The organism is Streptomyces sp. NPDC059454 (genome assembly GCF_042749965.1).
Taxonomy (GTDB): domain Bacteria; phylum Actinomycetota; class Actinomycetes; order Streptomycetales; family Streptomycetaceae; genus Streptomyces.
Map to the genome: position 1 here is coordinate 1 of NZ_JBHYVC010000016.1, position 113,127 is coordinate 113,127.

General features: G+C 72.0%; 99 protein-coding genes, 2 tRNA genes, 1 other RNA gene, 1 pseudogene and 1 riboswitch (1 of these 104 only partly in view). Of the genes and pseudogenes, 63 read left to right on the forward strand and 40 right to left on the reverse strand.

What is annotated here, in order from left to right; all coding sequences use genetic code 11:
• Nucleotides 1–407: ABC transporter permease (locus ACFXAE_RS13885; RefSeq protein ID WP_384712968.1), on the reverse strand; the 407-nt coding region annotated here is incomplete at its 3' end.
• Nucleotides 408–551: 144 nt separating this feature from the next.
• On the opposite strand from ACFXAE_RS13885, the gene ACFXAE_RS13890 reads away from it, so the two are divergent.
• A complete protein-coding gene (locus ACFXAE_RS13890; RefSeq protein WP_384712971.1) occupies nucleotides 552–1,178 on the forward strand; it encodes a TetR/AcrR family transcriptional regulator in 627 nt (208 codons plus the stop codon).
• A gap of 88 nt (nucleotides 1,179–1,266) precedes the next feature.
• Here ACFXAE_RS13890 and ACFXAE_RS13895 read toward each other — a convergent pair whose 3' ends face one another.
• Nucleotides 1,267–1,662: a TetR family transcriptional regulator C-terminal domain-containing protein gene (locus tag ACFXAE_RS13895; RefSeq protein WP_384712974.1), complete on the reverse strand. Its 396-nt coding sequence runs from the start codon at nucleotides 1,660–1,662 to the stop codon at nucleotides 1,267–1,269.
• Nucleotides 1,663–2,049: 387 nt separating this feature from the next.
• Between ACFXAE_RS13895 and ACFXAE_RS13900 the strand changes: the two are divergent.
• A pseudogene (locus ACFXAE_RS13900) lies at nucleotides 2,050–2,491 on the forward strand (hypothetical protein).
• Between the two features lie 701 nt (nucleotides 2,492–3,192).
• Here the strand turns inward: ACFXAE_RS13900 and ACFXAE_RS13905 are convergent.
• The 5 genes from ACFXAE_RS13905 to ACFXAE_RS13925 form a co-directional block, all read right to left on the reverse strand.
• Nucleotides 3,193–3,396: a hypothetical protein gene (locus ACFXAE_RS13905; protein ID WP_384712977.1), complete on the reverse strand. Its 204-nt coding sequence runs from the start codon at nucleotides 3,394–3,396 to the stop codon at nucleotides 3,193–3,195.
• Between the two features lie 86 nt (nucleotides 3,397–3,482).
• On the reverse strand, nucleotides 3,483–4,415 hold the full coding sequence (locus tag ACFXAE_RS13910; protein ID WP_384712980.1) for an ADP-ribosylglycohydrolase family protein: 933 nt from the start codon (nucleotides 4,413–4,415) through the stop codon (nucleotides 3,483–3,485).
• Entirely contained in the window at nucleotides 4,415–5,395 is a 981-nt protein-coding gene (gene galE / locus ACFXAE_RS13915) for a UDP-glucose 4-epimerase GalE (RefSeq protein WP_384712983.1), read from the reverse strand. Before galE ends, ACFXAE_RS13910 begins: the two co-directional genes overlap by 1 nt.
• Before the next feature lie 53 nt (nucleotides 5,396–5,448).
• Nucleotides 5,449–7,050, reverse strand: coding sequence for a glycosyltransferase family 2 protein (locus ACFXAE_RS13920; protein ID WP_384713262.1), 1,602 nt, complete (start codon nucleotides 7,048–7,050; stop codon nucleotides 5,449–5,451).
• A gap of 80 nt (nucleotides 7,051–7,130) precedes the next feature.
• Nucleotides 7,131–7,628: a MarR family winged helix-turn-helix transcriptional regulator gene (locus ACFXAE_RS13925; protein ID WP_384712986.1), complete on the reverse strand. Its 498-nt coding sequence runs from the start codon at nucleotides 7,626–7,628 to the stop codon at nucleotides 7,131–7,133.
• Between the two features lie 128 nt (nucleotides 7,629–7,756).
• On the opposite strand from ACFXAE_RS13925, the gene ACFXAE_RS13930 reads away from it, so the two are divergent.
• Nucleotides 7,757–8,170, forward strand: a complete 414-nt coding sequence (locus tag ACFXAE_RS13930; RefSeq protein WP_384712989.1) for an organic hydroperoxide resistance protein — start codon at nucleotides 7,757–7,759, stop codon at nucleotides 8,168–8,170.
• A gap of 12 nt (nucleotides 8,171–8,182) precedes the next feature.
• Here ACFXAE_RS13930 and ACFXAE_RS13935 read toward each other — a convergent pair whose 3' ends face one another.
• From ACFXAE_RS13935 to ACFXAE_RS13975, 9 genes are all read right to left on the reverse strand, one after another.
• Nucleotides 8,183–9,727: a hypothetical protein gene (locus tag ACFXAE_RS13935; RefSeq protein ID WP_384712992.1), complete on the reverse strand. Its 1,545-nt coding sequence runs from the start codon at nucleotides 9,725–9,727 to the stop codon at nucleotides 8,183–8,185.
• A gap of 98 nt (nucleotides 9,728–9,825) precedes the next feature.
• Nucleotides 9,826–11,091 carry a hypothetical protein gene (locus ACFXAE_RS13940; protein ID WP_384712995.1) on the reverse strand — a complete coding sequence of 422 codons (1,266 nt, stop codon included), beginning with the start codon at nucleotides 11,089–11,091 and terminating at the stop codon, nucleotides 9,826–9,828.
• Nucleotides 11,088–13,298 (reverse strand): CDP-glycerol glycerophosphotransferase family protein, encoded by a 2,211-nt coding sequence (locus tag ACFXAE_RS13945; RefSeq protein WP_384712998.1) that lies wholly within the window; start codon nucleotides 13,296–13,298, stop codon nucleotides 11,088–11,090. Before ACFXAE_RS13945 ends, ACFXAE_RS13940 begins: the two co-directional genes overlap by 4 nt.
• A gap of 1 nt (nucleotide 13,299) precedes the next feature.
• Entirely contained in the window at nucleotides 13,300–15,507 is a 2,208-nt protein-coding gene (locus ACFXAE_RS13950) for a CDP-glycerol glycerophosphotransferase family protein (RefSeq protein WP_384713001.1), read from the reverse strand.
• Nucleotides 15,508–15,661: 154 nt separating this feature from the next.
• Entirely contained in the window at nucleotides 15,662–17,926 is a 2,265-nt protein-coding gene (locus ACFXAE_RS13955; protein WP_384713004.1) for a CDP-glycerol glycerophosphotransferase family protein, read from the reverse strand.
• Nucleotides 17,927–18,074: 148 nt separating this feature from the next.
• Nucleotides 18,075–18,974 carry a carbohydrate ABC transporter permease gene (locus ACFXAE_RS13960; protein ID WP_384713007.1) on the reverse strand — a complete coding sequence of 300 codons (900 nt, stop codon included), beginning with the start codon at nucleotides 18,972–18,974 and terminating at the stop codon, nucleotides 18,075–18,077.
• The gene (locus ACFXAE_RS13965) at nucleotides 18,971–20,320 is read right to left on the reverse strand and encodes a carbohydrate ABC transporter permease (RefSeq protein WP_384713010.1); all 1,350 of its coding nucleotides are present in this window, start codon (nucleotides 20,318–20,320) and stop codon (nucleotides 18,971–18,973) included. The genes ACFXAE_RS13960 and ACFXAE_RS13965 overlap by 4 nt, the downstream gene beginning before the upstream one ends.
• A 7-nt stretch (nucleotides 20,321–20,327) precedes the next feature.
• On the reverse strand, nucleotides 20,328–21,692 hold the full coding sequence (locus tag ACFXAE_RS13970) for an ABC transporter substrate-binding protein (RefSeq protein WP_384713013.1): 1,365 nt from the start codon (nucleotides 21,690–21,692) through the stop codon (nucleotides 20,328–20,330).
• 291 nt (nucleotides 21,693–21,983) lie between these two features.
• On the reverse strand, nucleotides 21,984–25,580 hold the full coding sequence (locus ACFXAE_RS13975; protein WP_384713016.1) for an FHA domain-containing protein: 3,597 nt from the start codon (nucleotides 25,578–25,580) through the stop codon (nucleotides 21,984–21,986).
• Nucleotides 25,581–26,040: 460 nt separating this feature from the next.
• Here ACFXAE_RS13975 and ACFXAE_RS13980 point away from each other — a divergent pair, with 460 nt between their 5' ends.
• From ACFXAE_RS13980 to ACFXAE_RS13995, 4 genes are all read left to right on the forward strand, one after another.
• Nucleotides 26,041–27,714, forward strand: a complete 1,674-nt coding sequence (locus ACFXAE_RS13980) for a serine/threonine-protein kinase (protein WP_384713019.1) — start codon at nucleotides 26,041–26,043, stop codon at nucleotides 27,712–27,714.
• A 109-nt stretch (nucleotides 27,715–27,823) separates the two neighbouring features.
• Nucleotides 27,824–29,068 carry a serine/threonine-protein kinase gene (locus ACFXAE_RS13985; RefSeq protein ID WP_384713022.1) on the forward strand — a complete coding sequence of 415 codons (1,245 nt, stop codon included), beginning with the start codon at nucleotides 27,824–27,826 and terminating at the stop codon, nucleotides 29,066–29,068.
• A 154-nt stretch (nucleotides 29,069–29,222) separates the two neighbouring features.
• The gene (gene prfB / locus ACFXAE_RS13990; protein WP_384713025.1) at nucleotides 29,223–30,329 is read left to right on the forward strand and encodes a peptide chain release factor 2; all 1,107 of its coding nucleotides are present in this window, start codon (nucleotides 29,223–29,225) and stop codon (nucleotides 30,327–30,329) included.
• 307 nt (nucleotides 30,330–30,636) lie between these two features.
• Entirely contained in the window at nucleotides 30,637–31,296 is a 660-nt protein-coding gene (locus tag ACFXAE_RS13995) for a hypothetical protein (protein WP_384713028.1), read from the forward strand.
• 98 nt (nucleotides 31,297–31,394) lie between these two features.
• Here ACFXAE_RS13995 and ACFXAE_RS14000 read toward each other — a convergent pair whose 3' ends face one another.
• The gene (locus tag ACFXAE_RS14000; protein ID WP_210960753.1) at nucleotides 31,395–31,586 is read right to left on the reverse strand and encodes a hypothetical protein; all 192 of its coding nucleotides are present in this window, start codon (nucleotides 31,584–31,586) and stop codon (nucleotides 31,395–31,397) included.
• Nucleotides 31,587–31,897: 311 nt separating this feature from the next.
• On the opposite strand from ACFXAE_RS14000, the gene ftsE reads away from it, so the two are divergent.
• From ftsE to ssrA, 5 genes are all read left to right on the forward strand, one after another.
• The gene (ftsE, locus tag ACFXAE_RS14005) at nucleotides 31,898–32,587 is read left to right on the forward strand and encodes a cell division ATP-binding protein FtsE (RefSeq protein WP_384713031.1); all 690 of its coding nucleotides are present in this window, start codon (nucleotides 31,898–31,900) and stop codon (nucleotides 32,585–32,587) included.
• Nucleotides 32,588–32,616: 29 nt separating this feature from the next.
• Nucleotides 32,617–33,534 (forward strand): permease-like cell division protein FtsX, encoded by a 918-nt coding sequence (gene ftsX / locus ACFXAE_RS14010; RefSeq protein WP_384713034.1) that lies wholly within the window; start codon nucleotides 32,617–32,619, stop codon nucleotides 33,532–33,534.
• A 67-nt stretch (nucleotides 33,535–33,601) separates the two neighbouring features.
• Nucleotides 33,602–34,771 (forward strand): S41 family peptidase, encoded by a 1,170-nt coding sequence (locus ACFXAE_RS14015; protein WP_384713037.1) that lies wholly within the window; start codon nucleotides 33,602–33,604, stop codon nucleotides 34,769–34,771.
• A 49-nt stretch (nucleotides 34,772–34,820) separates the two neighbouring features.
• Nucleotides 34,821–35,300, forward strand: coding sequence for an SsrA-binding protein SmpB (gene smpB / locus ACFXAE_RS14020; RefSeq protein WP_384713040.1), 480 nt, complete (start codon nucleotides 34,821–34,823; stop codon nucleotides 35,298–35,300).
• A 117-nt stretch (nucleotides 35,301–35,417) separates the two neighbouring features.
• Nucleotides 35,418–35,820, forward strand: a transfer-messenger RNA (tmRNA) gene (ssrA, locus tag ACFXAE_RS14025).
• 87 nt (nucleotides 35,821–35,907) lie between these two features.
• On the opposite strand, the gene ACFXAE_RS14030 is transcribed toward ssrA, so the two are convergent.
• Nucleotides 35,908–36,915: a LacI family DNA-binding transcriptional regulator gene (locus tag ACFXAE_RS14030; protein WP_384713043.1), complete on the reverse strand. Its 1,008-nt coding sequence runs from the start codon at nucleotides 36,913–36,915 to the stop codon at nucleotides 35,908–35,910.
• Nucleotides 36,916–37,005: 90 nt separating this feature from the next.
• A complete protein-coding gene (locus ACFXAE_RS14035) occupies nucleotides 37,006–38,328 on the reverse strand; it encodes an MFS transporter (protein WP_384713046.1) in 1,323 nt (440 codons plus the stop codon).
• A gap of 83 nt (nucleotides 38,329–38,411) precedes the next feature.
• Here ACFXAE_RS14035 and ACFXAE_RS14040 point away from each other — a divergent pair, with 83 nt between their 5' ends.
• From ACFXAE_RS14040 to ACFXAE_RS14055, 4 genes are all read left to right on the forward strand, one after another.
• Nucleotides 38,412–39,380, forward strand: coding sequence for a LysR family transcriptional regulator (locus ACFXAE_RS14040; RefSeq protein ID WP_384713049.1), 969 nt, complete (start codon nucleotides 38,412–38,414; stop codon nucleotides 39,378–39,380).
• Nucleotides 39,381–39,559: 179 nt separating this feature from the next.
• Nucleotides 39,560–41,101, forward strand: coding sequence for a hypothetical protein (locus ACFXAE_RS14045; RefSeq protein ID WP_384713052.1), 1,542 nt, complete (start codon nucleotides 39,560–39,562; stop codon nucleotides 41,099–41,101).
• The gene (locus ACFXAE_RS14050) at nucleotides 41,101–43,302 is read left to right on the forward strand and encodes a glycosyltransferase (RefSeq protein ID WP_384713055.1); all 2,202 of its coding nucleotides are present in this window, start codon (nucleotides 41,101–41,103) and stop codon (nucleotides 43,300–43,302) included. The genes ACFXAE_RS14045 and ACFXAE_RS14050 overlap by 1 nt, the downstream gene beginning before the upstream one ends.
• Nucleotides 43,299–44,615, forward strand: a complete 1,317-nt coding sequence (locus ACFXAE_RS14055; RefSeq protein WP_384713058.1) for an acyltransferase family protein — start codon at nucleotides 43,299–43,301, stop codon at nucleotides 44,613–44,615. Before ACFXAE_RS14050 ends, ACFXAE_RS14055 begins: the two co-directional genes overlap by 4 nt.
• Before the next feature lie 1,176 nt (nucleotides 44,616–45,791).
• On the opposite strand, the gene ACFXAE_RS14060 is transcribed toward ACFXAE_RS14055, so the two are convergent.
• Nucleotides 45,792–45,965 (reverse strand): DUF397 domain-containing protein, encoded by a 174-nt coding sequence (locus ACFXAE_RS14060; protein ID WP_384713061.1) that lies wholly within the window; start codon nucleotides 45,963–45,965, stop codon nucleotides 45,792–45,794.
• Between the two features lie 10 nt (nucleotides 45,966–45,975).
• A complete protein-coding gene (locus tag ACFXAE_RS14065; RefSeq protein WP_384713064.1) occupies nucleotides 45,976–46,827 on the reverse strand; it encodes a helix-turn-helix domain-containing protein in 852 nt (283 codons plus the stop codon).
• Between the two features lie 226 nt (nucleotides 46,828–47,053).
• On the opposite strand from ACFXAE_RS14065, the gene ACFXAE_RS14070 reads away from it, so the two are divergent.
• From ACFXAE_RS14070 to ACFXAE_RS14115, 10 genes are all read left to right on the forward strand, one after another.
• On the forward strand, nucleotides 47,054–47,524 hold the full coding sequence (locus ACFXAE_RS14070; protein WP_384713067.1) for an ATP-binding protein: 471 nt from the start codon (nucleotides 47,054–47,056) through the stop codon (nucleotides 47,522–47,524).
• A 27-nt stretch (nucleotides 47,525–47,551) separates the two neighbouring features.
• A complete protein-coding gene (locus ACFXAE_RS14075; protein WP_384713070.1) occupies nucleotides 47,552–48,448 on the forward strand; it encodes a hypothetical protein in 897 nt (298 codons plus the stop codon).
• A gap of 186 nt (nucleotides 48,449–48,634) precedes the next feature.
• Complete coding sequence (locus ACFXAE_RS14080) at nucleotides 48,635–49,993, forward strand: nitrate/nitrite transporter (RefSeq protein ID WP_384713073.1); 1,359 nt, start codon at nucleotides 48,635–48,637, stop codon at nucleotides 49,991–49,993.
• 119 nt (nucleotides 49,994–50,112) lie between these two features.
• A complete protein-coding gene (locus ACFXAE_RS14085; RefSeq protein WP_384713076.1) occupies nucleotides 50,113–51,267 on the forward strand; it encodes a uroporphyrinogen-III synthase in 1,155 nt (384 codons plus the stop codon).
• A 115-nt stretch (nucleotides 51,268–51,382) separates the two neighbouring features.
• Nucleotides 51,383–51,979 (forward strand): CGNR zinc finger domain-containing protein, encoded by a 597-nt coding sequence (locus tag ACFXAE_RS14090; protein ID WP_384713079.1) that lies wholly within the window; start codon nucleotides 51,383–51,385, stop codon nucleotides 51,977–51,979.
• A gap of 275 nt (nucleotides 51,980–52,254) precedes the next feature.
• Nucleotides 52,255–52,839, forward strand: coding sequence for a sigma-70 family RNA polymerase sigma factor (locus ACFXAE_RS14095; protein WP_004930798.1), 585 nt, complete (start codon nucleotides 52,255–52,257; stop codon nucleotides 52,837–52,839).
• Nucleotides 52,840–52,913: 74 nt separating this feature from the next.
• The gene (locus ACFXAE_RS14100; protein WP_384713082.1) at nucleotides 52,914–53,681 is read left to right on the forward strand and encodes an anti-sigma factor family protein; all 768 of its coding nucleotides are present in this window, start codon (nucleotides 52,914–52,916) and stop codon (nucleotides 53,679–53,681) included.
• Between the two features lie 59 nt (nucleotides 53,682–53,740).
• Nucleotides 53,741–56,038: a HelD family protein gene (locus tag ACFXAE_RS14105; protein ID WP_384713085.1), complete on the forward strand. Its 2,298-nt coding sequence runs from the start codon at nucleotides 53,741–53,743 to the stop codon at nucleotides 56,036–56,038.
• Between the two features lie 368 nt (nucleotides 56,039–56,406).
• Nucleotides 56,407–57,825 carry an NAD-dependent malic enzyme gene (locus ACFXAE_RS14110; protein WP_384713088.1) on the forward strand — a complete coding sequence of 473 codons (1,419 nt, stop codon included), beginning with the start codon at nucleotides 56,407–56,409 and terminating at the stop codon, nucleotides 57,823–57,825.
• A 362-nt stretch (nucleotides 57,826–58,187) separates the two neighbouring features.
• Nucleotides 58,188–58,469, forward strand: coding sequence for an HU family DNA-binding protein (locus ACFXAE_RS14115; protein ID WP_004987462.1), 282 nt, complete (start codon nucleotides 58,188–58,190; stop codon nucleotides 58,467–58,469).
• Nucleotides 58,470–58,778: 309 nt separating this feature from the next.
• On the opposite strand, the gene murA is transcribed toward ACFXAE_RS14115, so the two are convergent.
• A complete protein-coding gene (gene murA / locus ACFXAE_RS14120) occupies nucleotides 58,779–60,125 on the reverse strand; it encodes a UDP-N-acetylglucosamine 1-carboxyvinyltransferase (RefSeq protein ID WP_384713092.1) in 1,347 nt (448 codons plus the stop codon).
• Nucleotides 60,126–60,379: 254 nt separating this feature from the next.
• Here murA and ACFXAE_RS14125 point away from each other — a divergent pair, with 254 nt between their 5' ends.
• The 10 genes from ACFXAE_RS14125 (at nucleotide 60,380) to ACFXAE_RS14170 (ending at nucleotide 73,217) form a co-directional block, all read left to right on the forward strand.
• Nucleotides 60,380–60,952: a YqgE/AlgH family protein gene (locus ACFXAE_RS14125; protein WP_384713095.1), complete on the forward strand. Its 573-nt coding sequence runs from the start codon at nucleotides 60,380–60,382 to the stop codon at nucleotides 60,950–60,952.
• Between the two features lie 30 nt (nucleotides 60,953–60,982).
• Entirely contained in the window at nucleotides 60,983–61,273 is a 291-nt protein-coding gene (locus ACFXAE_RS14130; protein WP_007498192.1) for a DUF3039 domain-containing protein, read from the forward strand.
• 228 nt (nucleotides 61,274–61,501) lie between these two features.
• On the forward strand, nucleotides 61,502–62,794 hold the full coding sequence (locus tag ACFXAE_RS14135) for an extracellular solute-binding protein (protein WP_384713098.1): 1,293 nt from the start codon (nucleotides 61,502–61,504) through the stop codon (nucleotides 62,792–62,794).
• On the forward strand, nucleotides 62,791–63,750 hold the full coding sequence (locus tag ACFXAE_RS14140; RefSeq protein ID WP_384713101.1) for a carbohydrate ABC transporter permease: 960 nt from the start codon (nucleotides 62,791–62,793) through the stop codon (nucleotides 63,748–63,750). The genes ACFXAE_RS14135 and ACFXAE_RS14140 overlap by 4 nt, the downstream gene beginning before the upstream one ends.
• A gap of 29 nt (nucleotides 63,751–63,779) precedes the next feature.
• A complete protein-coding gene (locus ACFXAE_RS14145) occupies nucleotides 63,780–64,625 on the forward strand; it encodes a carbohydrate ABC transporter permease (protein ID WP_384713265.1) in 846 nt (281 codons plus the stop codon).
• Nucleotides 64,626–64,635: 10 nt separating this feature from the next.
• Entirely contained in the window at nucleotides 64,636–66,303 is a 1,668-nt protein-coding gene (locus ACFXAE_RS14150; protein ID WP_384713104.1) for a beta-N-acetylhexosaminidase, read from the forward strand.
• 318 nt (nucleotides 66,304–66,621) lie between these two features.
• The gene (locus ACFXAE_RS14155) at nucleotides 66,622–67,515 is read left to right on the forward strand and encodes an FAD binding domain-containing protein (RefSeq protein ID WP_384713107.1); all 894 of its coding nucleotides are present in this window, start codon (nucleotides 66,622–66,624) and stop codon (nucleotides 67,513–67,515) included.
• Nucleotides 67,512–69,500 carry a 2Fe-2S iron-sulfur cluster-binding protein gene (locus ACFXAE_RS14160; RefSeq protein ID WP_384713110.1) on the forward strand — a complete coding sequence of 663 codons (1,989 nt, stop codon included), beginning with the start codon at nucleotides 67,512–67,514 and terminating at the stop codon, nucleotides 69,498–69,500. Before ACFXAE_RS14155 ends, ACFXAE_RS14160 begins: the two co-directional genes overlap by 4 nt.
• Nucleotides 69,497–71,803, forward strand: coding sequence for a xanthine dehydrogenase family protein molybdopterin-binding subunit (locus ACFXAE_RS14165; protein WP_384713113.1), 2,307 nt, complete (start codon nucleotides 69,497–69,499; stop codon nucleotides 71,801–71,803). The genes ACFXAE_RS14160 and ACFXAE_RS14165 overlap by 4 nt, the downstream gene beginning before the upstream one ends.
• Before the next feature lie 238 nt (nucleotides 71,804–72,041).
• The gene (locus tag ACFXAE_RS14170; protein ID WP_384713116.1) at nucleotides 72,042–73,217 is read left to right on the forward strand and encodes an SUKH-4 family immunity protein; all 1,176 of its coding nucleotides are present in this window, start codon (nucleotides 72,042–72,044) and stop codon (nucleotides 73,215–73,217) included.
• 17 nt (nucleotides 73,218–73,234) lie between these two features.
• Here ACFXAE_RS14170 and ACFXAE_RS14175 read toward each other — a convergent pair.
• A tRNA-Cys gene (locus ACFXAE_RS14175) sits at nucleotides 73,235–73,309 on the reverse strand.
• A gap of 220 nt (nucleotides 73,310–73,529) precedes the next feature.
• Here ACFXAE_RS14175 and ACFXAE_RS14180 point away from each other — a divergent pair.
• The 6 genes from ACFXAE_RS14180 (at nucleotide 73,530) to ACFXAE_RS14205 (ending at nucleotide 79,522) form a co-directional block, all read left to right on the forward strand.
• Nucleotides 73,530–74,987 carry an MFS transporter gene (locus ACFXAE_RS14180; protein ID WP_384713119.1) on the forward strand — a complete coding sequence of 486 codons (1,458 nt, stop codon included), beginning with the start codon at nucleotides 73,530–73,532 and terminating at the stop codon, nucleotides 74,985–74,987.
• Nucleotides 74,988–75,023: 36 nt separating this feature from the next.
• On the forward strand, nucleotides 75,024–75,224 hold the full coding sequence (locus ACFXAE_RS14185; protein WP_384713122.1) for a CopG family transcriptional regulator: 201 nt from the start codon (nucleotides 75,024–75,026) through the stop codon (nucleotides 75,222–75,224).
• Nucleotides 75,221–75,616, forward strand: a complete 396-nt coding sequence (locus tag ACFXAE_RS14190) for a type II toxin-antitoxin system death-on-curing family toxin (RefSeq protein WP_384713125.1) — start codon at nucleotides 75,221–75,223, stop codon at nucleotides 75,614–75,616. Before ACFXAE_RS14185 ends, ACFXAE_RS14190 begins: the two co-directional genes overlap by 4 nt.
• A 74-nt stretch (nucleotides 75,617–75,690) precedes the next feature.
• Nucleotides 75,691–77,532 carry a DEAD/DEAH box helicase gene (locus ACFXAE_RS14195; protein WP_384713128.1) on the forward strand — a complete coding sequence of 614 codons (1,842 nt, stop codon included), beginning with the start codon at nucleotides 75,691–75,693 and terminating at the stop codon, nucleotides 77,530–77,532.
• Nucleotides 77,533–77,808: 276 nt separating this feature from the next.
• On the forward strand, nucleotides 77,809–78,450 hold the full coding sequence (locus ACFXAE_RS14200) for an IclR family transcriptional regulator (RefSeq protein WP_384713131.1): 642 nt from the start codon (nucleotides 77,809–77,811) through the stop codon (nucleotides 78,448–78,450).
• A gap of 280 nt (nucleotides 78,451–78,730) precedes the next feature.
• Nucleotides 78,731–79,522, forward strand: coding sequence for a S16 family serine protease (locus ACFXAE_RS14205; protein ID WP_384713134.1), 792 nt, complete (start codon nucleotides 78,731–78,733; stop codon nucleotides 79,520–79,522).
• Nucleotides 79,523–79,857: 335 nt separating this feature from the next.
• Here ACFXAE_RS14205 and ACFXAE_RS14210 read toward each other — a convergent pair whose 3' ends face one another.
• From ACFXAE_RS14210 to ACFXAE_RS14230, 5 genes are read right to left on the reverse strand one after another with little or no spacing between them, the layout of a single operon-like run.
• Nucleotides 79,858–80,826, reverse strand: a complete 969-nt coding sequence (locus tag ACFXAE_RS14210) for a glycine betaine ABC transporter substrate-binding protein (protein WP_384713137.1) — start codon at nucleotides 80,824–80,826, stop codon at nucleotides 79,858–79,860.
• Complete coding sequence (locus ACFXAE_RS14215) at nucleotides 80,823–81,698, reverse strand: ABC transporter permease (RefSeq protein ID WP_384713140.1); 876 nt, start codon at nucleotides 81,696–81,698, stop codon at nucleotides 80,823–80,825. Before ACFXAE_RS14215 ends, ACFXAE_RS14210 begins: the two co-directional genes overlap by 4 nt.
• Complete coding sequence (locus ACFXAE_RS14220; RefSeq protein WP_384713143.1) at nucleotides 81,695–82,963, reverse strand: ABC transporter ATP-binding protein; 1,269 nt, start codon at nucleotides 82,961–82,963, stop codon at nucleotides 81,695–81,697. Before ACFXAE_RS14220 ends, ACFXAE_RS14215 begins: the two co-directional genes overlap by 4 nt.
• A 7-nt stretch (nucleotides 82,964–82,970) precedes the next feature.
• Nucleotides 82,971–83,618: an ABC transporter permease gene (locus tag ACFXAE_RS14225; RefSeq protein WP_384713146.1), complete on the reverse strand. Its 648-nt coding sequence runs from the start codon at nucleotides 83,616–83,618 to the stop codon at nucleotides 82,971–82,973.
• Nucleotides 83,619–83,648: 30 nt separating this feature from the next.
• Entirely contained in the window at nucleotides 83,649–84,119 is a 471-nt protein-coding gene (locus tag ACFXAE_RS14230; RefSeq protein WP_384713149.1) for an Lrp/AsnC family transcriptional regulator, read from the reverse strand.
• A 122-nt stretch (nucleotides 84,120–84,241) separates the two neighbouring features.
• Between ACFXAE_RS14230 and hppD the strand changes: the two genes are divergently transcribed.
• Nucleotides 84,242–85,387 (forward strand): 4-hydroxyphenylpyruvate dioxygenase, encoded by a 1,146-nt coding sequence (hppD, locus tag ACFXAE_RS14235; protein WP_384713152.1) that lies wholly within the window; start codon nucleotides 84,242–84,244, stop codon nucleotides 85,385–85,387.
• A gap of 55 nt (nucleotides 85,388–85,442) precedes the next feature.
• Here the strand turns inward: hppD and ACFXAE_RS14240 are convergent, their stop codons facing one another.
• A complete protein-coding gene (locus ACFXAE_RS14240; protein ID WP_384713155.1) occupies nucleotides 85,443–86,852 on the reverse strand; it encodes a tetratricopeptide repeat protein in 1,410 nt (469 codons plus the stop codon).
• A gap of 104 nt (nucleotides 86,853–86,956) precedes the next feature.
• Between ACFXAE_RS14240 and ACFXAE_RS14245 the strand changes: the two genes are divergently transcribed.
• From ACFXAE_RS14245 to ACFXAE_RS14255, 3 genes are all read left to right on the forward strand, one after another.
• Nucleotides 86,957–88,372, forward strand: a complete 1,416-nt coding sequence (locus ACFXAE_RS14245; RefSeq protein ID WP_384713158.1) for an FAD-binding oxidoreductase — start codon at nucleotides 86,957–86,959, stop codon at nucleotides 88,370–88,372.
• Between the two features lie 115 nt (nucleotides 88,373–88,487).
• The gene (locus ACFXAE_RS14250; RefSeq protein ID WP_384713161.1) at nucleotides 88,488–89,906 is read left to right on the forward strand and encodes an RDD family protein; all 1,419 of its coding nucleotides are present in this window, start codon (nucleotides 88,488–88,490) and stop codon (nucleotides 89,904–89,906) included.
• A gap of 82 nt (nucleotides 89,907–89,988) precedes the next feature.
• On the forward strand, nucleotides 89,989–90,669 hold the full coding sequence (locus ACFXAE_RS14255) for an RDD family protein (RefSeq protein WP_384713164.1): 681 nt from the start codon (nucleotides 89,989–89,991) through the stop codon (nucleotides 90,667–90,669).
• Between the two features lie 2 nt (nucleotides 90,670–90,671).
• Here ACFXAE_RS14255 and ACFXAE_RS14260 read toward each other — a convergent pair whose 3' ends face one another.
• Nucleotides 90,672–90,980 carry a hypothetical protein gene (locus ACFXAE_RS14260; protein WP_384713168.1) on the reverse strand — a complete coding sequence of 103 codons (309 nt, stop codon included), beginning with the start codon at nucleotides 90,978–90,980 and terminating at the stop codon, nucleotides 90,672–90,674.
• 390 nt (nucleotides 90,981–91,370) lie between these two features.
• Here ACFXAE_RS14260 and ACFXAE_RS14265 point away from each other — a divergent pair, with 390 nt between their 5' ends.
• Nucleotides 91,371–93,728: an immune inhibitor A domain-containing protein gene (locus ACFXAE_RS14265; protein WP_384713171.1), complete on the forward strand. Its 2,358-nt coding sequence runs from the start codon at nucleotides 91,371–91,373 to the stop codon at nucleotides 93,726–93,728.
• A 122-nt stretch (nucleotides 93,729–93,850) separates the two neighbouring features.
• Nucleotides 93,851–94,180: a hypothetical protein gene (locus ACFXAE_RS14270; RefSeq protein WP_384713174.1), complete on the forward strand. Its 330-nt coding sequence runs from the start codon at nucleotides 93,851–93,853 to the stop codon at nucleotides 94,178–94,180.
• 121 nt (nucleotides 94,181–94,301) lie between these two features.
• Here the strand turns inward: ACFXAE_RS14270 and ACFXAE_RS14275 are convergent, their stop codons facing one another.
• Together ACFXAE_RS14275 and ACFXAE_RS14280 are read right to left on the reverse strand one after the other, a co-directional pair.
• Nucleotides 94,302–94,889, reverse strand: coding sequence for a nicotinamidase (locus ACFXAE_RS14275; protein ID WP_384713177.1), 588 nt, complete (start codon nucleotides 94,887–94,889; stop codon nucleotides 94,302–94,304).
• Between the two features lie 161 nt (nucleotides 94,890–95,050).
• Nucleotides 95,051–96,397, reverse strand: a complete 1,347-nt coding sequence (locus tag ACFXAE_RS14280) for a nicotinate phosphoribosyltransferase (RefSeq protein ID WP_384713180.1) — start codon at nucleotides 96,395–96,397, stop codon at nucleotides 95,051–95,053.
• Between the two features lie 110 nt (nucleotides 96,398–96,507).
• Here ACFXAE_RS14280 and clpS point away from each other — a divergent pair, with 110 nt between their 5' ends.
• The 7 genes from clpS (at nucleotide 96,508) to ACFXAE_RS14315 (ending at nucleotide 101,530) form a co-directional block, all read left to right on the forward strand.
• A complete protein-coding gene (gene clpS / locus ACFXAE_RS14285; RefSeq protein WP_190164178.1) occupies nucleotides 96,508–96,825 on the forward strand; it encodes an ATP-dependent Clp protease adapter ClpS in 318 nt (105 codons plus the stop codon).
• Nucleotides 96,826–96,902: 77 nt separating this feature from the next.
• Nucleotides 96,903–97,505, forward strand: a complete 603-nt coding sequence (locus ACFXAE_RS14290) for a DUF2017 domain-containing protein (protein WP_384713183.1) — start codon at nucleotides 96,903–96,905, stop codon at nucleotides 97,503–97,505.
• A gap of 372 nt (nucleotides 97,506–97,877) precedes the next feature.
• On the forward strand, nucleotides 97,878–99,419 hold the full coding sequence (locus ACFXAE_RS14295; RefSeq protein ID WP_384713187.1) for an alanine/glycine:cation symporter family protein: 1,542 nt from the start codon (nucleotides 97,878–97,880) through the stop codon (nucleotides 99,417–99,419).
• A gap of 154 nt (nucleotides 99,420–99,573) precedes the next feature.
• Nucleotides 99,574–99,996 (forward strand): Mov34/MPN/PAD-1 family protein, encoded by a 423-nt coding sequence (locus ACFXAE_RS14300; protein ID WP_384713190.1) that lies wholly within the window; start codon nucleotides 99,574–99,576, stop codon nucleotides 99,994–99,996.
• 99 nt (nucleotides 99,997–100,095) lie between these two features.
• Nucleotides 100,096–100,191, forward strand: a complete 96-nt coding sequence (locus ACFXAE_RS14305) for a putative leader peptide (protein ID WP_361747754.1) — start codon at nucleotides 100,096–100,098, stop codon at nucleotides 100,189–100,191.
• A gap of 103 nt (nucleotides 100,192–100,294) precedes the next feature.
• Complete coding sequence (locus ACFXAE_RS14310) at nucleotides 100,295–100,573, forward strand: MoaD/ThiS family protein (RefSeq protein ID WP_384713193.1); 279 nt, start codon at nucleotides 100,295–100,297, stop codon at nucleotides 100,571–100,573.
• 6 nt (nucleotides 100,574–100,579) lie between these two features.
• A complete protein-coding gene (locus tag ACFXAE_RS14315; RefSeq protein ID WP_030825411.1) occupies nucleotides 100,580–101,530 on the forward strand; it encodes a PLP-dependent cysteine synthase family protein in 951 nt (316 codons plus the stop codon).
• A 45-nt stretch (nucleotides 101,531–101,575) separates the two neighbouring features.
• On the opposite strand, the gene ACFXAE_RS14320 is transcribed toward ACFXAE_RS14315, so the two are convergent.
• Nucleotides 101,576–101,710: a hypothetical protein gene (locus ACFXAE_RS14320; RefSeq protein WP_384713196.1), complete on the reverse strand. Its 135-nt coding sequence runs from the start codon at nucleotides 101,708–101,710 to the stop codon at nucleotides 101,576–101,578.
• 202 nt (nucleotides 101,711–101,912) lie between these two features.
• Between ACFXAE_RS14320 and ACFXAE_RS14325 the strand changes: the two genes are divergently transcribed.
• Nucleotides 101,913–102,665, forward strand: coding sequence for an MBL fold metallo-hydrolase (locus ACFXAE_RS14325; protein ID WP_384713199.1), 753 nt, complete (start codon nucleotides 101,913–101,915; stop codon nucleotides 102,663–102,665).
• A gap of 165 nt (nucleotides 102,666–102,830) precedes the next feature.
• On the opposite strand, the gene ACFXAE_RS14330 is transcribed toward ACFXAE_RS14325, so the two are convergent.
• On the reverse strand, nucleotides 102,831–104,093 hold the full coding sequence (locus ACFXAE_RS14330; RefSeq protein WP_384713202.1) for a PTS transporter subunit EIIC: 1,263 nt from the start codon (nucleotides 104,091–104,093) through the stop codon (nucleotides 102,831–102,833).
• Between the two features lie 287 nt (nucleotides 104,094–104,380).
• Nucleotides 104,381–105,688 carry a PTS transporter subunit EIIC gene (locus tag ACFXAE_RS14335; RefSeq protein WP_384713204.1) on the reverse strand — a complete coding sequence of 436 codons (1,308 nt, stop codon included), beginning with the start codon at nucleotides 105,686–105,688 and terminating at the stop codon, nucleotides 104,381–104,383.
• Nucleotides 105,689–105,887: 199 nt separating this feature from the next.
• Here ACFXAE_RS14335 and ACFXAE_RS14340 point away from each other — a divergent pair, with 199 nt between their 5' ends.
• The 4 genes from ACFXAE_RS14340 to rdgB all read left to right on the forward strand — a co-directional run bounded on the left by ACFXAE_RS14340 (nucleotide 105,888) and on the right by rdgB (nucleotide 108,134).
• Nucleotides 105,888–106,121, forward strand: coding sequence for a glucose PTS transporter subunit EIIB (locus ACFXAE_RS14340; protein WP_384713207.1), 234 nt, complete (start codon nucleotides 105,888–105,890; stop codon nucleotides 106,119–106,121).
• Nucleotides 106,122–106,217: 96 nt separating this feature from the next.
• Nucleotides 106,218–106,955: a ribonuclease PH gene (gene rph, locus ACFXAE_RS14345; protein WP_384713210.1), complete on the forward strand. Its 738-nt coding sequence runs from the start codon at nucleotides 106,218–106,220 to the stop codon at nucleotides 106,953–106,955.
• A 144-nt stretch (nucleotides 106,956–107,099) separates the two neighbouring features.
• Nucleotides 107,100–107,498 (forward strand): hypothetical protein, encoded by a 399-nt coding sequence (locus tag ACFXAE_RS14350; protein ID WP_384713213.1) that lies wholly within the window; start codon nucleotides 107,100–107,102, stop codon nucleotides 107,496–107,498.
• Nucleotides 107,499–107,531: 33 nt separating this feature from the next.
• Nucleotides 107,532–108,134, forward strand: coding sequence for an RdgB/HAM1 family non-canonical purine NTP pyrophosphatase (rdgB, locus tag ACFXAE_RS14355; protein WP_384713216.1), 603 nt, complete (start codon nucleotides 107,532–107,534; stop codon nucleotides 108,132–108,134).
• Between the two features lie 64 nt (nucleotides 108,135–108,198).
• Here the strand turns inward: rdgB and ACFXAE_RS14360 are convergent.
• From ACFXAE_RS14360 to bcp, 4 genes are all read right to left on the reverse strand, one after another.
• Nucleotides 108,199–108,275 (reverse strand) — tRNA-Leu (locus ACFXAE_RS14360).
• A 9-nt stretch (nucleotides 108,276–108,284) separates the two neighbouring features.
• Nucleotides 108,285–109,151: an HNH endonuclease signature motif containing protein gene (locus ACFXAE_RS14365; protein ID WP_384713219.1), complete on the reverse strand. Its 867-nt coding sequence runs from the start codon at nucleotides 109,149–109,151 to the stop codon at nucleotides 108,285–108,287.
• A complete protein-coding gene (locus tag ACFXAE_RS14370) occupies nucleotides 109,148–109,768 on the reverse strand; it encodes an HNH endonuclease (protein ID WP_384713222.1) in 621 nt (206 codons plus the stop codon). Before ACFXAE_RS14370 ends, ACFXAE_RS14365 begins: the two co-directional genes overlap by 4 nt.
• A 134-nt stretch (nucleotides 109,769–109,902) precedes the next feature.
• Entirely contained in the window at nucleotides 109,903–110,370 is a 468-nt protein-coding gene (bcp, locus tag ACFXAE_RS14375; protein WP_384713224.1) for a thioredoxin-dependent thiol peroxidase, read from the reverse strand.
• Nucleotides 110,371–110,521: 151 nt separating this feature from the next.
• Between bcp and ACFXAE_RS14380 the strand changes: the two genes are divergently transcribed.
• The 3 genes from ACFXAE_RS14380 to ACFXAE_RS14390 all read left to right on the forward strand — a co-directional run bounded on the left by ACFXAE_RS14380 (nucleotide 110,522) and on the right by ACFXAE_RS14390 (nucleotide 111,735).
• Nucleotides 110,522–110,851, forward strand: a complete 330-nt coding sequence (locus tag ACFXAE_RS14380) for a DUF3618 domain-containing protein (RefSeq protein ID WP_384713227.1) — start codon at nucleotides 110,522–110,524, stop codon at nucleotides 110,849–110,851.
• Nucleotides 110,852–110,950: 99 nt separating this feature from the next.
• Entirely contained in the window at nucleotides 110,951–111,253 is a 303-nt protein-coding gene (locus ACFXAE_RS14385) for a GroES family chaperonin (protein WP_384713268.1), read from the forward strand.
• 66 nt (nucleotides 111,254–111,319) lie between these two features.
• A riboswitch (guanidine-III (ykkC-III) riboswitch) is annotated at nucleotides 111,320–111,381 on the forward strand.
• Between the two features lie 33 nt (nucleotides 111,382–111,414).
• The gene (locus ACFXAE_RS14390; RefSeq protein WP_384713230.1) at nucleotides 111,415–111,735 is read left to right on the forward strand and encodes a DMT family transporter; all 321 of its coding nucleotides are present in this window, start codon (nucleotides 111,415–111,417) and stop codon (nucleotides 111,733–111,735) included.
• A 23-nt stretch (nucleotides 111,736–111,758) separates the two neighbouring features.
• On the opposite strand, the gene ACFXAE_RS14395 is transcribed toward ACFXAE_RS14390, so the two are convergent.
• Nucleotides 111,759–113,127: the 3' portion of a transglycosylase domain-containing protein gene (locus ACFXAE_RS14395; RefSeq protein ID WP_384713233.1), read on the reverse strand. The gene runs 977 nt beyond the window's last position; the window shows 1,369 of its 2,346 coding nt (coding positions 978–2,346); its start codon lies off the right edge, out of view; the stop codon is at nucleotides 111,759–111,761.

Below are 113,127 nucleotides of genomic sequence, written 5' to 3' on the forward strand. Positions count from 1 at the left end.
CCCAGGTTCCCGGAGATCGCCCGCACACCGGCGAGCACCGAACTCTGGGTGAAGGTGAACACGAACACGCCCGTCACCAGGAACGGCACGTAGACGTCCTTCGGAATGCCCCGGTTGGCGCCCAGCAGCAGGCCGAAGATGAAGAAGTACACCGCCGCGTTCAGCAGCGGGGTCGCCACCTGCCACAGCTGGCCGAGCTTGGCCTGGCTGTACTGCGCGGTCAGCTTCGCCCGGGAGAAGGCGAGGATGAAGTGCCGCCGGTCCCAGAGCTGACGGACGTACTCCCTGAGGGACGGCCGGGCGCCGCTGACCGTGAGGCCGTGCCGGGCGGCGAGGGCCGCGAGGTCGACCTCGGCCGGGGTCGGGCGGGCCGGTGCGGGGGGTGGTGTGTGGAGGGCCTGACTCACATCCGGCGCTTTCGCTAGAGGGAGGGGGTGACGACGGGGATCCCCACGTCGGGACGGGGCCGTATCGTCGCAACGGGAGCGTAAGTCGAAAGAACGTCGGAACGCAACCGTTTCGTCGTGACGGTATCGGCCTATGCTGTCCGCATGACGACGAACTCCGACGAGCCCCAGCCGCGTCCGCGCCGCAGGGCCCCCGCCGGGGCCGCCGTACTGCGCCAGGACGTGACGGAGGCCATCCGGGCGGCCGTCTTCGAGGAGCTGGCGGCGGCCGGCTACGCGCGGATGTCGATCGAGGGGATCGCGCGCCGCGCGGGCGTCGGCAAGACCGCGGTGTACCGCCGCTGGCGCTCCAAACTGCACCTGGTCCTCGACCTGCTCTCCGCGATCGCCGTCCAGGGCCTGCCCGCGCCGGACACCGGCTCACTGGAGGGCGACCTGCGCCTGCTGTACGAGGTCACCTCCCGCGCCCTGCGCCACCCCGTCGCCTCGCAGATCCTCCCCGACCTCCAGGCCGAGGCCGCCCGCAACCCGGACATCGCCGAGGCCCTGCAGAAGGCGCTGCGCGAGGGCCAGGACTCCGTCGCCCGGGGCATCGTCGCGGCGGCGCAGGAACGCGGCGAACTCCGCCCCGGCACGGATCACGCCCTGGCCCTGGACCTGATCTCGGGCCCCCTGTACTGGCGCTCGGTGGTCATCCGCAGCCCGAAGCTGCCGAAGGGGTACCTGGAGGCACTGACGCGGGCGACGACGGAGGCGCTGAAGGCGCTGTGAGGAGGCGCTCCGCGCGCCCTGGGACCCTCTTCTTCCCGACCCGCCGTACGGCGTTGCCGGTGCCCGCCGTGAGAGTGACCGGCCGGGGTCACGCGGAGGTCGCCGGAGGCCGGTTGAGCGGGGTGGTGTCGGCCACCTGCCGGAGCTCGTCACGGCCGACGCCGCTCGCGGCCCGCACGGAGATCCCGTAGAAGAGGGATGTGACGTACCGGGCGAGCCGGTCCGGGTCGGTGCCGGGCGGCAGGTCGACCTCGGCGACGGCGCGCCGGAACCGGTCGGCGACGCAGGCTCCGTTGAAGTTGCGCCAGGCGATCAGCACGTCGTGGGCCCGGTGCCCGGGGTCGCCGGTGGCCAGGGCGCCCTGGACGCCCGGACAGCCCGTCGGGTAGCCGGGGCGGGTGGTGGCCCGGACCGTGCCGTTGAGGAGTGCGGCGGCCACGGCGCGGCGCCGGTCGGGGGAACTCTCCGCGACGAGTACGGGCATGTCTCCACCGTCCGAGGAGACGACCGCTCCACCACGGTGCGCAAGGAACTCACGCCGCACGCCAGGACACGCTCCGTGCGGGAACTGCCCGGCCGGGTACGCGAAGTCGCGGCGGCCAAGGCCTGAGGCGCGCCCCACCGCGCGGGGAGTGGTCACGGCCACGCGCATGCCTGGCGGCCGACCCGCTGGAACACGGCGGGTCGGCCGTCGGAACACCGGTCGGCCGTGGACGTCGACCCGTTGTGGGGGTCCCCTGCCCGGGAGGGTCGCCGTGCCCCACGGTGACCGCCCGGGTGACGGCTGAGGGGCGCCGTCACGGTGGCGGTGGCGGTGGCGGTGGTTGCTCGTGGGCGGCTGTCGCCGGTGCCGGCTGCGAGGATGCCGGCCATGACGCCGTTGCTTCTCACCGGCATCGAACGGGCCGTCCGCGGCAGTCGGGGCGCCGGCACGTGCACGCCCGAGTTCCGGGCGCACCGGACGCCGGACAGCCCCGCCCGGGACCGGTGCGGTGTCACCGCCATGGTCCTCGACGACCTGCTGGGTGGGGAGGTGCTCCGCGGCGAGGTCCTGGTGGACGGGGCGCGCACGGACCACCACTGGTGGAACCGACTGGGCACGGGCGTGGAAATGGACCTCACCCGCGAGTGGTTCGGCCCCGAGGAGATCGTCACGGGGGCATCGTCGTCCCCGCCCGCCGAGGCTCGTCCGGCTGAGCGAGGAGTACGGGCTCCTCCGGGCCAGGGTCGCGGAGGAGCCCGGAGGGCAGGCGGCGGAATCCCCGGCCGGTCACGGCCGGGACGTGTCATGCCGGTCTCGGACTCGACCGTGAAGCGGTGCCGGCACCGTCTTCCTGTCGCGCGGATGGGGAGCACCGGATGCACGGCCCGCTCGGCCGGATGCACGGGCAGCTCCCTGACAAGGAGGAGGCCGGCGTTTCCCCCTTCCGGGGGATGCCGCCGGACACGCTCGCACGAGAACTGCCGCGTCTGCGTCACCGACCTCTCCCCGCCGCCCACTTGACCGGTCCTGCTGTGGAACTCGGCCGAGAGGATCTCGCGGGGCACGCTCCCCTGCCGCGTGGCCGGGAGGGACATGCCTCTCTGGAAAATGGGAGCATTTCGACGTCGGGTGCTCACGTACTGCTCATGTGAGCGCGTCGGTGACATGTGCCTGCTGCGTGCTCACGCTTTTCAGCAGGGTGGGTGTCATGAGCCCCCAGGAATCGTGTCCCGCCGCGCGGTGCGGCCGATCACGTACTCGGGATGCACGGGCCGCCGCCGCCTCGACACGGTTCGAGGGCTGCCCATGGCGCCGACGGCAGGTCGGCCCTGCGCGAGCAGTGCTCACACCGAGAGACGAGACACCGTCCGGGACGATTCGACGGACGCCGAGTGGGCGCGGCCGTGCCCGTCCTTGCCGGCCGGTCATGGCCGCTGCGGCCGACGACGGATGGACGTTCCCCTCGTCGTGGTGGAACCGGCGCCCCTTTCGGGCACGGCGCAGAGCTCCGGGCCGAGCACTCTTGTGACGTCATGAAGACCCGCGCTGCGAGCGTCGCGTCGTCACGAGAGCGACACCGAGGACTCCGCCTGTGCCGGCACCGAGGGCCAGGCCGATCGCCATGTTCTCGAAGACGACCAGCCCCAGCGCGATCCCGAAGGCGATGCCCATCAGCATGCCTGTGGCAAAGCCCGTGCTGACGGACACCGTCCCGACGTCCTCATCGTTCGTCATACGATCACTGTGTCGAACCGGATTCCGGATGTCGAGGCCCCGTACGGCCGACTCCCGCGGCAGGATCAGGACCTCGAAGAGCAGGCTCAGCGGTACAGCCGTCGGGTCAGGGCGGCCAGGTCCGATATGTGCAGGACCCGGTCGGCGAAGCCCGGCAGGGGGACGTGCAGGGAGCCCGTCCAGTGTGCGGGTACGGCGTCGATGCCGTGGACCGCTCCTGCCAGGCCGCCGGTCACCGCCGCCACCGTGTCCGTGTCACCGCCCAGGTCGATCGCCGCGCGTACGGCCTCCTCGTAACCGGTCGTCGTCCGCAGGGCCCAGACGGCGGAGCCCAGGCAGGGCCAGACGGCGCCGTTGAACTCCGTGGCCAGGTCCGGGTGCCAGTCGGGGGCGAGGACGGTCGCGTAGCGGTCGCGGTGGTCGGGGTGCACCGCGCGGAGGACGTCGGGTACAGCGGCCACGGGGTCGTCACCGGTCAGGGCGACGCGGACCAGCTCGTGGAAGACGGCCGTGCCCTCCCAGGCCGCCCGGTCGCCGTGGGTGAGGGCGGCCAGTCGGCGGGCGGCGTCCATGGTGGCGTCCCGGCCGAGGTGCGCGAAGTGCACGGCGGAGGGGGAGGCCCGCATCAACGCCCCGTTTCCGGCCGCACGTCGGTTGGTCTGGAAGTGCAGCGCGGCGGCCAGGTCCCAGGGGTCGCCGCTGGTGAGTACGGCCTCCGTCTGCAGGCCGATGTCCTTCGGCTCGGCGGCGGCCCACTGCTGGAAGCGGCGGAAGACGTCGGGGAGGTCGAGGCCGCCGCACTCCAGCAGGGACTCGGCGACCAGCACCGCCATCTGCGTGTCGTCCGTCGCCTCGCCCGGGTCCCAGCCGCCGCCCCCGCACATCTCGCCGCCGGCCCCCGGTGACGGGAAGCGGGCCGAGAAGGCGCCCTCCGGGCCGAACTCGAAGGGGGCGCCCAGGGCGTCGCCCACGGCGGAGCCGATGACGGCGCCCAGGGCGCGTTCGGTGCGGGTGGGCATCAGGCGCGGGCCGCCGACGGGTGCAGGCGGAGCCAGCCCGCCCAGGCCGAGCCGATCATGTCGTCGATGTCGTGACGGGCCTTCCAGCCCAGTTCCGTGGCCGCGCGGTCGGCGGAGGCGACGACGCGGGCCGGGTCGCCGGGGCGGCGGGGGGTGACCACGGGCGGGCGGTCGTGGCCGGTGAGGGCGTTGACGCGGTCGATCACTTCCCGGACGGAGACGCCCTCACCGCGGCCGATGTTGAGGGTGAGGTCCCGGCCGGGGGCGGAGCGCAGCGCGCGGGCCGCCGCCACATGGGCCTCGGCCAGGTCGACGACGTGGATGTAGTCGCGGACACAGGTGCCGTCGGGGGTCGGGTAGTCGTCGCCGAACACGCGCGGGGGCATGTCCTCCGTCAGCTTCTCGAAGATCATGGGGATGAGGTTGAAGACGCCCGTGTCGGCGAGGTCCGGGCGGGCGGCGCCGGCGACGTTGAAGTAGCGCAGGCAGGCGGTGGAGAGCCCGGCCGCCGCACCGGTCGCGCGGACCAGCCACTCGCCGGCCAGCTTCGTCTCGCCGTACGGCGACATGGGCACGCAGGGGGTCTCCTCCGTCACGAGGTCCACGTCCGGCATGCCGTACACCGCCGCCGAGGAGGAGAAGACGAAGGAGCGGACGCCGGCCGACGTGACCGCGTCCAGCAGGACGCGCAGGCCCTCCACGTTCTCCCGGTAGTAGTGCAGGGGGAGCGACACCGACTCGGCCACCTGCTTCTTCGCCGCCAGGTGGACGACCCCGGTGACCTCGTGGTCCGCGAGGGCGCGCGCCACCCGCTCGCCGTCCAGGGTGGAACCGACCACCAGGGGCACGCCGTCCGGCACCCGGTCGGCGAGGCCGGTGGACAGGTCGTCGTACACCACCGCCCGTTCGCCCGCCCCGGTCATCGCCCGTACGACGTGCGCCCCGATATAGCCGGCGCCGCCGGTGATCAACCAGGTCATGGATGGTCGCCCCTCGTCGTTGGCCCGTGTTCGTGCAAGGAAAAGGTCGGCTCTCAGTGAAGCAGGCGCCAGAGCTTCCCGCGCAGCACCGGGACGGCTCCGCGTACGCCGGCCGCCACGCGCAGGGCCAGCGCGCCCGAGTGCGTGGCGTACGGCCGCACCAGCACCACACCGTGCCAGAGGCTCGGCATCACACAACGGCGCAGCAGACCCGGCCCGGCGAGCGCGTGCGCGGTGACCCGGCGGCTCGAACCGTCCCGGAAGCGCACCCGCAGCCGCAGGTCCCAGGCGCCCGTGCCGAGCGTGGCCAGCCGGTCCGGCCGTACGGTCGTCACCGCGACCCAGGTGCCGTCGGCGGCCGTCCGCAGCGGCACCGTACGGCGGACACGGGCGCCCTCCCGGTCCCGGTGGCGCCACTCCGTCTCCACCGACCAGGGCCCCGCCTGCCCCACCCGGCCGTACAGCTCGTGCAGGCGCACCCGCAGCCGCGGGCCGTGCGCGTGGAGGCGCAGTTCCGCGTCCACGGCGAGCGGGAGGAGGGGGGCGGGACGGGTCAGCAGGTGCTCCAGGGTGATCCCGGGCAGGGCGGCCGACCAGCAGGGCGTGCCGTCCGCCGCGCGGGTGTACGGCGGGCACAGCCGGGCCGGCCGGGCCGCCAGCTCCCGCAGCCGGGGCAGGTCGCACGGCTCGGGGGAGGCCAGCACGACCCGCCCGATCAGCCGGCCCGGGGCGACGGGGTCGCGGGCCCAGTCGGCGGCGTCGTACTCCGCGAGGAACGCCCGCGTGTGCGCCCACCACCCCCGCCGGTACTCCTCGTCGTGCAGCGGCAGCTCGCGGACGTACATGCGCAGGTCGTGGTCGAGGAACTTGGCCCGCGCCCGGCGCGCCAGCCGTTTCTGCCCGGCGGCCAGCAGGGTCTCGTGGGCGGTGCGGCACGCGTGCGTGCGGGCCCGCCAGTTGTCGGCGCCCGCGCGGTCCAGCGAGATCGACAGCCGCCGCGCGGACCGGCGGACGTGCCAGACGTACACCCGGTCCGGGACCAGCGCGACGCGCGGGGCGGCGGCCCACACCCGCGCGGTGAACACGACGTCCTCGTAGGGGAACCGGCCGTCGGGGAAGCGGATGCCGTGCGCGCGCAGGAAGGCCGTGCCGTAGAGCTTGTTGACGCACAGTGTGTCGTGGACCAGGCGCGGACGCAGCGCCGGGCGGGCGAGCACGGCGGGCGCGGCGTACAGGGCCGGTTCCCAGGGCACCTCGCGCCCCGACGGCAGCTCACGGCGCACACACAGGCCACCCGCGACCTGCGCGTCCGCCCCGGTCGCGGCCGTGAGCAGCACGTCCACCGCGCCGGACGGCAGCACGTCGTCGCTGTCCAGGAACATCACGTACGGCGAGGTCACCGCGGCGAGCCCGGTGTTGCGGGGGGTGCCGCAGCCGCCGCTGTTGACGGGAAGCCGGATCACCCGCAGCCGCGGTTCGCCCTCGGCGAGCCGGTCCAGCAGACCGGCACTGCCGTCCGTCGAGCAGTCGTCGACGGCGATGACCTCGCGCACGGCGGAACCCTGCGCGAGGGCCGAGCGCACGGCGTCGGTCACATGGGCGGCGTCGTCGTAGCCGATGACGACGACGGAGGCCTGGGGCTGGTGGGGCTGCATGGCGTCCTCGGGCACGTCACGGGGCTGCTCCTGTCCTCCATTAGAGGACGCTCGGCGCCCGCGGCGCACGTCGGCCGCCGTCACGCGCCGTCCGCCACCGCCGTGTCCAGCGCCGCCGTGAGCCGGTGGAGGCGGGTGCTCAGATCGCGGATCTCGTCGATCCCGAAGCCGGTCGCGGCCATGATCCGGCGCGGCACCTCCAGGGCCCGCTGCCGCAGCGCGGTGCCCTCCTCGGTGGGCCGGACCTCCACCGACCGTTCGTCGCGCGCGCTGCGCTCCCGGCGCACCAGGCCGGCCGTCTCCAGCCGCTTGAGCAGCGGGGACAGGGTGCCCGAGTCCAGTCGCAGATGCTCGCCGAGCTTCTTCACGGGCAGCGTGCCGTGCTCCCACAGCACCAGCATGACCAGGTACTGCGGATAGGTGAGCCCGAGGTCCTTGAGAACCACCCGGTAGACGCCGTTGAAGGCGCGGGAGGCGGCGTTCAGGTTGAAGCAGATCTGCTGGTCGAGGCGGAGCCAGTCGTCCGCGGCGCCCGGCAGCGGGGCCGTCGCGGGTGGTGGGCTCGGAGTGGCTGTCATGTCTCCAGGGTAGCCCTTGCGAGCCATTTGATTGCGCGCAATTAAATTGCGTGCTCTACTTGTGGTCGTACGGCGGCCGGACCCACCCCGGGCCCGGCCGAGCCACGACCGAAGAGGGAAGGTCCCCCATGGACGCGCTCTACACCGCTGTCGCCACCGCCACCCACGGCCGCGAGGGCCGCGCCGTCACCTCCGACGGCAAGCTGGACCTCGGCCTGAGCGCCCCCGTGGAGCTCGGCGGCAACGGCGAGGGCACCAACCCCGAGCAGCTGTTCGCCGCCGGTTACGCGGCCTGCTTCGGCAGCGCCCTCGGCGTGGTCGGCCGGGCGGCGAAGGTCGACGTCAGCGACGCCGCGGTGACCGCCGAGGTCGTCCTCGGCAAGCAGGGCGAGGGCTTCGCGCTCGCGGTGACGCTGCGCGTCGAGCTGCCCGAGGGCATCGAGGAGGAGACCGGCCGCAAGCTGGTCGAGCAGGCCCACCAGGTCTGCCCCTACTCCAACGCCACCCGCGGCAACATCCCGGTCGACCTCGTCATCGAGTAACCCCCGGCGGGCTCACCCCCCGACCCGCGCCAGCACCTCCCCCGTCCGCCGGCTCCATGCCACCACCACCGCCTCCTCGGGCACCCGCTGCCGGGGCGTCAGCAGCAGCCAGCGCGCGTGGTACCGGCGGACGACCGCGGCCCGCTCGGCGCGGGTCGAACCGGGGTCGAGGTACGCGCGCACATCGGCCACCCGCCGCAGCCGCTCCGCCTCGTCCAGCGAGGCGTCCGGCCAGGCCGGCGCGGCGAGGTTCGGCCCGTATCCGGCGATCGCGTGGACGGCGTGGTAGCCGTCGGCGATCACGACCTCGCCCGGCCCGATGTACCGCGCGGCCCACGCGTACGACGGCCAGTCCGGCGGCCGTTCGAAGCCCGCCGGCACCACCGCCCCGGCGTGCACGGTCAGGAACGCGGCGCACGCCCCCGCCGCCGTGGCACCGCCCAGCAGCCGCCGCCACACCGGCCACGGCCGCGGCGCCGCCAGCTCCACCGCCAGCGCGAACTGGGGCGGCACCAGCGTGAGCCCGAGGATCCTGCCGTAGGTGTAGTGGCCGCTGACCCAGCCGTACGCCACCACCAGACAGTCCAGTACGCACATCAGCACCAGCGGATCACGCCACGAGGCGCGCCGCGCCCGCAGCCACAGCACCGGCAGCCCGAGCAGCGCCAGCCCGAACTGCCCGCCGAGGTCCAGGTACAGCCGCCGGTGCATCGCGTCCACGCTGTCGTCCCCGGCCAGCGCGAACACGTCGAAGTACGGCCAGCTCGCGGCCGTCAGCAGCGCCACCGCCCCCGTCAGCGCCCACCGCCCGGCAACCGCCGGACCCCACCGCCGCTGCCACCCGGCGACCAGCGCCACCGCGCCCAGCGCCGCCGCGACCGCGGTGATCGGGTGCACGAGCAGGACCAGCCCGTACAGCGCGCCCAGCGCCGCGTACCCGGACACCGGGCGCAGCCCGCCCGGCCCCACGTACCGCACGGCCCCCGCGTCCCGGGCCCGGGCCCCCGTCAGCGCCCACGCCCAGAAGGCGAGCCCGATCGCGAACGCCGACGGGTAGGCCAGATTGCCCGTCATCGACATCAGGTTCAGATAGCCGCTCCACCAGGCCCGCTCCACCCCCCACAGCAGCGTCATCGCGCCGAGCGCCAGCACCGGCGCCCAGGGGCGCGGGGTCAGTACGCGCACGAAACGGCCGATCCCGGTGAGCAGCACCAGCAGGTTCAGCGGCCCGGTGAGCTTGACCACCTCCCAGCCGCCCAGCCCCGTCAGCCGGGCGAACGCGCCCTGCGCCAGCGCGAACGGCGAGTAGTAGGGGCTGCCCGCGCCCGGCAGGTCCGCCATCGGATGCCGGGGGCGCAGCAGATCGTCCTTGAGGCGCTCGACGACCGCCGCGTGCTGCCCGGCGTCGCAGCACAGCGGGACCCTCCAGTACGCCAGCGACATCACGAGCCAGAACAGGAAGCCGAACAGCTGGTACGGGGTGGGGCGCCAGGCCCCGCCGCCGCGCAGCGCCGTGGCACCGCGCACGGCCGGCCGGACGAGGACCGAGGAGCTCATCGGGGGGTGGGGAAAGGGAGCGTCGTGGGCATTTGCCCAATGTTCCCGGCACGCTCCACGGCATGACCCCGCGTCACCTCATCGGGTGAAGCGGGTGGTCAGCGTGCCAGTCCCACCGGTGCCCCCTGCGCCGGCACCACCGCCCGCCGCACCACCGGCTCCAGCAGCAGCGGCACGCCCAGCACCGGCAGCAGCCAGGCCAGCGTGATCAGCCGGTCGCCCCAGATGTTGATGTCCGGATGCCCGGCCTGGTTGAGGAACCCCGTGCAGGCGACGGCGACCAGGAAGGCACCGAACGCCGGCCGCCGCAGCGCCCCCAGGGCACCGGCCGCCAGGAACGCGACGAACACCGGCTCCCACGACTGCCGCCGCAGCCACTCCGTCCAGAAGTTCCCCTGCAGCTGGAAGAACTCCGCCCACGGCCGCTCCCGGTCCGGGCGGGCGAAGTGACCGGTGAGCAGGTCCTGCACGCTCTCCGACACCGACGGATACCCCAGCAGCCGGGCCAGCAGCACCGTGCCCAGCGCCCCCCCCCCCCCGGCCCCCGCGAGCGCCACCACCCCGCGCCCCGGCGGCCGCCCCCGCAACCGGCGCCGTACGGCGATCGCCGCGCCCGCGCCCGCCAGGCACAGCCCGAGGAACAGCGCCTGCGAGTGCTTGACGGTGAACAGCACGAGCAGCGCGGCGCCCACCAGCGGCGGACCCGCCAGCGTCCGCCGCCCCCGAAGCACCAGCGCACAGCCCCACAGCGCCGCCAGGGTGAGCGCCAGCAGCAGCCCCTCGGTCATCGGGCGCATCGCGGTCGTCCCGCACGGCAGGACCATGAACAGCGCCTGCCCGGTGAGCGCGAGCGGCACGGACACCGCCAGGGTGCGCAGCACCAGGAAGGCGAGCACCCCGCCCGCACAGGTCACCACCACACCCGCCGCCCACACGCCCCAGGTCACCCCGAACAGGGCGACGAACGGCGTCAGGAACACCGGATAGCCGGGCCGCACCTCGAAGATCCGCATGAACCGCTCCGGCATGAACGGCACGGTGCGCCCGCCGGTCTGCCCGGCCGCCAGCCGCGCCCGGACCTGCCGCCACTCCCGCTCCCGGCACTCCCGCGTCACCTCCGGCGCGGGGTCGGGGGCGTGGAAGCGGACCACGTCCACGTTCTGCTCGCGGTGCGCGATCGACGCCCGGCCCGCGCAGAACCAGTCGATGGTGGCGGTCGCCGCCTCCCGCTTGTCCGCACCGGTCAGACTCAGGGCGTACGACAGGTAGTTCTTGCTGTCGGGGGTGTCCCGGCCGGTGACGTTGGCGAGTTGCAGCAGCGCGAAGACGGCGGCCAGCAGCAGGACCCGGGTGCGCGGCCTCACGACGGGGTCAGCAGATCGCGGCCGGTGGCCTGGGACGGCACCCGGGCCGGTCCGGCCGGCCGCTCGGGCATCCGCTCGACCGGCATCAGCGTCCGCACCACCCGCTCGGCGGCCCGTCCGTCGTCGAACTCGCAGAACCGCTTACGGAACGCCGACCGCAGCCGCGCCGCCTCCTCGTCCCGCCAGGTCCCGGAGTCGAACAGCCACGCCAGCTCCCAGGGGGAGCGCGCCACATGGCCCGGCGCCTCGTCGGTGATGTCCAGGTAGGTGCCCCGGCTCGCCCGGTAGGCGTCCCAGTCGTCGGCGTACACGACGATCGGGCGGTCCAGAAGGGCGTAGTCGAACATGACCGACGAGTAGTCGGTGACCAGTACGTCGGCGGCGAGCAGCACGTCCTGCACCTCCGGCTCGTCCGTGGCGTCGACGAGCACGCCCCGCCGGTGCAGCTCGGACAGGCCGAGGCCGCGCGCCGGCCCGGTGGCCAGCGAGGGGTGCAGGCGGACGACGAGAGTGCGGCCCTCGCCAAGCTCTGCGGCGAACCGGGCGAGGTCGAGCCGCTCCACAAGACCGCCCCTGCGGTAGTCGCGGCGGGTCGGCGCGTACAGCACCACCGTGTCGCCGTCCGGGACGCCGAGCCGTTCGCGCACCGCACGCCCCCGGTCCGCCGGCGCCGCGACCAGGACGTCGTTGCGCGGGCTGCCGCTGCGCAGGGAGGTGAAGTGGCAGGGGAAGGCCCGCTCCCAGACCAGTTCGGAGTGCCGGTTGGCGACCAGGCTGTAGTCCCAGCGGTCGGCCCGGCGCAGCATCTGCGGGACGTCGAAGCCGAGCCGGGCGCCGGGCCGGTCCAGCAGATCGGCGCCCAGGTACTTCAGCGGGGTGCCCCGGTGGGTGTGGATGTGCACGCTTCCCGGGCGCTTGACCAGTGATCCGGGCCAGTTGACGTTGTTGACGAAATACGTGGCCCGCTCGGTCACCCGGCGGTATCCGGGCGAGTCGAGCAGCACGTACTCGGTGTCCGGCTCAAGACCGGCCGCCTGCTCCTCGTCGGCCAGCACCCATACGCCCCGGAGGTGCGGGGCGAGTTCGCGTGCCGCGCGGTGGATCGCCGCCGGGTCGCCGAGCACGCCCCGGTGCGAGAACGCCGAGTACACGGCGAGGTCCGGGTCGAGCGGACGCGGGAACGCGGACCGGGCACGGGTGTACCGCGCCGCCGTCGCCGTACCCGCCTGCCGGGCCCGCCGCCCCAGCTCCCGCCCGGCCTTTCCTGCCCGCTGCCGCAGGACGTACCCGGCGTAGCTCCCCTCCAGCACCCGCAGTTCCGCCGGGACCGTCGCGCCCTTTGGCCGGTTCGCCCGGAACATCTCGGCCGTACGGCGGAAGAACTCGCCCTTGTCGGACGGCGGCAGACGGTCCGGCTTGGAGAGGATGTCGAGACAGTGCTCGCCCATCTTGGCGTGCAGGAAGGGCCGCCAGTGCGCCAGCGCCGGGCGGGCGTCGACGAACCGGAACACCCGCGCGTACTGCTCGTGGACGTCGAAGTGCCTGCGGCTGGTGGTGGACAGGATGCTGCCCCGGCGGCGCTGCCGGTAGTACACGCAGATCCGGTCCAGGGTGGCGATGCGCTCCGCGCTGAGCAGCACCGGGAACGTCCAGGGCGTGTCCTCGTAGTAGCCGGGCGGGAAGGCGAAGCCCTCCCGTGCGACGAAGTCGCGGCGGTAGACCTTGTTCCACACCACCATCAGCAGATCGAGGATCTCGGGCCGCTCGGCGGCCGTGAACACGTCCTCGGTGGCCAGCACCCGGGCCAGGACGTTGCGGCGGGTGCCGCCCCACCAGTGGGTGCGGGCGTAGTCGAAGACCAGGACGTCCGGGTCGCCGGTCTCGTCGAGGCGGTCGGCCGTCGCGCGCAGCGCGCCCGGGGTGAGGGTGTCGTCGCCGTCGAGGAAGAACAGGTAGTCGCCCGTCGCGTGCTCCATCCCCGCGTTGCGGGCCCGGCCGAGGCCCACGTTCCGCGGCAGGTGCACCACCCGGACCCGCTCGTCGCGGGCCGCGTACGCGTCGAGGACCGCGCCGCAGCCGTCGGGGGAGCGGTCGTCGACGGCGATCACCTCGATGTCGCGGTACGACTGCCCGAGCACCGAGTCGAGGCAGGCGTGCAGGTACCCCTGCACCTTGTGGACGGGGACGACGACGCTGAACCGGGGCACGTCAGCTCCTCACCAGAGTGGCCGCGGGGGCGGGGACGCGCTCCGCGAGCGGGATCACGGGCGGCAGGGCCTCGGGCGGCTCGCCGAGCAGCACCCGGCGCACGACCCGTTCGGCGGCCCGCCCGTCGTCGAACGCGCAGAACCGCTCCCGGAACCGGGCCCGCAGCGCGGCCGACTCCGCGCCCGCGTACGTGCCGTCGCGGAACACGCGGGCCAGCTCGTCGGGGGTGCGGACCACCGGTCCCGGCGGCGCGTCCATCAGGTCGAAGCAGACGCCCCGGACCTCCCGGTAGACGTCCCAGTCGTCGGCGTACACCACGATCGGGCGGTCCAGGTTGGCGTAGTCGAACATGATCGACGAGTAGTCGGTGACCAGCGCGTCGGCGGCCAGGCACACGTCCTCCGCCGAGTGGTGCGCGGTTACGTCGATGACCCGGCTGACCCGGCCACCGCTCCCGCGCCCGCCCCGGTCGTAGAAGTAGTGGGCACGCAGCAGGACGACGACGTCCTCGCCGACCGCCTCGCAGAACGCCTCCAGGTCGAGGCCGGGCTCGAAGCCGGTGCGGTGGTCGCGGTGGGTGGGCGCGTACAGCACGGCCCTCGCGCCTTCCGGGACGCCCAGCTCCGCGCGGACGCGGGCCACGTCGTCCGCGCCGGCCGTGCAGTACACGTCGTTGCGCGGATAGCCGTACTCCAGGTGCTCGTAGGAGCCGGGGAAGGCGCGCTCCCACACGCGGGTGGAGTGGGGGTTGGCGGAGAGGTTGTAGTCCCAGCGGTCCACCCGGCCGAGGAGCTTGGTGAAGCTGCCGGTGGCGGCCGCGACCACCGGGTACGTCGACTGGTCGACGCCCATGGTCTTCAGCGGGGTGCCGTGCTGCGTCTGGAGGTGGACGCTGCCGGGGCGTTTGACGACGCCCTCCGCGAAGTTGGCGTTGTTGACCAGGTACGCGGCGCGGGCCAGCACCTCCCAGGAGCGGTGGCTGCCGATGACCGCGTACTCGACGCCGTCCGGCACGGTGTGCGCCCGGTCCGCCTCCACCAGGAACACCGAGCGGATGTGCGGGGCGAGTTCGCGGGCTTTCGCGTGGATCGCGGCCGGGTTGCAGGTGTAGCCGCGGCCCCAGTACGCGCAGTACACGGCGAGGTGCGGATCGAGCGGGCGGCGCAGGTGCATCCGGTACAACAGCCGGGTGCGCAGACCCCTGGGGCGCGGCACCGCGGTCACGGCCCGCGCCATCGCGCGGCGGACGCCGCGCAGGGCGGCGAACGCCCCGTAGGAGCCGGACGCCAGCAGCCGGTGCTGCACCCCGAGGCTGCCGCGCGGGGGCCGGTACCCGGCGGGGCGGTGACGGCGGTACAGGGTGCTCGCCCGCTGGAAGAAGGCACGGTGGCCCGACGGGAGCCGCCGGGGACGGGCGGCCGTCTTCAGCACGGCGGTGAACAACTGCTCGAACAACGGCGCCGACCGCTCGGCGGACAGGCCCCGTTCGGCGGCCCGGACGAGCACCAGCTCGACCTGGTCCAGCAGTTCGGCGTGGTGCTCCCCGGGCAGGTTCAGCCGGCTGCCCTGCCGCCGCACCAGGTGCCGTACGACGACCGAACGCAGCACCGCCACCCGCTCGGCGCCCAGCATCGCCAGTCCGCCCCAGCCGATGTCCGTGAAGTGGCCCGCGGGGAAGGCCAGATCCCGCTCGGCGACGAAGGCACGGCGCCAGGCCGCGCTCCACGCCGGGAGGCCCACGCCGGTGAGGTGCGGGGCGCGGTCGGGGGAGAACGCGCCGTCGGGGGCCCTCGCCAGCAGGGGCGCGGCCGGGTTGCTGGGCTCGCCCTCCCACCAGGGCGTCCGCTCGTGTTCAAAGGGCAGCACGTCCACCGGACCGGTCCGGGCCAGGCGCGCGTCCAGCGCCGCCAGCGCACCCGGCACGAGGACGTCGTCGCCGTCGAGGAACAGCAGGTACGTCCCCGTGGCCGCCCGCGTTCCCGCGTTGCGGGCGCCCGCGAGTCCGGACGACGGCGGCGCGTGCACCGGCGCCACCCGTGAGTCCCGCTCGGCGTGCCGGGCGGCCACGTCGGCCGCGGGGGAACCGGGTGCCTCGCAGACCGGGATCAGCTCGAAGTCACCGAAGGACTGGGCGAGGACCGAGTCCAGCGCCCGGCCCAGCCGGCCGGCGACCCCGTGGGACGGGACGATGATGCTGAAGCGGGGCATTCTGCTCTTTCCGTAGAGGATGTCGTGGCGCCCTCAGCGGGTGGGGCGCCGACCGGGCCGCCCCGCCGGCCGCCGGGCGGGCGGCCGGGCCGGGGTGGGCCGCGACGGGCCGGGGGGCATGGGAACTCCCTGTGTCCACGAGGGGAAACGGCGGTCAGTCGCGGTCGGTGACGGCCAGGGCACCGGCGGGCTGTTGCGGCGGTACCGTCGTGAGCGACGACGGGCCGGACACGGCACCGGCCGGCGGTACCGGGCGGCGCGCGTCCGGCGGCACCACCGGCGGCAGGTCCGTCTCGCCGAGCACCACCCGGCGCACGACCCGCTCGGCGGCACGGCCGTCGTCGTACGGGCAGAAGCGCGCGCGGAAGTCCGCCCGCAGCCGGCTGGCGCGGGCGCCGCACCAGCGACCGGTCGCGAAGACGTCGATCAGCTCGTCCTCGCCGCCCGCGACCGCGCCCGGCGGGAACGCCCGCGGATCGAAGTAGGCGCCGCGGGCCGCCTCGTACGCCTCCCAGTCGTCGATGTGCAGCACCACCGGCCGGTCCAGGCCCGCGTAGTCGAACATCAGCGGCGAGTAGTCCGTGACCAGGGCGTCCGAGGCCAGGCACAGCGAGGTGACGTCCGGGTGGCCGGTGACGTCCAGGACCCGGTCGGAGGCGGCCTCGCGCGGCCCGCCGTACGGGTGGTGGGCGGCGAGGGCCAGGACGACGAACCGCGGGCCGAGACGGCGTACCACGCGCTCCAGGTCGAGCAGCCGGCGCTGGGTGCGCCGGTAGTCGCGGTGGGCCGGCGCGTACAGGATCGCCACCGACCCCTCGGGGATGCCGAGCGACTCCCGCAGCCGGGCCACGTCCGCCCCGGTCGCCGTGTGGAACCGGTCGGTGCGCGGCCTGCCGTACTCCAGGGTGGTGTAGCGGCCGGGGCAGACCCGCTCCCAGGTCAGGGTCGAGTGGCGGTTGGCGGAGACGACGTAGTCCCACTGGTCGACCCCCTCCAGGAGCCGCGCGAAGTCGGTGTCCCGGGCCGCCGCGGGACGCTCCAGCAGATCCAGGCCCACATGCCCGAGGGGGGTGCCGCGCCGCGTCTGCACCAGGACCTGCCCCTTGCGCTTGACCAGCCCCGGCACGACGTCGGCGTCGGTCACCAGATACGCGGACCGGGCGAGCGCGCTGAAGTGGGCGGCCGTGCCGGGGACGAGCCGGCGGGCGGCCGGCGGAAGGATGTGGTGGTGCTCGGGACGGGCCACCCAGGCGGTGCGGACGTGCGGGGCCAGCTCGCGCAGCGCGGACTCCAGCGCGCCCGGGTCACCGCCGCGGCCCCCGTGAGCGGCGAAGACGGCCCGGTCGGCACGGAGCGGGAGCAGTCGCTGGAACCGGTAGTGCAGGCGCAGGGCCGCGCGGCGCAGGGCGCGTGGCGGCCACCCCGCGATCCGGGCCCACCTGCGGCGCAGCGCCGCCGCCAGCCGCAGCACCCGGTAGGTGCGGTGCAGTCCGAAACGGACCATCGTGTGGTGGACGCGGGCGCGCGCGGACCCGGACGCGCCGGGCGTCCGATGGCGCCGGCAATGGACACGCGCCCGGCGCAGGAAGGCGGCGCGCGCCCCGCGTGGCAGCCGGTCCCGCCGCCCGTACACCGTCACCAGGTGGTCGAGCATGCGGCGGAACAGCACCGGCCGCCAGCGCTCCAGCCCGGGCCGCTCGTCGAGGAACGCGAAGACCCGGTCGTACTGGTCGAAGACGTCGAAGTGCCGTTCGCTGGTGGTGCGCAGGATGCCGCCGGTCCGGCGCTGCCGGTAGTGCACGCACACCCGGTCCAGGGTGGCGATGGACTCCGCCGTCATCAGGACCGGGTACGTCCACGGGGTGTCCTCGTAGTAGCCGGGCGGGAAGACGAAGCCCGCGCGCTCGACGAACTCCCGCCGGTACGCCTTGTTCCACGCCACCATCAGCAGATTCAGCAGGCCCGGCCGGTCCGTGAGGCGGAACGGCGCGGGTCCGTGCTCGGTGAGTTCGGCGGCGACCCGGTTGCGCACGGCCTCGCCCGACCAGTGGGTGCGCGCGTAGTCGTAGACCAGGACGTCCGGTTCGCCCGTCTCCTTCAGCCGGTCGGCGAGGGCGAGCAGCGCGTCGGGCGTGAGGGTGTCGTCGCCGTCCAGGAACACCAGGTAGTCGCCCCTCGCCCGCTCCATCCCGGCGTTGCGGGCCGGGCCGAGGCCGGCGTTGGCCGGCAGGTGCACGGCCCGTACGCGCGGGTCGCGGGCCGCGAACTCGTCGATCACCGCACCGCAGGCGTCCGGCGAGCAGTCGTCGACGGCGATCAGTTCGAGATCGGGATACGACTGGGACAGCACCGACTCCAGGCACTCGTGCAGATACGCCTGGACCTGGTACGCGGGGACAATGACACTGAACCTGGGCAAGGGGCATCCAACGGTCGGTGCGGGCGTTCGGCCCGGCAACGGGCGCCGGCCCGGCTTGGTTACGCCACATGCGGCATCCGGGGGACGCCTGTCACACGAAGGGGCGGACCCGCGGTGGCCCGCCCCCTCAACGCGACATGCACGTCGGCTACTTCACCGCGCCCGCCATCACACCGGAGACGAACTGCCGCTGGAACGCGAAGAACACGACCAGCGGGACCACCATCGAGATGAACGCGCCGGGCGCCAGGACGTCGACGTTGTTGCCGAACTGCCGTACCTGCGTCTGCAGGGCGACCGTGATCGGCTGGCTCCCGGAGTCGGTGAAGATCAGCGCGACCAGCATGTCGTTCCACACCCACAGGAACTGGAAGATGCCGAGCGCGGCGATGGCCGGCCCGGCGAGCGGCATCACGACCCGCACGAACAGCCGCAGTTCGCCCGCGCCGTCCAGCCGGGCCGCCTCCAGCAGCTCCCTCGGGATCTCCGCGAAGAAGTTCCGCAGCAGGAACACCGCGAACGGCAGACCGAAACCGACGTGGAAGAGGACCACACCGGTCACGGAGCCGAAGATGCCCAGGTTGCCGAAGAGTTCGGCGATCGGGATCAGCGCCACCTGCACCGGCACCACCAGCAGCCCCACCACGGCCAGGAACCACCAGTCCCGGCCGGGGAACTCCATCCAGGCGAAGGCGTACCCGGCGAGGGAGCCGATCACCACCACCAGCACGGTCGCCGGGACGGTGATGTACACCGTGTTCAGCAGCGAGCCGGTGATGTCGTCGTTCTCCAGCAGTGTCTCGTAGGCGCCGAAGGTGAGCTGCGAGGGTTCGGTGAACACCTTCCACCAGCCGTCGGCGGCCATGTCCTGCGGGGTGCGCAGGCTGGCCAGCAGCAGCCCGACCGTCGGGACCAGCCAGAACAGCCCCACGACGATCAGGAACACGCGCACCAGGCCACCGCTCACCCACTGGCTGAGCCTGGAGCCGAGCGGCTGTTCGGCCTTGACGGGGGAGACCGGCGCCGCACCGGCCTTGGTGACGCTCATCGCCTGACCTCCCGCCGAAGCCGCCTGACGTTGAACCACATCACCGGGATGACGAGCAGCAGCAGGAACACCGCGATCGCGCTGGCGATGCCCGGCTGGTCCGACGCGAAGCCCTTGCGGTACAGCTCCAGCGCGAGGACGTTGGCGTCGTCCTGGGACGAGCCCGGGGCGATGATGAAGACCAGGTCGAACACCTTCAGCACATTGATCATCAGGGTGACGGTGACGACCGCGAGGACCGGCGCCAGCAGGGGCACCGTGACCCTGCGGAACACCTGCCACTCGTTCGCGCCGTCCACCCGCGCGGCCTCCAGCAGTTCCCGGGGCATGCCCGCGAGCCCGGCCGCGATCAGCACCATCGCGAAGCCCGCCCACATCCAGATGTACGAGCCGATGATCGCGGGCGTGACCAGCGACGGGCCGAGCCAGTCAAGACCGTTGTACGGCTCCTCGAAGTTGCCCGGCGGGAGCCGGAGCCGAGCCCCGTCCGCCTTCGACGAGAAGGAGAACGTGCCGTCGTCGCCCGCCGTGGCCGTCTCCACCACCTTGCCGTCCTTGACGGCCTCGATCCTCATCCCCGGATAGCCCAGCTCCGAGGCGTCCACGGTGTTCAGCGTGCCGACGCCCCTGCCGCGGGTGAAGTCCTGCCAGGTGGTGCCGGTGATCCGGTCGTCCTCCGGCTTCGGCGCCGCGGCCGGCTTCGCGTCGTCCGGCATCAGGTCCGGGGCGACACCGACCAGCGGCAGCGCGACCGTGTCACCCGCGCTCACCTCCGAGGCGGTCGTGAAGCTGCCGTCGTTGTTCCGCACGAGCGGCGATTCACGGCCCGGGTGCGCCTTCGGGAACGCCGACGACTGGGCGAAGGTGTCGTGCACCCCCACCCACACCGCGTTCGCCACGCCCTTGTCCGGGTCCTGGTCGTACACCAGGCGGAAGATGATGCCGGCCGCCAGCATCGAGATCGCCATCGGCATGAAGACGACCAGCTTGAACGCCGTTCCCCAGCGCACCCGTTCGGTCAGCACCGCGAAGACCAGACCGAGCGCGGTCGCGATCGTCGGCGCGAACACCACCCAGATGATGTTGTTCTTCAGGGCGGTGCGGATGCCGCCGTCGGTGAACAGGGCCCGGTAGTTGTCGAGTCCGGCGAAGCCGTCGCCGGACTGGTCGTAGAAGCTCCGGGCGACGGAGTACCCGATCGGGTAGACCACGAGCGCACCGAGCAGGACCAGCGCGGGCAGCAGGAACAGCGCCGCCACGGTTGCGCGGGTGCCGGTGACGCTCTTGCGCGACTTGGGAGCGGCGGGGGCCGTCTTGGGTGCCCCCGCCGCCGTGTCCGACGCCATCGCCGGTTCAGTTCCCGTACGCCGCGGCCGCGTCGGCCTCCAGCTTCGCCTGCGTACCGGCGATGTCCTTCGGGTTCTTCAGGAAGTCCTGCAGCGCCTTCCACTCGCCCTTGCCGGGCGTACCGCCGAACGCCTGCGGGGCCTGGTCGGACATGTCGAAGCGGAAGTCGTCACCGGACGCGATCAGCGCCTCGGCGATCTTCTTCTGCACCGCGTTCGGGTACGTCGACGGATCGATGCTCTTGTTCGGGGAGAGGAAGCCGCCCAGCTTCGCGTGGATCGCCGCCGCGTCGGGGGAGGCCAGGAAGGTGACCAGCGCCTGCGCCGCCTTCGAGTCCTCCAGGATCACGGCCGCGTCACCGCCGGAGACCACCGGCGCGGTGTCGCCGACGGCCGGGAACGGGAACACCTTCGCGTCCGTGCCGATCTTCGCCTTGGTCTCGCCGATGTTGACCTGCGCGAAGTCGCCCTCGTAGACCATGCCGGCCTTGGGCTGGTCGCCGCCGGTGAAGGTCTGCGTCACGGAGGTCGGGAAATCGGTCCCCAGCGCACCGGACGCGACGTAGTCCTTCTTGCCCCAGATCCCGGCGAGCGTGGTCAGCGCCTCCCCGACGGACGGATCCGTCCACTTGATCTCGTGCCGGGCGAGCTGGTCGTACTTCTCCGGACCGGCCTGCGAGAGGTAGACGTTCTCGAACCAGTCGGTCAGCGTCCAGCCTTCGGCGCCGCCGACCGAGAACGGGGTGACACCGGAGTCGTAGACCATCTGCGCGGTCGTGAGCAGTTCGTCCCACGTCTTGGGCTCGGCGGCCCCCGCGTTCTCGAAGACCTGGGCGTTGTACCAGATCAGCGACTTGTTGGCGGCCTTGTAGTAGACGCCGTACTGCTTGCCGTCGACCTTGCCGATGTCCTGCCAGCCCTGCGAGTAGTTCTCGCCGAGCTCCTTGGCCGCCTCGGTGCCGAGCGGCTTGGCCCAGCCCTTGTCGACGGCCTGCTTGATGGCGCCCGGCTGCGGCAGCATCGCCACGTCCGGCGGGGCGCCGCCCGCGACCTTCGAGCCGAGGAAGTTGACGATCGGGTCCTGGGCGGGGACGAAGGTCACCTTGGCGCCGGTGCGCTTCTCGAACTCCGCGAGGACCTTCTTGAAGTTGGCCTGTTCGGCGCCGGTCCACACGGCGGCGACCTCGAGGCTCGCGCCGTCCAGCTTCGGAAGGGTGACGGTGGTTCCGGTCCCGCCGGTCCCGCCGTCCTTGTCCTCGTCGCCGCCGCTGTCGTCGTCGCCACCACCGCACGCGGTGAGCGAGACCGCGAGCACCCCCGCGGCGAGCGCGGCGGCACCACGTATCCGGATGATCCTGCTCGTCCTGCGCATCACTGCCCCGTTCTTCGTACTCCGTCGTACTCCGTCGAACGTCGAGCGCTGTCCCGTGCGCTCTGGTCTACGCCCGGGGGGTAGGGGTGGCAAGACCGCATCCCGTGTCAAGACGGCTATCGTGACCGCGTCGTGACCACGCGTCACCGCGCAACCGCAGGCGTCGCCATCCGCGGGCAGTCGTGCCGCTGGGGCGGCACGGGTGGGCGCGACGGCACCCCGCAAGCGCCGGGCCGCGCGAACACCCCCACCCAGCCCTCACCCCGTGCACCCGCACAACCGACCGCCCCGTCAGAGCAGCGACGGCACCTCCGCCGCCGCCACCTGCCGCGCCGCCCGCTCCAACGCACTGGCGAGCAACGCCAGATCGGTGGGCCCGTTACCGAGCTCGCGCACCTGCCGGCGAGCCGGCGGATCCCCCATGCGGTGCCATTCCAAAGGAACGACCGTCGGCCGCAGGGTCGCCGTCCGCGGGATGCGGCCGGTCACCCGGCCGCCCTGGAACGCCGTCTCCCGCCCGTCCGGGTGGGTCAGCCGCCCCCGCCCCGGCGCCGGTTCGTCCGGCCCGCCCCCCGGCACCGGCGCGTCGAGCGCGACCCGCAGCGACGCCTGCCGCACCGGTTCGGTCTGCGCCGTACGGGCACAGGGCCCGGTGGCCGCCACCAGATGCACGCCCAGCCGCTCACCGTCCCGCGCCACCGCCTCCAGTGCCCGCATCACCGATCCGGCGGCGGGCCGCCCCGGCGAACCGAGCGCGGGGGAGACCAGCGCGTCCAGGTCGTCCACGACCACCACCAGCCGGGGCAGCGGCGGCGCGGCCCCCGTCTTGCGCCGGTCCGCCCCGGGCCGCAGCCGCAGCGTCGAGCTGGGCGGGGTGTCGAGGTCCCCGTTCTGCTCCGCGCGGGACGCGGCCGCCGTGCGCTGGGCGACCATACGGTCCGACAGCTCCCGCCCGGTGTGCCACTCCGCGAAGTCCGACCGGCCCAGCAGCTCCGCGCGCCGCTTCAGCTCGGCGCTCAGGGACTGCGCGAACTCCCGCATCCGCACCGGGTCGTTGGCGCACAGATGCGTGGTGACATGCGGTACGTCCGTACACACGAGCAGACCCTCGCCGGGCGCGGCGCCCGGCGTGGGCACGCCCCGGCCGTCGACCAGTACGACGGCCAGCCGGTCGGGACGCTCGGCGGCGGCCAGCGAGGCGATGACCGCCCGCAGCAGTTCCGTACGACCACTGCCGGACGGCCCCTCGACCAGCAGGTGCGGTCCGTCGGCGGCGAGGTCGGCGGTGACCGGGCCGCGCGGTCCGGCGCCCAGTATGGCGGTGACGCGTCCGCCGAGCGCCTGGGTGTCGTCGGCCGCGTCCGCCCAGCGGGCCATCAGCGAGGCCGGGGTGGCCCGGGCCAGGCCCAACTCGTCAAGGAGCCGCGCCGACCGGGGCAGCGGCGCCGACACGCGTGCGTGCCGCTCCCCGCCGGCGCCGTCCGTGCGCAGCGGTGCGAGCGCCCGCGCGAACCGCTCGGCCCAGGCGGGGGAGACCGCGTCGACCGTGGCGAGGGTGCCGTGGCCGACGGGGCCGGGGGGACGGCCGGAGCCGGCCCCGGCCACCCGCAGCAGGCGCAGGGCGGTCGCCACGTCCCCGCTGAGCAGGGCGACGGCCCCGCACCGCCGGAACGCCGGCGCCACCTCGCAGGCCGCCTCGTACGTCTCCGTCACCGGGGACGCGGGGGAGGCGGCGGCCGTCTCGGCGAGGCACACCACGTGGATCCCGGCCCGGGGCCCCTCCAGGGCCAGCCGTGCCACCGCCTCGCGCACGTCGGAGCCGCCGGGGTCGCCGTCCACGACGACCACGGTGTAGGGCCCTTCGTACCGTCCTTCGCCCTGCCCCTCGTACGGCACCTCGCCGGATGTGCGGGGGCCCGTGTGGTCGTGGTCCTCCAGCCGGCGCAGCAGTTCCTCGGCGCGGGCCGCGGCCTGTTCGCGGTCGTGCGCGAGGAGCAGGCGGCAGTCCTGGCCGTGCCCCGGGCGTACGTGCGGCAGCCAGCCCAGCCAGGACCACTCGGCGGTGCGCTCCGCCAGGGGGCGGGAGGGGTCCGCGGCGATCAGGACGATCTCCAGGGTGTCGGGGGAGTGCAGCGCGGCGAGCTGGGCGAGCACCGCGCGGGCCAGCCCGGCGAGCCGCTCGCGCGGGCCGGCCAGTCCCAGCGCGCCGGCCTCGCGCAGCCCCGAGGTCACCGGTACGGCGGGCAGCAGACCGGAGCCGTCCGGCGCCGTCCGGTCCGCGGTGCCGAGCCGCACCGCGAGCGCCTCCGGGTGGTCCGGCCCGCGCTCCCACAGCCGGGGGCCGGGGCCGAGCGCGGTCAGCAGCAGTGTGGCGGGGTCCGGCCAGGTCTCGGGCACGGCGGGGGCGGCCGCGCCCGGATCGGGGACGACACCGGAGGCCTCCTCGCCGTGGGCGGCCCACGCGGCCTCCGGCTCCTGCCGCCCGCCGGTCAGCCGCCGTGCCCAGGCGGTGAGTCCGCCGCGCCTGCGCCCGCCCGTCGGCCGGGGGAGGTCGGTGCCGCGCACGGGGGTGCCCTTGCGGGTGCCGGGGAACTCCTCGTGCGGGGTGGAGGGGGTGCCGGTGGGCATGTGGCCCGTGGCGGGCCCGGTGGTCGGGCCGGTGAGGCGGCCGGGTGCGCCGCCGGTGGTCCGGCCGGATGCCGGGACGGCGGTCTCACCGGCGCCGCGGCCGGGAGCGGCGCCACCGGCCGTCTCGTCCCGGGTCCTCTCGGGAACCGTCCCGGCGGAGCGATCGGCGGCGCCGGGGCCCGCACCGCGCGCGCCCGCGCCGGAGCGCCCCGCGTGGGTGTCCCCGTCGGCGGGCAGCGGGCGTGACACGCGGCGGCCCTGGGGAAGGCGGGGCACGTCTCCCCGGGCGACCGTGTGCACCGCGCGCCCCCCGGGAGCGGTTCCGGTGCGCTCGATCCCGGGGGCGGTGCCCTGTCCCGGCACCCGCGGCGGTTCGCTCGCGCCGTCCCGACGCGCCGCGTCCGGCGTCTCCCGTACGCCCTGTGTGCCCTGTGTGCCCTGTGCGTCCCGTACGCCCTGTGCGTCCCGTACGCCCTGTGCGTCCTGTGCCGTCACGGCCCAGCCGGCCGGGCCGTGGGCGTGGTGGGTGGGGGCCGTCGGCGCCGTCACGCGCGCGCGGGGGTCCTCGTCGTCGGCCTGCCCGGCCGGGGGCGGCGGCACCCGTACGTGCCCCTCGCCGTCCGGTGCCGTGGCCGCTCGCGCGCGCGGGCCCGCCGCCGGGGTCAGGCGCAGGGCCGACTCGCCGATGCGCAGGAGGGCGCCCGGGGCGAGGCGGACCGGGCGGGGGCCCACGCGCCGGCCGTCCAGGGTCGTGCCGTTGGTGGAGTCGAGGTCGGCGACCGAGACGCCGCCGTCCGGGGCGACCGTCACCGCGCAGTGCAGCCGGGAGACGTCCGGGTCGTCGAGCGGTACGTCGGCGTCGGCGGAACGTCCTATCCGGATCTCGCCGCCGTGCAGCAGGTGCACCCCGCCCGCGTCGGGACCCGCGACGACATGCAGCCGGGTCGGGGTCCCGTCCAGCTCGGGATGCGGCTCGGGCTCGCCCGGGGCGCCCACGGCCAGCACCGCTCCGTCGATCAGCGGCGGCTCGCCCAGCGTGCAGCGCTGGGCGTCCAGCCGCTGGTCACCGGCGTACAGCACCGGTGTGCCCGAGGAGCCGGAAGGGCCGTCGCCGCCGGGGACCACCGAGGCCAGTGCGGAGGCGACCGCGGCCAGGGCCGTGCCCGCGGGCGCCGTGACCAGCACGTCGCAGCTCGCGGCCCGCTCCCGCGCGGGGGAGGAGGTGCCCAGCGGGTCTACGACGGTCAGCCGGATCTGCATCGCCGTCAGCGGTCCCTTCTGCGCGGGCGCCCGCGACGCGGGGGGACACCACCACCCCGCGGTCCCCCACCGCGGACTTCCCCCACCGCCACACGCGCACGTACGGCCAGTACTGCACGCATCCTCGCACCTGCCACTGACAACGCGCCCGCACTCCGGCAGCAAATGATCTTGATTGGTCGCCTCTGCCCGCAAAAGTGCCTGACCGGTGAGGAGCGAATGATCGTTCCGGGTCCACTTGAGATCGGTCACGTCCGGCATGCGGCAACCAACGGACCGAGTCGAGCGTCTTTCCTGCGAACCTCCGAACAGGGAGGGGAACCGGTACGTAAGTCCCACAGTGGGATCGCGTCGAAGACGACCGTCCGGTATCCCGCGCGGCGGCACTACAGTGGGTCGGAACGTTCCGTAGCGCGGTGGACCAGGGTGTACGCCAAGCAGGCAGCAGGGAGTGCGTGACGTGCGGCCAGTCGGCAGCAAGTACCTGCTCGAGGAGCCGCTCGGACGCGGCGCCACGGGCACCGTCTGGCGAGCCCGCCAGCGGGAGACCGCGGGCGCCGAGGCGGCCGTGCCGGGACAGCCCGGCGAGACCGTCGCGATCAAGGTCCTCAAGGAGGAACTCGCAGGCGACGCCGACGTCGTGATGCGCTTCCTGCGGGAGCGGTCCGTCCTGCTGCGGCTCACCCACCCCAACATCGTCCGGGTCCGCGACCTGGTCGTCGAGGGCGATCTGCTGGCGCTGGTCATGGACCTCGTCGAGGGCCCCGACCTGCACCGCCACCTCCGTGAGAACGGCCCCTTCACCCCCGTCGCCGCCGCCCTGCTGACCGCGCAGATCGCCGACGCGCTCGGCGCCAGCCACGCGGACGGCGTGGTGCACCGCGACCTGAAGCCCGCCAACGTCCTGCTCAAGCAGCAGGGCGGCGAGATGCACCCGATGCTGACCGACTTCGGCATCGCCCGCCTCGCCGACTCCCCGGGCCTGACCCGCACCCACGAGTTCGTCGGCACGCCCGCGTACATCGCGCCCGAGTCCGCCGAGGGCCGCCCGCAGACCTCCGCCGTCGACATCTACGGCGCCGGCATCCTGCTCTACGAGCTGGTCACCGGCCGTCCGCCGTTCTCCGGCGGCTCCGCCCTGGAGGTGCTGCACCAGCACCTGAGCGCCGAACCGCGCCGCCCCTCCACGGTCCCCGACCCGCTGTGGACGGTCATCGAGCGCTGCCTGCGCAAGAACCCCGACGAACGGCCCGGCGCCGAGAACCTCGCGCGCGGCCTGCGCGTCGTCGCCGACGGCATCGGCGTGCACGCGAACTCCGCGCAGATCTCCGCCGCGGAGAACGTCGGCGCGCTCCTCGCCCCCGACCCGGCCCCCACCCCGGTGCCCGGCGCGCCCGGCGACGCCGACCCGACGCAGGTGCTGCCGCACGGCGCGGGCGCCTACGACCCCAACGGCGCGACCAGCGTCCTGCCGCAGACCGGCGGCCCGGCGGGCGCCGCCGACCCCACGGCCGTCATGCCCCCCGTGCCGCCGGGACAGCCCGGCGGACCCGGAGCCGGTCCGGAGGACCCGCACCCCTGGCAGAACCAGCTGCGCGCGGCCCGCGACCGCAACGAGCAGACCCAGGTCCAGTACCTCGACCCGAGTCAGGACCCGCTGCGCCGCCGCCCCCAGCGCCAGGTCGCCCGGCCCCCGCAGCAGCCGCAACAGCAGCCCCAGCGGCGTCCGCAGCAGCAGCCGCAGCAGCCGCAGCCCGGCCCGGGGTACGGCCACCCGCAGCAGCACCGGCCCCAGCAGTACGCCCCGCCGCCGGAGCCCCAGCGCCGGCAGCAGCCCCAGCCGCAGCGGTACGCGCCACCGCCGGAGCCGCAGCGTCCGGCCCGGGAGCCCCGGCAGCCGCGGCAGCGCGGCGCCAGCCCGATGCGCATCCCCGGGATGGGCTGTCTGAAGGGCTGCCTGTTCACGATCGTCATCCTGTTCGTCGCGAGCTGGCTGATCTGGGAGCTGAGCCCGCTCCAGGACTGGATCGGCACCGGCAAGGGCTACTGGGACCAGCTCAGCGACTGGTTCGGCTCGGTGACGGGCTGGATCGAGGACCTGGGCGGCCCCTCGGACCCCTCCGGAACGAACTGAGCCTGTTTGCTGATTTGTCGACATCTGAGGGTCGATTTCCGGATCCGCTGTGAAGGCCGGCACCCCGGACGCGTAGCTTTGGCGACAACACGCGTCGGTAGGAGCAGTCTTGGCACGGAGAATCGGCAGCCGGTACACCGCCCATCAGATCCTCGGGCGGGGCAGCGCCGGCACGGTGTGGCTGGGCGAGGGCCCCGACGGGCCCGTCGCCATCAAGCTGCTGCGTGAGGATCTCTCCTCGGACCAGGAGCTCGTCGGCCGCTTCGTGCAGGAGCGGACGGCGCTGCTCGGCCTGGAGCATCCGCACGTCGTCTCCGTGCGCGACCTGGTGGTCGACGGCAACGATCTCGCCCTGGTCATGGACCTCGTCCGCGGCACGGACCTGCGCACCCGCCTCGACCGGGAGCGCAGACTGGCCCCGGAGGCCGCCGTGGCGATCGTCGCCGACGTCGCCGACGGCCTGGCGGCGGCGCACGCGGCCGGGGTCGTGCACCGGGACGTGAAGCCGGAGAACGTGCTGCTCGACATGCAGGGCCCGCTCGGCCCCGGCGGCTCGCACCGCGCCCTGCTCACCGACTTCGGTGTGGCGAAACTCATCGACACCCCGCGCCGCACCCGGGCCACGAAGATCATCGGGACGCCGGACTACCTGGCGCCGGAGATCGTCGAGGGCCTGCCCCCGCGCGCGTCGGTCGACATCTACGCCCTCGCCACGGTCCTCTACGAGCTGCTCGCCGGCTTCACGCCGTTCGGCGGCGGACACCCGGGCGCGGTGCTGCGCCGCCACGTCACCGAGACGGTCGTCCCCCTCCCGGGCATCCCGGACGAGCTGTGGCAGCTGCTGGTGCAGTGCCTGGCGAAGGCCCCGGCGTCCCGGCTGCGCGCCTCCGAGCTGGGCGCGCGGCTGCGGGAGCTGCTGCCGATGCTGGCGGGGATGCCCCCGCTGGACGTGGACGAGCCGGACACCGAGTCCGCGGAGGAGGCGGAGGAGGAGCTCCGGTCCTCCGGGCCGGCCCCGGTCGCCGGGGAGCCGGTGCGGCGCCGCGGCGCGGTTCCGCTGGTACCGGGCGCGAAACCGGCCGACTCCAACCGCGACACGCATACGTCGATGAGGGTGCCGGCCCCCGACGAGCTGGCCGGCGGCGCCCGCGGCACGGCCCGCGCGCCCCGCGCGGCGGGTGCGCGCCGGCCGGGCTCCGCCCGCAACCGCGCGGTCACCCGCCGGCGCCGGCTCACCCTGGCCGTGGCGGCGGTGCTCCTGGCGGCGGCGGGAGTCGGCACCTGGCTGGCCACGGCGGAGGACGAGGCGGCACCGCCCCGGGACACCCGGGACTCGGCCCCGGCCAACCCCTGAATCCCCCGGGGACGGGAAGGGCCGGCGGGGGCGAAACGAACGAGCGGCCCACGGACAGAAGTCACCCCGCCCCGACCGACCCGGTCCCGGTGAGCGCCGCCCCGGCCCCGCCGCACTGCATGGGCCGGCCGGCGGAGCCGTTACGCTGGAGGGCGTGGCAGTCGTCGATGTATCCGAAGAGCTCAAGTCCCTCTCCTCGACCATGGAGTCGATCGAGGCCGTTCTGGACCTCGACAAGCTGAGGGCAGACATCGCCGTGCTCGAGGAGCAGGCGGCCGCGCCGTCCCTGTGGGACAACCCGGACGAGGCGCAGAAGATCACCAGCAAGCTCTCCCACCTCCAGGCCGAGGTGCGGAAGACCGAGGCACTCCGGGGCCGGATCGACGATCTCTCCGTGCTCTTCGAGATGGCCGAGGAGGAGGACGACCCGGACACCCGCGCGGAGGCCGAGTCCGAGCTCGCGTCCGTCAAGAAGGCGCTGGACGAGATGGAGGTCCGGACGCTGCTCAGCGGCGAGTACGACTCCCGCGAGGCGCTCGTCAACATCCGCGCGGAGGCCGGTGGCGTCGACGCCGCCGACTTCGCCGAGAAGCTCCAGCGCATGTACCTGCGCTGGGCCGAGCAGCGCGGTTACAAGACCGAGCTGATCGAGACGTCGTACGCGGAGGAGGCCGGCATCAAGTCGACCACCTTCTCCGTCCAGGCGCCCTACGCCTACGGCACCCTCTCCGTCGAGCAGGGCACGCACCGCCTGGTGCGCATCTCGCCCTTCGACAACCAGGGCCGCCGCCAGACCTCCTTCGCGGGCGTCGAGATCCTCCCCGTGGTCGAGCAGACCGACCACATCGAGATCGACGAGTCCGAGCTGCGGGTGGACGTGTACCGGTCGTCCGGTCCCGGCGGCCAGGGCGTGAACACCACCGACTCCGCGGTGCGGCTCACCCACCTCCCCACCGGCATCGTGGTCTCCTGCCAGAACGAGCGCTCCCAGATCCAGAACAAGGCCACCGCGATGAACGTCCTCCAGGCCAAGCTCCTGGAGCGGCGCCGTCAGGAGGAGCAGGCCAAGATGGACGCCCTCAAGGGCGACGGCGGCAACTCCTGGGGCAACCAGATGCGTTCGTACGTGCTGCACCCGTACCAGATGGTCAAGGACCTGCGTACGGAGCACGAAGTCGGCAACCCCGAGTCCGTGTTCAACGGCGAGATCGACGGCTTCCTGGAGGCCGGAATTCGCTGGCGCAAGCAGCAGGAGAAGTAACCTCCCGCGCGAACGCCGATTTGTCGACAAGGCAACTGCCGCCCCTCGGGCGGCAGTTGCCTTGTCGTGTCGAGGATGTCTGGGTTTTACGTCACACTCACAGCTTCGTTGTCCGGCAAAGCGTGCGTAGGCGGACATCGCGTGCGCAACGGCCTTGACGTTCTTTTGGAAAATGGGAAAGGTGAGGCTCGGCATGCGTATCTCTGGGGCGCATGTGAACCGGGGGGCGTTTCACCGCAGTCACCCCTGTTGATCACCGCCCCGAGCGCCGCCTCATTGACGATGAGCTACTGGGGGTAGCAACCACATGACCAAGAAGACGCGGATCCGTGTCGCTCGGATCGCGGCCGGCGCCGTGATCGCGGCCGGCGCCTCGCTGACGGCGGCCGGCGCGGCCTCCGCACTCGACCTCACCGGGACCGCCTCGGCGAGCGGAGAGGGCCTCGGCCTCGGTGTCAGCGCGAGCCTCGGCGACGAGGACCCCGACCCCGAGATCCCGACGGAGCCGGAGGAGCCCACCGAGCCGGAGATCCCGACGGAGCCGGAAGAGCCCACCGAGCCGGAGGAGCCCACCGAGCCGGAGGAGCCGACGGAGCCGGAGGAGCCCACCGAGCCGGAGGAGCCCACCGAGCCGGAGGAGCCGACCGAGCCCACCGAGCCGGAGGAGCCCACCGAGGAGCCCTCGGAGGACCCGACCACCCCGGGCAACGGCGGCGGTAACGGCGGCGGCAACGTCACCGACCCCGACGGTGGCGCCTCGCCGCAGGACGAGGGCTCCTCGGCCCTCACCGACACCGGCGACGACGTCCCGGCCACCTCGGCCCAGGGCGACGGCAAGGAGCTCGCCGAGACCGGTGCCGCCGAGACCACCTTCCTGCTGATCGGTGCCGCCACGATGATCGCCGGCGGTGTCGGCTTCCGGGTGCTGCCGCGCCTGATGACCGGCCGCGGCGGTGCCGCCGCCTGACGGTGGCAGCGCGTGTACGCACCGTACGCATGACGTAAGGCGAAGGGCCCGGAGCGCAACCGCGCTCCGGGCCCTTCGCCGCGTCCTGTGCCCGTGCCTCAGGCGGTCTGGTGGGCGAGCAGCGCCACCGCCGCGACCAGCACCGCCAGCAGTGCGATCAGCGTCATGGGGTTCAGCCCCGCGAAGAAGTTCCCCTGCTGCAGCCGCTCGCGGTTCGCACGGCACACCGGGCACCGGCCCTCGCTCACGGGCGCGGCGCAGTTCGCGCACACCAGCCGGTCGTACGTCATGCGCTCGCCCTCCTCGCACCGGTTCCAGCTGAACAACGCCCGCCCTCTCGCGAACGTTCCCCTCCCACTGTGCCAGGTTCCCGCGGAAGCCGCGCCGGGGTCGCTCCGGGAGTGATGGTTCTCAAGGAGTCGTGGCTGCGGTGCCGTGGGGGCCGGCCGCGCGGTTCCCCGCGGCCCTCGAGGGTGCTGTCCTCGCCCAGCGCTGGAACAAAAGGGCGCATCTCTTCCCCAACCCCTACCGGTGCCTGCGCTCGCCTCCCCGGTTCGCGTATGGTCACGCTCATCTACCCCCGGCTAACCGTGGTGCACCCGTGATCCGATTCGACAACGTGTCCAAGGCCTACCCCAAGCAGAACCGCCCCGCACTCAGGGACGTCACCCTGGAAGTGGAGAAGGGCGAGTTCGTGTTCCTCGTGGGCTCCTCCGGCTCCGGAAAGTCCACCTTCCTGCGGCTGGTCCTCCGCGAGGAGCGGGCCAGCCACGGGCAGGTGCACGTCCTGGGCAAGGATCTCGCCCGTGTCTCCAACTGGAAGGTGCCGCAGATCCGGCGCCAGCTGGGGACCGTGTTCCAGGACTTCCGCCTGCTGCCGAACAAGACGGTCGCCGAGAACGTCGCCTTCGCGCAGGAGGTGATCGGCAAGTCGCGCGGTGAGATCCGCAAGTCCGTGCCGCAGGTGCTCGACCTCGTCGGGCTCGGCGGCAAGGAGGAGCGGATGCCCGGTGAACTCTCCGGCGGTGAGCAGCAGCGCGTCGCCATCGCGCGGGCCTTCGTCAACCGGCCCAAGCTGCTCATCTGCGACGAGCCCACCGGCAACCTCGACCCGCAGACCTCCGTCGGCATCATGAAGCTGCTCGACCGGATCAACCGGACGGGCACCACCGTGGTGATGGCGACGCACGACCAGAACATCGTGGACCAGATGCGCAAGCGCGTCATCGAGCTGGAGCAGGGCCGTCTCGTCCGCGACCAGGCACGCGGCGTCTACGGCTACCAGCACTGACGCTCCACGGAAAGGCTTGATCAGACGCCATGCGCGCCCAGTTCGTCCTGTCGGAGATCGGCGTAGGTCTCCGCCGCAACCTGACGATGACCTTCGCCGTCGTCGTCTCCGTCGCCCTGTCGCTCGCCCTGTTCGGCGGGTCGCTCCTGATGAGCGACCAGGTGAACACCATGAAGGGCTACTGGTACGACAAGGTCAACGTCTCCATCTTCCTGTGCAACAAGAGTGACGCCGAGTCCGATCCCAACTGCGCCAAGGGCGCGGTGACCGACGACCAGAAGGGCCAGATCAAGACCGATCTGGAGAAGATGTCGGTCGTCGACTCGGTGACGTACGAGTCGCAGGACGAGGCGTACAAGCACTACAAGGAGCAGTTCGGCGACTCCCCGCTGGCCAGCTCCCTGACGCCGGACCAGATGCAGGAGTCGTACCGCATCAAGCTGAAGGACCCGGAGAAGTACCAGGTCATCGCCACCGCCTTCGACGGGCGGGACGGCGTGCAGTCGGTGCAGGACCAGAAGGGCATCCTGGACAACCTCTTCGGGCTGCTGAACGGCATGAACTGGGCCGCCCGCGCGGTGATGGCGCTGATGCTGGTGGTCGCCCTGATGCTGATCGTGAACACGGTGCGCGTCTCCGCGTTCAGCCGCCGCCGCGAGACCGGCATCATGCGCCTGGTCGGCGCCTCCGGCTTCTACATCCAGACGCCGTTCATCATGGAGGCCGCGGTCGCCGGACTCATCGGCGGCATGCTCGCGTGCGGGTTCCTGGTGGTCGGGCGGTACTTCATCATCGACAACGGTCTGGCCCTGTCGGAGAAGCTGAATCTGATCAACTTCATCGGCTGGGACGCCGTCCTGACGAAGCTTCCGCTGATCCTCGCGACCAGTCTGCTGATGCCCGCGCTGGCCGCGTTCTTCGCGCTGCGCAAGTACCTGAAGGTGTGACTCTTGCCAAGAGGGGCGCGCGGTCAACCGGCCGTGCGCCCCTTCGCGTTGTCCTAGACTCACCGGCATGTCAGGTCGTGCCCTGTTCTGTCAGCCCCGCCGCATCCGCCGCGGGGCCGCCCTGACCTTGGTGTTCGCGAGCGTGCTCGTCGCCGGCGCGGCCACGGGCAACCTCCCCGGGGCCGACGGCGGGGCCACGGCGGAGGGCGCCCCTTCGGCCGCTCCCGTCGGCCACGGCACGGACGTCGCCCGGGCGGCCGAGGAGGCCGCCGCCGACGGCACCTCCCCCATGGAGGCCGCACAGCGCGCCGTCAGCCGCAGCGGGGACCGCTGGGCCGCCGTCTACTCCCCGGGCGAGTACGAGGAGTTCGAGGACGCCCTGGACGGCCGGTACACCGGCGTCGGCCTGTGGGCCCGCGAGCGGGAGGGCCGTATCGAGGTGACGAAGGTGGGTGACGACACGCCCGCCGCCGACGCCGGGATCCGCGCGGGCGACCGGCTGCGCAGCGTCGACGGCGAGCAGGTCGACGGCCGGCCCGTCACGGAGGTCGTCTCCTTACTGCGCGGTGAGACCACCGGCGAGTCCGCCGGCACCACCGTCCGCCTCGGCCTGGAACGCGGCACGCGCGCGTGGCACGAGACCGTGCGCCGCGCCCGGCTGTCCCGGGACACCGTCACCGTCCGCGAGCTCGCCTCCCGGGTGACCGTCATCACGGTCGGCGCCTTCACCAAGGGCTCCGGCGACGAGGTCCGCACCGCCGTACGGCGGGCCCCCGCCGGCACCGGCATCGTCCTCGACCTGCGGGGCAACTCCGGGGGACTGGTCGCCGAGGCGGTCACCGCCGCCTCCGCCTTCCTCGACGGCGGCCTGGTCGCCACGTACGACGTCGAGGGCGAGCAGCGCGCCCTGCACGCCGAGCCCGGCGGCGACACCACCAGACCCCTGGTCGCACTCGTCGACGGCGGCACGATGAGCGCGGCCGAGCTCCTCACCGGCGCCCTGCAGGACCGCGGACGGGCGGTCGTCGTGGGCTCCCGCACCTTCGGCAAGGGCTCGGTCCAGATGCCGACCGAGCTGCCCGACGGCTCCGTCGCCGAGCTGACCGTCGGCCACTACCGCACCCCCTCCGGCCGGGGCGTCGACGGCCACGGCCTCACCCCCGACCTGGAGGCCGACGAAGAGGCGCTCCAGCGGGCCGAGACGGTCCTCAGCGGACTCGGCCGCCAGCACCGTTGATAATCGGCTTCCCGCCGACCCCCTCCGTAGTGCGAAAATGGGCGGCACTATGGCTAAGGAAAAAGGGCGCAAGCTGATCGCGCAGAACAAGAAGGCGCGGCACGACTACCTCGTCATCGACACCTACGAGGCCGGCCTGGTCCTCACCGGCACCGAGGTGAAGTCCCTGCGCCAGGGCCGGGCGTCGCTGGTGGACGGCTTCGTCCAGCTGGACGGCAACGAGGCGTGGCTGCACAACGTGCACGTGCCGGAGTACAGCCAGGGCACCTGGACCAACCACAGCGCGCGGCGCAAGCGCAAGCTGCTGCTGCACCGCGAGGAGATCGACAAGCTGGAGTCCAAGTCCCAGGAGACGGGCCACACCATCGTGCCGCTCGCCCTGTACTTCAAGGACGGCCGGGCGAAGGTCGAGATCGCGCTGGCCAAGGGCAAGAAGGAGTACGACAAGCGGCAGACGCTCCGGGAGAAGCAGGACCGGCGCGAGACCGACCGGGCGATCTCGGCGGTCCGCAGGAAGCAGCGGGCGTAGGCCCCCGCGGAGTGCCGGGGAATACGCTGGCACCGACCCGCGTTGGTCACGTACGATGGCGACAGCACCTCACAGCGGGTGCGTCACCCTCCTCGGAGGGTCTTGAAAAATCAACATGGGGATGATCGGTTTCGACAGCGGCTGTCGAAGCAGGGGAAGCGTGTCGAGGAAGCGGCCATGATCTCGTAAACCACAGGCCGAAAAAATAATCGCCAATTCCAAGCGATCCATCTCCCAGGGCGAGCTCGCCCTCGCTGCCTGATCTTCAGGTAGCGAGCAGCGGCTCCCCTACTTAAGGGAGTGTCAGCCCGGGGGTGTTCCCGACCCGGATCCTGGCATCATCTAGGGAACTAAACCTTGATCCTGGTCACGGGGTGAAGAGGGAAACCACACAGTGACTGGGCCCGTCGGAGACTTGTCGGCGTGATCTCCGGGGCCGAGAAAAGCACAGCCGACTGCACACGGAGAAGCCCTGGTTCCGCACCGTTGGACGCGGGTTCGATTCCCGCCATCTCCACTTACCCCATGTGGACACAGGCCCCGTCGCTTCTAGCGGCGGGGCCTTTGTCATGCGGTCTTCCCGGGGGCCGGGCCGAACCGGTGGCCGTCACGCCCCGCGCGGCGCCGTGCTCGCCCGTTCCGTCAGCCGGGGCGGCAGCAGGGTGGCCCCCGGCACGGGGACACCGGACAGCTTCCGTACGAGCAGGTGCACCGCGCGGGTGCCCAGTTCCGCCGACGGCACGGCGACCGAGGTCACGGCGACGCGGGCCGACGCGGCGACGGGGGACGGGCAGACGGCGGTCAGGGACAGGTCGCCGGGGACGCTCAGCCCCAGCCGCTCGAAGGCGTCGATCAGCGGGTCGAGGAGCGGCTCGTTGTGCACCACCACTCCCGTCAGCGACGGCAGCTCGCGCACCAGCCGCTCGGCGATCGCGCGGGCGGCGTCCCGGCCGGTCCCGCACGGATGCACGGCCGAGGTGAGCCGGTGCCGGTCGGCGGCCGAGGTGAAGCCCTCCACCAGCCGCCGCGCGAACGCGGTCCGTCGCACGTACACCTCCGGCGGCGAGCCGACCAGCGCCACCACCCGGTGCCCGAGCCGTGCCAGATGGTCCACGCACAGCTCGCCGGCCGCCCGGAAGTCCAGGTCGACACAGGTCAGCCCGTCCGGCTCGGCGGGCACGCCGATCAGCACGGACGGCAGGGCCCCCGAGCGCAGCAGCGGCAGCCGGGGGTCCTGGAGCTGTACGTCCATCACGATCACCCCGTCCGCCAGCCAGGTGTCCGCGACGCGCCCGAGGCCCTCTTCGCCCTCGCCCTGGGTGAGCAGCAGCACGTCGTGGTCGTGGGCGCGGGCGGCGGTGACCACCGACACCGCGAACTGCGTCACCACCGGCACATGGACGCCGGACCGCATCGGGGCCGCCAGGGCCAGCACCTTCGACCTGCGGCCGGCCGGGCCCCGGCCACCGCCGTCCGCGCGGTAGCCCAGTTCACGGACGGCCGCCTGGACCCGGAGCCGGGTCGCGTCGGAGATCGGACGCTTGCCGCTGAGCGCGTACGAGACCGTGCTGGGGGAGACCCCGGCGCGCCGGGCCACATCCGTGATCTTCACCATCGGGGGTCCTCATCTGCACGGTCCGTGGGGATGCAGAAAGCGGTTTCGAAGCGCTTCGACGGGTGAAGGTATGTGCGGGACCCGTGGTCGTCAATGGGTCGGGAGCGAATCGGTGGAGCGGTTCGACGGCCCGAACAGGACGAGGGCGCAGAGGGCCACGAGGAGGGCGGTCGCGGCCGCCGCCACCGGCACGCCGTACCCGGCCGTCGCCGAGACGTGCTCCACCGCCCAGCCGCCCGCCGCGCTGCCGCAGGCGATCCCGCCGAGCAGACCGGTCACCGCGAGCGTCATGCCCTCGTTCAGCCGGTCCTCGGGGGTGTACCGCTGGACCAGGGTCATGGTGGTGACCATCGTCGGCGCGGTCGCCACCCCGGCGACCAGCAGCGCCCCCGCCAGCAGCACCAGCGAGCCGGTGAGCCCGGCCGCGAGCAGCGGCAGGGTCATCAGCGCGGTCATCGCGGCCAGGCACCACGGCAGCCGGGACCGCGCGGACCCGGCCGGGCGCACCGCCCCGTACAGCAGCCCCGCCGCACAGGACCCGGCCGCCTGGAGCGCGAGCACCGCGCCGGACGCCGCGCGGTGCCCCCGCTCGTCCGCGAACGCGAGGGTGACGACCTCCAGCGAGCCGAACACCGCGCCCGTCGCGAGACAGACCACCAGCAGCGGCCGCATGCCGGGCGACCGCAGTGGCGCCCGCGCGGAGGAACGCCGTGCGGCCGGCGGCTCGGTCGACCGCTGGGCGGTGAACAGCAGGACGCCTGTCAGCAGCAGCACGGCGCCCACGAGCGTGCCCGCCTCCGGGAAGAACGTCCCGCACAGGAAGGCCGCGAGCACCGGACCGAGCATGAAGCACAGTTCGTCCGCGGCCTGCTCGAAGGAGTTCGCGGTGTGCAGGGCCTCGGCGTCCCCCTTCAGCAGGTGCGCCCAGCGGGCCCGCGACATCCCTCCGGTGTTGGGGGTGGTGGCGGTGGCGGCGTAGGAGGCGAACAGGGTCCAGTCGGGGGCGCCGTGGCGCACGCAGAGCAGCAGCGCGAGGGAGCCGAGCACGGCGAACACCGTGGCCGGCAGGGCGACCCGGGCCTGCCCGTACCGGTCGACCAGGCGCGCGGTCCACGGGGCGACCACCGCCGTCGCCGCCAGGCCCGTCGCGGTGACGGCGCCGGCCAGGGCGTACGAACCCCGCGTCCCGGCGATCATCACGACCGCGCTCACGCTGAACATGCCCATCGGCAGCCGCGCGATGAGGTTGCCGGCCGTGAAGGCGCGGGCGCCGGGCAGCGCGAAGAGACGGCGGTACGGGCCCTTCGCGCGGGGCTCGCTCCGTGCGCGCGGGCCGAAGTCGGCGGCGACCAGGGTGTCGGCGGTGACCGTGAACAGGGGAGTGTCCCGGGAACGGGAGGTCGGCTGGGGCATGGCACCACCGTCGCCCGTGGCCGTGCGGCCGGTCCAACACCTTCTCCGCCCCGATTGACGCACCCGTGTTGTAAGTTCACGGGATGCCCGCCCCCGCCCACCTCGACCCCCGCCTGCTGCGCGCCTTCGTGACCGTCGCCGAGGAACTGCACTTCACCCGGGCCGCCGCGCGCCTCTACGTCGCCCAGCAGGCGCTCAGCAGGGACGTACGGCGGCTGGAACGGGAGCTGGGCGGCGAGCTGTTCGTACGGACCACCCGCCAGGTGACGCTCACCGCCGACGGCGAACGCCTGCTGCCGTACGCCCGCGCGGTGCTCCAGGCGCAGGACGACCTGCTCGCCGCCGCCGGACAGGCCCGGCCCCTGCTGGTGGACCTCAACAGCCCGGGTCTGCGCACCGCGCGCCGGGTGCTGCACCGGGCCCGCGAACTCGCCCCCGGCCACGAGCTGATGGCCCGCTACGAGAGCGGGCTGACCTGGGCCGCAGGGGAACTGCTCGCGGGGCGGCTCGACGCGTCGTTCGGACGGTTCGCGGGCCTCGCCCCCGCACTGCGGGCCGGACTCGGCCAGCAGCCCGTGCGCCACGAGCCGATGGCGGTCGTCCTGCCCGAGGACCACCCGCTGGCCGCACTGACCGAGGTGCCGCTCGCCGCGCTCGCCGGCGAGACGGTCTACGCCGGGGCCGGCAATCCCCGTACGCCGGAGTGGACGGATCTCGCGCGGTCGCTGTTCGAGGGGCGGGGGATCGCGCTCGCGCCGCCCGCGCCGCTGGCCGTCGGGGAGGAGGAGTTCCAGCGGATCATGTCCAGGACGCGTCACCCGATCCTCGCCGTAGTCGATTTTCCGCCACTGCCCTCGACGGTGCTGCGCCCTCTCGTGGACCCGATTCCGCTGTCACCCGTGTCCCTTGTGTGGCGGAAAGGGATGGTTCATCCCGCTCTGGACACTCTCCGGCGGGCGGCGGCCGAGATCGCCGCCGAGGAGGGCTGGCTGCGGCGGCCGGTCGAGGGGTGGTTGCCCGATCCGGACATTGTCGTGATGGCGGCCCGGTGATGTCTCACTACTGACACGAATGACTGCCCCGGGAACACAGGACCTCCACGTGCGCTACATTCGGTCCTCGAGCACGGTGTGATAAATGGGGCGCTCGGAGCGGGTGGGGGCCCGTTCCGCCGGCGGGTGCTCGGGCCGTACGCGCACCGTAAGTGCCCTGTGGGGGGAAGTGCGTGCGCGTGGAAAAGTGGCGAGAAGACGCCCAACCGGAATGGCCCGAGGGTGTATCGGCGTTCGAGAAGGGCGCCGAGGACGAGGACCTGCGTGAGACGAGGGTCCTTCCCCTGAGCGAGAAGCCCGCCGGCGCGGACGTGCGCGGGGCCGACTCCGGTCCCGGCTTCCTCGAGGACCGCTGGGCCCGCATCGGAGTCTTCCCCGGCGACAACGACAGGACCCGGGTCCTGCCCGACGCCGCCCACCGCGCGGAGCCCCCCGCCCGGCCCGAGCCGCGCGACGGTGACGCCCGTGGCCCGGCCGCGCCGGGCCGGACGACGCCGTCCGGAAGCCCGGCGGACGCTCCCTGGGACACCGAGCGCACCGCCGCCCTGCGCATCCCCCGCCGGCCGGGCGACGTCCCCGGCGCCACGACGGCAGGGCCCTCGTCCCGGCCGGGCGGAGTACGCCCCTCGGGCGACTTCGGAGCGACCGGTTCCCCGTCGGCTTCCGGGCGCCCGCAGTCCGACCCCGGGACAGCCGTCTTCCCGCCGACGTCCGGGCGCCCGTCGTCGGGCCCCGGGGCAGCCGGTGCTCCGACCGGGTTCCGGGGTTCCTCCGTGGATTCCGGTGCTCCGACCGGGTTCCGGGGTTCCTCCGTGGATTCCGGTGTCCCGACCGGGTTCCGGGGTTCCTCCGCGGACTCCGGTGCTCCGACCCAGTTCCTGCGCCCCTCCGCGGACTCCGGCACCCCGACGGTTTCCCGCACCCCCCTCCGTGACCCCTGGCAGGAGGAGGCCGGCGACTCCGCCGCGGCCACCCACGACCCGCACGAGGTGACGGTCCAGCTCGACTCCGTGCAGATCGGGGAAGGCCTCGAACTGCGCCGGGCGACGGGCCGGGTGAGCGGCGGACAGGACGCCGCCGGCGGACCCGTGTTCGTCGACGAGTCCGGCCGCCGCAGCCGTCTCTACCGCCGTATCGGCCTGGCCGTCGGCCTCGCCTGCGCCGGCTACGCCGTCGTCATGGTCGCCACGCTGCTGTCCGGCAACTCCGACGCCCCTTGGATGCCCGTCCCCGGTCAGGAGGACAAGCCCGCCGGTCAGGTCGGGACGACGCCGCGACCCGAGGAGACGGGCGCCACGCCCGGCACCGGCACCGGCCCCGCTCCGGGCGGCACGCCGACCACCGGCACCCCCACGCTGCCCGCGCCCGGCGCCACCGCACCCGCGACGGGCGGCGGGGCCGGTACCGCGGACCAGCCGGACACCGCCGCCCCGACATCCACGGCGACCCGGCAGAACACCACCGACCCGGCCACCGGAGGTGACGGCGACGCCACCTCCACACCCCCGGACGACACCGTGAGCACGGCGCCCGCCGACCCGCCGGTGTCGGAGATCCCCGACCCCGTGACGACCGCCCCCACCGGCGGCGGAGAGGCCGGGGGCACCGACAACGCCGCCGGTGCCCCCGCCGACCGGCCGGTCGTCGCCGCCGACGGTTCCGCCGCACAGCCGGACCGGTCCACCACCCCCACCGCACCGTCCCCGGAGAACGTCCTCTGATGGCATCCCGCTCCCCCCGCCGCAGGGCCGCCCACCGGTCACGCGGCGGCTCCCCGCGCCGCCGCGTGCCCCTGCGCCTGCTGCTTCCCGTGCTCGTCCTCGTCGCCCTGGCGGCCATGCTCATGCTGCGCGGATACGTGCACAGCGAGATCCTCGCCGACCACCGCGTGCAGAAGCCCGCCCCCACCACGCAGGTGCCCCAGGAAATACTGGAGGGCGGCCCGGTCATCGACGCCCGCGCCGGCAAGGCCCAGAGCCTGAGCGTCCCCGACCGCCGCCTCGTCCTCACCTTCGACGACGGCCCGGACCCGATCTGGACGCCGAAGGTGCTCGACGTGCTGAAGAAGCACGACGCGCACGCGGTCTTCTTCGTCACCGGCACCATGGCCTCCCGCTACCCGGACCTCGTCCAGCGCATGGTCGACGAGGGCCACGAGATCGGCCTGCACACCTTCAACCACCCCGACCTCGCCCTCCAGTCCACGAAGCGCATCGACTGGGAGCTGTCGCAGAACCAGCTCGCGATCACCGGCGCGGCCGGCATCCGCACCTCGCTCTTCCGCCCGCCGTACTCCTCCTTCGCCGACGCCATGGACAACGAGACCTGGCCGGTCACCCAGTACATCGGCAGCCGCGGCTACCTCACCGTCGTCAACAACACCGACAGCGAGGACTGGAAGCGGCCCGGCGCCGACGAGATCATCCGCCGCGCCACGCCCGAGGGCGGCAAGGGCGCCATCGTCCTGATGCACGACTCCGGCGGCGACCGCAGCCAGACCGTCGCGGCGCTCGACAGGTTCCTGCCGGACCTGAAGGAGAAGGGCTACGAGTTCGACAACCTGACCGAGGCCCTGGACGCGCCCAGCGCGCACAGCCCCGTCACCGGAGCCGACCTCTGGAAGGGCAAGGCGTGGATCTTCCTGGTCCAGGCCTCCGAGCACATCACCGACGTCCTGGTGGTCGGCCTCGCGATCATCGGCACCCTGGTCATCGGACGCTTCGTCCTGATGCTCCTCCTCTCCGGCGTCCACGCCCGCCGCGTCCGCCGCAAGGGCTTCCGCTGGGGCCCGCCGGTCCACGAACCGGTGACGGTGCTGGTCCCGGCGTACAACGAGGCCAAGTGCATCGAGAACACCGTCAACTCCCTGATGGCGAGCGAGCACCCGATCGAGATCCTCGTCATCGACGACGGTTCCACCGACGGCACCGCCCGCATCGTCGAGGCGATGGGCCTGCCCAACGTGCGGGTGATCCGCCAGCTCAACGCGGGCAAGCCGGCCGCGCTCAACCGGGGCCTGGCCAACGCCCGGTACGACATCGTCGTGATGATGGACGGCGACACCGTCTTCGAACCGTCCACCGTCCGCGAACTCGTCCAGCCCTTCGGTGACCCCAGGGTCGGCGCGGTGGCGGGCAACGCGAAGGTCGGCAACAAGGACAGCCTCATCGGCGCCTGGCAGCACATCGAGTACGTGATGGGCTTCAACCTGGACCGCCGCATGTACGACATCCTCGGCTGCATGCCGACCATCCCCGGCGCGGTCGGCGCCTTCCGCCGTTCCGCCCTGGAGCCCATCGGCGGCATGAGCGACGACACGCTCGCCGAGGACACCGACGTCACCATGGCGCTGCACCGCGCCGGCTGGCGCGTGGTCTACGCCGAGAACGCCCGCGCCTGGACCGAGGCCCCGGAGACCGTCCAGCAGCTGTGGTCGCAGCGCTACCGCTGGTCGTACGGCACCATGCAGGCCATCTGGAAGCACCGCCGCGCGGTGATCGACAAGGGGCCCTCGGGCCGCTTCGGCCGCATCGGCCTGCCCTTCGTCTCCCTGTTCATGATCGTGGCTCCGCTGCTGGCCCCGCTGATCGACGTCTTCCTGCTCTACGGCCTCGTCTTCGGCCCGACCGAGAAGACGATCATTGCGTGGCTGGGCGTGCTGGCCATCCAGGCGGTCTGCGCGGCGTACGCCTTCCACCTCGACCGCGAACGTATGACCCACCTGATCTCGCTGCCGCTGCAGCAGATCCTCTACCGCCAGCTCATGTACGTGGTGCTGCTCCAGTCCTGGATCACCGCACTCACCGGCGGCCGCCTGCGCTGGCAGAAGCTGCGGCGCACGGGCGTGGTCGGGGCACCTGTCGGTGGAGTGGTGCCGGGCCAGCGCGACCGGCGCAGCGATGATCGGAGGCCCGTGGCATGACCCACGGATACACGGCCGGCACGGGCACGAGCCCGGAGCCGGCGGGCCCGTACGGAACGCCGTACGCGGGGGCCGCGGGCGCGGTCCCGGGGCCGACGCCGTACACGGTCCCGCAGCAGCGGACGACCGAGCCCGCACCCGCCCCGGAGCGCAAGAAGCCGGGCCGGGACCGGTACCTGGACCTGCTGCGTTCCATCGCCCTGGTGCGCGTCGTGGTGTACCACCTCTTCGGCTGGGCCTGGCTGACGGTGGTGTTCCCGTCGATGGGCGTGATGTTCGCGCTGGCGGGCTCGCTGATGGCGCGGTCGCTGAAGCGGCCGGCGCTGGGCGTGATCCGCGGCCGTGTCCGCCGACTCCTGCCGCCCCTGTGGGTGTTCTCCGTGGTCGTGCTGGCGATGATGTTCGCCAATGGCTGGAACCCGTCCGAGGACCCGGACCGCGGCGGTACCTGGGGCCTGATCGAGCTGTTCAACTACATCGTGCCGATCGGCGCCCCGCCCTACCCCTGGCACATCGGCTCCCAGTCGGGGCTGCTGGAGGACACCTGGGCAGTGCAGGCCGCAGGTGTCCTGTGGTACCTGCGCGCCTACCTGTGGTTCGTCATCGCGTCGCCGCTGCTGTTGTGGTTGTTCCGCAAGGCTCCCTGGCCGACACTGCTCGCACCGCTCGGCCTGACGGCGATCGTCGGCACGGGCGTGGTGACCATCCCCGGTGAGACGGGCAACGCGGTCACCGACTTCGCGGTTTACGGCGGTTGCTGGATGCTGGGCTTCGCCCACCACGAGGGTCTGCTGAAGCAGATCCCGCGGTACGTCTCCGTCTCCTGCGCGTCGCTGGTGATGGCCTTCGGCCTGTGGTGGGCCTCGAACCACCTCGGCCCCGACGGCTGGGACCTCAACGACATCCCGCTGGCCCAGGCCACCTGGTCGTTCGGCTTCGTCGTGATCCTGCTCCAGTACTCCCCGTCCTGGCAGGAACTCCCGGGCCGCCTGGCGAAGTGGGACAAACTGGTGACCCTCTCCAACAACCGCGCGGTCACCATCTACCTGTGGCACAACCTGCTGATCATGGCGACGGTGCCGATCATCGACCTGGCCTACGAACTCCCGTTCATGCAGAGCGAGCGGGCGGTCGCTGCCCTCGACGGCGCGTACACCATCTGGATGTTCGCCCTCGTCTGGCCGCTCATCGGCCTGATGATCCTCGCGGTCGGCTGGGTCGAGGACCTCGCGGCGAAGCGCAGGCCGAGGCTGTGGCCGAACGGGAGCAAGAGCGGGCGGCCCCGGCCGAGCAGCGGGGCGCGCCGGGGCTGACGTCACGGTTGTTCATGTCGGCGGGGTTTGCCGGTGACCGTTGGGCCACTCGCTTCTTTGCAGTGTCGTGCTTCCGCGGGCCGCGTCAAGGGCGCTGCGTTCCGCTGCGCTGCACTCCGCGTCGCCTACGGCGATGGCCCTCCGGGCCACCCTTGACCCGGCCCGCTCCAGCACGGGGGAGAAGCGAGCGAGCGGCCGGAGGGAAGCGGGGGGCCTGGGCGCGCTCGCGATGCGGGGAGCGTTGGCCAGTCACCCGAGGTCTGCGGGCGCACTCGCGCCTCGCCTGCACGCCGGGCCGGCTCAGCGGCTGTCGGCGGCTGGGTGGTGCGGGCGCGCGCTGGGCGGGTGGCGGCACGCCGGGCCGGCTCAGCGGCTGTCGCCGGGTGGCGGATGCGCGGTCGCGTCTCGCCTGGATGGCGGGTGGGCTTGGCGGCTATCGCTCGGTGGCGGTGGTGGCGGTGGTGGTGGCGGTGGTGGCGGTGGTGGCGGTGGTGGGGATCCGGGGGGAAGGACGATGGGCAGATGTGCCCCGCCCTCGACAGTTCCCTACGGACGAAACCGTCGGTGGAGGCGCTGGGCCGCCGGGAAGAGGTGGAACAAATCCGCCCTGTCACTGTCCATCGGGCGATGATTGGAGCCTTTCTCCAAGGGAGGCGAGGCAGAGAACGGAGTGGAAGCCGTGGGGCGGGGCGGAGAGATGGAGGAACGCTCCAATCGTGCTCGGCGACCGGCGATCGATGCCCCCGGTACCTGCCTGGCAGGGCTCGCCTGCGCTGCTGCCACTGGTGACGGGCCTCCCTACCCTCCTGGCCGGAGACCGCACCCACTGCCCACCGGCCGGTAGTCGCTGAGTGCACGTGGCGTGCCGTCGAGATGCGAGTGCGCACCGCCCGCTACCTGGCGGTAGTCGCTGAACCGGCCCGGCGTGCAGGCGAGGTACGAGTGCGTACCGCGAACTCCGGGTGACTGTCAGCCGACGGCAGGTCGCAAGCGTGCCTGGCCCCCGCTTCTCTTCCGGCCGCTCGCTCGCTTCTCCCTCGTGCTGGAGCGGGCCGGGTCAAGGGTGGGCCGCAGGCCCATCGCCGAAGGCGACGCGGAGTGCAGCGCAGCGGAACGCAGCGCCCTTGACGCGGCCCGTGGAAGCACGACACTGCAAAGAAGCGAGTGGCCCGACGGTCACTTCGTGATGTGCGTGAGGAAGACGGCCCACGTGGTGGGGGAGAGGTCGAGCCGGGAGCCGGACGCGTCCTTCGAGTCGCGTACGAGGACGGTGGCGGGAGTGGTGGCCACTTCGACGCAGTTGGAGGCGTCTGGGCTGTAGGAGGACTTGCGCCATGCGTGATCGGACATCGTCACTCTCTCAGGTCTCCTGGGTGATGCGGTGGATCAGATCGCGGGACTCGGCAGGCTTGAGGGCGTTTGACTCCATGCGGTCGAGCACTGAACGGTACTTGTTCAACTGGGCTTCCGCGTCGAGGAATTCGCACCCGTGGTGGGTATCCAGCTGCACGGTGTCGAGCTGCGGGACGGGACCCAGCAGGTAGTCGATCGACTGTCCCGTTCCCGGGAAGGAGCCCTTGCCGAACGGGATGATCCGAACGGTGACGTGTTCCAGTTCGCTCATGTCCAGCAGGTGCTGGAGCTGGGCGCGGACGGTCGTGGAGCCGCCGTACCCCATGTGCAGGGCGGACTCGTGGATCACCGCCGTGTAGGGCGGAGGGTCCTCGCGATGGAGAATGCCCTGGCGCTTGATGCGGTGGGTCACGCGGTGCTCGATCTCGTACTGCCTCAAAGGCGGTACCGCTTCGCAGAAGAGCGCACGGGCGTGGTCCGTGGTTTGCAGGAGCGCCGGAATGTGGATCACCAGGGCGACGCGTAGCGCGGTCGTGTGGTGTTCCAGCTCCGCCAGGTCGACCAGTGCGGCGGGCAGGTGTTCGCGGTACTCCTCCCACCAGCCCCGGCGTCGGCGCCCGGTCATGGCGGCCAGTGCGTCGACCAGGGCCTGGTCGGAGCAGTCGTAGGCGGACGCCATCCCGCGTACGAGGTCGGCGCTCACAGGGCTGCGACCGGTCTCGATCATGCTCACGCGTCCTTGGTTGACGCCCAGGTGCTCGGCGGCCCTGGTCACCGTGAACCCCGCCTTCTCGCGGAGTTTGCGCAGCTCGGCGCCCAGTCTCCGTTGCCGCAGCGTCGGATTGTTCGTGGGCGGCACAGCGTGTCCTTCCTGGCCGCGAAGCGGCTCTCATGTCCCTCGCACGAGCTAATCGAAGATGAACCTCCCGTAGTTGGGAGATTTATCTTCCAGACCGGCTCTACCGTAGCGGTATCGCTCACCCGCCGCGCTCGTAAGCCGGAAGCGCACCGATCGAGGCACTGCCACCGCCCGGCGTGGCCGTGAGTGTGAAACCCAAGTCCCGCTCTGATCCCCGGAGACAACCATGGTCACCGTAGCCCCGCCCCACCCCTGGACGTACGCCCTTCGCCTCCCCCGTGACCCCCGCGCGGTACGCGTCGCACGTATGACGGTGCGGGCGGCGCTCGACGGGCACGGCATGCAGGACGCCGTCGACGTCGTGGAGTTGCTGACGTCGGAGTTGGTGACCAACACCTACCTGCACACCAAGGGGCCCGCCTCCCTGCGGCTCACGGGGCTGGGCGACGGCCGGCTGCGGGTCGGGGTGTGGGACAGCGACCCGTACGTCCCCGCTCCGTTCGGCGGGTCCGGCGAGGACTCCGCCCCGCTCGCTCCGGACGGCGCCGAGACCGGGCGTGGGCTGCGTCTCGTGCAGGAGTACGCCGACTCGTGGGGCGGTTGGGCCCTGGAGGGCGGTGCGCTGGGGCGAGGGGCCGGGAAACTGCTCTGGTTCGAGGTGGGCGGGCGTGCCACACTGCCCCTGTTGCGGAAGTGAACGGTGTGGCCAGGGGGCGGAACAAGGATGAGCAAGCGGCAGACGCAGAAGATGCTGCGGTTGATGGCGAGCGGGGAGCCGGTCGAGCTCACCAGTGCGATGGCGTCCGTGAAGAAGCTCGCCAAACTCGCCTTCGTCGCCCAGCAGTTCGGGTACGAGTACGCGGACGTACGGCAGGGTGGCGGGAACAACAGCCAGCTGAGGATGCTGATCGTGCCCGATCACAGTCCGCAGGCCCGCGCCCGCGCCGCGCAGAACTGGGCGCAGTACCCGAACGCCGGTGACGGGGTCTCGGTGCCGCCGCTCGTGCCGGACGCCTTCGAACTCCTCAAGGCCCGCATCAACTTCGACCTCACCGGCAAGAGCGCCGAGAAGCGGATGGGGTACGGCGCCCTCGGCGTCTCCATCGGCTGTGTGGTCGTCGCCTACCGGCTCGGGGGCACATCCGACGACTTCGTCATCGCGGCCGTGATCTGGCTGGCCCTCATGGCCGTCTTCGGCGTCGGCTTCGTCGTCACCCGCAAGCGCAACGCCAAGTTCGCGGCCCGGTTGCAGGCGGCCGGCTTCGCCCCGGTGGCAGACGGGACGGGCCGGGTGCGCTACCTGCCCCCGGGCGGGCAGGTGCCAGGGCAGCACGGCAACCCCTTCGGGGGCGGCCCGTACGGAGCCCAGGGTCCAAGGATGCCGGCCCCGACACCCGGAATGCCCGCACCGGTACCGGGTTACGGTCACCCGCCCCAGCAGGCCCCGATGCCGTACGCCCAGCAGCCCCCGGCCGCCTACGGCACCCCACCCGCCCCCGCCCCGTACGGCACCCCGCCCCAGGCTCCCGGCCCCTACGCCCAGCCCCAGCCCCCGTACGGGCACCCCGCCCAGCCGCCCCACCCCCAGCAGAACCCCCACTGGCAGCCCCCGCAGCGCTGACGCGGCGCCGCACCTCACGGCACCGCCCGCGCCCCCTGCCGGACACCTCTCACCCGGCCCCCGCCACGGGTGAGAGCAACGTTCCCCAGCGGTCACCGCCCGCCACAGCCACGAAACGACCCCTCCCTACCTTCGGGATCAGCCCCTCGCGGCACCGCCCGCGCCCCGGAGAGCAGTGGAGGCCTCATGACAGCCCGCAGCGGCCGCTGGATCCAGCAGTGGGACCCGGAGGACGAGACCTTCTGGAACCGGACCGGGGAGAAGATCGCCCGGCGCAATCTGTTCTTCTCCGTGCTGTCCGAGCACATCGGGTTCTCGATCTGGACGATGTGGTCCGTGCTGGTGCTCTTCATGGGCCCCGAGTACGGGCTGACGCCCGCCGACAAGTTCCTGCTGACGTCGATGGTCACGCTGGTCGGCGCCGTGGTCCGGGTGCCGTACACCTTCGCCGTCGCGGTCTTCGGCGGGCGGAACTGGACGGTGATCAGCGCGGGGCTGCTGCTCGTGCCCACCGTCGCCGCGTTCGCCGTGATGGAGCCGGGGACGTCCTTCTCCACGTTCCTGCTGGTCGGCCTGCTGGCCGGAATCGGCGGCGGCAACTTCGCCTCCTCCATGACCAACATCAACGCCTTCTTCCCGCTGCGGAAGAAGGGCTGGGCGCTCGGTCTGAACGCCGGCGGCGGCAACATCGGCGTCCCGGTGATCCAGCTCGCCGCCCTCGCGATCATCGGCGCGAGCGGCGGACCGCGCGTGCTGCTCGGCATCTACATCCCGCTGATCGTCGTCGCCGCCGTGCTCGCCGCGCTCTACATGGACAACCTCGCCTCGGTGAAGAACGACACCGGCGCCGCCAAGGACGCCGCGCGGGACGCGCACACCTGGATCATGGCGTTCCTCTACATCGGCACCTTCGGCTCCTTCATCGGCTACAGCTTCGCCTTCGGGCAGGTGCTGCAGAACCAGTTCGACCGCACGCCGCTCGAAGCCGCGTACGTCACCTTCATCGGCCCGCTGCTCGGGTCCCTGATCCGCCCGGTGGGCGGTTCGCTCGCCGACCGGTACGGCGGGTCGAGGATCACGCTGTGGAACTTCGTCGCCATGGGCGCGGCGACCTCCGTGCTGATCGTCGCCTCCATGCAGAAGTCGCTGGCGCTGTTCACCGTCGCGTTCGTCGTCCTGTTCGTGCTGACCGGCCTCGGCAACGGGTCGACGTACAAGATGATCCCCGGCATCTTCCAGGCGAAGGCACGGGCCAAGGGACTGGCGGGTGAGGAGGCGGCCGCGTACGGGCGGCGGCTGTCGGGGGCGTCCATGGGGCTGATCGGCGCGGTGGGCGCGCTCGGCGGGGTCGGCATCAACCTGGCCTTCCGCCAGTCCTTCCTCTCCTACGGCTCCGGCACCGGCGCGTTCGTCGCCTTCCTCGCCTGCTACGCGGTCTGCTTCGCGGTCACCTGGGCGGTATACCTTCGCCGCCCGGCGGCCCGGCCGACGGACACGGATGCCGCCCCGGAGGAGAAGTCGCAGCTCAGCTACGCCAACGTATGACGTAACACTGGTGACACGAAGCCGAACCGAGCCTGTCACGCATCGTTGACAGGCTCGGTCGGCAGGGAGGCGGAGCCGCATCTCCCTGCAGTACGCCGACTCGAGCCGGGACGAGAGCCATGTACGACGAAGAAGAGCAGCCACCGGAGCACGGGCCCCTCGCGGGGTTCACCGTGGGGGTGACCGCGGCGCGCCGGGCCGACGAGCTGGGCGTGCTCCTTGAGCGGCGCGGAGCTGCCGTGCTGCACGCCCCGGCCCTGCGGATCGTGCCGCTCGCCGACGACAGCGAGCTGCTGGCCGCCACCAAGGACATCATCGGGCAGGCCCCGGACATCGCGGTCGCCACCACCGCCATCGGGTTCCGGGGGTGGGTGGAGGCCGCCGACGGCTGGGGACTGGGCGAGGACCTGCTGGCGCGGCTGCGCGGAGTGCGGATCCTGGCGCGCGGCCCCAAGGTGAAGGGCGCGATCCGGGCCGCCGGGCTGACCGAGGAGTGGTCGCCGGCGTCGGAGTCCATGGCGGAGGTGCTCGACCGGCTGCTGGAGGAGGGCGTCGACGGGTTGCGGCTCGCCGTACAGCTGCACGGTGAGCCGCTGCCCGGGTTCGTGGAGTCGCTGCGGGCCGGGGGAGCGGAGGTGGTGGGGGTGCCGGTGTACCGGTGGATGCCACCGGAGGACCTCGGTCCGGTCGACCGCCTCATCGACGCGGCCGTCGCCCGCACCCTGGACGCGGTCACCTTCACCAGCGCGCCCGCCGCCGCGTCCCTGCTGTCCCGCGCGGAGGACCGCGGGCTGCTCGACGACCTGCTGGCCGCGCTCGGCCACGACGTGCTGTCCGCCTGCGTCGGCCCGGTCACCGCGCTGCCGCTGCAGGCCCGCGGCATCGACACGGTGCAGCCCGAACGCTTCCGGCTCGGCCCGCTGGTCCAGCTGCTCTGCCGGGAACTGCCCTCCCGTGCCCGCGCGTTGCCCGTCGCCGGGCACCGGGTGGAGATCCGGGGGCACGCGGTCCTGGTGGACGGCGCGCTCAGACCCGTACCGCCGGCCGGGATGTCACTGCTGCGGGCGTTGTCCCGGCGGCCCGGCTGGGTCGTCTCCCGCGCTGAGCTGCTGCGCGCCCTTCCCGGCGCGGGCCGCGACGAACACGCGGTGGAGACCGCCATGGCCCGCCTCCGTTCCGCCCTGGGCGCCCCGAAGCTGATCCAGACGGTCGTCAAGCGCGGCTACCGCCTCGCCCTGGACCCGGTGGCGGAGTCGAAGTACGGGGAGGGCTGAGCGCGGCGCGAGGGGTTCCGGCGACCGGGACGGGAAGGCACTGTGGGAAGGGAACAGCTTCCCGGATCGCTCACCGGCCCCCTCGCGCGGGGCCAACCTAGGCGGTGGCAGGAACATGGCACTGGGTACGGTCACGGCGGCGCCCCACGAGCTGCGGTTCGACACCGGGCGGGTCTGCCTGGATCTGCTCGCGACCACCCATCCCGTGGAACGGCTCGGCTCCGTGGAGGTGCTGCGCGCCTGGATCACCGGCTCCGGGCTCGTGCCCGCGGGCACCGTGCTCGCCCACGCCGACGCCTCCTGGCCGGTGGCCTTCCGTGAACTGCGCGGGCAGCTCGTCCCGTTGGTGCGCGGCCGGCCGGCGCCCGGTGTCCCCTCGTACGACCTGGCGCTCGCCCGGGTCAACGAGCTCGCCCGCACCGCGCCCCCGGCGCCCCGCGCGGTGCCCGGTGAGGACGGCGTGCTGGTGCGCCGCCTCGACGGCCCGCCCGGCCGCGCGGCGCTGCTCGCGGCCGTCGCGCGGGACGCGGTGGATCTGCTCACCGACCCCGTCGCACGCGGGAGCCTGCGGCAGTGCGAGGGCGACAACTGCCCGATCGTGTACCTCGACACCTCCCGGGGGCGCAGGCGGCGCTGGTGCTCCAGCGAGATCTGCGGCAACCGGGAGCGGGTGGCCCGCCACCGCCGGCGCGCGGCACTCGCGCGGACCTAGAAGACCGGTGTCCCTTGTGCGGCTTCTGCGTCCGGGCCGGGAAGGAACGGCGAAGTGACGTCGGTTACACCGCCGTTCACCGCCCTCGCCCTGTGATGGGTGTCACACCCTTGCCGTCGTGTCGGAAATGTAAAGAAGTGGCGGGGGGATTGTGGGGTCATGTCCCGGTCGTCACATGACCTCGCGGAAAACTGCCATCTCCCTTTGAACACCCGCCCCCCGCCGTCCGTACCGGTTGTCGAGCGACCGACTGGGGGATCCCCCGGACACCGGAGGTGGGCGTGCGCAAGGATGCGGCCGTGGCCAATGAACGTGGAGCGAGGGCCCGACATCGCATGTCCTCACAGCCCTCGGAACCCGACGAGGAGCTGATGCGCGCGCTGTACCGCGAGCACGCCGGACCTCTGCTGGCCTACGTCCTGCGGCTGGTCGCCGGAGACCGGCAGCGCGCCGAGGACGTCGTCCAGGAAACGCTCATCCGTGCCTGGAAGAACGCCGGTCAGCTCAATCGGGCGACCGGTTCGGTACGCCCCTGGCTGGTGACGGTCGCCCGGCGCATCGTCATCGACGGCCACCGCAGCCGGCAGGCCCGGCCGCAGGAGGTCGATCCGTCGCCGCTGGAGGTCATCCCCGCGGAGGACGAGATCGACAAGGCGCTGTGGCTGATGACGCTGTCGGACGCGCTCGACGACCTGACCCCGGCTCACCGGGAGGTTCTCGTCGAGACGTACTTCAAGGGGCGTACCGTCAATGAGGCGGCCCAGACACTCGGCATACCCAGCGGCACCGTCCGCTCCCGGGTGTTCTACGCCCTGCGGTCGATGAAGCTGGCTCTGGAGGAGCGGGGGGTGACGGCGTGATGAGTGTGTACGGGGGAAACCAGGGATTCGGCACGGGCGGTACGGGTATGTCTGGTGCCATGGAGGGATCACCGGTGCCGAACGAGCACGAGACCGTCGGCGCCTACGCCCTCGGCATCCTCGACGACGCCGAAGCAACCGCTTTCGAGGCGCACCTCGCGACCTGCGAGTGGTGCGCCCAGCAGCTCGACGAACTGGCCGGTATGGAACCGATGCTGGCCGCGCTCGCGGACCTGCCCGGTACCGGGACGCCCGCGCTGGGCGAGTCGCTCTCCGCCAAGCCCTCCCCGCGCGTGGTGGAGAAGCTGGTGGACGAGGTGGCCGAGCGCCGTGCGAGGAAGCGCCGCCGTAACTTCTACATGGTGGCCGCCGCCGGCGCGCTGATCGTCAGCGGTCCGTTCGTGGCCGTGGCGGCCAGCGGCGGGGGCGACGAGGGCGGGGGCGGGAGTGGGAGCGGTACCAAGCAGACGCTCGCGGCCAACCCCGCCAAGGTGGCCTTCGACAAGAGCTCCGACAAGATCATGGCGACCGATCCCGGCACCCAGGTGACCGCGACCGTGGCCCTGGAGGAGAAGCTCTGGGGCACCGAGGTCGTCACGGAGCTGAAGAACGTCAAGGGCCCGCAGAAGTGCTCGCTGATCGCCGTCGGCAAGAACGGCGAGCGGGAGACCGTCACCTCCTGGTCCGTCCCCGGCGAGGGCTACGGACTGCCGGACGCCAAGTCGGAGAAGGCCAGGCAGCCGCTGTACGTCCAGGGCGGCGCAGCCTTCCAGCCGAACGAGATCGACCACTTCCAGTTCATGACCTTCGACGGCGAGCTGCTCGTCGAGGTCGACGCGTAGCCTTACGGGCCCCCTTCGCGTACGGTTGACGGCTGCCCAGCACGTCAGAAGGGGGCCCGGTGGCCGCTCAGGCTCAACAGCAAACCGCGGTCGATCCGGTTCACGACTCCGTTCGCGACCGGGAGATCAGCGTCGAACAGGAACACCTCGACCGGGTGTACCGGCGCCTCGAGGAGAAGATCCACGAGGCCGAGTTCCTCATGCGCGACGCCGCCCTGCGCGGCCAGGTCGGCACGCCCGGCGCCCTCGCCGAGCGGGACGCCCAGGTCTTCCGGGCCGGCATCCACCTCAACCGGCTGAACAACGAGTACGAGGACTTCCTCTTCGGCCGGATCGACCTGCTGCTCGGCAAGGACGGCAAGAAGGGCCCCGACGGCGCGTACACCGCCGTCGAGCCCGCCGAGGGCGCCGTACGCCCCGACAACACCGCCGACATCGCCGAGACCCTGCACATCGGCCGCATCGGCGTCCTGGACGAGGACTACGCCCCGCTGGTCATCGACTGGCGGGCGCCGGCCGCCGCCCCCTTCTACCGCTCCACCCCGGTCGACCCCGGCCGGGTCGTGCGCCGTCGCGTCATCCGCTCCAAGGGCCGCCGGGTCCGAAGCGTCGAGGACGACCTGATGCGCCCCGAGCTGACGGCGTCCCTGGACGGCCACGAACTGCCCGTGATCGGCGACGGCGCCCTGATGGCCGCGCTCGGCCAGGCCCGTACGCACACCATGCGGGACATCGTGGCGTCCATCCAGGCCGAGCAGGACCTGGTGATCCGTGCCCCCGCCGCCTCCGTGACGTACGTCGAGGGCGGCCCCGGCACCGGCAAGACCGCCGTCGCCCTGCACCGCGCGGCCTACCTCCTCTACCAGGACCGGCGCCGGTACGCGGGCGGCATCCTCATCGTCTCGCCCACCCCGCTCCTCGTCGCCTACACCGAGGGCGTGCTGCCCTCCCTGGGCGAGGAGGGCCAGGTCGCCGTCCGCGCCATCGGCTCGCTGGTCGACGGCGCCGAGGCCACGCTGTACGACTCCCCGTCGGTGGCCCGCGCCAAGGGCTCGTACCGCATGCTGAAGGTGCTGCGGAAGGCCGCGCGCGGAGCGCTGGAGCCGAGCGGTCCACCGCAGCGGCTGCGGGTCGTCGCCTTCGGGCGGCGCCTGGAACTGGAAGCGGAGGAACTGGCGGGCATCCGCCACACCGCCCTCGGCGGCACCGCCCCGGTCAACCTGCTGCGCCCCCGCGCCCGCAGGCTGCTCCTCGACGCCCTGTGGGAGCGCTCCGGCGCCGGCAACCGGCACACCGACCCGCAGCTCGCAGCCGAGCTGCGCTCCTCCTTCGACGAGGACGTCACCACCGAGGACGACTTCATCGCCTTCCTCGACGCCTGGTGGCCCGAGCTGACCCCGGCCGCCGTCCTGGACGCCATGGCCGACGAGCGGCGCCTCGGCCGCTGGGCCCGGCGGATCCTCAACCCCGGCGAGGTCCGCAAGGTCGCCCGCGCGCTGAAGCGCGGTGGCCGCTCCGTGCACGACATCGCGATGCTCGACGAGCTCCAGGCGATCCTCGGCACCCCGGCCCGCCCCCGCAAGAAGCGCGAGCTCGACCCGCTGGACCAGCTCACCGGCCTGGAGGAGCTGATGCCGGTGCGCGAGGAGACACAGCGCGAGCGGGCCGAGCGGCTCGCCCAGGAGCGCGTCGAGTACGCGCACGTCATCGTCGACGAGGCCCAGGACCTCACCCCGATGCAGTGGCGCATGGTCGGCCGCCGCGGCCGGCACGCCACCTGGACGGTCGTCGGCGACCCGGCCCAGTCCTCCTGGTCCGACCCCGACGAGGCCGCCCAGGCCCGCGACGAGGCCCTCGGCACCCGCCCGCGCCGCCGCTTCGAGCTCACCGTGAACTACCGCAACCCCGCCGAGATCGCCGAACTGGCGTCGAAGGTGCTCGCCCTCGCCATGCCGGGTTCGCAGTCGCCGAGGGCGGTGCGCTCCACCGGCGTCGAGCCGCGCTTCGCCGTCGCGGAGGGCGCCCTGGGGGAGACCGTGCGCGCGGAGGCGGCCCGGCTGCTGGAGCGGGTGGACGGCACCGTCGGCGTGGTCGTCGCCATGCAGCGCCGCGAGGAGGCCAGGCGCTGGCTCGACGGGCTCGGCGACCGCGTGGTGGCGCTCGGCAGCCTGGAGGCCAAGGGCCTGGAGTACGACGCGACGATCGTCGTCTCCCCGGCGGAGATCGCCGACGAGTCCCCGGCCGGTCTGCGGGTGCTGTACGTCGCCCTGACCCGGGCCACGCAACAGCTGACGGTGGTCTCGGCGGACCGCGACGAGCCGGACGCGGCCGGGGTGCCGGATCTGCTGAGGGACTGAGGGGCGCTCGGAAAAACGGATTGCGCCACGGGAATGGCCTTACCGGATCCGTTTGTTAGCCTTGGTGTGGCACCGGCCCGATCCAAGCCCCCGGGCCCAACCTTAGTCGCTTCGAGCGACCACTTGCCGCGAGGCGAGCATGGCGGGTCGGTGCCACTCAGGCGCTCGAGAGGCCCACGTCACTTCCCGTGACGTGGGCCTCTTTCCTTGCCCGATGCCCTCTCGTGAAGCGGAAAGTGCCTTCCGTCATGCGGTACGTGTCGGTGAACAAAACGTCCGCAATCCAGGGCGGCTACCGCGTACTCAGGGGTAGGTGCGACGATCGGACGGCACATTTAGCGACACGGTAAAAGCAGAGGAAGTCGGCCATGGCAACGGCGCCCAGCGTCTCCTACTCGATGACGATCCGGCTGGAGGTGCCCGCGAGCGGAACCGCCGTCTCGCAGCTCACCACGGCCGTGGAGTCCTCCGGAGGCTCGGTGACCGGCCTCGACGTCACCGCGTCCGGCCACGAGAAGCTCCGTATAGACGTCACCATCGCGGCCTCCTCCACCTCGCACGCCGACGAGATCGTCGAGGAGCTGCGCGGCATCGAGGGCGTCACCCTGGGCAAGGTCTCCGACCGTACGTTCCTGATGCACCTCGGCGGCAAGATCGAGATGGCGTCGAAACACCCCATCCGCAACCGTGACGACCTGTCCATGATCTACACGCCCGGTGTGGCCCGCGTGTGCATGGCGATCGCGGAGAATCCCGAGGACGCCCGCCGCCTGACCATCAAGCGCAACTCCGTTGCGGTCGTGACGGACGGCTCGGCCGTCCTCGGCCTGGGCAACATCGGCCCGAAGGCCGCGCTGCCGGTGATGGAGGGCAAGGCGGCCCTGTTCAAGCGGTTCGCCGGCATCGACGCCTGGCCGATCTGCCTGGACACCCAGGACACCGACGCGATCGTCGAGATCGTCAAGGCCATCGCGCCGGGCTTCGCCGGCATCAACCTGGAGGACATCTCCGCCCCCCGCTGCTTCGAGATCGAGGCCCGGCTGCGCGAGGCCCTGGACATCCCCGTCTTCCACGACGACCAGCACGGCACCGCGATCGTCGTCCTCGCCGCCCTGACCAACGCCCTGCGGGTCACCGGCAGGGCGATCGAGAACATCCGCGTCGTGATGTCCGGCGCCGGCGCCGCGGGGACGGCCATCCTGAAGCTGCTGCTCGCCGCGGGTGTGAAGAACGCCGTGGTGGCCGACATCCACGGCATCGTGCACGCCGGCCGCGAGGACCTCGTGGACGCCGCCCCCGGCTCCGCGCTGCGCTGGATCGCCGACAACACCAACCCCGAGAACCTCACCGGCACCCTGAAGGAGGCCGTGCGCGGCGCGGACGTCTTCATCGGCGTCTCCGCCCCGAACGTCCTCGACGGCGACGACGTGTCCGCGATGGCCGACGGCGCCATCGTGTTCGCGCTCGCGAACCCCGACCCCGAGGTCGACCCGGCAATCGCCCGCCAGACGGCGGCCGTTGTGGCCACCGGCCGCTCCGACTTCCCCAACCAGATCAACAACGTGCTGGTCTTCCCGGGTGTCTTCCGCGGTCTGCTCGACGCCCAGTCCCGCACCGTCAACACCGAGATGATGCTGGCCGCCGCACAGGCCCTGGCCGACGTGGTCACCGAGGACGAGCTGAACCCGAACTACATCATCCCCAGCGTCTTCAACGACAAGGTCGCCGGTGCCGTCGCCGGCGCGGTGCGCGACGCGGCGAAGGCGGCGGGGGCGTCGGCCTCCTAGGGGAGCCGGGCGCCACGAGGGCCACGAGGGCCACGAGCACCGTGAGGGCTGTGAGGATCGCCACGGCCGGTTGGAACCGGCGCGTCGGGGCACCCGGAGGTCCTGGTCGCCCTTTATGGTGGCGGCCGGGCCGTGGCGCTCTTCGTGTGACTCCCTGGGGTGTTCTCACGACTCCTGCGGGTGCCGGATTGGCATTACCGCCGCAGGTAGAGGCAGGATGCGTCCCTGGGCGCGAGGGTCTGACGACGGACCCGGGTCCGGGGACCCACCGAGGAACCTGGCAGCATCGGCTTGGCCGTGCCCGACATGCGGCTCCGCCGCGTGGCACGCCTCAACGGCAAGAAGAACACGGGAGTAACAACATGAACCGCAGTGAGCTGGTGGCCGCGCTGGCCGACCGCGCCGAGGTGACCCGCAAGGACGCCGACGCCGTGCTGGCCGCGTTCGCCGAGGTCGTCGGCGACATCGTCTCCAAGGGCGACGAGAAGGTCACCGTCCCCGGCTTCCTGACCTTCGAGCGCACCCACCGGGCCGCGCGCACCGCGCGCAACCCGCAGACCGGTGAGCCGATCCAGATCCCCGCGGGGTACAGCGTGAAGGTGTCGGCGGGCTCGAAGCTCAAGGAAGCCGCCAAGGGCAAGTAAGGGCGCGTAAGCGCCGTTCAGGTCTGGCGCCGTGGGCGACTGCCGGCAGTCTGTGGCTGATCGCGCAGTTCCCCGCGCCCCTTGGAGGCGCTTTCACATACGCCGATGGGGCGATCACCCAGTGTGGGTGATCGCCCCATCGGCGTATCCGTGAAGGCTGCTGTCAGCCGAGCGCCTTGCCCGGGAGTTCCACCTTCGCGCCCAGCTCCACGAGCTTCTCCATGCTGTGTCTTCCCGGGGGGTGACCCCCGGACCCCCAGCCGGGGCGGTGTTGCCGGGGCCGGGGCCGGGGTGGCGTGGTGGGCAGGGTCAGCCGAGCGCCTTGCCCGGGAGTTCCACCTTCGCGCCCAGCTCCACGAGCTTCTCCATGAAGTTCTCGTAGCCGCGGTTGATCAGGCCGATGCCGTGGACGCGGGAGGTGCCCTGGGCGGCGAGGGCGGCGATGAGGTAGGAGAAGCCGCCGCGCAGGTCGGGGATGACGAGATCCGCGCCCTGGAGCTTCGTCGGGCCCGAGACGACCGCCGAGTGGAGGAAGTTGCGCTGGCCGAAGCGGCAGTCGGAGCCGCCCAGGCACTCGCGGTACAGCTGGATGTGCGCGCCCATCTGGTTGAGCGCGGAGGTGAAGCCGAGCCGGGACTCGTAGACCGTCTCGTGGACGATGGACAGGCCCGTCGCCTGGGTCAGGGCGACCACCAGCGGCTGCTGCCAGTCCGTCTGGAAGCCCGGGTGCACGTCCGTCTCCAGCGCGATGGACTTCAACAGACCGCCGGGGTGCCAGAAGCGGATGCCCTCGTCGTCGATCTCGAAGGCGCCGCCGACCTTGCGGTAGGTGTTCAGGAACGTCATCATCGAGCGCTGCTGGGCGCCGCGGACGTAGATGTTGCCCTCGGTCGCCAGCGCGGCGGACGCCCAGGAGGCGGCCTCCAGGCGGTCGGGCAGGGCGCGGTGGGTGTAGCCGCCGAGCTTGTCCACACCGGTGATGCGGATGGTCCGGTCGATGTCCATCGCGATGATCGCGCCCATTTTCTGCAGGACGCAGATCAGGTCCTCGATCTCCGGCTCCACCGCCGCGTTGGACAGGACGGTGACGCCCTCCGCGAGGACCGCCGTCAGCAGCACCTGCTCGGTCGCGCCGACGGAGGGGTACGGCAGCCGGATCTTGGTGCCGCGCAGCCGCTGCGGGGCCTCCAGGTACTGGCCGTCCGCCCGCTTCTCGATGGTCGCGCCGAACTGCCGCAGCACGTCGAAGTGGAAGTCGATGGGCCGGCCGCCGATGTCGCAGCCGCCGAGTCCCGGGATGAACGCGTGCCCGAGCCGGTGCAGCAGCGGGCCGCAGAACAGGATCGGGATCCGCGAGGACCCGGCGTGGGCATCGATGTCAGCGACGTTGGCGCTCTCCACGTGCGTGGGGTCGAGCACCAGTTCGCCGGGCTCCTCGCCCGGACGGACCGTCACGCCGTGCAGTTGCAGCAGACCCCGTACGACCCGGACGTCACGGATGTCCGGGACGTTGCCCAGACGGCTCGGTGCGCTGCCCAGCAGCGCGGCGACCATGGCCTTCGGTACGAGGTTCTTCGCACCGCGGACACGGATCTCGCCCTCCAGCGGGGTTCCGCCGTGGACAAGCAGTACGTCATCGACGTCGTTGACGGTCATGAATCTCGCGTTCCGTGGAGAGTGGGGCAGGGGCCAGAAGGGAAAGGGTAGTCGCCCCCGGCCCCCCTTCCGTAAGCCCGAGGAGGGCCCCGGAACGTCATGGGTCTGTCACAACACGGAGGGTTCGGAGCCGGGTACGTGGGGTCACCGCCCCCGTCGTGCGCCGGGCATGCTCCAGTCCGCCCTGAGCTGCGTTCACTCCCCTCCCCCCGTTGCCTCCCCACGCGGGCGCGAGATGCGGGATCATGTCTGGCATGACCGAGGTGTCCTCGCTCACAGGGCGGCTGCTCGTGGCCACTCCCGCCCTGGCGGACCCGAACTTCGACCGCGCGGTGGTGCTCCTCCTCGACCACGACGAGGAGGGCTCCCTCGGTGTCGTCCTCAATCGCCCGACGCCGGTTGACGTGGGCGACATCCTGGAGGGCTGGGCGGACCTGGCCGGCGAACCGGGTGTCGTCTTCCAGGGCGGCCCCGTGTCGCTGGACTCGGCCCTCGGCGTCGCCGTCGTCCCCGGTGGGACGGGCGGGGAGGCCGTGCCGCCGGGCTGGCGCCGGGTGCACGGCGCGATCGGGCTGGTCGATCTGGAGGCCCCACCGGAGCTGCTCGCCTCCGTCCTCGGCTCGTTGCGCATCTTCGCCGGATACGCCGGCTGGGGCCCCGGCCAGCTGGAGGACGAGCTGGTGGACGGCGCCTGGTACGTCGTGGAGTCGGAGCCCGGCGACGTCTCCTCCCCGTCCCCGGAGCGGCTCTGGCGCGAGGTGCTGCGCCGCCAGCGGGGCGAGCTGGCGATGGTGGCCACGTATCCGGACGACCCTTCGCTCAACTGATGCGTGTGAGCTTCAGTACCCTTGGCTGTTATGAGCACTCTTGAGCCCGAGCGCGGGACTGGTACGGGGACCCTCGTCGAGCCGACGCCGCAGACCTCCCACGGCGACGGTGACCACGAGCGCTTCGCCCACTACGTCCAGAAGGACAAGATCATGGCGAGCGCCCTCGACGGGACCCCCGTCGTGGCGCTGTGCGGCAAGGTGTGGGTGCCCGGCCGCGACCCGAAGAAGTACCCGGTGTGCCCCATGTGCAAGGAGATCTACGAGTCCATGGGCGCCGGCGGCGACGACAAGGGCAAGGGCGGCAAGGGCGACAAGTAGGTCCGTCCCCTCCCTTCGTCGGTCCGGTCCTCCTCCGAGGCCTCCGGGGTGCGCTTTGCGTGCCCCGGAGGCCTTTGTGCTGTTCGCGCGTTGCGCAGGGTGCGTCCGCCGGTCACGGAGTGGTTGAGACCTCTTGTGGCGTGGTTCACCCAGTCCTTAACCTCCGGTGTGTTGTGCACAGCGAAACCGCCATTGCATATGTTGCAACGCGCTCGGAGGAGCAACTCCATGAAGCTGTCCGCCCGCCTGGTCGCCGCCGCGGCCGTCCTCGTCACCGCCGCCTGCGCGCCCCAGACCTCCACGACCTCCTCCTCCGACAAGGACGAGAAGACCGGCACCCTCCGCGTCTGGCTCTTCCAGGAGGTCAACAACAAGCCCAAGGAACAGGTCGTCGACTCCGTCCTCGCCGCGTTCGAGAAGGCGCACGAGGGCGCCGAGGTCACCGTCGAGTACATCCCCGTCGAGACCCGCGCCCAGCGCATCAAGGCCGCCTTCAACGACCCGAAGTCGGCGCCCGACCTCATCGAGTACGGCAACACCGACACCGCCGGCTATGTGAAGGACGGCGGACTCGCCGACGTCACCGAGGAGTTCGGTGCCTGGGACGAGGCCGAGGACACCGACCCGACCGCCAGGCAGTCGGTCACCGTCGACGGCAAGGTCTACGGGGCCCCGTACTTCGTCGGCGTCCGCGCGCTCTACTACCGCACGGACGTCTTCGGCGAACTCGGCCTCGACGTCCCCGAGACCCAGGCCGAGCTGATCTCCACCGCGAAGGAGATCCACGCCGCGAAACCGGAGATGTACGGCATCGCGGTCGGCGGCGCCTACACCTACGGCGCGATGCCCTTCATCTGGGCCCACGGCGGCGAACTCGCCACCGGCGAGGAGGGCTCGTACGCCTCCGCCATCGACAGCGCCGACTCCCGCGAGGGCATCGAGGCGTACACCTCCCTCTTCGGCGACGACAACTGCCCGGCCGCCAAGTGCGCCGGCATGGGCGGCAACGACACGGTGACCGCGTTCGCCTCGGGCAAGGCGGCCATGGCGATCGGCGGCGACTTCAGCCACGCGGCCGTGGAGGCCGGGAAGGTCAAGGGCAAGTACGCCGTCGTACCGCTGCCGGGTGTCGAGGCCGGGTCCATCGCCCCCGCCTTCGCCGGCGGGAACAACCTCGGCGTGCTGAAGTCCACCTCGCACCGCACCCTCGCCGTCGACCTGATGAAGCGGCTCGCGTCGAAGGAGGCGCAGGGGGAGATGTTCGGCGCGATGGGGTTCCTGCCGACGTTCTCGGACGTGCGGGAGCAGGTGGCCGTGAAGGAGTCCTTCGTGAAGCCGTTCGTCGAGACGCTCGCGGCCGACACGAAGTTCGTGCCGGCCTCCCCGGCCTGGGCGCAGATCGACTCGTCGCTCGTGCTGCCGACGATGTTCCAGGAGATCGTCAGCGGTAAGAAGGACGTCGCGACCGCCTCGGGCGATGCGGCGAAGAGGATGAACGAGGCGTTCGGATCCGCCGGATGACAGGGCCCATGAGCCCGGGGGCCCCGGCGCGTCGACGGGTGCGGGCCGTTCGTGGTTTCTCGCCCGGTTCCCCGCGCCCCCGGGGAGGTTCCCGTGCCCCTTGGCTGTATCTCGCGCCTGCTCTCGTCGTCCTTGGGGGGCTGCTTGCCTACCCGATCTACCAACTCGGGCTGATCTCGCTCTTTCACTACACCCAGGCGCAGGTCAGCGGTGGAGAGGCGACCACCTTCGAGGGGTTCGGGAACTACGCCGAGCTCTTCGGGGACGAGCAGTTCTGGCAGGTGCTGCTGGCCACCGTGGTGTTCGCGGCGGCGTGTGTGGTCTGCACGCTGGCCGTGGGGTGCGTGCTCGCCGTGCTGCTCACGCGGGTGCGGGCCGTGCCGCGGCTCGCGCTGATGCTGGCCGCGCTCGGTGCGTGGGCGACCCCGGCGATCACCGGGTCCACGGTCTGGCTGCTCCTCTTCGACGCCGACTTCGGGCCGGTCAACCGGGTGCTGGGGCTCGGCGACCACTCCTGGACGTACGAGAGGTTCAGCGCCTTCTTCCTCGTCCTGCTCGAAGTGGTCTGGTGTTCCTTCCCGTTCGTGATGGTGACGGTCTACGCCGGGATCCGCGCCGTGCCGTCCGAGGTGCTGGAGGCCGCGTCCCTGGACGGGGCCTCGCAGTGGCGGATCTGGCGCTCCGTGCTCGCGCCGATGCTCCGGCCGATCCTGGTCGTCGTCACCATCCAGTCCGTCATCTGGGACTTCAAGGTCTTCACCCAGATCTACGTCATGACGGGCGGCGGCGGCATCGCCGGCCAGAACCTGGTCCTGAACGTCTACGCCTACCAGCAGGCGTTCGCGTCCTCGCGGTACAGCCTCGGCGCGGCGATCGGCGTGGTGATGCTGCTGATCCTCCTCGCCGTGACGCTGGTGTACCTGCGACTGTTGCGCCGTCAGGGGGAGGAACTGTGAGCCTTGTGAGCCAGGACGGGAAACCCCGGGTGAATCTTCTGCGCCGGTTCGTGCGGCGTCCGGGGCGGCTGGCGGCCGAGTCGGCGGCGCTGCTGGTCGCGGCCGTGGTGGCCTTCCCGCTGTACTGGATGGTGCTGAGCGCCTTCAAGCCGACCGGGGAGATCGAGTCGACCGAGCCGCGCCCCTGGACGCTCGCGCCCACGCTGGACTCCTTCCGGCGGGTGTTCGGGCAGCAGGAATTCGGCCGGTACTTCCTCAACAGCGTCGTCGTCGCCCTCGCCGTGGTGGTCGCCTCCGCGCTGATCGCCTTTCTCGCCGCGACCGCCGTGACACGATTCCGGTTCCGCCTGCGGACCACTCTGCTGATCATGTTTCTGGTGGCCCAGATGGTGCCCGTGGAAGCGCTGACCATCCCGCTGTTCTTCGTCATGCGGGACTTCGGCCAGTTGAACACGCTGTGGTCGCTGATCCTGCCGCACATCGCGTTCTCCCTGCCGTTCGCGATCTGGATGCTCCGGGGGTTCGTGAAGGCCGTTCCGGAGGCGCTGGAGGAGGCCGCCTACATCGACGGGGCGAGCCGCGCGCGCTTTCTGTGGCAGATCCTTTTCCCGCTCGTCCTGCCGGGCCTGGTGGCCACCAGCGTGTTTTCCTTCATCTCCACCTGGAACGACTTCCTGTTCGCCAAGTCCTTCATCATCAGCGACATCTCGCAGTCGACCCTGCCGATGGCGCTGCTGGTCTTCTACAAACCCGACGAGCCGGACTGGGGCGGGGTCATGGCGGCGTCCACGGTGATGACGATTCCGGTACTGGTCTTCTTCGTACTCGTGCAGCGGCGTCTGGTCTCCGGACTGGGCGGCGCGGTAAAGGACTGATGTGGCTGACATGACTGATGTGACCGACGTGACCTCACCGACGCATCTCGTCCCCGCACCCCGGACCGTCGAAGGGCCGATGCGCTGCGGTGTCGAGCTGGCCCCCGGCACCACCCTGTGGGCCGGGCCCGGTACGGAGACCACCGAGCGCTGGCTGCGCTCCACACTCGGCCCCGCCCTCGGCCTGCCGCTGCGGCCCGGCCCCGAGGACGCCCGCGACAGTCTGCGGCTGCGCCTCGACGACACCCTCGCCCCCGAGGCGTACCGGCTCGCCGTCGTGGCCAACTGGGGCATCGAGATCACCGGTGGCAGCGCGGCCGGGGTGTTCTGGGGCGCCCAGACGCTGCGCCAGCTGCTCGGTCCTGACGCCTTCCGCAAGGCGCCCGTGCGGCCCGGCATCACCCGCGGAATCCCGCACCAGATCATCGAGGACTCCCCCCGCTTCCGCTGGCGCGGGCTGATGCTCGACGTCGCCCGGCACTTCATGCCCAAGGAAGGCGTGCTGCGCTATCTCGATCTGATGGCGGCGCACAAACTCAACGTCCTGCACTTCCACCTGACGGACGACCAGGGCTGGCGGATCGAGATCCAGCGGTATCCGAAGCTCACGGAGATCGGCTCCTGGCGGGCCCGGACGAAAATCGGGCACCGCGCGTCACCGCTGTGGGACGACAGGCCGCACGGCGGTCACTACACCCAGGACGACATCCGCGAGATCGTCGCCTACGCCGCCGAGCGGCATATCAGCGTCGTCCCCGAAATCGACGTACCCGGCCACTCGCAGGCCGCCATCGCCGCGTATCCGGAACTCGGCAACTCCGATGTCGTCGACACCGCCTCCCTGACCGTCTGGGACACCTGGGGGATCAACCCGAACGTACTCGCCCCCACCGACGACACCCTGCGCTTCTACGAAGGGGTGCTCGAGGAAGTCCTGGAACTCTTCCCCGCGGACGCGGGCCCCTTCTCGCCGTTCGTGCATATCGGCGGCGACGAATGCCCCAAGGACCAGTGGCGCGCGTCGGACACCGCGCAGAAGCAGATCTCCCACCTCGGACTGGCCGACGAGGACGCGCTCCAGTCCTGGTTCATCGGTCACTTCGACGAGTGGCTCGCCGCGCGGGGACGCCGGCTGATCGGCTGGGACGAGATCCTGGAGGGCGGCCTGGCTCCCGGCGCCGCGGTGTCCTCCTGGCGCGGCTGCTCCGGCGGGGTCGCCGCCGCCCGCGCGGGGCACGACGTGGTCATGTGCCCTCAGCAGTGGGTGTACCTGGACTACCGTCAGGACGCGGGCCCCGACGAGCCGGTGCCGATCGGGTACGTGCGCACCCTGGAGGACGTCTACCGGTTCGAGCCCGTACCGTCGGAGTTGACGGGCGAGGAGAGCGCGCGGGTGCTGGGCACCCAGGCCAACGTGTGGACCGAGGTGATGGAGGACCAGGGGCGCGTCGACTACCAGACGTTCCCCCGGCTCGCCGCGCTCGCCGAGGTCGCCTGGAGCGACCTGCCCGCCCCCGCCGACCGGGACTTCGCCGGCTTCGAACGGCGGATGGCCGCCCACTACCGGCGCCTGGACGCCCTCGGGGTCGCCTACCGGCCGCCCACCGGACCGCTGCCCTGGCAGCGGCGTCCGGGCGTCCTGGGGCGCCCGATCGACGGCCCGCCGCCGAACCGGTAGCCCGCCCGCCCCGGGTTCCCGGCAGGGGTGGCCCGCCCCGCCGGGAACCCGAACGGGAGGTGCGCACCTGTTCGTCCCGTGTCGAACGGGTCACGCGAAACAGAGGCAAAGGTCACCGAAGGGTGACAATCCGAAGCGCACCGGTGATGTGGGGTGAAACCGTCCACGGCCGGGGTGAGGTGGGCGAATGCCTCCTAGCGGACCCCCGTCTTCGGCACCTGCCAAGATGTGCCAGAGTTGCCACGTCCGCCCTGTCAGGCCGTACCGTACGGCAGCACAGGTGGGACCAGGTGGGGCAGCGGGAAGGGGCAGCCGGTTTTGAGCACGCACGCACCGCAGGCGGCGCAGGCCGTGACGCTGCCCACGACACTCGACGAGGCCGTGGCGGCCCTCACGGCCATGCCCGCCGCCGTGCCCGTCGCGGGCGGCACCGACCTGATGGCCGCCGTCAACTCCGGGCAGCTCAGGCCCGCCGCGCTGGTCGGCCTCGGCAAGATCAGCGAGATCCGCGGCTGGCAGTACCTGGACGGACACGCGCTGCTCGGCGCCGGTCTCACGCACGCGCGCATGGGCCGCCCCGACTTCGCCGCCCTCATCCCGGCGCTCGCCGCCTCCGCGCGGGCCGCCGGACCACCGCACATCCGCAACGCGGGCACCCTGGGCGGCAACATCGCCTCCGCCGCCCCCACCGGGGACGCGCTGCCCGTGCTGGCCGCGCTGGAGGCGACGCTGATCATCGCCGGCGCGGGCGGAACCCGCCGCGAACTCCCGGTGTCGCACCTGCTGGCCGGGATGGACCTGTTGCGCCCCGGCGAACTCATCGGCTACGTGCGCGTGCCGCTGCTGCACGCCCCCCAGGTCTTCCTGAAGGCGACCGGCCGCACCGGCCCCGGCCGCGCGGTCGCCTCCGTCGCCCTGGTGCTCGACCCGGCCCGCCGCGGGGTGCGCTGCGCGGTGGGCGCCATAGCGCCGATGCCGCTGCGGCCCCTGCAGGCCGAGCAGTGGGTCGCGCAGCTCATCGACTGGGACAACAACCGCGCGATCGTGCCCGAGGCACTGAACGCGTTCGGGGAGTACGTCGCCGCGGCCTGCATCCCCGACGCCGCCCCCGGCGAGGACGGCACCGTCCCACCGCTTCCGCCCGCGGTACTGCACCTGCGGCGCACCGTCGCCGCGCTGGCCCGACGAGCACTGGGGAGGGCGCTGTCGTGACCGACGACCAGCACGGACAGGGCACGCCCCCGGGCGGCAGCCGCTGGGACCCGCTGCCCCAGGGCGACTACGACGACGGCGCCACGGCCTTCGTGAACCTCCCCGAGGGCGGCATCGACGCCCTGCTGGACGCCATGGAGAGTCCGCTCGCCGCGCCCGGCCACGGCTATGTGCCGCCGCAGATCACGGTCGACCCGGCGACCACCGCGGGCACCGACCCGGCGGCCACCGGCTCCTGGGCGGTGCCCGGCGCGCCCGTCGACGGCGCCCAGTGGCACGACCCCGAGGCGGGTGCGGCGCCGGGGGACCGGTTCACGTACGACCCCGGCACGACCGGGCAGTGGGCCTTCGAGGAGCGGGCCGCGGAGAACCCGGCGCCGGGGCACGACGTCACCGGCCAGTGGTCGATCCCCGTGGCCGACGGCGACCTGCCGGACGAGTCGGGTGAGTTCACCACGTCCGCCCTGGTCGAGCAGTGGGGCGGCACCCCGCCGATCACCCTCCCGGGCGGCGCCTCCGCCCCCTGGGCGCCCCCTCAGGCCATCGGCCGCCCGTGGGGACCCGGCGTACCCGGGGTCCCGCAGGACGGGGACCAGGAGCCGCGGGACGGCGGACACGGTCCCGCGCAGGACCGGCAGGAGCCCGGCCCCGCGCCTCAGCAGCCGCCCGGCGCGGGCACGTACGGCGGGCAGCCCCTGCCCGCCGCCGAGCCACTGCCGTACGCCGAGCCCGGCGGCCGGGGCGAGGACCTCGCGCCCGGCCAGGACGTGTACGGCGGGACGCCCGCCCAGGGCACGCCCGTGCAGCCGGCCGGCGAGCACCCGCAGGGGCGGCCGGACGCCGGCCCCGTGCCGGGGTCCTCCGGCATGCCCGCTCACGCCCCGGAACCCCACGGTGAGCCCGGTCGGGGCGATGGCCCCGCACCCCGGCAGCCGTCCGGCGCGACCGGGTACGGCGGGCATGCCGGGCCCCGGTCGGCCGGTGTGCCGCAGCCGTTCGCCGCCGAGGAGTACGCGGAGCAGCGGTGGCGGTCCGAGGCGGAGGCCGCCGAAGAGGCTCCGGCCGGACTCCGGGAGCACCCGCACCCCGGCGGCCAGGACGCCCCGGGGCCCGTTCCCGGGGCCGGTGAGGTCTCCGGGGACGCCGAGGACGCCCACGGGGCTCCCGAGGCCGCCGAAGGCCTGCCGGAGCCCTCCGCGCCCCCCGCCGAGCCCGCTCCGGACGCGGAACCGGCGGCAGAACCCGCCGACGCCGGACCCCCGGACACCGGCACGGCACCCGGCACTCCGGACGACCGGGGCGCATCGCGCGTGACGGACGACTCGCCGCCACCGCACGACGACCACCCCCTCGCCTCCTACGTGCTCCGCGTCAACGGCACCGACCGGCCCGTCACCGACGCCTGGATCGGCGAGTCGCTGCTCTACGTGCTGCGTGAGCGGCTCGGTCTCGCCGGCGCCAAGGACGGCTGCTCCCAGGGCGAGTGCGGGGCCTGCAACGTGCAGGTCGACGGCCGGCTCGTGGCGTCCTGCCTGGTCCCGGCCGTCACCGCGGCCGGCAGCGAGGTCCGTACCGTCGAAGGACTGGCGCAGGACGGTCGGCCCTCCGACGTGCAGCGGGCACTCGCGCGGTGCGGCGCCGTACAGTGCGGCTTCTGCGTGCCGGGCATGGCGATGACCGTGCACGACCTCCTCGAGGGCAACCCCGCGCCCACCGAGCTGGAGACCCGTCAGGCCCTGTGCGGCAACCTCTGCCGCTGCTCCGGCTACCGGGGCGTGGTGAACGCCGTCCAGGAGGTCGTCGCCGAACGCGAGGCGCACGCCGCGTCCGACGGGGACGACTCCGACGGCGAGACGGACCCGCCCCGCATCCCGCACCAGGCGGGCCCCGGCGCCGGCGGCGTCAACCCCTCCGCGTTCGGTACCCCCGGGCCCGACGAGCAGCCCCATGACCAGCCCTACGGCCAGGACGGAGGCCAGGCGTGACCAACGAAGCAGCCACCGCGCAGGCCGTGGAGGCCGCCGCCGGGCCGGAACCGCTCCCGCACGGACTCGGCGTCTCCCTCCCGGCCGCCGACGCCCGGGCCAAGACCGAGGGCACCTTCCCGTACGCCGCCGACCTGTGGGCCGAGGGCCTGCTGTGGGCGGCCGTGCTGCGCTCGCCGCACCCGCACGCGCGCATCGTGTCCATCGACACCACCCACGCGCGGGAGATGCCCGGCGTCCGCGCGGTGGTCACGCACGAGGACGTCCCCGGCGACCCGCTGCACGGCCGCGGCACGGCCGACCGCCCGGTCTTCGCCTCCGAGGTCGTACGCCACCACGGCGAGCCCATCGCGGCCGTCGCCGCCGACCACCCCGACACCGCGCGGATGGCCGCCGCCGCCGTCATCGTCGAGTACGAGGTGCTCGACCCGGTGACCGACCCCGAGCAGGCGTTCGAGGCCGAACCGCTGCACCCCGACGGCAACCTGATCCGGCACATCCCGCTGCGCCACGGCGACCCCGACGCGGCCGGCGACGTCGTCGTCGAGGGCCTGTACCGCATCGGCCGCCAGGACCCCGCCCCCATCGGCGCCGAGGCCGGACTCGCCGTGCCCCGCCCGGACGGCGGCGTCGAGCTGTACCTGGCCTCCACCGACCCGCACGGCGACCGGGACACCGCCGCCGCCGCGTTCGGCCTGGCACCCGATCAGGTGAAGGTGGTCGTCACCGGGGTCCCCGGCGCCACCGCCGACCGCGAGGACCGGAGCTTCCAGCTCCCGCTCGGCCTGCTGGCGCTGCGGACCGGCTGCCCGGTGAAACTCGCCGCCACGCGCGAGGAGTCCTTCCTCGGCCACACCCACCGCCACCCCACGCTGCTGCGCTACCGCCACCACGCCGACGCCGAGGGCAGACTGGTGAAGGTCGAGGCGCAGATCCTGCTCGACGCGGGCGCCTACGCCGACACCTCCTCCGACGCCCTCGCCGCCGCCGTCGCCTTCGCCTGCGGCCCGTACGTCGTCCCGAACGCCTTCATCGAGGGCTGGGCCGTACGCACCAACAACCCGCCCTCCGGCCACGTGCGCGGCGAGGGGGCGATGCAGGTGTGCGCCGCCTACGAGGCGCAGATGGACAAGCTGGCCAAGAAGCTCGGCGTCGACCCGGCGGACGTGCGGATGCGCAACGTGATGGCCACCGGCGACGTGCTGCCCACCGGCCAGACGGTGACCTGCCCGGCCCCGGTCGCGGAACTCCTGGAGGCGGTGCGGGACTTCCCGCTGCCGCCGCTGCCCAAGGACACCCCCGAGGACGAGTGGCTGCTGCCCGGCGGCCCCGAGGGCGCGGGCGAACCGGGCGCGGTGCGCCGGGGTGTGGGCTACGGCCTCGGCATGGTGCACATGCTCGGCGCGGAGGGCGCGGACGAGGTGTCCACGGCCACCGTGCGGGTCCAGGGCGGCGTGGCGACGGTGCTGTGCGCGGCCGTGGAGAGCGGCCAGGGCTTCTCCACCCTGGCCCGGCAGATCGTCCAGGAGACCCTCGGCGTCGACGAGGTGCACGTGGCGCCCGTCGACACCGACCAGCCCCCGGCAGGACCGGGCTGCCGCGGCCGGCACACCTGGGTGTCGGGCGGCGCGGTGGAGCGCGCGGCGAAGATGGTCCGCACCCAGCTCCTCCAGCCCCTCGCGCACAAGTTCGGCATGTCCACCGAGCTGCTCCAGATCACCGACGGCAAGATCACCTCGTACGACGGCGTGCTGTCCACGACCGTCGCCGAGGAGCTGGACGGCAAGGAGCTGTGGGCCACCGCCCAGTGCCGTCCCCATCCGACGGAGCCGCTGGACGGGGCCGGCCAGGGCGACGCCTTCGTCGGCATGGCCTTCTGCGCGATCCGCGCGGTGGTCGACGTCGACATCGAACTCGGCTCGGTACGGGTCGTGGAGCTGGCGGTCGCCCAGGACGTGGGCCAGGTGCTGAACCCGGCGCAGCTGGCCGCCCGGATCGAGGCGGGCGTGACCCAGGGCCTGGGCGCCGCGCTCACCGAGAACCTGCGCACGCCGCGCGGACTGGTCCGCCACCCCGACCTGACCGGATACGCCCTCCCGACGGCGCTGGACGCTCCGGACATCCACATCGTGAAGCTGGTCGAGGAACGGGACGTGGTCGCGCCGTTCGGCGCGAAGGCGGTCAGCGCGGTGCCGGTGGTGACCTCGCCGGCGGCGATCGCCTCCGCCGTCCGGGCCGCCACCGGCCGCCCGGTGAACCGGCTGCCGATCCGTCCGCAGGCCGCGGTGGTGACCGGGGGCTGAGCCCCGTTCCGGGCGATTCCCCGGGTGATTCCCGGGGAAAGGCAACGCGAACGGCCGCTCGGGCGTCCTCAGTGACGGGGCGTCGGATCCGCCGCCCTCGGTCCGGGGGCGTTGTCAGTGGTGCCGCGTAGTGTTCCGAGCAGTGGGGAAGGCTGCCGGGTCCGGAGGGCCCGGTCCGTCCTGCCCGGGGCGGGACGTTCGCGGGCCCGGGACCGAGCACACGTATCGCGGGGGAATCATGAGCACGACCGACACCATCGCCACAGCGGCGATCACACTGACCGACGCCGACCTCGATCCCTTTGTCACGCACGCGTCCACGCGCGGCTGGCTGACCGGCCCCGGACTGCCCGCCGACAGCGGCCTGTTCAGCTTCGCGGAGCTGACGCGGCAGGGCGGCCCGCGCACGGTGGGCGACTCGACGGGCGGCCCCGGCGACCGGCTCCCCGCCCAGCTGCGCGACCAGCTGGTCATCGGCGGACTGCTGGGCCCGGCCGGTCTGGAGACGGAGTCGGTGCTGCTCGACGGGGCGACCGGCGAGGTGTCCACGACGTTTTTCTTCCACGACCGCCCCGACCTGATGGACCGCCGTCCGCTCGCCCCGTCCCTGCCGACGCTGGTGCGGTTCGCCGCGGCGACGGACGAACTGGCGGGACTGCGAGGCCAGTTCGCCGCGTACGCGGGCCGGTACGGCACCAAGGCGGTCGCGGAGGCCTCCCGGCAGCTGCTGGCGGTCTTCGAGGAGGGCGCGGACGGCGAGCCGGCACCGTTCTGGAAGATGGCCGCGCTGATCAGGCCGCTGGCCCTGGTGGCGGGGCCCGGCACGGCCTCGGGGCTGGCCCTGGACCTCCCCGTCCGCCTGCTGGACGAGGAGTTCGGCCGGGGCGGAGTGGTCCGCTTCGAGGAGGTCGACTTCCCCGCGACGCTCGACCACGAGCCGACCCGCCGCTTCCTGCGCGAGACGGGCCTGCCGGAGGACGGCTTCCTCTTCCACCTGGACACCGATCTGCCGCTGCGCACGCTCGCGGAGTACTACGCCGACGAGTGCGGACGCCGCGACGACCGCCTCCCCGCCCGGGCCGATCACCTGATACGCCTCGGGTACCTGATCGAGGACACCGCCCTGGTCGTCGACGGAACCACGGGAGCGGTCCTCAGCTGGAGCGAGCCGGACGCCGTCCTCTCGCCCCTGAACACGGACATCTCCACCCTCGCCTTCACCCTCTGGCTGCTCCACCGCGAGCACGCCATCGACGAGGAGTCGGGCCACGCGCTGACCACCGACACCTACGACCAGCTGGCACTGACGATGCTCCAGGTCCTGTCCTCCATCGACCCGACGGGCACGACGGCCGACGCGGACTGGCACTACTGGACGGAGCTCTTCCAGGACGAGGCGGGCGGGGTGCTCTGAGAGCACCCCGCCGCGCGTGGAGGCCGTGGCGGGATTCGAACCCGCGTAACTCGCTTTGCAGGCGAGTCCCTGGGCCACTCGGGCACACGGCCGCGTCGGGGGCGAAGTGCCCTGCGGCACCTCGCCGTTCCGAACCGGTGGGACGACCGTACGGCGGGCCGGAGGCGGCGCTCAAGGAAACGCCGGGGGCCGCAATACGACTGCCACACGCCGTTCATGAACGAAGGGTTCCGGTCCTACGACCAAGGTCCCGGTGCCGGTCCCGACCCCCGACAGGGGTCAAACCGTGTCGTGGCCCTTACGCTGGCGACCATGACCGCCCCGAACCCGCGTGACACCGATGTCGCCGAGCCCGCCGACGCCCCCGCGCCGGCCGTCACCCCCGACGAGACCGTGCTGAGCGGCCCCTACCGGGCGCTGAGCATCGGCGTCGTCTCCGTGGTGCTGCTGATCGCCTTCGAGGCGACGGCGGTCGGTACGGCGATGCCGGTGGCGGCGCGCGAGCTGGACGGGGTGCCGCTGTACGCGTTCGCGTTCTCGGGGTACTTCACGACCAGCCTGTTCGGCATGGTGCTGTCCGGCCAGTGGTCGGACCGGCGGGGCCCGCTCGCGCCGCTGGCCTGGGGCATCTCCTCCTTCGCCGCCGGGCTGCTGCTCGCCGGGACGGCCGGGGCGATGTGGCTGTTCATCCTGGGGCGGGCCGTGCAGGGACTCGGCGGCGGACTGGTGATCGTCGCGCTGTACGTCATCGTCGGACGGGCCTATCCGGAGCGGCTGCGGCCGGCGATCATGGCGGCGTTCGCGGCGAGCTGGGTGGTGCCGTCGATCGTCGGCCCGCTGGCCTCCGGCGCGGTGACCGAGCACATCGGCTGGCGCTGGGTGTTCCTCGGCATCCCGGTGCTCGTGGTGTTCCCGCTGGCGCTCGCGCTGCCGCAGATACGGCGGCTGGCGTCCGGCCCGGTGAACGGGGACGCGGACGCGCCGGCCTCCTTCGACGGCCGCCGCATCCGCCTGGCCCTGGCGATCTCCTTCGGCGCGGGCCTGCTCCAGTACGCCGCCCAGGACCTGCGCTGGATGTCCCTGCTGCCGGGCGCGCTGGGCGTGGCCCTGCTCGTCCCGGCCGTGCGCGGCCTGCTTCCGCGCGGCACCTACCGGGCGGCGCGCGGACTGCCCTCGGTCGTCCTCCTGCGCGGAGTCGCCGCCGGCTCCTTCATCGCGGCGGAGTCCTTCGTCCCGCTGATGCTGGTCACGCAGCGCGGCCTCAGCCCGACCCTCGCCGGCTTCTCCCTCGCGGCGGGCGGCGGCACCTGGGCGCTGGGCTCCTGGTTCCAGTCCCGGCCCCGCCTGGAGCCGTACCGGGAGCGCCTGATGACCCTCGGGATGGTGCTGGTGGCGGCGGCGATCGCGGCGGCCCCGTCCGTGCTGATCGACGCCGTGCCGGCCTGGACGGTGGCGGTCGCCTGGGCGTTCGGCTGCTTCGGCATGGGCCTGGTGATCTCCTCCACCAGCGTGCTGCTGCTCCAGCTCTCCGCCCCCGAGGAGGCCGGCACCAACTCCGCCGCCCTGCAGATCTCCGACGGCCTGTCCAACGTCGTCCTGCTGGCCGCCGGGGGAGCGGCCTTCGCGGCCCTCGGCGGCGGCACGGCCGGCCACGCGGCGACGGAGGCCGCCGGCTCCCACCCGGCCGCCTTCGCGGCGGTGTTCCTGCCGATGGCGGCGGTGGCGCTGGCGGGGGCGTGGGTGGCTACGCGGATGAGAGCGATTGAGTAGTACCACTTTGGTGTCGCGCGGTGGTACCGTTTTGGTATGGCTATGAACCTGCGTCTCCGTGACGACCAGACGGAAGCTCTCAAGCTGCGCGCCGACGAAGAGGGTGTCAGCATGCACGCGATACTGCTGCGGGCCGTGGACGACTATCTGGCGCGGACCGCGCACCAGGCGCTGGTGCGCAAGGCCGCCAAGGAGCAGACCGCCAAGTGGGCCGAACTGCTGGAGCGGCTGAAGTGACGTACGTCTACCTTCAGGCCGAGGACGTCCTGGCCATCGCCGAGGACGCCGTCGACGACCAGGTTGTCGTCGTGCGTGATGCGGGTTTGCTGGAGTCCGCCGTGCATCGCCCTTCGGCCTCCATGCTCGGACAGGAGGCATACGCCGACCTGTTCGACAAGGCTGCGGCACTCCTGCAGTCCCTGGTCATCAACCACCCCTTCGTCGACGGGAACAAGCGCACGGCCTGGGTGTCCTGCGTCGTTTTCCTGGCCATGAACGAGGTGCAGCTGCGCCCCGACATCGACGCGGCCGAGCGCCTGGTCATCGCCGTGGCGACCGGCAGCATGGATGAGGTCAAGGCCGTCTCCGAAGCACTGAGGGACTTGGCTGAGCAGGGCGATGTGACCTGAGTCCCATCCCGGGCGGTCTCGGCCCCGTACCGGCGTCGACAGCTCCGGGCCATCGGTAGGGTGGCCCGGTCGTCATGCGCCGATGCGCCGTACCCGAGCTACCCCCGACGGAGATCGTGACTACCACCGCCGGCACCGCGTCCCACTCGCACCACCTGTCCCCGGCCTTCCCCGGACGTGCCCCCTGGGGTACCGCCGGGAAGCTGCGCGCCTGGCAGCAGGGGGCGATGGAGAAGTACATCCAGACGCAGCCCCGGGACTTCCTGGCGGTCGCCACGCCCGGCGCCGGCAAGACGACGTTCGCGCTGACGCTGGCGTCCTGGCTGCTGCACCACCACGTCGTGCAGCAGGTGACCGTCGTCGCGCCCACCGAGCACCTGAAGAAGCAGTGGGCCGAGGCCGCCGCGCGGATAGGCATCAAGCTCGACCCGGAGTACAGCGCGGGACCGCTCGGCAGGGAGTACGACGGCGTCGCCGTCACGTACGCCGGTGTCGGCGTGCGCCCCATGCTGCACCGCAACCGCGTCGAGCAGCGCAAGACCCTCGTCATCCTCGACGAGATCCACCACGCCGGCGACTCCAAGTCCTGGGGCGAGGCCTGCCTGGAGGCGTTCGAGCCGGCCACGCGGCGGCTCGCGCTCACCGGTACGCCGTTCCGCTCCGACACCAACCCCATCCCCTTCGTGGTGTACGAGGAGGGCGACGACGGGATCCGGCGGTCGTCCGCCGACTACACGTACGGGTACGGCTCCGCCCTCGCCGACGGTGTCGTGCGGCCCGTCATCTTCATGTCGTACAGCGGCAACATGCGCTGGCGCACCAAGGCCGGCGACGAGATCGAGGCCCGCCTCGGCGAACCCATGACCAAGGACGCCGTCAGCCAGGCCTGGCGCACCGCGCTGGACCCGCGCGGTGAGTGGATGCCGGCCGTGCTGCGCGCCGCCGACCAGCGCCTCACCGAGGTCCGCAAGGCCATCCCGGACGCCGGCGCCCTCGTCATCGCCGCCGACCAGGACTCCGCGCGGGCGTACGCCAAGCTGATCCGCGAGATCACCGGCAGCAAGGCCACCGTCGTCCTGTCCGACGACACCGGCGCGTCGAAGAACATCGACACGTTCAGCGCCGGCACCGACCGCTGGATGGTCGCCGTCCGCATGGTGTCCGAGGGCGTCGACGTCCCCCGCCTCGCGGTCGGCGTGTACGCCACCACCATCTCCACCCCGCTGTTCTTCGCCCAGGCCGTCGGCCGTTTCGTACGGTCCCGGCGGCGCGGTGAGACGGCGTCCGTGTTCCTGCCGACCATCCCGGACCTGCTCGGCTTCGCCAATGAGATGGAGCGCGAACGCGACCACGTCCTCGACAAGCCCAAGAAGGAGGGCGAGGAGGACCCGTACGCCGAGTCCGAGAAGGAGATGGAGGAGGCGAACCGGGAGCAGGACGAGGACACCGGCGAGCAGGACATGCTGCCCTTCGAGGCGCTGGAGTCCGACGCCGTCTTCGACCGGGTGATGTACAACGGCGCCGAGTTCGGCATGCAGGCCCACCCCGGCAGCGAGGAGGAGCAGGACTACCTCGGCATCCCCGGCCTCCTCGAACCCGACCAGGTGCAGCTGCTGCTCCAGAAGCGGCAGGCCCGGCAGATCGCGCACAGCCGCAAGAAGCCGGACAGCGAGGCCGACCTGATCGAACTGCCCGCCGAGCGGCGGCCCGTGGTCTCCCACAAGGAGATGATGGAACTGCGCAAGAAGCTCAACGGGCTCGTCGGCGCGTACGTCCACCAGAGCGGCAAGCCGCACGGCGTCATCCACACCGAGCTGCGCCGGGTCTGCGGCGGCCCGCCCTCGGCCGAGGCCACGGCGGGACAGCTGCGCCAGCGGATCGAAAAGGTGCAGGAGTGGGCCACGCGCATGCGGTGACGCTGTGTGCGCGTATGAGGACAAACGGAACGATTTCCCTGTGAGAGTGCCCGGATTCTGGACGGAGCCTTCCGCTGACCGAACCGGCTCGCTACTGTCCCGCTACGCACACGCCCCGTGGCAGCGCCGCCGCGGAGCGCAGCCGTGAAGCGACTGTGCCCGGGCCAAGGCCGGGCCGCCGGCCGATCGGCGGCCTCTCAGGCGCGTGACCGACGGGACTCGGTGACGCATCTGCCGCGAGGGGGCCGCCGACCTCACCACTAAGGAGTGGGCGTCGTGACCGCGGAGACCTCTCAGACGCTCGACAGGGGACTGCGTGTCCTCAAGCTGCTGGCCGATACGGACCACGGGCTGACCGTCACCGAGCTTTCCCAGAAACTGGGCGTGAACCGGACCGTCGTGTACCGGTTGCTCGCCACACTGGAGCAGCACGCTCTCGTACGCCGTGATCTGGGCGGACGGGCCCGGGTCGGGCTGGGTGTGCTGAGGCTGGGCCGGCAGGTGCACCCGCTGGTGCGGGAGGCGGCGATGCCGGCGCTGCGGTCGCTGGCGGAGGACATCGGGGCGACCGCGCACCTGACGTTGGTGGACGGGTCGGAGGCGTTGGCGGTGGCCGTGGTGGAGCCGTCGTGGACGGACTACCACGTGGCGTACCGGGCGGGGTTCCGGCATTCGCTGGAGCGAGGGGCCGCGGGGAAGGCGATCCTGTCGGCCCGGCAGCAGCGGGCGGACGACCCCGGGTACACGCTGACGCACGGGGAGCTGGAGGCGGGCGCGTGCGGGGCGGCCGCGCCGCTGCTCGGGGTGACCGGGGTCGAGGGCAGCGTGGGCGTGGTCATGCTGGCGGAGGCCGTCCCGGAACGGGTCGGCACGAGGGTGATGGACGCGGCCCGCGAGGTGGCGGAGGCACTGCGCTGACGCCTGCGCGGCTGTGGGCGGGGGCGTGCCTCACCGGTGCCTCACCGGTGCCTGCCGGGAGGAGATCGCGCGGCCCGGCGCTCACGGGTGCTGTCCGCGCCCACCCGTGCCGCCCTGCGGCACGACTGCCCGCGGCACGACTGCCCGCGGGACGACTGTTCGCGGGACGGGTGTCCGCGGGACGACTGTTCGCGGGACGGGTGTCCGCGGGACGACTGCCCGCGGGACGACTGCCCCTGCGGGGGGACTGCCCGTAGCGGAGGCACGTTAGATTGACTCCGTGTTCTCCCGCCTCACGCGTCCCCAAGCCCTCGCCGTCCTGGCCGCCCCCGTCGTGGCCCTGCTGGCCACAGCCGTGTTCGCACCGCTCCCCTTCTCCGTGGCGCAGCCCGGCATGACCGCGGACGTGCTCGGCGAGAACAAGGGCACCCCGGTCATCACGATCACCGGCGCGCCGGTCCGCGAGACCAGCGGGCAGTTGCGGATGACGACCATCGAGGCGACCTCCCCGGACACCCGCGTCGACCTCCCGGACGTGATCGACGGCTGGTTCGGCACGGACCGGGCGGTCATGCCCCGGGACTCCGTCTACCCCAGCGGGGACACCGTCAAGGAGATCGAGCGGTACAACCGGAAGCAGATGAAGGAGTCCCAGGACGAGGCCACCCGCGCCGCCCTGAACCACCTGGGCCGCGAGGACGACGGCATCGAGGTCGGCCTGAAGCTCGCCGACGTCGGCGGCCCCAGCGCAGGACTGCTCTTCTCCCTCGGCATCGTCGACAAGCTGGACGGCGACGGCAGTGGCGGCGACCTCACCGGCGGCCGGGTCGTCGCCGGTACGGGCACGATCGACGCGGACGGCACCGTCGGCGCGGTCGGCGGCGTACCTCTGAAGACGCAGGCGGCCGAGCGGGACGGCGCCACCGTCTTCCTGGTGCCGAAGGCCGAGTGCTCCGACGCGCAGGCCGAACTCCCCGAGGGCCTGCGCCTCGTCCCGGTCACCACCCTCAAGGGCGCCGTGGAGGCGCTGGTCAACCTGGAGAAGGGCACGGGCAGGGTCCCGAGCTGCTAGGTCCTGTCGTCACATTCCCGCCTGCCCGGTTCCCGGTCGCGCGCGGTCATCGGTGCTCACGGGCCGGCGCCCGGTGAGACCGGCCAGGTGCAGTTCGAGGGCGGCTCAGGAGGGTTCACGCCCGGGACCATGCGACAGGTCGCCACGGACGTGAGTGCCGTCCTCCTCGACGGCATCGGGCACTACGCGGCCGTCGAGGCACCCGACCGCCTCGCGGACGCCCTCCTCGCCTTCCACGGGAAGACCGACCGTCACGCATGGCCCCGCGCGCTCCACCGACGGAACCGACGGGGACGCACCGCCCGGCCGGTACGGCGACGCCGGCCGGGGGCCGGTCAGCCCTCCTCGACGAATCCCTCCTCCACCATCCAGTCCAGCGCCACCGCGTGCGGGTCCTCCCCGTCGACGTCCACCCTCGCGTTGAGGTCCTGCGCCACGGTGTTGTCGAGCTTCGCCGTCACCGGGGCGAGGACCTCCGCGATGGCCGGCCACTTCTCGAAGGTGTCGGAGTTGACCGTCGGCGCCGCGTTGTAGTTGGGGAAGAACTTCCTGTCGTCCTCCATCACCACCAGGTTCATGGACTTGATGCGCCCGTCGGTGGTGAAGACCTCGCCGTACGTGCAGGCGCCCTCGGCCGTCTGGGTGTAGATGATCCCGGTGTCCATCTGCGTGACGTCGCGCGCCGGGATGTTCATGCCGTACGCCTTCTCCATGCCCGGCAGTCCGTCCGCGCGGTTGGCGAACTCGCCCTCCACGCACAGCGTCACCGCACCCGGATCGGACTTCGCCAGCTCCGCCACCTCGGAGAGGGTCCGGGTGCGGTACTTCTCGTAGTTCGCCTGGTTCATGGCGAGGGCGTAGGTGTTGTTCAGCTCCGACGGCTCCAGCCAGGTCACCCCGTTCCCCGCGTCCGCGTCCCGCACCGCCTCCCACTGCTCACGCGGATCCGGGATCGGCCTGCTGTTGCCCTGGTACGTGATCCACGCCGTGCCCGTGTACTCGAACCCGGCGTCCGCCTCGCCGCCCACGACCGCCTCCCGGGAGCCGACGGAGCCCTGGATACCGGTCCGGTCGACGACCTCCGCGCCGGCCGCCTGGAAGGCGATGCCCATGATCGCGCCGAGGATCAGCTGCTCGGTGAACTCCTTCGACGTGACGGTGAGTTCCGCGCCCTCCAGCGGCTTCCCCCTGCCGATCGAGCCCGGCTCCACGTCGTCGACCATGGGGGAGCCGCTGGTCAGCCCGCAGCCGGCGGGCGCCGCCAGCAGCGCCCCGGCCAGGAGCAGACACGTACGCCGTCTCATGGGCCCGCCTCCAGACCGCGCGGCCGCAGCAGCAGCTCCGCCAGGGAGGCCAGCCAGTCCACCAGCAGCGCGAGGACGACGGTGAGGACCGAGCCCACCACCAGCACCGGCATCCGCTGGCTGGTGATCCCGGTGGTGATCAGTACGCCCAGCCCTCCGCCCCCGCCGAAGGTCGCCAGCGTCGCCGTGCCGACGTTCAGGACCAGCGCCGTCCGCACACCCGCCAGGATGAGGGGGACGGCCAGCGGCAGCTCCACCCGCGTGAGCACGCCCAGCGGGGACATGCCGATGCCGCGCGCCGCCTCCAGCAGCGTCGGGTCGTTGGCCTTCAGACCGGCGATGGTGTTGGACAGCACCGGCAGCACGGCGTAGGCGATGATGCCGATGAGGGCGGCCCTGCGGCCGATGCCCAGCCAGATCACCAGCAGCGCCAGCAGACCGATCGCCGGGGTGGCCTGGCCCGTGTTGGCCAGCGCCATCGCCGCCGGGCCGGCCCTGCGGAACATACGGCGGGTCAGCAGGACGCCCAGCGGGATCGCGATGACCAGCACGAAGAACGTCGAGATCACGGTGAGCCCGATGTGCTGCCACAGCGCCTTGGACACCTGCCCGTTCGACAGCGCGTTGCGGGTGAGCGCGTCGAGGTCCGCCTGCTCGAACCACAGCCAGGTCGCGAGCAGTACGGCGATCAGCACCGCCGGCAGGAACGTCAGCTTCCGCCAGGTCACCCGGGGCGGTTTCGCGGCCGGGGGCGGGGGAGCGGCCCCCGCCTCGTCCGGCGGCCCGCCGCCCTCGTCCCGGAAGACGTGGCCCCGCACCTCGTGCTCGCCCTCGGGCCGCCGCCCGGAGGAGCCGGAAGTGGAGGTGCTCACGTCTTCGCCTCCCCGCCGAAGCCTCCGAAGCCCTCCTGCTCGGCGTGCGTCTGCGCGGCCCGCTGCTCCTCGAGCTCGTGCTGGGCGTCCATCGCCTCCAGCCGGTCCGCCTCCAGCAGTTCGTGCACGGAGTTCATCAGCGTCTCCACGTCCACGACCCCCTCGTACGCGCCGCGCCGCCCGGTGACCGCGACCCGCCCCGTGTTGTCGGTGAGCACGGCCTCCAGCGCGTCCCGCAGCGTCGCGTCCCGGGTCACCGTGTCGTGCACCAGCGTGCCCGCGCGGGCCAGCGACCCCTTGGCGAGCGTCATGTCGCCGCGCCTGAGCCACTTGTAGGGGCGGCCCCGCTTGTCGAGCAGCAGGATCTCGTTGAAGCCGCTGGAGCGGAGCCGGTCGAAGACGTGCTGGAGCGGGTCGTCGACGCTCACCGTCGGATAGTCGGTGATCTCCACGTCCCGCACCCGGGTGAGGTTGAGCCGCTTCAGCGCGGCCCCGGCGCCGACGAAGCCCGACACGAAGTCGTCGGCGGGGTGGGTGAGGATCGCCTCCGGGGTGTCGAACTGGGCGATGTGGGAACGTTCGCGCAGCACCGCGATCCGGTCGCCGATCTTGATCGCCTCGTCGAAGTCGTGGGTGACGAAGACGATCGTCTTGTGCAGCTCCCGCTGGAGCCGGATCAGCTCGTCCTGGAGGTGGTCCCGGGTGATCGGGTCGACCGCGCCGAACGGCTCGTCCATCAGCAGCACCGGCGGGTCCGCCGCCAGGGCCCGCGCCACCCCCACCCGCTGCTGCTGGCCGCCGGAGAGCTGGCGCGGATAGCGGCCGTGGAACTCGCCGGGGTCGAGGCCGACCAGGTCCAGCATCTCCTCCACCCGCGCCCGCACCCGGGACATGGGCCAGCGCAGCATCCTCGGCACCAGCGCGATGTTCTGCGCCACCGTCATGTGCGGGAACAGCCCGCTCGCCTGGATCGCGTACCCGATCTTGCGGCGCAGCCGCACCGGGTCCATGTCGGTGACGTCCTCGCCGCCGATGCGGATCCGGCCGGCCGTCGGCTCGATCAGCCGGTTGATCATCTTCAGGAGGGTGGACTTCCCGCAGCCCGACGGGCCGACGAGAATCACCGTCTCGCCCTCCCTGATGTCCATGGTGACGTTGTCGACGGCAGGCAGCGCACCGCCCGGGTAGCGCTTGGTCAGACCCTCCAGCTCGATGGTCGCCCCGACCGACCCGGACTCCGTCCCGGGTGTCCCGGCGTCAGGCACGGATCGATCAGGCACGGATCCCCCTGGGAATGGTCAGCCGCCCGATCAACACGTACGCGGCGTCGAACAGCAGGGCCAAGGCGATGATCCCGAGGGTGCCCGCGAGCACCTGGTTCAGCGCGTTCCTGCTGCCCAGCGAGGCGATCCCGCGGAAGATCAGGTTGCCGAGGCCGGGACCGGAGGCGTACGCGGCGATGGCGGCGATGCCCATCAGCATCTGCGTGGAGACCCGGATCCCGGTCAGGATCGGCGGCCAGGCCAGCGGCAGCTCCACCCGCGCCAGCCGCACCACGCGCGACATGCCGATGCCCTTGGCCGCGTCCACCAGCGACGGGTCGACCCCGCGCAGCCCCACGATCGCGTTCCGCACGATCGGCAGCAGCCCGTACAGCGTCAGCGCGATCACCGTCGGCGGCACCCCGAGCCCCACGACCGGGATCAGCAGACCGATCATGGCCAGCGCCGGAATGGTCAGCAGGGTGGCGGTGGCGGTCGTGGCCAGGTTGCCCGCCCACTCGCTGCGATAGGTGACCACCCCGATCAGCACACCGAGCAGGGTCGCCACCACCATGCACTGGAAGACGACACTGGCGTGCTGGTAGGCGTCGGTGAGCAGCTGCTGATGGCGGCTGCCCAGGTACTCCCAGAAGTCCACGTCCGCTCACCCCAGCTCGGCCAGGTCGGTTCACTCGCCGAGCGCGGCCTGCTCCACCAGCGGGATGATCCGCAGCGGAACGGGGTTCTCCATGACGATCGCCGTGGAGGCCCGGACGATGCCATCAAAACCGACGACGCGGTCGATCACCCGCTGGAGATCGGCGTTGGAGCGCGCCACGAGGCGGCACAGCATGTCCCCGGTGCCGGTGGTGGTGTGCAGCTCCAGCACCTCCGGCACGGTCGCCAAGTGGGCCCGTACGTCGGCTCCTTGGCCCTGCCGGATCTGCAGCGTGGCGAACGCCGTGACCGGGTAGCCGAGGGCCGCCGGATCCACCTCGGGGCCGAATCCGCGGATGACTCCGTTCGACTGAAGCCGGTCCAGGCGGGCCTGCGCGGTGCCGCGCGCCACCCCGAGCCGCCGGGACATCTCCAGCACCCCGATCCGCGGCTCCCGCGCCAGCAGCAGGATGATCCGTCCGTCCAGATGATCGATCGCCATACCGGCCTCCCCGGTGGTCATCCTGTGCAGAAAGCCCGACGGTACGGGCGTACGGCTGGACACATTGCCCAGCGAACGGTCGAACTATTGCGCACCTTGCAGGGCTGCACCACCCTGCCCCTATGACGCAGACCACACACCACGCTCCCGACACCGCCCGGCAGGCCGACCCCTTCCCGGTCAAGGGAATGGACGCGGTCGTCTTCGCCGTGGGCAACGCCAAGCAGGCGGCGCACTACTACTCCACCGCCTTCGGCATGAAGCTGGTCGCCTACTCCGGACCGGAGAACGGCAGCCGCGAGACCGCCGCCTACGTCCTTCAGAGCGGCTCCGCCCGCTTCGTCCTCACCTCGGTGATCAAGCAGTCCACCGAGTGGGGCGCCTTCCTCGCCGACCACGTGGCCGCGCACGGCGACGGCGTCGTCGACCTCGCCATCGAGGTCCCGGACGCGCGCGCCGCGTACGCCTACGCCGTCGAGCACGGCGCGCGCTCGGTCGCCGAGCCGTACGAGCTGAAGGACGAGCACGGCACCGTCGTCCTGGCCGCGATCGCCACGTACGGGAAGACCCGCCACACGCTGGTCGAGCGCTCCGGCTACGACGGCCCCTACCTGCCCGGGTACGTCGCCGCCGACCCGATCGTCGAGCCGCCGGCCCAGCGCTCCTTCCAGGCGATCGACCACTGCGTCGGCAACGTCGAGCTCGGCCGGATGAACGAGTGGGTGGAGTTCTACAACAAGGTCATGGGCTTCACGAACATGAAGGAGTTCGTGGGCGACGACATCGCCACCGAGTACAGCGCGCTGATGTCGAAGGTGGTCGCCGACGGCACGCTCAAGGTCAAGTTCCCGATCAACGAGCCCGCCATCGCCAAGAAGAAGTCCCAGATCGACGAGTACCTGGAGTTCTACGGCGGCGCCGGCGTCCAGCACATCGCGCTGAACACCAACGACATCGTGCAGACGGTCCGCCAGATGCGCGCGTCCGGGGTCCGGTTCCTGGACACCCCCGACTCGTACTACGACACCCTCGGCGAGTGGGCCGGCGAGACGCGGGTGCCGGTCGAGACGCTGCGCGAGCTGAAGATCCTCGTCGACCGCGACGAGGACGGCTACCTGCTGCAGATCTTCACCAAGCCGGTCCAGGACCGCCCGACGGTCTTCTTCGAACTCATCGAACGCCACGGCTCCATGGGCTTCGGCAAGGGCAACTTCAAGGCCCTCTTCGAGGCGATCGAGCGCGAGCAGGAGAAGCGCGGCAACCTGTAGCCGCACAGCCGCGGGCAGTCGTGCCGCCCTGCGGCACCACTGCCCGCGGAGGGCTTCAGGACGGCTCAGGTCCCGCCTGGACGGAAGGCTCACCCAGGCGGGCCAAGGCCGTCTTCGCCCGCGGCACCCGCAGCGGTGAAAACCACGGGTTGATCTGAAGGGCTTCCTTCAGGTGCCGCCGAGCGGACCCGTACCGCTCCAGCGACCGCTCGATCATCCCCCGGTGGAACACGTACAGCGCACTGCGCACCCCACCACCCTGCGTCCCCTCGGTCGCCCGTACGGCGAAGGGCAACGCCTCCTCGTGCCGACCGGCCCGATGCAACGCCCACCCCAACGCGTCCGCCACCGCGGTCGAAGGCTGCCGCTCCCACTCCGCCCGAAGCCGCCGCACGGCGCCCTCCGCGTCCCCGTGATCCGCCTCGAACCGCCCCAGCACCAACGACTCGTCACCCCCGTACCCGGCGGCCAGCCGGACCCGCTCCCGCAGCACCCCGTACTGCACCCCCGCCGCCCGCTTCAGCCCCAGCGACTCGTACAGCTCCCCCAGCTCCAGCGCGTACTCCGGCCGAGGCTGCTTCGCCAGCGCCACCCGGTACGCGCTCAGCGCCTCCGTCATCCGCCCCAGCGCCGCCAGCGCCCTGCCCTGCCCGGCCTGCGCCGCCCGCTGATCGGGGTCGATCCGCACCGCCTCCCGGAAGTGCCGCAGCGCGTCCTGGCGGTCGCCGCGCTCCCAGGCGAGCTGTCCGGCCCGCTCCAGATACGCCGCCCGCTCGGCCGGCTCCCCGGCGGCCGACACCGCGTCCGCCAGCTTGGCCGCCGCGTCCTCCCGCCAGCCCCGGTCCCGGTACACGGCCGCCGCCCGCGCCATCACGGCGGGACCGGAGCGCAGGTCCTTCAGCCTCTCCAGCAGCTTCCCCGCCTCCTCGTCGTCGCCGAGCCCGGCGGACGCCTCGATCAGCAGCGGATACGTCGTCCACCGCTCCGGCTCCAGCTTCCGCGCCGCCTCACCCCACTTCCGCGCCCCGGTGAAGTCCCGCCGCGCGTTCGCCAGCGCGGCCAGCCCCCGCAGCGCCGGGGCGTTCCCCCTCGCCCGCACCTTCAGCGAGGTGCGCAGCGCCTTCTCGGCCCGCGGCCAGTACGCCGGGTCCGCCAGCCGCAGCCCCAGCTCCACCCGGGCCGCCCCGAGCACCGCCCAGGCCTCCGCGTCCCCCGGACGCCCGCGCACCCGCCGCTCGCGCTCCTCGACCAGCGTCCGCAGGTCGGGCAGCGCGGCCGGCACCCCGCTGGTGACCGCCGCGAGCGCCCGCGCCCCCGGATCCGGCGCAGGTGGCGCCCGGTGCCCCCAGGGCAGCAGCACCAGCACCCCGCCCAGCACCGCGCACCCGGCGACCGAGGTGAGCAGCGCCCGGCGGCGGACCCGCCGGGGCCCGTGGGGCTTGTCGTCCGTGGTGCACACCGTCATGGCGCACACTGTGCGCCACACCCCACGTCCATACGATGATCACACCCCGAGGTGACGCGGCTGCCGTACGCGGGGTTCACACCGATGGCCCCCGGTGTCACGCTGTGATCATGAGCCGTACCGAAGCGCGACGCGATGAAGACACGGCGGCGGCCGGCCCCCTCGTCGACCGGCTGCTCGGCGGCCTGCCCCCGGAGGCCGTCCTCACCGACCCCGACGTCACGGCCTCCTACGCCCACGACATGGCGAGCTTCTGCCCGGCCGGCAGCCCCGCGGTGGTGGTCCTGCCGCGCACGGTCGAGCAGGTCCAGCACGTCATGCGCACCGCCACCGAGCTGCGCGTCCCCGTCGTCCCGCAAGGCGCCCGCACCGGCCTGTCCGGCGCCGCCAACGCCACCGACGGCTGCATCGTGCTCTCCCTGACGAAGATGGACCGCATCCTGGAGATCAGCCCGGTCGACCGGATCGCCGTCGTCGAACCCGGCGTCGTCAACGCCGTCCTCTCCCGCGCGGTCGGCGAACACGGCCTGTACTACCCTCCCGACCCCTCCAGCTGGGAGACGTGCACCATCGGCGGCAACATCGGCACCGCGTCGGGCGGCCTGTGCTGCGTGAAGTACGGGGTGACGGCCGAGTACGTCCTCGGTCTCGACGTCGTCCTGCCCGACGGCCGGCTGATGTCCACCGGCCGCCGCACCGCCAAGGGCGTCGCCGGATACGACCTGACCCGCCTGTTCGTCGGCTCCGAGGGCTCCCTCGGCATCGTCGTCCGCGCGGTCCTCGCCCTGCGGCCGAAGCCGCCCGAGCCGCTGGTGCTGGCCGCCGAGTTCTCCTCCTCCGCCGCCGCCTGCGACGCCGTGTGCCGCGTCATGGCCGGCGGGCACGTCCCCTCCCTCCTCGAACTGATGGACCGTACGACGGTCAGGGCCGTCAACGACATGGCCCGCATGGGCCTCCCGGAGTCCACCGAGGCCCTGCTGCTCGCCGCCTTCGACACCACCGACCCGGCCGCCGACCTCGCCGCCGTCGGCGCGCTGTGCGAGGCCGCCGGCGCCACCCAGGTCGTACCGGCCGAGGACGCCGCCGAGTCCGAACTGCTGCTCCAGGCACGCCGGTCGTCCCTGGTGGCCCTCGAAGCGGTCAAGGGCACGACGATGATCGACGACGTGTGCGTGCCCCGCTCCAGGCTCGGCGAGCTCATCGACGGCGTCGAGCGGATCGCCGGGAAGCACCGGCTCACCATCGGCGTCGTCGCCCACGCCGGCGACGGCAACACCCACCCGACGGTCTGCTTCGACGCCTCCGACCCCGGGGAGTCGCGGCGGGCCCGCGAGTCCTTCGACGAGATCATGGCGCTCGGCCTGGAACTCGGCGGCACCATCACCGGCGAACACGGGGTCGGCGTGCTGAAGAAGGAGTGGCTGGCGCGCGAGATCGGCCCCGTGGGACTGGAGATGCAACGGGCCGTCAAGCAGGTCTTCGACCCGCTGGGCATTCTCAACCCGGGCAAGCTCTTGTGAACGAGAAGGTGCCCGAAAGGGGTGGGGTCCGGCCGGACGGGCGGTCAGGTCCCCGCCCGTCTGATAGATGTGGTTCCCCCCGACCCACCCCATCGAGCAGATACGGGACGACGGAATGAGTGCCCCAACCCCGGCCCCCGGCGACGACAGGCCCCGCGAAGGGTACTACCCGGACCCGTCCATTCCTGGATATGTCCGGTACTGGAACGGTGCCTCCTGGGTACCGGGCACGAGCCGTCCGGCACCCAAGGAGGGCGAGTCGCTCGCACCCCCGCCCGGCGCGGGCCCGGCGCGGCCCTCCGTCGAGGAGACCGGACCGCACTTCTTCGACGAGGACCCGGTGGGGGAGCCGTCCCCGGCCGGTTCCCAGCACGGCAGCCGGCCCGAGCCCGCCTCGGCGTGGGGCGCCGACCGCTCCCACCAGACCGGCTTCGGCGGCGACCAGGACCGCAAGGTGTCCTGGGGCGCCGACCCGAGGGTGCCGCACACGGCCCCGCCGTCCGCACCCTCCGTGCCGGGGACCGGGTCCGCGGACGCCCCGGACGAGCAGGCCGCGGCCGGTTCGGGCAACACCTTCGTGTTCCGCAGGCCGGCGTCGACGCCGAAGCCGCGGCAGGAGGCAGGGACCTCCGACGGAGAACTCGCGGACGAGGGCACGATGACCTTCCGCGCCGTCACCCCGCGCACGGGACAGGGCCCCACAGGGCAGCAGGCGGGCTCCGCCGCCTCCGGGCGGCCCGGGTTCGGTGCCGGGAAGGCGGCGGCCGCCCGTGCCGCCGCTGCCGCCACGGCGCCGTCCGGACCCCAGCAGGCCGCCGCCCCGACCGCGTCCCCGCAGACCGCGGGCGCGGCGGGGACGGGACACGCGGCGGGCGCGGTACCCCCGCCGGCCGCTGCCGCCTCCGCGCCCCTGACGAGCGGTGCCGGCGGGGGCCAGTCCTCCTGGGCGCAGCAGGTGCACCGGCTGGCCGGCGGCGAGGAGCCGCCCGTCGCGCCCTGGAAGCCGCCGGTCGAGGACGTGTTCCAGGCCGCCGCCCGGCGCCAGGCCGCGGCCCGCCCCGCCGCGCTCGGCAGGCGGCTGGCCGCCCGGCTGCTGGACACCGTCGTCCTCGGCGCCGTCACCGCGGTGGCCGCCGTGCCGCTCGGCATCAAGGCCATGGACCACATCGAGGCGAAGATCGACGCGGCCAGGCTGTCCGGCGAGACCGTCACCGTCTGGCTGCTCGACGGCACCACCTCCGTGCACCTGGGCATCGTCCTGGCCGTCCTCCTCCTCGCCGGTGTCCTCCTCGAGGTGCTGCCGACCGTCAAGTGGGGCCGCACCCTGGGCAAGAAGCTGCTGGGCATCGAGGTGCGGGACATCGAGGGGCACGAGGCGCCGGCCTTCGGCGCGGCCCTGCGCCGCTGGCTCGTCTACAGCGTCCCCGGGCTGCTCGTCGTCGGTGTCGTCGGCGTCCTGTGGTGCCTGTTCGACAAGCCCTGGCGCCAGTGCTGGCACGACAAGGCCGCGCACACGTTCGTCGCCGCCGGCTGAGTCCGCGTCACCCGTATCCCCGCTACTCCGGACGGACGCTCGCCGGATGCGGGGCCGGAGGGTTCGCGATCGACTCGGGGGCATGACCACCGAACCGCCCCCCGGCTCCGGTCGGCAGCCGCCGGACGACGACCCGTTCAAGAAGCACCCCCCGCCGGGCGGCCCCGGCACCCCGGGGCCGGGCTCCCCGTACGACACCCCCGGCGGCACGCCCCCGCCACCCGGAGGCGGCGGGCCCTACGGCGGTGGCCCCTACGGCGGTGGCGGCGGCGGTCCCTACGGAGGGCCCCCCGGCTCCTCCGATCCCCTCGCCGGCATGCCCCCGCTCGCCGACAGCGGCAGGCGCACGCTCGCCCGCATCATCGACATGATCCTCGTCGGCATCGTCGTCTGGCTGCTCACCTGGCCGTTCGGCGTCAGCGAGTACAACGTCGACGGCGACGAGATCAACGTCGGCAACTCCTTCGCGCAGTCCGTCATCGCCGCGGCCCTCTACATCGCCTACGACACCTTCATGACCGCCCGAGGCGGCCGGACCCTGGGCAAGAAGTGGCTGCACATGCGGGTGGCCGACCTCGCCGACGGCTCGAACCCCTCCGTGCAGACCGCGCTGATCCGCGCCCTCGTGCTGTGGCTGCCGTTCGCGTTCTGCTGTGCCTGCGTGTGGACCGTGATCGCGGGCGGCTGGAGCTTCTTCGACCGGCCCTACAAGCAGGGCCTGCACGACAAGGCGGCCAAGACCGTGGTGGTCAGCACCAGGTGAGGTCAGGAGGCCGCGCGCTCCCGCACCGGCTCACGGGCCGGAGCGGCGACGGTGGCCCGTACCGGCTGTACCGGCTCCGGGGGCGCGGGCCGTCCCACCGCGGCGGGCCGTCCCACCGCGGCGGGCCGCCGGGGCCCGGCGAGCGGGACCGTCATGGCCACCAGCAGTCCGAGGGCGAGCGCCGAGACGGCGACGACCGCGATGCCCACGCCCGAACTCGCTCCGGACAACAGCAGCATGGCGAACGTCGAGAAGATCACGGTGCACGAACCGTAAGCGAGCTGAGCGACAGTCGGACGGGGCATGGCCATCGTGTCCTCGGGAGTCGGGGGGCTGTCCGCCTGGCTTTCCACCGTTTCGGGGCGGTTCCGCCAAACGACTCTAACCGCGAGCGTGCCCGAGGGGAACGGACAGTAAGCGTGACCTGACCGACAGGGCCGGTGCACAGGGGGCGCACGGATTCATGGCGTCCATCACGTGGACGGTTGTGCGCGCCCGCAGGGTTTCGCACGGATGTGTCCGGTAAGCGAACGTCGGCTCCGCATAGTGCCATTGATCTGTTCAAGTCAAGGTCTGTTTTTTCTGGCGAACCTCTAGTCAAATGTCGTCACTTGACTACACGCGTTGATCACGTGCGTGCGGGACCTTCCACAGACGGAACCTCCTTCGGCCGTACGCACGCACGCGGGAGGGGATCTCAAGTGATCAGTAGACCCTGGACGTTCAGAGCGGCCGCGACGGGCGTGGCCCTCGCGGCGGTCACCGCCACCTGCTCTGCGTTCACCGTGGCCCAGGCCGACCCGGCTGACAAGGCCGACCGTCCCGGCGCCGTGGACCGGCACGACCCGGCGGAGCACAACCACGTCGAGCACGACCTCGCGGGCCCGCTGACCAAGACGCAGGAGGCCCAGCGCGAGGAGGCCCTCAACCAGGTCATGTCCGGCAAGGCATCGGTCAAGGACCGTGAGGGTTCAAAGGTCGTCCAGCTCAAGAGCAAGAAGGGCGACAGCAAGTACGTAGAGCTCGGCCGCGAGAAGACCGACAAGATCTTCACGATCCTGGTCGAGTTCGGCGACAAGGTCGACAGCCGCTACGGCGGCGACGCCGGCCCGCTGCACAACCGGATAGCCGAGCCGGACCGCAAGGTGGACAACTCCACGGCCTGGCAGGAGGACTACGACCAGCAGCACTTCGAGGACCTGTACTTCGGGTCCGGCAAGGGCGTCGACTCGGTCAAGACCTACTACGAGAAGCAGTCCTCCGGCCGCTACTCGGTCGAGGGCGAGGTCTCCGACTGGGTCAAGGTCCCGTACAACGAGGCCCGTTACGGCAACAACGCCTGCGGCGACACCAACTGCCCCAGCGTGTGGAACGTCGTCAGCGACGGCCTGAACGCCTGGGTCGCCCAGCAGAAGGCGGCCGGCCGCACCGACGCCCAGATCAAGGCGGACGCGGCCCGGTTCGACGAGTGGGACCGCTACGACTTCGACGGCGACGGCGACTTCAACGAGCCCGACGGCTACATCGACCACTTCCAGGTCGTGCACGCCGGTGAGGACGAGTCCGCCGGCGGCGGCGCCCAGGGCGAGGACGCGATCTGGGCCCACCGCTGGTACGCCTTCGGCACCGACGCCGGCGCCACCGGCCCCGAGCAGAACAGGCTCGGCGGCGCGCAGATCGGCGACACCGGCATCTGGGTCGGCGACTACACCGTCCAGCCGGAGAACGGCGGACTCGGCGTCTACGCCCACGAGTACGGCCACGACCTCGGTCTGCCGGACCACTACGACACCGCGGGCGGCGAGAACTCCACCGGCTTCTGGACGCTGATGTCCTCCGGCTCCTGGCTCGGCACCGGGAAGAAGGAGATCGGCGACCTGCCCGGCGACATGACCGCCTGGGACAAGCTCCAGCTCGGCTGGCTGAACTACGACACGGCCAAGGCCGGCGTCAACTCCTGGCACAAGCTGGGCGTCGCCGAGTACAACACCAAGAACAAGCAGGCGCTGGTCGTCACGCTGCCGAAGAAGGCCGTGACCACCGAGATCGTCCCGCCGGCCGAGGGCAGCACCCAGTGGTGGAGCGGCAGCGGTGACAACCTCAAGAACACGCTGAGCCGTTCGGTCGACCTGACCGGCAAGTCGTCCGCCGCCCTCACCTTCGACGGCTGGTACGACATCGAGGCCAACTACGACTACCTCTACACCGAGGTGTCCACCGACGGCGGCGCCAACTGGACCGCCGTCGACGGCACGGTCGACGGCCGGCCGATTCCGCGCGACGGCAGCGACAAGCCCGCCCTGCACGGCACGCTCGACGGCTACGAGAAGTTCGCGTACTCCCTCGACGCCTACGCCGGCCAGAAGATCGACCTGCGCTTCCGCTACCAGTCCGACGGCGGCGTGGCCCTCAAGGGCTTCACGGCCGACCGGATCACGGTGACGGCGGACGGCACGCCGGTCTTCTCCGACAACGCCGAGAGCGCGGACGCCGCCTGGACGGCGAACGGCTTCACCCGCCAGGGCGCGTCCTTCACCAAGGACTACGCGCAGTACTACATCGCCGAGAACCGCCAGTACGTGTCGTACGACAAGACCCTCGAGGTCGGCCCGTACAACTTCGGCTACACGTCCCGCCCGGACTGGGTCGAGCACTACGCGTACCAGACCGGCCTGCTGATCTGGAAGTGGGACACCTCCCAGGCGGACAACAACACCAGCCAGCACCCGGGCACCGGCCTGGTCCTCCCGGTCGACTCGCACCCGACCGCGCTGAAGTGGTCCGACGGCACGCTGATGCGCAACCGCATCCAGACCTACGACGCGCCGTTCAGCAAGTACCGCACCGACGGCATGACGCTGCACAAGGCGGACGTGGCGACCTGGATCCCGTCGTCGAAGGGTGTGCCGGTCTTCAACGACCGCACCAGCACCTACTACGACGAGTCGAACCCGACCGCCGGCGTCAAGGTCACTGACACCAACACGAAGATCAAGATCCTCAAGGAGGCCAGGGACGGCTCGACGATCGAGCTCGAGGTCGGCCCTGCGGGCAGGTAAATAGCATCTTCGCAGGTCAGAGCATGATCGGCGGTGACCCCCTGGCGGGTCACCGCCGATCCGTGTTTAGGTGCCTCCTGTGGCTCTCTTATTGACACCAGTGGACACGGGGGTATGACCGCATGGCCGCAGGAGGTTTCTGCAAGCTGCCGAACGGCACGGTGGTGGTGGCGCTGAACCTGCCCAGCCCCGCCGCCGGCGCACCCGCCGGAGTCCGCGTCCTCGTCCACGCCCAGAACCGCGCACGAGCCCTGACCAGGCTCCGCAACCTGGGCCTGCGAGCGATCTACCTACGGGGAAACGCCGCCCCGCCCACCCCCGACGAGATCACCGCGGTCCTCCACCACCCGGACGGCCTCATATGGCGCACGGCCCCCACGGTCGACGCCCTGACCCTGGAACTCTGGCACCCCATAAGAGCCCTCCTCGGACACCCGGCCACCCCCGCGTAGCGGCGGGCACCCGTGCCGCAGGGCGGCACGGGTGGGCGACGGGGGTCCCCCCGCTCGAGCGCGGCCGAGAGCGGGGGAGGCACCGGCCCGGCGCCGCGAGCCGGCCCGCCCCGGCACAGGGCTACTGCACGACCGGCTTCCCGGACAGCTTCACCCCCGCCGTGCGCAGCTCCTCCAGCGCACGCTCAGTGGTCTCCGCCGCCACCCCGGCCGTGAGATCGAGCAGCACCCGCGTGCGGAACCCCTCCCGCGCCGCGTCCAGCGCGGTGGCCCGCACACAGTGATCCGTGGCGATCCCCACCACGTCCACCTCGTCGACCTCCCGCTCCCGCAACCACTCCGCCAGCGGCGTCCCGTTCTCGTCGGCCCCCTCGAACCCGCTGTAGGCCGCCGCGTACGCCCCCTTGTCGAACACGGCGTCGACCGCGCCCGACGTCACCGCGGGGGCGAAGTTCGGATGGAACCCGACCCCCTCCGTCCCGGCGACACAGTGCGCGGGCCAGGACCGGACGTAGTCGGGGTTGTCGGCGAAATGCCCGCCGGGCGCGATGTGGTGGTCCCGGGTGGCCACCACATGCCGGTAACCGGCGGGGGCCTGCCCGATCAGCTCGGTGACGGCGGCAGCCACATCCGCACCGCCGGCCACGGCGAGGCTGCCCCCCTCGCAGAAGTCGTTCTGCACATCGACGACGATCAGTGCGCGGCGCATGGTCGGTGTCCTTCGGCTATGGGGTCGGGTGGGGGCGGCCCGGCCGGGGTGAACCTCCGAGCCTATGGAATGACGGGCGGCGCGGACAGGGGCGTGGCAGGGCGGTCGGGAGCCCCCGCCCGCGTACCGGAAGCCCCGCCCCGCGCACGGGGGGCACGTTTTCAGCTACCCGACGGCCCGTGCGCGTACTCCGTCGGAAGGACGGGTTCCCCCCGGGAGAGCTGGGTCGCGGACAGCGGCAGGCCCGCGCGGGCCGCCGCGTGCCGGTCGCGCACCACGTCCAGCGGCTCACGGGCGATCACCGCGCCGCCCTCGACCAGAGGCACGAGCAGCTGCCGTTCGGCCAGCCCGTCCGGCACCGCCCCGGTGCCGACCACCTCGGCCTCGGCGACGCCGTACTCGTCCAGCCGCCGCGCGGCCCACTTGCGGCCGCCGACGGAGGTCTTGCCGCCGGTGGACTTCTTCGCCACCGGCACCAGCGGCGCCTTCGGGTCGGCGGACTGCGCGCGGGCGACCAGCTTGTAGACCATGGAGGCCGTCGGATGCCCGGAGCCGGTCACCAGCTGGGTGCCCACCCCGTACGCGTCCACGGGCGCCGCCGCCAGCGAGGCGATGGCGTACTCGTCCAGGTCCGAGGTCACGATGATCTTCGTACCGGTGGCGCCCAGCTCGTCCAGCTGCTGCCGCACCCGGTGCGCCACCAGCAGCAGGTCACCGGAGTCGATCCGTACGGCGCCCAGCTCCGGCCCGGCGACCTCCACGGCCGTACGGACCGCCTCGGCCACGTCATAGGTGTCCACCAGCAGCGTCGTACCACCGCCGAGGGAGTCCACCTGGGCCCGGAAGGCGTCCCGCTCGCTGTCGTGGAGCAGGGTGAAGGCGTGGGCGGAGGTGCCCACGGTGGGGATGTTGTAGCGGAAGCCGGCCGCCAGGTCGGAGGTGGAGGCGAAGCCGCCGACGTACGCGGCCCGGGAGGCGGCCACCGCGGCCAGCTCGTGGGTGCGCCGGGCGCCCATCTCGATCAGCGGCCGCCCGCCGGCGGCGGACGACATCCGGGAGGCCGCGGCGGCGATCGCCGAGTCGTGGTTGAGGATCGACAGGATCACCGTCTCCAGGAGCACGCACTCCGCGAAGCTGCCCTCGACCCGCATGACCGGCGAGCCCGGGAAGTACACCTCGCCCTCGGGATAGCCCCAGATGTCGCCGGAGAAGCGGTAGCCGGCCAGCCAGTCCAGGGTCTCCTCGTCGACGATGTCCTTCTCGCGCAGGAACCCCAGGACGCCGGGGTCGAAGCGGAAGTTCTCCACCGCGTCCAGCACCCGCCCGGTGCCGGCCACCACGCCGTAGCGGCGGCCGTCGGGCAGCCGCCGGGTGAAGACCTCGAACACGCTGCGCCGCCCGGCCGTGCCGGCCTTCAGCGCGGCCCGCAGCATCGTCAGCTCGTACTGGTCAGTGAAGAGCGCCGTCGAGGGGACATCCACCGGCAGCCCAAGGTCCGCTGTGTTCATGGCAGGGATGCTACCCCCATTTCGTCAGTTTGACGATTTTGGTTCGCGTGCCGGATCCGCACGCCGGAACAGTGGGCCGGTTTGTGCGACCACCCCCCTGCGGTGGCAGCATGGGCTGTGTGACGTCACCCGCACCCCTGGAGATCGAACGCACCGAATCGGCGGAGGAGGTCTTCGCCGTACCCGAGCCCGACGTCCCGTGGGTCACCATCGTCCACAACGACCCGGTCAACCTCATGAGCTATGTGACGTACGTCTTTCAGTCGTACTTCGGCTACAGCAAGGACAAGGCCACCAAGCTCATGCTCGACGTCCACCACAAGGGCCGCGCGGTCGTCTCCAGCGGTACCCGCGAGGAGATGGAACGCGACGTCCAGGCCATGCACGGCTACGGACTGTGGGCCACCCTCCAGCACGACCGGAAGTGACCGATCCGGACATGACCGAACCGGACAGGACCCGCCCCCGCCCCCACCCGCAGGACCGGAAGCAGCGAATCGCCGCCATGCCAGGAACCTTCGAACCGCTCCCCGGCGGCGGCGCGGCCGTCGCCCTCGACGACGTCGAGATCTCCATCATCCGGTCCCTGGCCGTGCAGTTGATGGAGCTCCTCGGCCCCGGACCCGCCGAGGACGCCTCCGGCGACCCGTTCGCCGGCCTCTTCGCCGAGGGGCCGAGCGAACCCCCCTCCGACCCCGTGCTGCGCCGCCTCTTCCCGGACGCCTACGGCGATCCCGAGGGCACCCCGCGGGCCGAGGAGGCCGAGGAGCAGCGGGCCCACTCCGCCGAGTTCCGCCGCTACACCGAGAACGACCTGCGGGCCGGCAAACGCGACAACGCCCTCGCGGTGATCCGCTCCCTGGACGGGCTCACCCCGGCCGGCGGGGGCGGCGCGGTGCTGGAACTGTCGCCGGACGCGTCCCGCCAGTGGCTCGGCGCCCTCAACGACCTGCGCCTCGCGATCGGCTCCCGCCTGGAGATCAGCGACGAGGACGACAGCGACCTCCTCTTCCACCTCCCCGCCGAGGACCCGCGCAAGCCGATGGTGATGGCGTACCTGTGGCTCGGCGGACTCCAGGAGACCCTCGTCTCGACACTCATGCCGTAGTCGTAGCCGTATCTGCATCTGTCCGGAAAGATCCCCTGAACTGTTCGCTCAGAGGAACCTCAAGTCCGGATAACGATCCCGTCACCGCCCCTGCGGATTTACCCCGTAGGGGCACTTTCCCGTGATCTGCGTCACTCAATCCCAGGTGAACGGCGTGGTAAGAATCGGCAACTCGCCTGCGGCCCACCCTCAGCCGCGAGCAAGGCAGCCGGCCACCGCCGGCGTGTACGACCAGCACGACAAGAGGACGACGGCCCCGGTCCCCGGGCCGCCGACCCGTCGCCGTCGCCGAACGGGACGTGGGCCCGCCCACATCACCACCCGCTCTGCTGCGCCACGCCAGCACGTCCCCGCGCCAACTGAGGAAGTTCGATGTCACTCGACTCCATCACCCAAAACATCGACGACGCCGTCAGTGATTTCTTCGATCCCGTCGCGACCACCGTCGGCGACATCGTCTTCTACACCGTCCCGGTCGGTGGCACCGAGCTACCGCTCATCGTCGCGTGGCTCGTGGTCGCCGGCCTGGTCTTCACCGGCTGGTTCGGCCTCATCCAGGCGCGCAAACTCAAACTCGCCTTCGACGTCGTGCGCGGCAAGTACGACGAGGAAGGCTCTCCCGGCGAGGTCAACCACTTCCAGGCACTGACCGCCGCCGTCTCCGGCACCGTCGGCCTCGGCAACATCGCCGGTGTGGCCGTCGCCGTTTCCATTGGCGGCCCGGGAGCCACCTTCTGGATGATCCTGTGCGGCCTGCTCGGCATGGCCACCAAGTTCGTCGAGGTCACCCTCGGTGTGAAGTACCGCGAGGAGCACGCGGACGGCACCGTCTCCGGCGGCCCGATGCACTACCTGCCCAAGGGACTCGCCGAGCGCTTCGGCAGCGGCGGCGCCAAGCTCGGCAAGGTGCTCGCCGTCCTGGCCTCCGCCATGATCCTCTTCTTCGGTCTGTTCGGCGGCAACCTGTTCCAGACCAACCAGAGCTACGCGCAGATCTCCTCGACCTTCGGCGGCGAGGACGGTTTCCTGGCCTCCTCCGCCGGTGCCGTGCTCTTCGGCCTGGTCGTGGCCGCCCTGGTCGGCCTCGTGCTGCTCGGCGGCATCCGCTCCATCGCCTCGGTCACCAGCCGACTGGTCCCCGCCATGGCGATCATGTACGTCGTGGCCTGCCTGATCGTCATCCTGACGAACGTCACCGCCGTGCCCGACGCGATCGGGGACATCTTCCAGGGCGCCTTCCAGGCGGACGGCGTCGCGGGCGGTGTGATCGGCGCCCTGATCGTCGGCTTCCAGCGGGCCGCCTTCTCCAACGAGGCCGGTCTCGGCTCCGCGCCGATCGCCCACTCCGCGGTCAAGACCAAGCACCCCGCGAGCGAGGGCCTGGTCGCCCTGCTGGAGCCGTTCATCGACACGGTCGTCATCTGCACCATGACCGCGCTGACCATCGTCATCGCCAACCCCGCCAGTTGGGGCGAGGCCCGTGAGGGCGAGAGCATCGGCGGCGTCACGATCACCTCCGACGCCTTCGAGACCGTCCTGCCCTGGTTCCCGAACCTGCTGACCGTCGCAGTGCTGCTGTTCGCCTTCTCCACGATTCTGACCTGGGGCTACTACGGCCTCAAGGCCTGGGGCTACCTCTTCGGCCGGAGCAAGGCCAGCGAGACGACCTTCAAGATCGTGTGGAGCGTGTTCGTGGTCGCCGGCTCCCTGCTCTCCCTCGACTCGCTGATCAGCCTCGCCGACTCGGCACTCTTCCTGCTCTCGGTGTTCAACATCATCGGCCTGTACCTGCTGGCCCCCGTGGTCAAGCGGGAGCTCGACACCTTCCTGGACTTCGTGCGCCGCCGCACCGCCGGTGACGCGACGGGGGAGGAATCCGGGGAGCCCGGCGCTCAGGCCGCCAAGACGATCTGAGCCCGCGGGCAGGCTTCTTCCGTCCTCACCGGGACGCCGGGCCGCAGGGGGTACTCGTGGCACCCCCTGCGCCCTCCGCTCAAGGCGTCCGGCATACGGGCCGTTCCGTACCACCCCTCGGTACGGAACGGCCCGTCTGCTTATCCTGAGCCCCATGCTGACCATCACCCAGGCCCTGTACGACCGGATCGTCGCCCACGCCCGCGAGGACCACCCCGACGAGGCGTGCGGCGTGGTGGCGGGCCCGGTGGGCGCCGGCCGCCCCGAGCGCTTCATCCCCATGCTGAACGCGGCCCGCTCGCCCACCTTCTACGAGTTCGACTCCCAGGACCTGCTGAAGCTGTACCGCGAGATGGACGACAACGACGAGGAGCCGGTGGTCATCTACCACTCCCACACCGCGACCGAGGCCTACCCCTCCCGCACCGACATCTCCTACGCCAACGAGCCCGGCGCCCACTACGTCCTGGTCTCCACCGCCGACACCGACGGCGCCGGCGCGTTCCAGTTCCGCTCCTTCCGCATCCTGGAGGGCGAGGTCACCGAGGAGGAGGTCGAGGTCGTCGAGGCCTACTGACCCGGCGGACACGGCCCCGATCTCGCATCCCGGAAGAAAGGTGTCCGAAGCGTGAGATCACACTCCGGAGACCGGTCCGGGAATCGATACGATGACCCCATGGTTCTCCACGACGTGAGCGAAACAGCGCCGGGCACACTGCTCGTGGCGCGGCTGCACGTCGACCTGTGCAGGCTGAACAGCGCCATCTGTTGATCTTCCGCTGCCGCCGTGGGCCGTGAGCCGCGGCGAACTGCCGCGCGCCGCCGCGCGCCCTGCTCGAACCCACGACAGACACTTCCGACAGGAGCCCTCAGCCATGGCCATCGAGGTCCGCATCCCGACCATCCTCCGCACCTACACCGACGGTCAGAAGGCGGTGGAGGGCACCGGGAACACCATCGCCGAGCTCTTCACCGACCTCGAGACCCGGCACACCGGCATCCACGCCCGCATCGTGGACGGCGAACAGCTGCGCCGCTTCGTCAACGTCTACCTCAACGACGAGGACGTCCGCTTCCTCGACGGCATCAACACCAAGCTGTCCGACGGCGACAACGTCACGATCCTGCCGGCCGTCGCCGGCGGCATGGCCTGATCGGCGATGCGCTACGACTCCCCGCTGGCCGCGGTGGGCAACACCCCCCTGGTGCGCCTGCCGCGGCTGTCGCCGTCCGCGGACGTCCGGATCTGGGCGAAGCTGGAGGACCGCAACCCCACCGGCTCGATCAAGGACCGCCCCGCCCTGTTCATGATCGAACAGGCGGAGAAGGACGGCCGCCTCACCCCGGGCTGCACCATCCTCGAGCCGACCAGCGGCAACACCGGCATCTCCCTGGCCATGGCCGCCAAGCTCAAGGGCTACCGCATGGTCTGCGTGATGCCCGAGAACACCTCGCAGGAACGCCGCGACCTGCTCGGCATGTGGGGCGCGGAGATCATCTCCTCCCCGGCCGCCGGCGGCTCCAACACCGCCGTACGCGTCGCCAAGGAACTCTCCGCCGAACACCCCGACTGGGTGATGCTCTACCAGTACGGCAACCCGGACAACGCCGGCGCCCACTACGCGACCACCGGCCCCGAGATCCTCGCCGACCTCCCCTCCCTCACCCACTTCGTGGCCGGCCTCGGCACCACCGGCACCCTCATGGGCGTCGGCCGCTACCTGCGCGAGCACAAGCCCGACGTCAGGATCGTCGCCGCCGAACCGCGCTACGACGACCTCGTCTACGGCCTGCGCAACCTCGACGAGGGCTTCGTCCCCGAGCTGTACGACGCCTCCGTCCTCACCACCCGCTTCTCCGTCGGCTCCGCCGACGCCGTCACCCGCACCCGCGAACTCCTCCAGCAGGAGGGCATCTTCGCCGGCGTCTCCACCGGCGCCGCCCTGCACGCGGCGATCGGCGTGGCGAACAAGGCACTCAAGGCCGGCGAGAGCGCCGACGTCGTCTTCGTCGTCGCCGACGGCGGCTGGAAGTACCTGTCGACCGGCGTCTACACCGCCGCGACGACGGAAGAGGCCATCGACACCCTCCAGGGCCAGCTCTGGGCGTAGGACACCACGCACGACGAGGGGCCGGAGAGCAGCGTCTCCGGCCCCTCACGCGTTCCCGGAGTCGTCCCGCCCGCCCTCCCGCCGCCGGGGCCGGTGCCCCCGTCCCCACCCGTCGACGAGCGCGGTCACGAGCGCGAGCAGTACCACCGCGGCGAGCGCGAGCCACCAAGCCGTGTCCATGCCCCGACCGTACCGGCGCGCGCCACCCCCGCACGCCCCTCCCGGCCCCGGCACGCGCCGCTTCCAGCCGAACCGGTGACAGCACAGGTGAGTTCGCCCACAACGGCCCTTGGCGGAGGAGCGACCACAGGTTTTGCGCCTTACGCTCGACAAACCGCACGACCCCCGTCTCTCCACACCCGCCAGCGGAGGTTTCTGCTTCATGAAGCTCACCGTCGTCGGCTGCTCGGGGTCGTTCCCGTCCGCGGAATCGGCCTGCTCGAGCTACCTCGTCGAGGCCGACGGCTTCCGGCTGCTCCTCGACATGGGCAACGGCGCCCTGGGCGAGCTGCAGCGCCACTGCGGTCTCTACGACCTCGACGCGATCTTCCTCAGCCACCTGCACGCCGACCACTGCATCGACATGTGCGCCTACTTCGTGGCGCGCTACTACCGGCACGACGGCGGCCGCTGCGCCCCCCTGCCGGTCCACGGACCCGAGGGCACCGAGCACCGGCTGACCACCGCCTACGCCGACACCCCCTCGGCCTCCTCCATGAGCGAGGTCTTCGACTTCCACACGGTCAAGCCGTCCACCTTCGAGATCGGCCCGTTCCTCGTCCACACCGAGCGCGTCGCGCACCCGGTCGAGGCGTACGGCATCCGCATCGAACACGGCGGCAGGACACTGACCTACTCCGGCGACACGGGCGTGAGCCCCGCGCTCGACGACCTCGCCCGCGACGCCGACCTCTTCCTGTGCGAGGCCGCCTTCACGCACGGCAAGGAGAACATCCCCGACCTGCACCTCAACGGCCGCGAGGCGGGTGAGACGGCGGCCCGCGCGGGCGCCCGCCGCCTGATCCTCACCCACATCCCGCCGTGGACCGACCCGCAGATCAACCTCACCGACGCCCGCACGGCGTACGACGGCCCGGTGGGGCTGGCGGCGGCCGGGGCGACGTACGAGATCTGAGCACGCCCGGCGCGAAGGGGAGGGCCCCGGAACCGACTCGGTTCCGGGACCCTCCCCTCGTACGGGGACCGCTCACGCCTCGGTGAGGTCCTCGGGCTCGCGGCCCGGCCCGGCTGCCCCGGCACGTCCGCACGGCGCGTGCGCGACGAGGCGCGGACCGGAAGGTTACTTCGCCTCCGCCTTCTGCAGTTCCGCCAGTTCCTCGTCCGACTCCCGGCCGGGCGTCGGCAGGTTGAACCTGGTGATGGCGAAGCGGAAGACCGCGTAGTAGACCACCGCGAAGCACAGGCCCACCAGGGCCAGGCCCCACGGGTTGCTGGCGATGCCGAGGTTGAGGAAGTAGTCGACCGCGCCGGCGGAGAAGCCGAAGCCGTCCTTCATGCCCAGGGCCCACGTCAGCGCCATGGACACACCGGTCAGCACCGCGTGGATGGCGTAGAGCACCGGCGCGATGAACATGAAGGTGAACTCGATCGGCTCGGTGACGCCGGTCACGAACGAGGTGAGCGCGAGGGAGAACATCATGCCGCCGACGACCTTGCGGCGCTCGGGCCGGGCGCAGTGCACGATGGCCAGGCAGGCGGCCGGCAGGGCGAACATCATGATCGGGAAGAAGCCGGTCATGAACTGGCCGGCGGTCGGGTCACCGGCCAGGAAGCGCGCGATGTCACCGCTCTTGCCCTCGTACTCGCCCGCCTGGAACCACGGGAAGGAGTTCAGCAGGTGGTGCATGCCGATCGGGATGAGCGCGCGGTTGGCCACACCGAAGATGCCGGCACCGACGGCACCCGAGCCCACCAGCCACTCACCGAAGTTGTGCAGGAGGGTGCCGAGGACCGGCCAGATGTAACCGAAGACGATGCCGATCACCAGACCGGCGAAGGCCGACAGGATCGGCACCAGGCGGCGGCCGCCGAAGAAACCGGCCCAGTCCGGGAGCTTCGTGCGGTAGAAGCGCTGGTAGAGCAGCGCCACCACGATGCCCATCACCACGCCGCCGAGGACCTTGGCGTCCACCGGCGCGTCCACCATCACGACCTTGCCGTCGACGGCCGTGGCGACCTGGGGAAGGTTCTCGTCGGTGAAGGTGGCCAGCACGTTCTTGAAGACCAGGTAGCCGACGACCGCCGCGAGAGCGGTCGAACCGTCCGACTTCTTCGCGAAACCGATCGCGATGCCCACGGCGAACAGCAGCGCCATGTTGTCGAGGATCGCGTTGCCGCCGGCCGCCATGAAGCCGGCGATCTTGGTGATGAAGCCGGGGAACGAGTCGCGTCCCAGCATGTCCGAGTTGCCGAGGCGCACCAGCAGCGCCGCCGCGGGCAGCACCGCGACCGGCAGCATGAGGCTGCGGCCGATGCGCTGCAGGACGGCCATCGCGCCGGCGCCCTTCTTCTTGTCGGCGGTTGCCGTGCTCGCCGTGGTCATCGTCTTCCTCCAGTGGGCAAGGCGCCGCCAGGGGACACAATGAGGACGGCGGCGTCCCGAACGCGCGGCGGGAAGCCCGCGCGCATGGTCTACACCACTGAGTGGTGTAGACCTGTTGTAGCACGATGAAGGCCACATAAGGAACCCGCGATTCCTGCTACCGCCGGGCTACCCGCCGTACCCGCCGTACCCGCAGTGACCCCCGAACGGAAACCCCGACGGGCACACCGAAAAGCCCCCGGACCACACGGTCCGAGGGCTCGAACAGCCGCCTCCACCCTACGAGATCACGCCTTCGCCACGTCCTCCACCTCCTCCTCCGGCTCCCGCCCCGGAGTCCTCAGACCGAACCTCGTGATCGCGAACCGGAAGATCACGTAATACACCGCCGCGAAGCACAACCCGACCGGAACGATCAGCCACGGCCTGGTGGCCAGATTCCAGTTGATGACGTAGTCGATGAACCCGGCCGAGAAACTGAACCCGTCCTTCACCCCCAGACCCCACGTCACCGCCATCGACACACCCGTCAGCACCGCGTGGATCACGTACAGCACCGGCGCGACGAACAGGAAGGAGTACTCCAACGGCTCGGTGATACCGGTCACGAACGACGTCAGCCCCACCGACAGCATCAGCCCGCCCACCTCCTTGCGCCGATGCGGCTTCGCACAGTGCGTGATCGCCAGCGCGGCGGCCGGCAGCGCGAACATCATGATCGGGAAGAAGCCGGTGGTGAACTGGCCCGCGGCCGGATCACCCGCCAGGAACATATTGATGTCGCCATGCACCACCGTGCCGTCCGGCCTGGTGTAACTGCCGAACTGGAACCACATCGGCACGTTCAGGAACTGGTGCAACCCGATCACCAGCAGCGCCCGGTTCGCCACACCGAACACACCCGCACCCCACGCGCCCAGGCCACTGAGCCAGTCGCTGAAACCCTCCAGCCCGTCACCCACCGGCGGCCACACCCACAGACACAGCGCCGCGAACACGATCGCCGCGAACGCCATGATGATCGGGACCAGACGCCGCCCGTTGAAGAAACCGAGCCAGTCCACCAGCTTGGTCCGATGGAACCGCTGCCAGAAATACGCCGCCATCAGCCCGATGACGATGCCCCCGAAAACACCCGGATTCTGGTACGTGAACGCCGTCACCGTCCCGTCGGTCACCTGGCAGCCCACCATCGGCACCGCCCTCGACCCCCGAGGGCAGTCCTCCGGGAACTGGCGCAGCACGTTGTAATAGACGAGGAACCCCGCCACCGCCGCCAACGCCGTCGACCCGTCCGCCTTCTTCGCCATCCCGATCGCCACGCCCACACAGAACAACAGCGGCAACCCCAGCGAACCGTCCAGCAGCGCGCCACCCGCGCCCGTCATCACCCTGGAGACGTTCGTCCAGCCCAGACCCTCCTCCCCGAACACATCCGGCTGCCCCAGCCGGTTCAGGATGCCCGCCGCCGGCAGCACCGCGATCGGCAACTGCAGACTCCGCCCCATCTTCTGCAGACCCTGGAACAAACGGTTCCACCGCTCACGCGCGGGAGAGACCGCACTCCCGGCGCCGGCGGCACTCTCGGCACTCATCCGGTCCCTCTCCCTGGAGAGCAGTCTGAAAAGCGGCGACGACGGGTTTGGCGGCAGTCCACCCGGTGGTGTAGACCAGTGAGACAGGACGGTTCCGCAGTCGTGACGCCATCATCCGGCACCCACGACAGGACCGCTCGCAAAGATGGGCCAACTGTGGGTTACTGCGACAAAGCGGTTCGGATCAGGGAGAACGAACATGGCCACCAAGGCTGAGAAGATCGTTGCCGGACTCGGCGGCATCGACAACATCGAAGAAATCGAAGGCTGCATCACCCGCCTCCGCACCGAAGTCGTCGACCCCGCCAAGGTCGACGAAACCGCCCTCAAGGCCGCCGGCGCCCACGGCGTCGTCAAAATGGGCAGCGCCATCCAGGTCGTCATCGGCACCGACGCCGACCCCATCGCAGCCGAAATCGAAGACATGATGTGAAGCCCACGCTTCACCCCGGGACCCCTCCCCACCACAGGAGGGGCCCCTTCCACATGTGGCACTTCCCCACACACCGCTGACGCTAGGCTCAGCGCCATGTCCCGAATCGACGGCCGCACCCCCGAACAACTCCGCCCGGTCACCATCGAACGCGGCTGGAGCAAGCACGCCGAAGGCTCCGTCCTCGTCTCCTTCGGCGACACCAAAGTCCTCTGCACCGCCTCCGTCACCGAAGGCGTCCCCCGCTGGCGCAAAGGCAGCGGCGAGGGCTGGGTCACCGCCGAATACGCCATGCTCCCCCGCGCCACCAACACCCGCGGCGACCGCGAATCCGTCCGCGGCCGCATCGGCGGCCGCACCCACGAGATCAGCCGCCTCATCGGCCGCTCCCTGCGCGCCGTCATCGACTACAAAGCCCTCGGCGAGAACACCATCGTCCTCGACTGCGACGTCCTCCAAGCCGACGGCGGCACCCGCACCGCCGCCATCACCGGCTCCTACGTCGCCCTCGCCGACGCCATCACCTGGGCCCAGGGCAAGAAACTCATCAAGGCGAACCGCCAGCCCCTCACCGGCACCGTCAGCGCCGTCTCCGTCGGCATCGTCGCCGGCGTCCCCCTCCTCGACCTCCGCTACGAGGAAGACGTCAAGGCCGACACCGACATGAACGTCGTCTGCACCGGCGACGGCCGCTTCGTCGAAGTCCAGGGCACCGCCGAAGCCGAACCCTTCGCCCGCGACGAACTCAACACCCTCCTCGACCTCGCCGTCACCGGCTGCACCGAACTCGCCGCCGCCCAGCGCGCCGCACTCGACACCGCCCTCGAAAGGTAAAGGACACACCAAGGCAGGCGGCCGACGCGGGCAACCACGCCGGCCACCACCGCGTCTGAAGAAATACGGGCGCACGGCTCACCCCCGAGCGCCCGGCCAACAACCAGGGCCACCCACCGGCCCGACAAGGGGAGGAACCGTCCCATGGCCGCGAGCCGCCGACGCCGCACCACAGCCGTCGCCGCCACCCTGGCGGCCGTCGCGCTGACCGCCGGACTCACCACCGGCTGCGCCGCCGTCGACAAGGCACTGGACTGCGTCCAGACCGCCGACGCCATCGCCGACAGCGTCACCGACATGCAACAGGCCGTCGAAAACGCCGGCAACGACGTCACCCGACTCGAGGAATCCCTCGAATCCATAGACAAAAACCTCACCGACATCGGCGACAAGACCGACAACGCCGACGTGAGCAAAGCCGTCGACGACCTCGAAAAAGCCGTCGAAAGCGTCCGCACCTCCATCCGGAACGGCGACGAGACCCCCGACATCAGCCCCATCACCGACGCCGCCGGCGAACTCACCAAGGTCTGCACCCCGTAAGAAGCCGGCCGACGAGGCCGGGATACTGGGCCCATGACCCGCCTGATCCTCGCCACCCGCAACGCCGGAAAGATCACCGAACTGCGCGCGATCCTCGCCGACGAGGGCCTGCCCCACGACCTCGTCGGCGCCGACGCCTACCCCGACATCCCCGACGTCAAGGAAACCGGCGTCACCTTCGCCGAGAACGCGCTGCTCAAGGCCCACGCCCTCGCCCGGGCCACCGGCCTCCCCGCCGTCGCCGACGACTCCGGCCTCTGCGTCGACGTCCTGAACGGCGCCCCCGGCATCTTCTCCGCCCGCTGGGCAGGCCGCCACGGCGACGACAAGGCCAACCTCGACCTCCTCCTCGCCCAACTGTCCGACATCGCCGACGAACACCGGGGCGCCTACTTCGCCTGCGCGGCGGCCCTGGCACTCCCCGACGGCACGGAGCGCGTGGTCGAGGGCCACCTGATGGGCACCCTCCGCCACACCCCGGCGGGCACCGGCGGCTTCGGCTACGACCCGATCCTCCAGCCGGAGGGCGAGACGCGGACCTGCGCGGAACTGACGCCGGAGGAGAAGAACGCGATCAGCCACCGGGGGAAGGCGTTCCGGGCGCTGGTGCCGGTGGTGCGGGAGCTGTTGGGCTGACTGAGGCCGAGCGTGCAAGAAGCTGGAAGGGCGCGACTCCCCGCTGGGAGCCGCGCCCTGAAGGTGGGGCCGACGAGACTCGAACTCGCACTGTCCACTACCTAAAAGTGGTGCCTCCTGCCGAAATTGGGCTACGGCCCCACGCACAGCTTACTGGTACTTGGCGAGCCGTTGTGGCGGGATGAGGCGTTCGCGTGATCGATTGGCGAACGTACTCGTCTGGCTGTGGCAGGACGGGCAGAGGTAACGCAGGTTCTCCTGACGGTTGTCCAGACGATCGCCATTGATGTGATCAATCTCCAGTACGAGTCGCCTGCCCTGCCAGGTGTCTCCGATTCCGCACTCGCCGCAGACATGCGGTACGCCGAGGTCGTCAAGGGACCGCCGGAGCAGAGCCGTCTTGGTACGGGCACATCCGGGAGCGAGCCGCACCAGGATCTCGGCCGCCGACTTGCGGTTTGGGGAGCGGGTACCGCGATAGTGGCCCTGTCCTGTGAAGTGGACGGTCGACAGGCCGTACGCTTCGATGCTGCGCTTCACGAGTGCCCGAGCTGTACCGCTGTTGCTTCGGTCAAGGGCCGCGAGGACTCCAGCCACGCTCGTGGAGGTCTTCACCGCTGCCGCCAATTCGGTGCGGGGAAGAAGACCAGGACCGTACGCGCGTCCGCTGGTGAAGTGCGAGGTGTCGATCCCGAACTTGTCCAGCCTCTTCCTGATGTGGCCGTACGGGCTGTCCTGCGGGGGAAGCTCCATGTACTCCAGCATCTCCCTGATGCTGTTCGTATGAGCGGCGGCTTCTCTGAGGAGTTCTTCCGGGTAGCTGCGTCGTTCGCGTTCTGGCAGCGAATCCTCGCGGAAGTGCGAGATGTCGATGCCGTAGTGCTGTAGCCGCTTGCTGAGATAGCAGCGAGGGCCGCTTCCTATTGGCGCTCCGAGCTTGTGCATCAGGTCGACCATGCTGGTGGCCTCGGCCGCAGTGCGTGTCAGCAGATCGCGTGTGTACTTCGGCTTGCTCATGCGGCCCTGCGCCTGCGACCTCGATATGTGTCCGTTACGGCATGGCAGTTGGGGCAGAGCAGCCGAAGGTTCTCCGGACGGTTGTCCCACCAGGAGCCGTCGAGGTGGTCGACCTCTAGGCGGAGGGGTTTGCCGTTCCACTTGGGTCCAGTGCCGCACATGGCGCAGCTTTCCGGGATTCCGGACCGGAGCAAGTGTCGTAGCAGCCGACTTCCCGCGATCCTGCCGGCCTGTGGCGTGCGAAGAGTCAAGAGATCGCCGTGCGGACTTCTTGGTTTTCGCGGTCGTCCAGTGAAGTGGGATGTGTCGATGCCCAGCGTCGCGATACGGCGGCTGATGTGCGTGTGGTTGCCGCCTACCGGGTTGATACCCAGGCGGCGAAGTACCTCCTTGACACTGGCCGACGAGGCGACGGCCTCTCGGAGTGCCTCCTCGGTGTGGCGTGTCCACTGTGTTGGAAAGTGTGTGACATCTACGCCTGCCTCGGCCATTTTCTGACGTAGATAGCGCCTGCTGCCAGGCGTGGGTGACCCGCCGCACCAGCGTACGGCGTCGTCCCAGTTCGTTGTCGCCCGAGCCGCCTCTTCGAGCAGCTCACGGGTGTACCTGACCCCCATGCTTCCCTCCGTCCCCGGCCACCCGTTCGTGGCCTCGTACGGAGTAACGAACCGGATATCGGACGGTCACGTACGAAAAACGGAGCGGCCCGTACCGGGGTTCCGGTACGGGCCGCTCCGCAGGCTCGGCGGGGTCAGACGCCCAGGTCCTTGATGATCTTGGCGACGTGGCCCGTCGCCCGGACGTTGTAGAGGGCGCGTTCGACCTTGCCCTCCTCGTCCACGACGATCGTGGAGCGGATGACGCCCATGTAGGTCCTGCCGTAGTTCTTCTTCTCGCCGTAGGCGCCGTACGCGTCCAGGACCTGCTTCTCCGGGTCGGCGAGGAGGGTGACCTTCAGGGACTCCGCCTCGCGGAACCTGGCGAGCTTCTCCGGCTTGTCGGGGCTGATGCCGATGACGTCGTAGCCGGCGCCGGCCAGCAGCTCCAGGTTGTCGGTGAAGTCGCAGGCCTGCTTGGTGCAGCCGGGGGTGAGAGCGGCCGGGTAGAAGTAGACGATGACCTTGCGGCCCTTGTGGTCGGCCAGGGACACCTCGTTGCCGTCGGCGTCGGGCAGGGTGAAGGCGGGGGCCTCGTCCCCGGGCTGGAGGCGGTCGCTCATCGTCTCTGGTCTCCTCGTACGTACGCGCTGCGTGGATCGGGTGCCGGGATCGAGGGTAACCGGGGGTCCTGACAGTGCGTGGCGGTGTGGAGCTGACAGACTGTCCGGCACAGGTGCACAACAGGTATCAGTGGATTTCGGAGGCGGCACGGTGGCGGACACGGCGGACCCCAGAACCCCGGCGCAGATCGAGGCGGACATCAGGCGCCGTCGTGCGGTGCTGGCCGAGACCCTGGACGAGATCGGTGTGCGGGTGCATCCGAAGACGATCGTGGGGGATGCCAGGGCCCGGGTCGTCTCGAACGTCGACCACACGCTGGGACGGGCGTACGTCCGTGTCAACGGCGTGGTGAGTGACGTGAAGGCGCAGTTCGTGGACGAGGAGGGTTCGCCCCGGCTGGAGCGGGTGGTTCCGGTGGCGGTGTTGGTGGTGGGGGTCGTGGGGCTGCTGGTCCTGGGGTCCCGTCGGCGCGGGCGATGACCCCGACCGCGTGCGTTCGGGGTGGATGCAGGTAGGTTTCAGGACGTGAGCACCAAGAGACACGAGCCCGGTTCCCAGGACGACAAGCTGCCCATCCGGATGCTGCACGATCGCGTACTCGTGCGGCAGGACACGAGTGAGGGCGAGCGGCGTTCGGGGGGCGGCATCCTGATTCCCGCGACGGCGGCGGTGGGCCGTCGGCTGGCCTGGGCCGAGGTGGTCGCGGTGGGGCAGAACGTACGGACCGTGGAGGCGGGTGACCGGGTGTTGTACGACCCGGAGGACCGGGCGGAGGTCGAGGTACGGGGGACGGCGTACGTGCTGATGCGGGAGCGTGATCTGCACGCCGTGGCCGCGGATCGTTTCGAGGGTTCCGAGGATTCGACCGGTTTGTACCTGTAGTTCGATGGTCGAGAGGGGCTGGTGGCCGTTGTCACCAGCCCTTCTCTCGTTTCCGGGCTAGGGTGGTGGGACCCGTGAGGGCCCCGACGAGACGCGCCGTACCGGGGTGAAGGCAAAGACGACGCACCCCCGTTTCCGTTCGTGTCCCGGAGGTGTCTGTCATGGCCTGGGTTCTGCTTGTGGTCGCCGGTCTGCTGGAGGTCGGCTGGTCGGTGGGGATGAAGTACACCGATGGTTTCACCCGGCTGGTTCCGAGTCTGCTCACCGGTGCGGGCATCGTGACGAGCATGCTGCTGTTGTCGTACGCGGCTCGTACGCTGCCGATCGGTACGGCGTACGGCGTGTGGGTGGGGATCGGTGCGGCCGGGGCGGCGGTGCTGGGCATGTGGGTGCTGGGTGAGCCGGTGACGGCCGCGCGGATCTTCTTCATCTGTCTGTTGCTGGTGGCCGTGGTGGGGCTGAAGGCGACGTCCGGGCACTGAGCGGCGGGCGGGTCGGGTCGGTCCTAGTCCCAGCGGCTGTTCTGGGTGAGGGCGCCGGTGAGGCCGTCCGGGACGGGGCTGTCGTCTCCGTTGGTGTCGCCTTCGCCGTCGTCTTCGCCGGTGTCGCCTGTGGTGGTTCCGCTGTCGTCTTCCGTCTCGCCGCCGGTGGTGTTGCCGTCGGTCTGTCCCTGGGGTGGTTCCTCTTCGTCCTGGCCGGTGGGCTGGTCGCCCGTCTCCGCCTCGCCCGGTGTCTGACTGCTGCTGCCGTCGCCGCTGTCGTCGTCGGCGACGCCGGTCGAGGACGGTCCGGTGCTGGAGTCGCTCGGTGGTGGCTGGGTCTTCCAGGCGCCGGGCTGGAGGCGGAGGGTGAAGGCCGTGACCGGTACGTCCTTGAGGGCTTCGTGGGTGTACTGGCCCCAGATCTCGGCGGGGGCGCCGCCGCCGTTGATGCGGGGCAGGCCCATGGCGCCGTAGAGGGGTTTGTGGCCGGCGGTGACGGGGTCCTGGCCCATGACGGCGACGACGGTGGCGAGGTCGGGGGTGTAGCCGGCGAACCAGGCGGCGGTGTCCTCCTCGGCGGTGCCGGTCTTGCCGGCGGCGGGGCGGCCGGCGGTCTGGGCGGCGGTGGCGGTGCCGTTCTCGACGACGCCGCGCAGGACGGAGGTGGTGGTGTCGGCGGCCTGGCGGCTGACGGCCTGGCGGGTGTGGCGTTCGGGCAGGCCGATGTCGCGTCCGTTCTGGGTGATCTTCTCGACCATGGTGTAGTCGCTGTGTTTGCCGTGGTTGGCGAGGGTGGCGTACGCCTTGGCCATGTCGAGGACGCTGGCGGTGGCGACGCCGAGGGCGATGGAGGGTCCGGCGTCGTCGAGGCTGGGGGTGTTCTCGGACAGGCCGAGGTCGATGGCGGTCTGTCGGACCTTGTCGGGGCCGACGTCGACGGCCATCTGTGCGTACACGGCGTTGACGGACTTGTCGGTGGCTTCGCGGACGGTGATGTCGCCGTAGTCGCGGTGGTCCTCGTTCTCGGGGGCGTAGCGGTCGCCGGGCCAGCCCTGGACGGGGCGTTCGCTGGTGCCGTCGTAGACGGTGTTGGGGGTGATGGGGTGGCCGTCCCGGGTGCGGGAGCCGTTTTCGACGGCGGCGGTGAAGACGAAGGGTTTGAAGCTGGAGCCGGTCTGGAAGTCCCGGCGGGTGGCGTTGGGGGTGTACTGCTTGACGTAGTCGATGCCGTTGTACATGGCGACGACCTTGCCGGTCTTGACGTCGATGGAGGCGCCGCCGGCGCGGACGTAGGTGTCGACCTCGCGGTTCTCCCGGTCGAGCCGGTCCATGAGTTTGTCGTTGACGGCGTCGACGAAGGCGTCCTGCTTGTCCTTGTGCAGGGTGGTGGTG

What these genes read in the sequence shown, in the direction of transcription:
- ACFXAE_RS13965 (WP_384713010.1), bottom strand. Translation starts at nt 20,320, where the DNA reads ATGGCGTCGGACACGGCGGCGGGGGCACCCAAGACGGCCCCCGCCGCT.
- ACFXAE_RS14135 (WP_384713098.1), top strand. Translation starts at nt 61,502, where the DNA reads ATGAAGCTGTCCGCCCGCCTGGTCGCCGCCGCGGCCGTCCTCGTCACC.
- ACFXAE_RS14255 (WP_384713164.1), top strand. Translation starts at nt 89,989, where the DNA reads ATGACCACCGAACCGCCCCCCGGCTCCGGTCGGCAGCCGCCGGACGAC.
- ACFXAE_RS14070 (WP_384713067.1), top strand. Translation starts at nt 47,054, where the DNA reads ATGGTCACCGTAGCCCCGCCCCACCCCTGGACGTACGCCCTTCGCCTC.
- ACFXAE_RS14085 (WP_384713076.1), top strand. Translation starts at nt 50,113, where the DNA reads ATGTACGACGAAGAAGAGCAGCCACCGGAGCACGGGCCCCTCGCGGGG.
- ACFXAE_RS14110 (WP_384713088.1), top strand. Translation starts at nt 56,407, where the DNA reads ATGGCAACGGCGCCCAGCGTCTCCTACTCGATGACGATCCGGCTGGAG.
- ACFXAE_RS14340 (WP_384713207.1), top strand. Translation starts at nt 105,888, where the DNA reads ATGGCCACCAAGGCTGAGAAGATCGTTGCCGGACTCGGCGGCATCGAC.
- ACFXAE_RS14310 (WP_384713193.1), top strand. Translation starts at nt 100,295, where the DNA reads ATGGCCATCGAGGTCCGCATCCCGACCATCCTCCGCACCTACACCGAC.
- galE (WP_384712983.1), bottom strand. Translation starts at nt 5,395, where the DNA reads ATGACCTGGTTGATCACCGGCGGCGCCGGCTATATCGGGGCGCACGTC.
- ACFXAE_RS14330 (WP_384713202.1), bottom strand. Translation starts at nt 104,093, where the DNA reads ATGACCACGGCGAGCACGGCAACCGCCGACAAGAAGAAGGGCGCCGGC.
- ACFXAE_RS14250 (WP_384713161.1), top strand. Translation starts at nt 88,488, where the DNA reads ATGAGTGCCCCAACCCCGGCCCCCGGCGACGACAGGCCCCGCGAAGGG.
- ACFXAE_RS14040 (WP_384713049.1), top strand. Translation starts at nt 38,412, where the DNA reads ATGCCCGCCCCCGCCCACCTCGACCCCCGCCTGCTGCGCGCCTTCGTG.
- ACFXAE_RS14060 (WP_384713061.1), bottom strand. Translation starts at nt 45,965, where the DNA reads ATGTCCGATCACGCATGGCGCAAGTCCTCCTACAGCCCAGACGCCTCC.
- ACFXAE_RS14280 (WP_384713180.1), bottom strand. Translation starts at nt 96,397, where the DNA reads ATGAACACAGCGGACCTTGGGCTGCCGGTGGATGTCCCCTCGACGGCG.
- ftsX (WP_384713034.1), top strand. Translation starts at nt 32,617, where the DNA reads ATGCGCGCCCAGTTCGTCCTGTCGGAGATCGGCGTAGGTCTCCGCCGC.
- rph (WP_384713210.1), top strand. Translation starts at nt 106,218, where the DNA reads ATGTCCCGAATCGACGGCCGCACCCCCGAACAACTCCGCCCGGTCACC.
- ACFXAE_RS14000 (WP_210960753.1), bottom strand. Translation starts at nt 31,586, where the DNA reads ATGACGTACGACCGGCTGGTGTGCGCGAACTGCGCCGCGCCCGTGAGC.
- rdgB (WP_384713216.1), top strand. Translation starts at nt 107,532, where the DNA reads ATGACCCGCCTGATCCTCGCCACCCGCAACGCCGGAAAGATCACCGAA.
- ACFXAE_RS14385 (WP_384713268.1), top strand. Translation starts at nt 110,951, where the DNA reads ATGCTGCACGATCGCGTACTCGTGCGGCAGGACACGAGTGAGGGCGAG.
- ACFXAE_RS14150 (WP_384713104.1), top strand. Translation starts at nt 64,636, where the DNA reads ATGACTGATGTGACCGACGTGACCTCACCGACGCATCTCGTCCCCGCA.
- ACFXAE_RS14185 (WP_384713122.1), top strand. Translation starts at nt 75,024, where the DNA reads ATGGCTATGAACCTGCGTCTCCGTGACGACCAGACGGAAGCTCTCAAG.
- ACFXAE_RS14335 (WP_384713204.1), bottom strand. Translation starts at nt 105,688, where the DNA reads ATGAGTGCCGAGAGTGCCGCCGGCGCCGGGAGTGCGGTCTCTCCCGCG.
- clpS (WP_190164178.1), top strand. Translation starts at nt 96,508, where the DNA reads ATGGGCTGTGTGACGTCACCCGCACCCCTGGAGATCGAACGCACCGAA.
- ACFXAE_RS14195 (WP_384713128.1), top strand. Translation starts at nt 75,691, where the DNA reads ATGCGCCGATGCGCCGTACCCGAGCTACCCCCGACGGAGATCGTGACT.
- ACFXAE_RS14305 (WP_361747754.1), top strand. Translation starts at nt 100,096, where the DNA reads ATGGTTCTCCACGACGTGAGCGAAACAGCGCCGGGCACACTGCTCGTG.
- ACFXAE_RS13995 (WP_384713028.1), top strand. Translation starts at nt 30,637, where the DNA reads ATGACCAAGAAGACGCGGATCCGTGTCGCTCGGATCGCGGCCGGCGCC.
- ACFXAE_RS14035 (WP_384713046.1), bottom strand. Translation starts at nt 38,328, where the DNA reads ATGCCCCAGCCGACCTCCCGTTCCCGGGACACTCCCCTGTTCACGGTC.
- ACFXAE_RS14240 (WP_384713155.1), bottom strand. Translation starts at nt 86,852, where the DNA reads ATGACGGTGTGCACCACGGACGACAAGCCCCACGGGCCCCGGCGGGTC.
- ACFXAE_RS13960 (WP_384713007.1), bottom strand. Translation starts at nt 18,974, where the DNA reads ATGAGCGTCACCAAGGCCGGTGCGGCGCCGGTCTCCCCCGTCAAGGCC.
- ACFXAE_RS14210 (WP_384713137.1), bottom strand. Translation starts at nt 80,826, where the DNA reads ATGAGACGGCGTACGTGTCTGCTCCTGGCCGGGGCGCTGCTGGCGGCG.
- ACFXAE_RS14130 (WP_007498192.1), top strand. Translation starts at nt 60,983, where the DNA reads ATGAGCACTCTTGAGCCCGAGCGCGGGACTGGTACGGGGACCCTCGTC.
- ACFXAE_RS14090 (WP_384713079.1), top strand. Translation starts at nt 51,383, where the DNA reads ATGGCACTGGGTACGGTCACGGCGGCGCCCCACGAGCTGCGGTTCGAC.
- ACFXAE_RS14140 (WP_384713101.1), top strand. Translation starts at nt 62,791, where the DNA reads ATGACAGGGCCCATGAGCCCGGGGGCCCCGGCGCGTCGACGGGTGCGG.
- hppD (WP_384713152.1), top strand. Translation starts at nt 84,242, where the DNA reads ATGACGCAGACCACACACCACGCTCCCGACACCGCCCGGCAGGCCGAC.
- ACFXAE_RS14365 (WP_384713219.1), bottom strand. Translation starts at nt 109,151, where the DNA reads ATGAGCAAGCCGAAGTACACACGCGATCTGCTGACACGCACTGCGGCC.
- ACFXAE_RS14325 (WP_384713199.1), top strand. Translation starts at nt 101,913, where the DNA reads ATGAAGCTCACCGTCGTCGGCTGCTCGGGGTCGTTCCCGTCCGCGGAA.
- ACFXAE_RS14290 (WP_384713183.1), top strand. Translation starts at nt 96,903, where the DNA reads ATGCCAGGAACCTTCGAACCGCTCCCCGGCGGCGGCGCGGCCGTCGCC.
- ACFXAE_RS14080 (WP_384713073.1), top strand. Translation starts at nt 48,635, where the DNA reads ATGACAGCCCGCAGCGGCCGCTGGATCCAGCAGTGGGACCCGGAGGAC.
- smpB (WP_384713040.1), top strand. Translation starts at nt 34,821, where the DNA reads ATGGCTAAGGAAAAAGGGCGCAAGCTGATCGCGCAGAACAAGAAGGCG.
- ACFXAE_RS14050 (WP_384713055.1), top strand. Translation starts at nt 41,101, where the DNA reads ATGGCATCCCGCTCCCCCCGCCGCAGGGCCGCCCACCGGTCACGCGGC.
- ACFXAE_RS14370 (WP_384713222.1), bottom strand. Translation starts at nt 109,768, where the DNA reads ATGGGGGTCAGGTACACCCGTGAGCTGCTCGAAGAGGCGGCTCGGGCG.
- ACFXAE_RS14075 (WP_384713070.1), top strand. Translation starts at nt 47,552, where the DNA reads ATGAGCAAGCGGCAGACGCAGAAGATGCTGCGGTTGATGGCGAGCGGG.
- ACFXAE_RS13890 (WP_384712971.1), top strand. Translation starts at nt 552, where the DNA reads ATGACGACGAACTCCGACGAGCCCCAGCCGCGTCCGCGCCGCAGGGCC.
- ACFXAE_RS13935 (WP_384712992.1), bottom strand. Translation starts at nt 9,727, where the DNA reads ATGAGCTCCTCGGTCCTCGTCCGGCCGGCCGTGCGCGGTGCCACGGCG.
- bcp (WP_384713224.1), bottom strand. Translation starts at nt 110,370, where the DNA reads ATGAGCGACCGCCTCCAGCCCGGGGACGAGGCCCCCGCCTTCACCCTG.
- ACFXAE_RS14275 (WP_384713177.1), bottom strand. Translation starts at nt 94,889, where the DNA reads ATGCGCCGCGCACTGATCGTCGTCGATGTGCAGAACGACTTCTGCGAG.
- murA (WP_384713092.1), bottom strand. Translation starts at nt 60,125, where the DNA reads ATGACCGTCAACGACGTCGATGACGTACTGCTTGTCCACGGCGGAACC.
- ACFXAE_RS14015 (WP_384713037.1), top strand. Translation starts at nt 33,602, where the DNA reads ATGTCAGGTCGTGCCCTGTTCTGTCAGCCCCGCCGCATCCGCCGCGGG.
- ACFXAE_RS14030 (WP_384713043.1), bottom strand. Translation starts at nt 36,915, where the DNA reads ATGGTGAAGATCACGGATGTGGCCCGGCGCGCCGGGGTCTCCCCCAGC.
- ACFXAE_RS14180 (WP_384713119.1), top strand. Translation starts at nt 73,530, where the DNA reads ATGACCGCCCCGAACCCGCGTGACACCGATGTCGCCGAGCCCGCCGAC.
- ACFXAE_RS13930 (WP_384712989.1), top strand. Translation starts at nt 7,757, where the DNA reads ATGGACGCGCTCTACACCGCTGTCGCCACCGCCACCCACGGCCGCGAG.
- ACFXAE_RS13910 (WP_384712980.1), bottom strand. Translation starts at nt 4,415, where the DNA reads ATGCCCACCCGCACCGAACGCGCCCTGGGCGCCGTCATCGGCTCCGCC.
- ACFXAE_RS13950 (WP_384713001.1), bottom strand. Translation starts at nt 15,507, where the DNA reads ATGCCCCGCTTCAGCATCATCGTCCCGTCCCACGGGGTCGCCGGCCGG.
- ACFXAE_RS13920 (WP_384713262.1), bottom strand. Translation starts at nt 7,050, where the DNA reads ATGCAGCCCCACCAGCCCCAGGCCTCCGTCGTCGTCATCGGCTACGAC.
- ACFXAE_RS14350 (WP_384713213.1), top strand. Translation starts at nt 107,100, where the DNA reads ATGGCCGCGAGCCGCCGACGCCGCACCACAGCCGTCGCCGCCACCCTG.
- ACFXAE_RS14230 (WP_384713149.1), bottom strand. Translation starts at nt 84,119, where the DNA reads ATGGCGATCGATCATCTGGACGGACGGATCATCCTGCTGCTGGCGCGG.
- ACFXAE_RS14300 (WP_384713190.1), top strand. Translation starts at nt 99,574, where the DNA reads ATGCTGACCATCACCCAGGCCCTGTACGACCGGATCGTCGCCCACGCC.
- ACFXAE_RS13905 (WP_384712977.1), bottom strand. Translation starts at nt 3,396, where the DNA reads ATGACGAACGATGAGGACGTCGGGACGGTGTCCGTCAGCACGGGCTTT.
- ACFXAE_RS14170 (WP_384713116.1), top strand. Translation starts at nt 72,042, where the DNA reads ATGAGCACGACCGACACCATCGCCACAGCGGCGATCACACTGACCGAC.
- ACFXAE_RS14115 (WP_004987462.1), top strand. Translation starts at nt 58,188, where the DNA reads ATGAACCGCAGTGAGCTGGTGGCCGCGCTGGCCGACCGCGCCGAGGTG.
- ACFXAE_RS13970 (WP_384713013.1), bottom strand. Translation starts at nt 21,692, where the DNA reads ATGCGCAGGACGAGCAGGATCATCCGGATACGTGGTGCCGCCGCGCTC.
- ACFXAE_RS14390 (WP_384713230.1), top strand. Translation starts at nt 111,415, where the DNA reads ATGGCCTGGGTTCTGCTTGTGGTCGCCGGTCTGCTGGAGGTCGGCTGG.
- ACFXAE_RS14260 (WP_384713168.1), bottom strand. Translation starts at nt 90,980, where the DNA reads ATGGCCATGCCCCGTCCGACTGTCGCTCAGCTCGCTTACGGTTCGTGC.
- ACFXAE_RS14270 (WP_384713174.1), top strand. Translation starts at nt 93,851, where the DNA reads ATGGCCGCAGGAGGTTTCTGCAAGCTGCCGAACGGCACGGTGGTGGTG.
- ACFXAE_RS13925 (WP_384712986.1), bottom strand. Translation starts at nt 7,628, where the DNA reads ATGACAGCCACTCCGAGCCCACCACCCGCGACGGCCCCGCTGCCGGGC.
- ACFXAE_RS14055 (WP_384713058.1), top strand. Translation starts at nt 43,299, where the DNA reads ATGACCCACGGATACACGGCCGGCACGGGCACGAGCCCGGAGCCGGCG.
- ACFXAE_RS14125 (WP_384713095.1), top strand. Translation starts at nt 60,380, where the DNA reads ATGACCGAGGTGTCCTCGCTCACAGGGCGGCTGCTCGTGGCCACTCCC.
- ACFXAE_RS13895 (WP_384712974.1), bottom strand. Translation starts at nt 1,662, where the DNA reads ATGCCCGTACTCGTCGCGGAGAGTTCCCCCGACCGGCGCCGCGCCGTG.
- ACFXAE_RS13975 (WP_384713016.1), bottom strand. Translation starts at nt 25,580, where the DNA reads ATGCAGATCCGGCTGACCGTCGTAGACCCGCTGGGCACCTCCTCCCCC.
- ACFXAE_RS14315 (WP_030825411.1), top strand. Translation starts at nt 100,580, where the DNA reads ATGCGCTACGACTCCCCGCTGGCCGCGGTGGGCAACACCCCCCTGGTG.
- ACFXAE_RS14320 (WP_384713196.1), bottom strand. Translation starts at nt 101,710, where the DNA reads ATGGACACGGCTTGGTGGCTCGCGCTCGCCGCGGTGGTACTGCTCGCG.
- ACFXAE_RS14295 (WP_384713187.1), top strand. Translation starts at nt 97,878, where the DNA reads ATGTCACTCGACTCCATCACCCAAAACATCGACGACGCCGTCAGTGAT.